Here is a 113,580-nt window from a genome sequence, read left to right as displayed (position 1 = left end):
GCCCGACATCCCGTTACCGCCTATCCCGGTGTCGGTTTGCGCCCAAGCCGGGCAAATTTGCAGTACCAATCCGGCCGCCAAAAATGCGGAGCAAAGTTGGTTCAGTTTCCAATGTTGTGGACCTTGTTTCATCGTTATGCCTTTTATTTTCTAATTGAACTGATGCCGAGTAAGGCGTGGGCAACCGCTTAATTTCGGGCGCGTGCCACGATCAACCCGTATGCCTAAGACCGCCCGGATCATTCGTCTGTGTTCCGTGCTCCGGTGCCGTTCACCTTAGGAATGCCCCGGTCGGCCCGCCACGCGGGTTCAGTATTACGCGGCCCCGAAACGTTAGGCTGGTTCTAGGATAACGACCGAGCCGGTGGGGAAACATCCTCCGCGCGGGGGATATTTCGAAGCGCAAGGGTTTGAAAATGCTCGCCGCGCGAGCAAGCGATTGTCCGCTTGCCAGGACAATCGCTCATTTCGGCTATCAAACTGCGCGCCGTCACGCCGACGCGTGCCTGCTCAGTCGTGAGTGGACGGTATCGTGATAAGGTCGGTCGTACAATTGATTCGCTCGACCGGACCGCTGAAATAGCCGTGCGAATACTGGCCGTAGGGGCAGTTTGTGGTGCCTTTCAGACACAGTTGAATATGATCGACCGCCGCCGTTTCCCCGTTGCCAAAATACGCGGGATCGGTCGAGTGCATCGTCAAGGTCAAAATCACGCCGTCGCTGGAGGTGCACGCACTACCGCTGGAAGTCAGTACCACCGATGAACCGGTTTTGACGACGCCGGACCAAGTTCCGCACGAACCGTTGCCCGGTAGCGAGAATCCCTTACCCACGAACGTGGTGCCGCCATTCCCGAATCCGCCGTTGACGGCGATGCAGGCATTGCTGGCCGCATGAGCTTGCGTCGCGGTAAAACTTAAGCCAACCATGACCAATCCAACGATTAGCGGATTTGTGTTATTTGCTTTCATAAAGTTTCTCCAGAAGTTAAGGTTATTTTGGATGTTGCCGGACTAGGATCTCGGGTATCGCGCTTGTATTCAGTCGCAGCGACCTGTTGGATTCGATCGAGCTTGTCGCCGGGTCAACCCGGAATTTCGCAACCGGGACAGAGTACCTAACTCGTTGCTGGAAAAATATCCTACCCGTGGAGGGCATTTCGGAGAGTACGCGCGGGTGCGCTAGCGGAAATTAGTGGTGATGGAAGCGTCTTTATCGATTGAGAAAGCACTATTTTTTCGCCAGGTTAAGGAGCGCCGGCAGTTATTCGCCGCGACGTCGCGCGCCTGGAGTCATGCAAGCAAGCATGACTCCAGGCACATGCGAATCCGCCGGCTTTGACTTAAACTCCACGGTCTGTTGGGTAAGCGATATGGCGTTTCGGGGCTGCCGGAACCTCGACTAACGTTACCGAACCCAAGATCCTGACGGCTTTGGCCGAGAAACACGACACGCCGCCGCCTTCTCGCGAATCGCGATTCGGCCTCGACAACTAAAATCAACCCTGAACCGTCACCGAGGAACCCGTATGCCGTATGTCTTGATCATTCACGAAGTCGAAGCCTATCCGGCCTGGAAAACGGTCTTCGACCAAGCAGCGGATATTCGCAAAAATGCCGGCGAACTCCGCTATCAATTGCTGCGTCAAGCCGACGACGCCAACCGCGTCGTGCATTTTTCCGAGTGGTCGTCGCTGGACAGCGCCCGGCGCTTTTTCGAATCGGCGGAACTGGTGGCCATTCGCCGGCAAGCCGGCGTCAAGGCCCCCGAATTCCTGTACCTGGAAAAAATTGAACGCGGCGAGCTGTAAACCGCCTAGTCTATCCTTGCCCAAGCCCGCGTCTCTCAGACCACTTTAATGGAGCAAACCTCAACCATGAAGTCCCGAATTCCCGTATTTCTCGGCTTGTTGATCGTGCTGTCCGCTTGCGCGGGCGGACCACCGCCCCGGCGGGAGACTTGGCAACCCGGCGATTACCGCTATCTGCAGACCTATTTGAGTTGGCTGATCGAAACCCAAATGGACAAACAAGCCATCGAAGGCTTGAGTATCGCCATTGTGGATGACCAGCAAGTGGTGTGGTCGCAAGGCTTTGGTTACGCCGATAAGCACCGCGACGTGCCGGCATCGGCCGAGACCGTTTATAGAGTCGGCTCGATTTCCAAGTTGTTTACCGATACCTTGGTGATGCAATTGGCCGAGCAAGGCAAACTGGATATCGACCGAGCTCTACAGCGTTATTTGCCGAACTTTTCGATCAAATCGCGGTTTGCCGATACCGCCGCGATCACGCCGCGCAACATCATGAGCCATCATTCCGGATTGCCCGGCGACCTCGTCAACGGCATGTGGACGCAACACCCTCGGCCGTTCGGACAATTGGTCGAGCAACTCAAATCCGAATACGTCAGCAATCCGGCCAACACGGTATTTTCGTATTCCAATCTCGGCGTGACCTTGCTGGGCACGATGCTGGAAACGGTCAGCGCCACGCCGTTCAGCGTCTATGCCGATCAGCAATTACTCAAACCGCTGGGCATGCGCACCGCTCGATTCGCGCCGGGACTTGAAGGCGAACTGGCGTCGAAATCCTACCGGTTCGGCGACGAAAAACCCGAAGCGCCGCTACGCGACATGCCGGCCGGCGGCTTGAATGCTAGTGTGTTGGACCTGAGCCGCTTCATGACGATGGTGTTTGCCGGCGGCGCGTCCGACGGCCGCCAGCTATTGAAACCGCAAACCGTCGCGGCCATGCTGAAACCGCAAAACGCCGATGTGCCGCTCGATGCCGGCCTAAAGGTCGGTCTGGGCTGGATGTTGCGGGACAACTTAAACATCGGGCCGATTGCCGAACACGGCGGCGCGACGCTGTATCAATTCAGCCTGTTGAGCTTGGCTACCGACCACAAAATCGGCGTCGTCGTGCTCAGCAACTCGCCCAACCAAGCCTTGCAGAAGATCAACAACACCGCGCTGAAACTGGCGGTCGCGATCAAAACCGGCCAAGCCTTCCGTGAAACCGAAACACCGGCTATCGAAACCCGCGCGCCGAACGCGGCGGAACAAAGCCAATTCGGCGGCCATTACGCGACGATGTTGGGCTACGTCGATGCTTCGAATACCGGTGACGGCATTTCCGCCGATTTGAACGGCAACCCGCTGGACATCGTGGTCCGCCCGGACGGCCGATTTGGTATTCGCTATTGGCTGCTGGGCTTTATTCCGATCCAACCGGAGGAACTGGCCGAGGTCGGTCTGTCGCTGAAGGAGATTGCCGGCCGCCGGGTATTGCTGGCTCATACCGAAGGCCAGACCGTTCCGATCGGCGAAAAAATCGTCCCGACCGCGATCCCGGCGGCTTGGCGGCAGCGCTTGGGCGATTACCGTATCGTCAATCTAGCCGACGGCGACGCGATCGTTCCGGAACACTGCGCCTTGCGGGAACGCAACGGTTTTCTGGTGTTGGAATACGCGCTACCCAGCTTCGACATTGAAAAACAGACTTGGGCGCTCAAACCCATCGACGACGAGCAGGCCATTACCCACGGTCTGGGCCGCGGCATGGGCGACACCCTGCGCGTCGTCAAAATGGATGGCCGGGAGCTGATCGCCTATTCCGGCTATTTGTTGCAAAAGCAATAATCAGGCGCCGGCGAGCGCTAGAAAAACCGGATTGCGGTATCGCTATACCGAGGGCTATAGTGTATCCGCGCGACTGAGTCGCGGATTCACTGATTGCTGGCGCATCCATTCCTGTTAAGCGCCAAAAGCCGATCGTTTTGGAGTGAACCCGGCCTAAGGCTAACCCAACGCGCCAAGCAACACCCAACATGCAGCGGAGATCGTCATGAAAATTCTAAAGCCAGCCAAGCGCATCGACTCACAACCGAGACTTACAAGCATTGACGGCACTTGGATTCCGGAAATCGTGTTCTTTAGCTTATTTCTGATCGATTGGTACTTGGGTTTTCCGATTTGAACGACGGAGGCGGCGGCGTATCCACCGCGCCCGCCAACTGGTCGATCATCTCGCCAAACCGACTTAAGGCATCGTTGCCGCCTTGAAGATCGTGTAACAGACACAGAGTCGCGCGCGCCTCCGGCCAACGCTGCCGGCCTAATTCTTCATAAAGCGCCCGGTACAGCTGCCGGATCAAAAAACCGTGCAACAGTTTGGCCGGCGGCGTTTGCTTAAAACTCAACGAACGTAACAGCGCCGGCACCGCGACGGCCGGCAGACCGGCCGCGAGACTTTGCATCGCGACGCTAAGCCATTGTTCGGCCAAGCTTTCGCAACCCAGGATTTGCCGTAATTCGACGCCGCAACGCGGGCACGCCGAGGCCGTTCCGAGCCGGGCATTGCAGGCCGGACAGCGCTGTATCACGATTCCAGGTAGTAGATGATGTCGTTCAAACGTTCGACCGGCTCGCGCAGCCCGGCCTCGTCGCCGTTTTCCAGACAAGTCGAGATGGCTTCGATCAGATCGACCATGTCTTCCTTGTCTTCGGCGGAGACGGTTTCGAACAAGGATTCGGCTTTCTTGATCGCTTGACGCGCGGCCGCCACGGCCGGGCTTTCCGACGCCCCCGCTTCGCCGGCGGTTTCGCCGAACAAACCGTCGATGCGCTGTTTGGCGCTGCCCAGTTCGCCGCTATCGAAGCGGGAAATCGCATTGTTGATCGTGATGGCTTTTTCCTTGCCGGAGGCTTTTTCCCGTGCCGAAACATGCAAGATGCCGTTCAAATCCAGGTCCAGCGTCAAGGTGATGACGTTGCCGGCCGGCACGTCCAACAAACCTTCGACCAAAAACTCGCCGATTTCGACGTTGTTCAGCGCATCCGGGTCCTCGCCTTGAAAAATCCGCACGTTCACTTCGCGCTGATTGTCGTGATAGGTCTCGAAAGCCTCGGACTTGCGCACCGGCAACACGCTATTTTTATGCACGATGGGTACGTACTGATACGGATAGGGCATGCCGTCCAGATAGCCGACCGCACAAGTGCCGAAGCTGTACGGCGTCACGTCGACCAAGACCGTACCGATGTCCTCGCCGTTAATCATCGCCGCCTGCATTGCCGCCCCCATCGCCACGCACAGGTCGGGATCGACTTCGCCGTGCGGCTCGAAACCGAATTCGTCGAACAGGCGCTCGCGTATGCACGGTGTGCGCGTCGAACCGCCGACCAGGATGATTTCGTCGATGTCGGAGGCGATCAATTTGGCGCCCTTCAGCGCGATATGGGTCGCGTCCAGCGTGGCGTTGATGTGGTCGGCGATCAGGTCTTCGTATTCCGCACGCGCCAATTCCATCGTCAAATGCAGCGGTGTGCCTTGGCGCTCCAGCAAATATTCTTCCTCTATCGTCGCAAACGGCTCGTCGGACAAGCGCAGTTTCGCCTGTTCCGCCGCCCGCACGATGCGCGCCATCGCCTTGCCGTGCGGCTCGACTTCGATGCCGTACTGCTCGCGGATATGCGCCAAAACGCGATCGACGATCAGTTGGTCGAAATCGTCGCCGCCCAGGTGATTGTCGCCATGGCTGGCCAGCACTTCGACCACGCCGCTCTGCACGTTGACCACCGACACGTCGAAGGTGCCGCCGCCCAAGTCGTACACCAGCATACGCTTGGCGTCGAGCTGGCCGGCACCGTAAACCAGCGCGGCGGCGGTCGGCTCGTTGATCATCCGCACCACCTCCAGCCCTGCGATTTCCCCGGCTTCGCGGGTGGCCTGGCGCTGGGCGTCGGAAAAATAGGCCGGTACGGTAATCACCGCCTTGACGATAGGCCGGCCGACATAGGCCTCGGCAATCGCCTTCAAACGCTTCAGGATGATCGCGGAGATTTCCTGCGGCGTGTAAGCCTGACCGGCCATCGTGACTCGCGCGTCCTGGCCCATCAAGCGTTTGATCGATTTAACGGTGCGCTCCGGGTAAATCAGGTATTGATTGCGGGCGCTGGCGCCGACCAGAATGTCGCCGTTATCGTCTAGCCCGACGAAAGACGGAAAAATCTTGCTGCCGTTGTCGGCGATCACCGTGACCTTGCCGTTTTCGACAATCGCCACTTCCGAGTTCGTGGTCCCTAGATCGATACCGATGATGATGTCGTTCATATGTGTTCCCTGAATGCTTAAAGTTTATTGACTTTGACTTCCGCCAAACGCAACACTTGATCTTCGAGTAAAAAGCCCTTGCGCAGTTCTTCCAGCACGACGGCGTTTGCCTGCGAGGGATCGTTGCCGATGGCGACCGTCGTCATGGTCCGCGCGTCGAAGGGCTGGCCGACGCAATCGATCGCAAACACCCGGCGGCGCTGCAGCATTTGTTCCAGACGCTTCAGCGTAATTTCCTGGCCTTCGCCAACGCTGGCGATGAAACCTACGTCCTGTTTTTTGGAATGCCGGAACAAGCCATCGACCGGCCGATAGTTTTGCAAAGCCCGATGGCCGGCATCGAGCCGGTCGTAAATATCCAGCCATTCCAGCAACATCGCTCGCTCAACCCCACGGCGTTGTTGTTCTAGGCGTTCGTTGGCTTTCGCCAGTTCGTCCGCCAGGGCTCGATTGTCGGCCTTCAGGGTTTCGACGGCATCGCTCAAGCTGTCCAGCGTGGCTTTGAATTGCCGCGACTCGGCCTTGACTTCGGTTTTCAGGCCGGCCAAATCGCTGAACAGCGCGGTCAAATCCGGTTGCTCGATTGCGGTCAGATGGGCGAAGTCGGTTTCCTGAAGATACTGATGCAAGGCTGCCAGCAATTCGTCTTGCGGGGTATCTGTGGTCATGATGGCGTTTTAGTCAATTCAGCGAGCGATTTTTCGATGGACAGCGTGCTCAATAGTTTTAAGAAATCGTCCGTAGCCATAGTCCCGCCAATGCGCGGTTGGCCGAAGGCTTGCATCAGTAACGCGTCGAAATCGACATGCGGCACATGAAACAAGGCGTGGCGCAAGCGGCAGTCTTGGTCCTTAATCGCTTCGAAAGCCTCCTGAATTTGCCGAAAGCGCGCGGCATCGCGGTCGGGCGGATTGTCCTTGACCCTTTGCAAATAGGCTTGTTTGATGTCGGCGTCGGCGGCCTGTTCGGACACGCCCAGCATTTGGTAGGGTGAAATCATAAGCTCTTAATTGAAAGGCAGCGAATACTGCGGAGAATCGTGAATGAAGCGAGCAACGATGTCGTCGAAACCGACGCCGATCTCGATTTTCAGTTCCTCGGCGGCGGCGAATATCGTCACACACCATAGGAAGTCTTGATTCATGAACAAGATCGCCAGGCTTTGCTCATCGCGGCCGTTACCGTATTGACGCATGATTTGGGCGACGAACTGCTCGGGACCGCGCTTGCGCACCAGCTCCTCGATTTTCTTTTCGATACGCTTGAACACGGCATCTGGAACGTGGCCGAACAAATCTTCTATCGGATCGTCGCTAAGCGGCGGCCGGTCGAAATCCTCGATGTTATCCGCCGACGGCAATAGCTCGACGCCCCCGCTGGCCCGTTCGAGCAGGCGCTCGATCAACCCGGCGGTCCTGTTGTCGTTATCCGCCCGCGCGTCTTCCAACGCGGTATTCAAACGATATAAACTCATGAAATCCAAGTGGCTGGCATCGCCTTGGCATTCGGCCAGCGTCCGGTAATATAGCCAGGCCGGCTTAGGCCAACGGGCATGGCCCGCCTTGGCAGCGTGCTTCAATAGTTCGTAATGGCCGATCGTCTCCAAAGACTGGCACCAAGCCAATAATTCCGCTTCATGTTCCAACAACCATTCCAGCGACTTTTTCAGCGGCGCCTTGATTTTATCCAGAACCTTGAACAACAAGGTGTTGTCGTCCAATTGCTCGTCGTAATAGCCTATCGACGCGATCAAGCGCTGCAATTGCGGGGCGGACAGCAGATAGTCCTTTAGAGGGGGCAGCGCGCGGCTAAGCGCCTGCGTCGGCAGTTCCAACAAACCGGCTTCGATTTGCGCTTGAAAATGCATGTTGATCGGATCGTCATGCAGACTTGCCAAGGTATCGACGATGCGTTGCAAGCCCTGGGTTTTGTCTTCGGCAACCCAGAAATAAAAACCGCGCAACAAATCGGCCTGGCGGCGCAGGCTTTTGTCGATGGTCAACTGTTCGGCCGCTTGAATTTCCTTCTCCACTAAATGAAATTTCTCGGTTTTGATCAAACGACGGGCGTGAGCCATGTGATTGGCGAACAACAAGTGTTTGGCCAAGGTATTGACCGGATCGATCTTCAACAAGGCCTTGGCGTAAGCCGCCGCCTTCTTGAAGGCTTTTCTGGCTGCGGCGGATTTGGCCGCCCGCACCAGTAAATCGGTATCGGCGGGAAAACGTTGCAGACCGCGTTCCAGCCAGTGCGCGTACTGAGCCGGGTCCGGCCGGTGTTCCTGATAAATCGTCAGAAGGTTCAGGTAGCTTTGTCGGTCGTCGGGATCGTATACCAAGCTGTCGGCCAACATGGCCGCCGCTTCGTCGGGATAGGCCTTGTCGGCCATGTGCCTAAGGATCAACGCGATTTTGCGGTCATTGGCCGGCCGGTCTTTTTTTAGAATATCGATGCAGCGGTCCCAGAAAAAGCCAGCGTCGTAGTCGTTTCCGGCTTGTTCGTGCAACAAGGCTTGCAAACGGTTTTCCTCGAACGAATCCTTGCCGGCAAAGTGTTTGAAGTAGTCCTTCTCGCCGCCCGGATACTCGGCCAGCGCTCCCAGGCAATAGGCTTGCGCGGCATCGTCGCCGAATACGTCGCGATATTGCAGGACCAGATTGAAGCGCGCCTTGGCGTCGGGCTGGCCGTTGAGTTTGACCAGCGCTTCCAATAATTGGCTCTGGCGGGCATTAAGACCTTTGGCCTGAGCAACGATGCGGCGTTGATTGTGCTCCAGCGCCGACACGCTGGCGACGAAATCCGCGCCAGATTGCCGATACGCCACACAAGCCTTAACCAGCGCTTGATAAGGCGATTCGTCGGGAATTTTGGCTAACAGGGCCGAAGCTGGTTCGAAATCCGCGCCCTCCAGCAGTTGCGCTTTCAGCAAGCTGCGCAAATCGCGAAACGCCGAACGAAACGGCAATGGTTTCAAGGCCTGCTCGCAGCCCTCTCGCTCGCCGTTGCGATACGCCGCCAGCGCTTCGCTGACCCATTGCCAATGCTTGAGCAATGCGCAATCGTGGGGCAAATGCGGCACCAACTCCGTATCCCCGGAGACCAGCAGCATCCCCAGATATGCCGAAAGCACCGGAAACTCTTCGTCCAACTGCCGAGCGTTCAACCCATCCAATAGGGCGTAGGCCTTGCGCTGGTTTTTGCCGGCCAACAGCCACAACACATAAACGTCTTGCGCTTGCGGCGGCGCGTCAGCATGGGCGGCATAATTTTCCCAAAGTACGCAAGCTTCCTTGAACATGGCCTTGGCCGCCATCCCCCAAGCCCGTTGCAAATAGCAATCGGCCAAATAGCGTTTGGTCTCGGCATCGCCCGACTGTTTTAACAACTCCTTGAACAGATCGCCGGCTTCCTTGTAGCGTCCCTCGGCATAGTGCGCCCTGGCTTTTTCCGACAGGGTCGACTCGGCAATCGCGGCGGAAATTTTCTGGATAATTTTTTTCATGGCGGCGCCGTCAATGGCCAGTGCGTGAAGAGCCGCATTATAAAGCAGTTCAAACCCGGTCGACCGTTCGCGCGTTTTGCCGCACCGAAGCCTCCAACCCGGCGCGGCAAGAATCGCTCAGTCCCGATCGCCAACCGCCGGCCGCGCGAGCGAACGCTTACTGCTCACGCGTGGCTGCCGCGGACCCGCGTCAGACATTGACATCGCGCAGATTCGCTTGATAGGTGCGTACCCGATTGCGGCCTTCGGCTTTGGCGTAATACATCGCCAAATCCGCGCAATCCACCAAGCGCTGCGCGTTGTCGGCATGGTCAGGGTAGATCGCCACGCCGATGCTGGCGGAAATTTCCAGCGTCAAACCGTCGATTTCGAACGGCACACTCATTTCATGGCGGATTTTTTCGGCGATCTCCAACGCGTTCCGCTCGGTCTTGATCGCCGGCAGCAGCACGACGAACTCGTCGCCGCCGAGCCGGGCCGGCGAGTCCGACTTGCGCAAACACCGGTAGAGCCGTTCGGCGACGAGTTTAAGCAACTGATCGCCAACGCCGTGGCCGTAGGTGTCGTTGACCGGTTTGAAGCGATCCAGATCGACAAACATCAGGGCCAGCCGGCTCCGCTCCCGTTCGGCGCTAGCGATGGCGTGTTGCACTCGATCGCGGAATAGCGAACGGTTGGGCAAGCCGGTCAGCGCATCGTGATAGGCCAAGTGCTGATTTCTGTCTTCGGCGATCTTACGGTCTGTAATATCGTAAAACCAGATCAATAACGCCGGCTTGCCCTGGTATTCCACCGGAAAATACGACGCCAGCGTCCATTTAACCCAAGCGCTGCCGCGCGGGGCATGCAACTCCACCAGTTGATTGGTGACCTGTTCGCCATTGCCCAGGCGCTCCAACACCGCCGCGTACGCATCTGGACTAGCGTAATAACTGGCGGTAAACGCGCCGATAGCCCGCTCCGGGGTGGTATCGATCAACAAGGCATAACTATTATTGGCAAACATCACCCGACCGTTGGCGGTGTCCTCGATGCAAGTCGCGACCGGACTGCTCTCCAGCATCTGCCGAAAGCGCTGCTCGTTGTCGGTCGCCTGCATCCGCAAGCGAAAGTTTTCCGCCAGCTGCCGACTCGATTGCCGGGAACTGGCTAACAGGAAAATCAGGAACAAGGTTTCCATCGCACTCATGCCCTGCGAAATGGCATCGCGCTGCATTGCCAGAAACACGATTTGCGGCACCAACACCGTCAATAAAAATCCGACCACCGAAAAGCTATCGACCGCCAACGTGGCGGCGGCACCGGCGCATAAGCCGCCCAACGCGAAGGACACGTAAATTTCATGGCTGATGTCGCCAACCGGCGCCAGCAGCAAACCGCCGACGCCCCAGACCATACCGGCGGCGATAGTGCCGAACCGAAACCAGAACAACCAAGCTTCGACGCCGGCCGGGTCGATACCGGCATCGGGCCGGCGCCGCCACACCAACAGCAGTAAGGTTCTGGCCAGCAACACGGCGGCCAACACCGCAAACCAGTCGAACAACCGGGCATTGCGGATTTCCGTCGCCAATACCGCCGCCAATATACAGGCCAGCAAACCGCTGATGGTCAGCGAGAACGGCAGATTCTCGAACAACAGTCTCACCCGTTCGCGTCGTTCGGCGGCAACGGCGGAACGCGATACACCGGTCGACGCCGACAGACTAGCCATTGGCAAGTCCGCGCCGTTCCCCCCCCATGGCTGACTGCGCTTATCCACGGTGACGCTCCCCTGAGTCTAATGCGGATACGAAGGTCTTGGTTCGAGCGCCGCCCCGCGACGCCGGGCCAATGGCCCGAAATCGACGATGGCGAGCCGCGGCGGTTAGTCTAGCTTGTTCACCCGGCGCGGACGCTCGGCATCCGCCCGGCTGATGACGTGGACCTACGGCGGAGCCGGCTCACGATCGGAACACGCTGGCTTAAGCCTCCAGCACGCTTTTTTCATGTCTGAGCGCTTTCGATCGCGGCTGAAGCCGTTCCTACGCCCAGCTATCCATTTTCCGCGACGAAGATCTTTTCATGACCGTTAGTTTGGTACAACTTGCGGGAATGTAAACGTCGCCGACCGGAAATGCGTCGGAGCGGCCTGAAACAACCGCCAATGCTGGGAAGGCCTCGCCGAGCCGCAAGGGCTCGAAGACCGAGGATCAACGCCGGCGAATCGTCAAATCGCCGATCGTAACACCGATGTCGAAGCCGCGCCCCTTGCCGATCAGTGCCAACGAAATTTCGCCGCGAGTCAGAATTTGCCGGTCTATCGAATTGATAAAACCGAAATGGTTGCCCAACGAAATGTAGTTACCGTAGATTTCACCGATGTCCTTGACGTCCGTGAAATGGCCTTCGCCTTCGATATCGGACTTACCAATCGTAAAGCCGATGCTTTTCGACGATAGCACCACTTGCGCCTTCTGGCCGTTGCGGCAGGTCACTTCGCCCAAGCCGTCGTATTGCTTGTAGCCCAGCGAGAAGCCGGATAAATGGTAGGTCATGCTGCAGGTGCTGTATTTCTGCTTGCCGAACTGATCGGTAAAGCTGAAGGCCGGCGGGTTTGGGCTCGGCGTCGGCTCGGTTGGCGCTACCGGTGCCGGTGCGGCATCGGTGGCGGGCGTCTCGGCCGGTTCGGCAGCATCGGCCGGCTGGACTTGAGTGATCGGCGCTTGATCGAACGGGTGAGTAGTCAATTCGGCTCGGGCCGGTCCCGCTAACGGAGCGACGGCCGAAGCGGCGATGGCGAAAAACGTTAATTTGGCTGGTTTCATGATTCCTGTCGTACTGTGCAAAAGCGGCGCGCGTCGGCACCGAACCCTATTTCAACCCGCCAGACCGGCGAAAGTTCATTGGGCAATCCCCAGTTTCTTCATCCGGTAGCGCAAAGTGCTGGGCTTCATGTCCAACTTGGCGGCGGCGCCGTTGGGGCCTTCGACAACCCAGCCGGTTTGCTCCAACGTGGCGACGATGTGTTCGCGGGTCACTTCGCTCAAGGTCGCCGGCGCGCCGAGCGGTTCGCTCGACACTTGCGGCAGCAACTCCGGCGCGATGTCCAACCAAGGCCCGTCGGCTAGAATGGTTGCCCGCTCGATGACGTTCTCCAACTCGCGGATATTGCCGGGCCACGGGTAGGCCAGCAAGCGCTGCAACGCGGGCGGTTGGATGCCGTCGATGCGCCTGCCCAACTTGGCGGCGAACTTGCCGGCCATGAAGGTCGCCAGAGCCGGAATGTCGCTAGCGCGCTCGCGCAACGGCGGGGTTTGCAGCGGAAACACGTTCAGCCGATAAAACAAATCTTCCCGAAACCGCTTTTCGGTAACTTCCCGGCGCAAATCGCGGTTGGTCGCCGCGATAATCCGCACGTCGACCTTGATCGGCTTCTGGCCGCCGACCCGCTCGAACTCGCGTTCCTGAAGTACCCGCAGCAGCTTGACCTGCGTTTCGGCCGAGATTTCGCCGATTTCGTCGAGAAACAAGCTGCCGCCGTCGGCCAACTCGAAGCGGCCGACCCGCTTGTGCAAGGCGCCGGTAAAGGCGCCCTTTTCGTGGCCGAACAATTCGCTTTCGATTAACCCGGCCGGCAAGGCCGCGCAATTGACCTTGATCAACGGCTGCTCCCGGCGCGGACTGGCCGAATGGATCGCGCGGGCGATCAATTCCTTGCCGGTGCCGGATTCGCCTTGAATCAGCACCGACGCGTCGGTCGCCGCCACCTTGCGTACTTGTTGCAGCAAGGCCCGCAACGGCGGGCTGTCGCCGACGATCAGATCGAAGTCGTGGTCGGCCTTGATCTCGTCCTGCAAATAGCGGTTTTGCGCTTGCAATTTGGCCTGGCGCCGCTCCATCAGCACTTGCTCGGTAATATCGACGAACATAGTTCGAGTAAACAAGCCGCCGGCGTCCGGCCGCGACCACCATTGAATCCAGATCGGCCGGCCGTCGTCGTAGCGGCGCAGTTCCAACACCACACCAGCGCTATCGCCGCCCCGACCTATCCCGGCGAATGCTGCTTCAACCCGGCGCTGAGCCTCGGGCAAGGCCGGTACCAGGGAACGGCCGACGAAACCCGGCACCAACGCCGCCGGCACGCCGAGTATCCGCAGCGCGGTGCGGTTGGCGCGCAAAAAACGCGATTGCAGGTCTTCGTGCACGTAGGCGATCGGTGCCTCGTCGAACAAATCGCGAAAGCGCTGTTCGCTTTGCATTAGCTGCTCGGCCGCGCGTAACCTACTCAATTCGGCGGCGGCACGGGCCGCGAAAATTTGAAAGGTGTACAGCAGCCTGGGTTGCTCGGGCATGGCCCGACCATCGAACACCGCCAGATGGCCGAGAATGTCGCCGGAGGTCTGGTCGCGCAAAGGCACGCCCAAATAACTTTCCACGTCCGGCTCGGCCGGAAAGCGCTGCGACACGCCGGACGGATAATGGCACAAGCGGCCGCTCAACACGTCCTCGCACGGCGTGCCGGGCAAGTCCCACTCGACGTCCTCCAACCAAGCGGCGTCTTGCCAGAACGCCAAAGCCCGCACCCGCCGCCGGTCCGGTAAAAATTCCGCGACAAACGCCCCAGCCACGCCGGTGGCCCGGCTCAAATTGCGCACCAAAGACCGGAAAAACTCGCCGCCGGCCTGATGGGCAGTCCCTTCGACGATGGCGCGCAGCACCTCCAGTTCTTCAAGGTCCGGCGTCGTAAGCGGTGGAATCTCGGTCATCGGCAATTTTGCAACGGAAACAACGCCCCATGTTACGCCGCCGCGACGGAATCCGCCAACCGACAACAGCGTTGACGTAGCGTTAACGGAATTGAGGGGTTGGAGACCTCGATTACGTTTAAACTTGCTATTTGCTATTTGCTATTTGCTATTCCCCTTGAAGATGCCAGCGATACCAGCACCGCCTGCAACAGCTAAGGTCGAGCCCAGAATGATTTTCACCAGCTCAAACTGCCCCATGATCATGGCAATAACTACAAGCGTGAATACAGCAAAAACAATGAGCGACAGCACAGCAACTGACCGCTTATGCAACTTGTCTTGAAACTCGATTTCTCTTTGGTGCTGCGCGTCTGCGGCTTCTGCTTCCTTGCGCTCTTTCTCAGCTTTGCTTTCAAGATACTTCGTGGCAGCTTCAAAGCCATTCTCTGCAATTGACTCAACTGTTTCGGCGATCTTCTCGATTTGCTTCAAGCGACTATCTAATCTCTCAATCTGCACAGGGAGAAGCTCAGCGGGTGGTGTAGTAACGGGTTCGTCGTTCATGACAACTCCTTGGACGGGACTTTAAGGCTTGGATTTTATGAACAGAATTTCGTCATGTAATCAGCTGGATTTATATCATTATCGCTAGTTATCAAATCATCTGATGTCAAGTGTTCCAAATCCTGCGGCGCAATAGCTCCAAATAGGAAGCGTTCAATTCCGGCATCTTTAAGTTTATCCGCAAATTGATCATTTGTATTACGAAAGAATGCCGAATAATAATATCGTGTTGCCCCTGCCATTAGGTCGGCAACTTGAAGAGCAGCATATTGTTTCGAATTTCCAGAATGCAATTCCTTAATATTTAAAGGGACCATAAATTTCCTCTGACCATACCCCACTTCCTTAGGTGGGATCGAACTATCCATCATTTTCATAAATATGGGTTGCGACGCTTTAATTGGTTTTGATTCATCATAGATAACGATTGGTGCTTCATCTAACTGTTTTCCCCATTCGGTTAGATGACAAAAGAATGAAAATATCGCGGGATCAATATGATATTTATTGTCAATGCCATTGAGAATATCATCTATAAAACGCTCCGCATAAATGTAAGGAGCAAGCATGGATTTATATTTTCCATCTGTGCAGTTATGGTATAGCACATTAGCAACATCGAAAAATTTCCTTTTGGATTCGCTGGATTTATTTCTGACCATTTCAACAAAATTGGTCAGAAAGTCATTGAATTTCTGTTCTCCGAAAAAATGCGGCGCTGAATACCAATGCAAATTCGCTAACACAATATTACCGCTATTTTTATAAATATCGATTCCATCCCAACGCATAAGCGTTGCTTCTATGATGTCAACAAGTTGAGTGACTACATTGAAATGCTTATGCACAATCATGGTTTTCACGCGTTTTTCAGAGTGTATTGGCGATCTAATGAAGTCTAATATTTTTCTACGGCCTGCTTCACTGCCCTGGAGACTGCTAAATTTACCTTCGGAAGCTTGATGCGATAAAACCAAGAGCAAAAGCTCTGAGCATTCATCTGAATTGTAATCTACAGAGGCAAGTGTAAAGATCGGTTGATTAGCATCTAATAAATGCGCTCCCGTATTATGCGATTCATCGAAGAAAATTATTGGTTTTGTCATAGATTATATCGTAGGTATAGCGCAGTCTAACTTGTAATTAAGTAGTTTCAGTATATCTACCAAAAATAATCTTCGACGCACCAACTCATTGATCCCCGAAAACGTTCTCTTCCGTATATCGCCTATAGGCGCTTGCTTGCCCGATTGCAATCAAAGCGCGGCCATTGAATCAGTTTAGCCGGCAGACCGCAATAAGCTGCAAGGCCGTAGGGCGCAATAACCAACGGGCATTGCGCCCTACGCGGGCTCAATTGCGCACGAATCCTTACGGTTACCCTACATAGGCTCTTTTAATGAATTCAGAATCATCGCTTCGATAGCTCCCGTTGATCGACAGTAATGATACGTCGCGTTAACATGCCCGCCGGAAGTAGCCGGACTAACGGTGTAGCCGCCATAGGCATTGGGCATTAGCGTTGCCGGGCTGGCATTAACATCATAGGCGGCCTGTTTTGTAATGCCAAAAGCAGTCTCCACGCTGACTTCCGAGCCGGAATTTAGCTTTTTCACCCTGACAACCACCTCGCCTAAATCCAGCGACCGATTTCTCAATGCGAAGCCGCAGTCCGCAACCTTAGAGTCATCGACATAGTTAGAAACAAAGATCGCGCCTTCCGTCTGATCTTTATCAACGCGTACTTTCACATCCTTGGAACTAGGAACAGGAAGTTGTTTGAGTTTTTCCCAGGTTTCATCGTAGCTCCGATGAAACTGTTGGGGTGATCGGAATGCGTATGTTTGCCTAGGGCCGGCACAGGCTGTTATTAGGCAATTCATCGCAACAAAGGCGTAAAGCCCCAACCTGCCCTGAATTTTGATGGGACAGACAGGCATATTTAATTTCATTTTAGGCATTTTCGTGTAGGGGCTGTTGCCGTTTTACATGAGTAACCAAATAAAAGCGCAGGCCCAAGCGACGAAGCTTTCAAAATTGCGTTTCAATTTGTCATATCGCGCGCGATGGATCTCAAATGTTTCAATCGCGCAAATACATTTTCAAGACCGTAAGGCGCAATAACCAACAGGCATTGCGCCTCATTACTTTATATTGTTCGAACTCATATAAATCGCCGTCGGTACCTGCCCAATTTAATGGATAAACGCCCCGTTTCACCCAGCGGTGAAAGGTTGAATAGGGCCAATCTTTAACTTGTTTTACCCAGCCATGTTTCACCGGATTGAAGTGAATATAATTTAGATGTGCCTGAAAATCGGCTTCATCCCGTATCAGGTGCTCCCAATAGCGCCGCTGCCATATCCCGCGTTCGCCTCTGTTTATTCTCGCCGCGATCTCCGCTCGATTTTCGGCAAGGCTTTTGAAAATCCAATTTTTATTAAACGTATCCGTGTAGCATAATCCGAATCGTTTGCCGGTAATTCTATAACGCAGTGCATATGTTCAGGTAAAACGACCCGACCGTGAATTTCAAACGGATGGTTTGCTTTCACCGTCTTGACCAATTCTCGTAGCGTTTGAACATGGCGAATCAACAAATCGTTGTCTTTCCTTTGTAATAAGTTGATAGTAAAGAAATAGGTTCCACCAGGATGCCAAATTCGACGGTAATCCATTTCTTTATTATCAATTCTGTGTATCAAATGCGGCGCAATGCCCGTTGGTTATTGCGCCCTACGCGGGCTAACCTTATTCGTTAGGCGTAGCAGTCATTGTGGCTAGCCGTTTACGTCCACGACCACACGTCCCCGAACCTCACCATTGAGAAGCTGCCCAGCGAGGGGCATCACTTCGCTCAGGCCGACTTCTTTGCTGATCGCGGTCAGCTTCGAGATATCGAGATCGCTCCCTAAGCGTCGCCACGCTTCCAGTCGCTCACGCCGGGGACACATCACGCTGTCTATGCCTGCCAGCGTCACGCCACGCAGGATGAATGGCGCGACGGTGGCAGGAAAATCCATGCCGCCCGCCAGCCCACAGGCCGTGACGACGCCTCGGTATTTGGTGGTCGCGCAGACGTTCGCGAGCGTGTGGCTGCCCACAACATCCACCGCACCGGCCCATCGCTCCTTGCCCAGGGGTTTGCCGGGTGCCGCGAACATCGCCCGGTCCAGCACCTCCACCGCGCCCAAGCTCTTGAGGTAATCCGCTTCCGATGGTCTGCCACTCACGGCGACGACATTGAAGCCAAGCCGACTCAGAATCGCCATGGCTATGCTCCCCACGCCGCCGGCCGCACCGGTCACGAGAATCTCTCCGTGCGCGGGGGTGACGCCGTGCCGCTCCAGCGTCAGCACGCAAAGCATCGCGGTGTAACCTGCGGTGCCGATGGCCATCGCCTGTTGCGGCGTGAACTGTTCCGGCAGCGGCACGAGCCAGTTGCCGTTCATGCGCGCCTTCTGCGCGAGGCCGCCCCAGTGCGTTTCGCCTACTCCCCAGCCATTCAGAATCACCGCCTCGCCGGTTTTGTAATCGGGATGAGTCGAGTGCTCCACCGTCCCGGCCAGATCAATGCCGGGCACCATCGGAAACTTGCGTACCACCGGCCCCCTGCCTGTGATGGCCAGCGCATCCTTGTAGTTGAGTGTCGAATGGCTCACCCGCACCGTCACATCGCCCTCGGGCAATCCTGCTTCGTCGAGGTCGGTCAGAGAGGCGCGGTAGCCTGCTTCGTCTTTTTCAATCAAGATGCCTTTGAACATGGGTTTTGTGTTTCTTTGTTAAATGCTGGATGAACCGCCAGCTAGCGACGCCTAACGCCCAGCTAAGGGGCGCGTAGCGAAGCGGAGCGTCACCTTGAGCGCCGGGTTAGCAATTTTTACAGTTCGCTGGTACATAAGAGTTGCTCGGTAATTTCACAGTGCAGAATCACATGATCAGGCGAATAGCCAATTCCGCCATCCGACCACTCCAGCTCCCTGCTGTCATACGAAACTTTAATTCCATAGGCATACAAGGGGTCTCCTATCAGCCACGCAAAAAACTCTAGCTCACTTTCCCCATTAAAGTGAAAGAAGCCCTGTTCGTCAGTGATTGTTTCCTTGAACTGCTCACAATTTTCAGGAACAAGCCCTTTGGCACAAAATTGAATGCGTGTACCACTCAATGGCGATCCACGGGAGTTTAATGTGCCATTTAGCTCTGGTTTAAGCTGACGTATGTGCGGTAATGGCATACAGCCCTCTAATAGAAATAGAGTAGTCAGGAATAAGAAAATTGAGCGCAACAACATGAGATTGCTAACTAGTAATTAGATGGTTCCGTATATCTACCGAAAATGATCTTCGACGGACCACCTCGTTGATTCGCTATGAATTTTCTCGTCCGTATATCACCTATAGCCGCTTGCTTGCCCGTTTACCATCAAAGCGCGGCCATTGAATCAGTTTAGCCGGCAGACCGCAATAAGCTGCAATCAGCCATCCCGCGATGCCTATTTATCGGCATCGATGGCCTTTCGCGCGCGGCCGGCTTAACTGGCGCAATCAGCGCCGGAAAGCCGGCGGCTAAAACCCCGCCAGCACCGAGTAAGCTCCCGACTAAGGTTTGGGTCAACCGAATTAATCGGGGCGATTTCAAACTCCCAGGCCAACGCCGACCGAAACGGTTGATCGTTATTCGACATGTCCTAATGCTAGCCAGGCTCTGAAAGCCGCAACGTCCAAAATCCGCGATGCGGCTACCGAAATCGCGCGGTAAAGTCCCCTAGCAATGGGGTAGCTCCCCCGAACCTTTCCGGCGCGCGTTTCCAACGCAGGGGGCAAAGCGCTGCAAGCCTCGGCCCGCGTGGCTTGCAGCAATTCGGGTTTCACGGAACGGCTGAAGCACGCGTTTCCAGAGCGGAAACACGTCACGGAACTCTGGAAGCACGACACGGAACCCTGGAAGCACATCACGGAACGCTGGAAACACGACACGGAAGCGTGGAAGCACGTCACGGAACGCTGGAAACACGCGATGCCAAGACCGATGCGCGTCCATCGGTTTTCGGATGATTCACCTGGCGCTTAAATACCGTTCGCCCTGCGCAAAGCAAGCCCCCTTCGGGCGCAGGGCGTTACCGTGAAACAGTCGCTGTTTGACGCGATTTTTAGTTTGTTTGCCCTGTTGTAAGCACTTGATTGTTGTAAGCAGAAAAAGCTGTTTCATGAGCGCTTGTCGAAGGGTGCATCAGTGAACTTCGGCGAGCTCGGCCCGAACTGAATACTGCCCGCACAGCGCCGATTTCAAGCCCTCGGGCGCTCCGACCGGCTGCGATACGAGTCGGCGCCGCGGTCAGACCCGCTCGGCCCGCGATGACCGGCTGGTATCAGCCGTCGATAGGGCTTTGGCGGGCAATGGTTAGTTGCTGCTCTCGGGCGTGTTCGATGGCGGTCAACAATGCTTCGCGCCGCGAGGTGAGTTGCCGCATTCGCTGGGACAACGAGGCGAATTCGGTTTGCAAGGCCTGTTCTTGACCAGCCATCGCCGCCAGCGCCTCGGCGGTGGATTCCAGCAACAACTCGCTTTGACTTTGGTAAGGCTTGTTGAAACGCACTTGAAACGCCGCGCGCATGCGTATCGCCAACGCCTCGAAGCGTTCCTCGGTGAAGTCGTCGCGGCCTATCGTGGCGGATAGTTCCTGTTCAAGATCGATTACGTCGCTTGCGTGCGCCTGTCGGTAAGCGTCGCGCAATTGGCGAATCAGGCCGCGCAATTGATCCTCGGCGCCGCCGGTTTGCGCAACCAGCCGGGCGGCGTTGCTTTCCAAGCCGAACATCGGCTCGCGGTAACGGGCGGTGTACAGCGCTTCCAGGGTCGTCACTAATTCGATCAGGCGGGGAGCGGCGTGGTTTTCAGTTTCCAGCCAGCGAAAAAACAGTTGCTTGAAGGCTTGCGGAAACTCGCCGTGGCGCTCGACGAATTCGGCGATGCCGCGCAATAAGGCCGCTTCGGCCTGTTCGCGATCGCCAAGCTTGGAGTTGGCGGGCTCGGCGGGCACAGCAAATCCGATCGCATCCGCCGGGACCTGGCTTTCCATCAAGGCCCCGCGCCAATAATCGCTTAATCCGGTTTGCGGCGACTCGCCGCCGATGCATTTGACGATGTTGTCGGCCAGCGCGGTCAGACAGCGGCTGGCCGGCGACTGGCTGATGAGTTCGACAATGGGCGATTGCAGCGTCACCGAACGCGGCAGGTTTTCGTCGCGCGCGACGTAGCCGCCATAGTCCGCGCGCAAGCTCAGGTATTTTTCGACCACGGCGGCGAAGCGCCGATAGGTTTCCATCGCGGCGGCGTAGTCGGCGGCTTGATTGACGATCACTTTCAACTGGCCGGGGTAATGCCTGGCGTTCAACAGTTTCAGCAGGGAAAAGGCATCGGTCAGCGAGGTCGGCTCGGCGGTGATCACCAAAAACGCCGTTGGGGCGGCCTCGACGAATTGCAAGACAGGTTCGGCGACGCCGGCGGCGGAATCGATCAGAATGTAGTCGTACCGGCTTTCCAGGGCCGTCAAGGCGTCCAACAGCCTGCGCGCTTCGCCGGCGCCGAGATTCGCGCAGGCGGCGATGCCGGACGCCCCCGGCACCACGGCGATGCCGCCGGCGGTCGTGACGACCACCTCGTTGATGGTTTTTTCGCCGCGCAGCACGTGTTCCAGCGTAAACTCGGGACGTAGACCCAACAGAATATTGATGTTGGCAAGTCCGGTATCGGCATCGAATATGCAGACCTTGGCGCCGCGCGACGCCATCGCCGCCGCGATGTTGGCGGTCAAACACGTCTTGCCCACGCCGCCCTTACCGCTGGTAAACGTCATGACATGCGCCTGCCGCGCCGGCTCCGCGCGCGAGTATTCCACCATGGCTCACCCTTCCTTTCGTTGATAGAGATTAAACCGTTAAGCCCGATGAACATTATGCCTAAATCGGTCGGGCGATGCCGTTAAGTTTGACGCTTGCTAACGTCCCCAAGCGGCACGAGTCGGCCACACACCGACTATCCGCCGGCTGAGCGGAGCCGAAGCCGAAGCCCCCTCTCAAACGGCAAAGCCGGCCGCTTCCAGTATAATAAGCGCCCCGCCACCGATACCTTAACCATGACTACGCCGCGTCTCGCCTGGGCCATTACCGGTTCCGGACATTACATAGAAGAATGCCTGGAGTTTATTTTGACGCTGGATCATGTCGATCTGTATCTGAGCCAGGCCGGCGAGGAAGTGCTGAAAATGTACGGCATCAAACTCGACGACATCCGCGCCCAAATGCCGGTGTACCGCGACAAGGCCGCCTCGGCGCCGCCGGTCGGTCTGTTTTACAAGGGCGATTACCATACCTTCGTGATGGCGCCGACCACGTCCAACACCGTCGCCAAATGCGTGCTGGGTATCGCCGATTCGCTGGCGACCAATTTGTACGCCCAGGCCGGCAAGTGCCGGATTCCGAGCATTATCTATCCCTGCGATACCGCACCGGAAATCGAAACCACCGCGCCCGGCCACAAGAAATTCATGGTCTATCCCAGGCCCATCGATTTGGAAGCCACCGACCGCTTGCGCCGCTTTCCCTACACCCAGGTCGTCGACGACGTGGAGCAATTGATCGTCGCGGTCAAGGCCAGACTGGCGGCGCTATGAGCGAAAAAATTCTGTTCATCACCGGCAAATTGGCGGAAAAGCAAGTCCGCCAAGTACTGGAAGCGATGCAGCCGGAATTTCAGTACAAGGTACACGTGATGGGCGTGACGGTGGCCGCGCTGATTACCGTGGACATGATTATCCGCCGCCTGCCGGATGCGCTGGGCGCCGACCGGGTGATACTGCCCGGCCGCTGCCGAGGCGACTTGGCGGTGCTGAGCCAACACTTCGGCGTGCCGGTCGAGCGCGGCCCTGAGGAAATCAAGGATTTGCCGCAACATTTCGGCATGGCCGCCCACCACTACGATTTGAGCAACTACCGCACCAAGATCTTCGCGGAGATCGTCGATGCGCCGAACATCGGTATCGAGGCGATCTTGCAACGCGCCGCCTACTACGTCGCCAACGGCGCCGACGTAATCGACATCGGCTGCCTGCCCGGCACGCCGTTCCCGCATTTGCGCAAGACCATCCAGGCCTTGAAGCAGGCCGGCTACACGGTCAGCATCGATTCGCTGGAAGACGCCGATTTGCTGGCCGGCGCCGGGGCCGGCGCCGATTACATGCTGAGTTTGACCGAGCGCAGTTTGTGGATCGCCGACGAGGTGGCGGCCACGCCGATTTTGATTCCGCAAACCCACGGCGACCTGAGCACGTTGGACAAGGCCATCGAAACGCTGCTAGCCAAGGGCCGCGCCTTCATCGTCGATCCTATTCTGGACCCGATCCATTTCGGCTTTACCGAATCCGTGGTTCGCAATCACGCCTTCCGCCAACGCTATCCCAAGGTGGAGATGATGATGGGCGTCGGCAATTTGACCGAACTGACTCACGCCGACACTTCCGGCATCAATGCGCTGTTGCTGGGCATTTGCTCGGAACTGGACATCGGCCACATCCTAGCCACAGAAGTCAGCAAGCACGCCTGCCGGGCGATCCGCGAGGCCGACCGGGCGCGGCGCATCATGTACGCCGCCAAGCAGCACAACACGCTGCCCAAGCACATTGCCCCCGACTTGCTGACCGTGCACGACACCGCGCCGTTTCTGAACAGCCGTGAGGAAATCGAGACGCTGGCCGGGCAAATCAAGGACCCGAGCTACCGGATTCAAGTCAGCGGCGAGGGTTTGCACGTGTTCAACCGCGACGGCCTGCACACCGCGCTGGACCCGTTCGAGCTGTATCCGAAGCTCGGCGTCGAAGCCGACGGCGGCCATGCGTTTTATCTGGGTGTGGAACTGGCTCGCGCCGAAATCGCCTGGCAACTGGGCAAACGCTTCACCCAAGACCAGCCGCTGAACTGGGGTTGCGCCAGCCAGGCGGCGGAAACCACGGTCGATTTGCACACCTTTAAGCCGGCGGGAACAACGATGAAGCGGCACGAGGACTAAGCCGCCAACGCCCCGGCCAATGCCCGCGACGGGCGGGATTAGAGTTTGAATTTGGCCGCTAATTTGTCCAGCGATTGCGCTTTCGACACCAATTCCCTGGCATTCATCTCGGTTCGCTCCACGGTAACCGGCAAGGCTTGCGCGCCATGCGATACCGATTCGACGCGACCGGCCGTTTCCCTGGTCGCGCTGGCTTGTTCCTTCAGCGCCATGTTGATGCTGTCGACGGACATCGCGACGTGGCTTTGAGATTCCACGATGTTCCGCACCGAATCGCCGGCGTTTTTCGACAGGCCACGTCGGAATCCACCCCCTTTCACGCCGTTTTCATCGCGGTGACGGCCGCTTGAGAGACTCGCCGAATTTTCTCGATCATCTGCCTAATCTCGGTACTGGATGAGCCGGTGCGCTCGGCCAATATGCTGACTTCGGCGGCCGTTGGCTACCCAAAATTGTTGACGTTCTTTTGCCGTCATGCTTTTTTTCCTGCGGTCTTGCATTCGGGCGAAATTTTCACTGATTTTGGCGGTTGCCGGTGAGGCCTGAATGGCTAACGATTGAATGCCGCCATATTAGTAAACCGCTTGAGCAGTTGCGGCAGCTGGGACATATCATCGAATACCGTATTGCCCGAGGTCCGATACGAATCGGCCACGCCGGTTCGTATAAAATGCAGCGGCGTCATGCCTGCGGCTACCGCAGCCGTTACCCCCACTTCGCTATCTTCAATCACCACGCACCGGCTCGGCTCAAAGCCCATTGCACTGGCGGCATATTGGAATAGCCCTGGATCGGGTTTCCACGAACCGATCTCATAGGAACTGAATAGATTGTCACCAAAATAGGCAGCAAGACCGCTGACTGCCAAGGCTTGACGGATTTTCGGAAGCGGCCCGCTGGAGGCAATGCATTTCGGCGAATTCAGGGTTGCGAGCATTTCCAAAACGCCCGGCATGGGCTTCAAATCACACGCGAAGAGTGCCGCAACCCGCTGGCGATAGCGCTGTTCAAACGAATCCGGCAGCTTTAGGCCAAGACAGTGTTCAAGGTCAATCAGAATCGAACTTAGTTTTTGGCCGCGATAGCGCTCGATCAAGGTCTCCAGCGGATCATCCAACTGCGGAAGCAGGTCGAGAAAGGCTCGATTGCACAGTCCTTCGCTGTCCACCAGTGTGCCGTCCAAATCGAAGATGACACAAATATTATTCATCTACCGCATTGCCTACGCTTCGATACGCCATAGCTGGCCGGCTCCGGTCATTTGGTCTGAATTCCGATCTAACCGGTCACGGTTATCAGGTCATGCATTGGCTAACAACTCGCGCGGAAATTGCTCAAAACTCTCGATCACGGTCGAGACCCCTTGGCAGGCGAGAAGCTTGTTGTGCGTTTCAAGCGGACCAAGACCGACGATATGGCCGATGTTGGCGGCATGGGCGGATTGGAAACCGGAAATAGCGTCCTCGACAACGATGCAATCGTACGGCGGCAAACCAATATTGGTTGCCGCCTTGGCGTACATATCCGGCGCGGGTTTACCGGGAAGAGCCCCGTCGTCGAAGACAATCCGTGGCAGATCGAACCACTTATCCAGACCGAGGTGTTGGATGAAAAAATCCAGATTGGTTTTTTCGGAGGCTGTCGCGATGGTACGGGGTATACCTTTGCTAGAAACCAAGTCAAGCAGCGCTTCGGCACCGGGAGACAAAACAAACGTCTCGGGATTTTTTAAACATAAATCCCGATACATAGACTCCTTGATTTGTATCGGCTCAAGCAGCTCCGCTTCTTGAAAGTTTCTGCCGCAGAGATAGCTCAAAATGTGACGATTGGTACGGCCATGCACATGGATTGAAAATTCGTCGTCGTTTAAATGTGAGCCTCTAAGGCGTAGCGCCGTCGCTTGCCAGGCCTGAACGTGCAGCGGTGCATCCCAAAGCAAAACGCCGTTGAAATCAAAAATTATACCTTTGTATTTCATCATGATTACGGGTAGCGATACAGATTGAGGCACCGTACGGTTGGGCAAAATGATGGCCTACGGCTTATCGCACCAACCCCATTTTTGGTAGGGGACATTGCCCTACTTGACGCCATTTTCAGAGCACCCCACCCAGCGATTCCTTGAGCGGTATGTCGGCATTGCGTTTGTACCAGTCATTGAAACGCTGACGATAGGACTCAAACGGCTGATGCAGTTCTATACGCGGATCGTTGCTCAGAGCATAGGCCATGCCTTCGATTAGCCACGGCTCGCCGGTTAGCAGTGCCAGGCTGCCGAAGTGGTCGGCCTGCCAATGATGGATGAGCTCATGCGCCACGTAGTGTTGTTGCCAACCGCGCGGCGCGATGGCGATGGCGAAACTGCCCAAGGTGAATCCGGCCTGGTTCGATAGACCGAATGCAGACCGGCATGGCTCGGTGCGACAAAAGATGATCTTCGGCTCGCCGATAGACAAGCCCCATTGCGCGGCAAGATAAGTTTTCGAGTTGGAAAGTAGCGACTCCGCGGCCGTAAGCTGAGAAACATCGTCTATGCACAGGTTTTGTTCGTTGCAACGGACGCCGAAAGCTTCCGGAATCAGCACCCGAACCGGTTTGAAAACAGCTAACGCCGAAATCGGCAACAGCAGCAGAATCGCCACAGCCCAACCAGTGAATTTCATCAACCTTCCTCCATGCCAGCTAACGCAAAGTACATGCGTGCCTCGTTATTGGTAACCGAATTTTGGCTCATTTTCCGACCGCCGACCGGAATAAGACCGTTATGCTGATAAAAACTGAAGTCCGCTCGAATTCCGGGAGCGGCGGCGTGCAAAGCTCGGAGCATGACCAACTCAACGGGCTGATTTAATCCAAGCATTCGAGCTGCCATTACGGATAATTTGTCAACGTCCAATGAAGCCGACGTTTGATCGATGCTCAGTTCTATTTCGGCGGCCATGGGTAAAAAACGGAGCGTCAAACAGACCGGTGAACCGTGCCACACGATGCCCTTACGTAATTGGTTAGCTTCGACGGTTTCGGCAACCGCCAAGGCATCACGGGCATGGAAAGACAAAATATCCTGTAATCGGTAATTCGTAGGTAGCGGCAATGTGCAAGACAATACGCCGGCATTCATGCTTCACTCTCCCGCCGCAACAACTCGGCTTTGCGCTCCACCCCCCAACGATAACCGGACAAACCGCCATCCGAGCGAACGACTCGGTGACACGGAATTGCGACGGCCAGATTATTGGCGGCACAGGCGCCGGCCACCGCGCGCACTGCCTTCGGCGCGCCTATGCGTTGAGCAATATCGGTGTAACTGACTTTCTCGCCGACTGGGATTTGCCGCAAAGCTTGCCAAACCCGCTGTTGAAATGCAGTACCTCGCATGTCCAGCGGTAAATCCAAGCCGATGGCCGGGGCTTCGACCAAACCGACCACTTTGGCAACCCATCGTTCGAATTCGTTGTCGCCGCCGATCAGTTCAGCCTGAGGGAAACGGTCTTGTAACTCTCGAGCCAGGCGGCCGGGATCATCGCCCAAGGCAATGGCACAAATTCCGATTTCGCTGGCCGCCACCAGAATAGAACCCAATGAGCATTCGCCCAATGCAAACCGAATCCGGCTATTGGCACCGCCGGCACGGTAGTCGGATGGCGTCATACCCAATAGTTGCGGCGATTGCTCGTAAAAATGGCTGCTGGAGTTGTAACCGGCATCATGGATGGCGGCGGTTACCGACTGACTTTTCGCCAGCTGATTCCGAACCCGGTTACCGCGCTGGGCTGCCGCATAGGCTTTAGGTGTCAAGCCAGTGATGGCCTTAAAAATTCGATGAAAATGAAAGGTACTTAGTCCGGCGATAGCCGCCAACTCGGTAAGGCTAGGCTCGGTTTCGGCTGTTTCCAGCAAACGGCAGATTTCGGTCACTTTATCGGCGTGCTGTTCGCGCAAGGCAGGCTGGTCCGGTTTACAACGCCGACAGGGGCGGAATCCGGCCGCTTCAGCTTCTTCTCGGCTGAGATAGAACTGCACATTTTCAGGTTTGGCGGTACGCGCCGGACAAGACGGTCGACAATAAATACCGGTAGTTTTGACCGAGTAGAAAAAGCGACCGTCGGCTGCCGGATCGCGGGCCAACACGGCTTGCCAACGAGGATCGTTTTCTGTTGGCAAAGCGTCGGTTTCAATCGGGTTCGGCATGTCGGCTCCGGATTTCGTTCATTCACGCCGTTAATTTACCCAAATCACCGTGCTTGAACACTCCGAATCTTGCTTTCAAATTCAAATTAGCTTGCTATCAAAACATCTGGAGCATTACTTAACCGTCTAAAGCGTTATGAGCTTTTGAAGATAGGTGCCGTACAGCAGGTTTTCGCCCAGACGAAACCCAATCAGACCTCGCCATTGCTGGTTGCGACGAAATCCGGCCAAATGATAGCCGGCTTGAGTTTGCCGCTGCACTTGGGCTACAAATGCCACCGCATCCGGCAAATGGGGACGAAGTATGCTCATCAGTGGGTAAACCGCCTCAATGTCATCGTTTTCAATAATCTCGTCTATAGATTGCATCATCGAGCTCCGCTTACTCGATTTCCGGCGGCGTTCTCGATGCAATCATCAACCGGTTCCAGGCGTTCATTTCGGCTACCGCAAGCGTCAGGTCGGATAATTCCTGTTCACTGAATTGCGCTTTAGCCAGCTGATAGACGGATTCCGGTACCTCAGCGTCCCTTAACGCCGTGACGGCTTCCGCCCAAGCCAAAGCCGCCAATTCTCGTTCGGTAAACACATTGGCTTCCTTCCAGGCCGCCACCAGATGGATCTTTACGATGGATATGCCGTTCTGTTGCGCCAATGGCGCATGCATATTGATGCAATACGCGCAGCCGTTGATTTGCGAGATGCGCAGCCGTATCAGTTCGAGCAAGCCGTGATCGAGCCCGCAGCCCTGTACGTATTGATGCAAACCGTACATGGCCTGATAGCCGCTGGTTTGATAGCTGAAGCGTTGGGTCATGAGCTACTCCTAATACTGTCGGTCACGTGAAATTGGTGCTATTCTCGCCAATCGAATGGTTTAATAGAAATACCAATAAGTGAAAAAATAACCAGACCAATTTATCGAAATAGAATCGTGAGATTAGCGGAACAGATTGAACTTTCCATTGCAGCGAAACCGGCGCAATGCTCGATCAAAGACTGGATTTACAGCGAGATTCGCTTGGCTATTTTGAGTGGCCGTTTGAAACCTAACGTCAGACTGCCCACTACCCGCGATTTTGCCAAACACTACGGAGTTTCCCGCAGCATGGTGGTTTTGGGCTATGAACAATTATTGGCGGAAGGCTATATTGCATCCCGTACCGGCAAAGGTACGTTTGTCTCAGCCAAACTGCCGGATAGTTTGGATAATGCACCCGCCCCACAAGACCGCGCCGCGGTTTCGGCAAAAGGCAGGCTATCGCAACTGGGTCAAGTACTGGCGGACAGCCCTTTTTTTACGGCGCCGCCGAATCCGCTCCCGTTCCTTTCAAACCCAATCAACCGGATTTCGAGCACTTTCCGCTGAACATCTGGAACCGTATTGCCTCCAAACGTGCGAATGCCTTGCGTCCGCGCAGAATGGGTTACGCCGATCCGACCGGCTATCATCCGTTACGCGCTTCGATTGCAGAACATTTACGGTATACGCAGCGCATTAGCTGCACACCGGAGCAAGTGATCATCACCCACAGCGCCCAGCAAACCCTGGATTTGTGCGCACGCTTGCTGCTCGATCCCGGCGATACGGTGTGGATGGAGGACCCCGGCTATCCCGGCGCGAAAACCTTGTTTGCCGCCGTCGGCGCACGGGTTCATGCCGTACCGATTGATTCGAACGGAATGGATATCGAAGCGGCAATTCAAAACGCCGCACACGCCAAACTGGCCTACGTGACTTCCGCCCACCAATCTCCAATTGGCCCAGCACTAAGCCTCGAACGGCGAATCGCGTTGCTAAAGTGGGCGGAACGCCATCAAACGACGATACTCGAAGACGATTACGACGGCGAATTCCGCTTCCACGGTACTCCGATGGCACCCATCAAAAGTCTTGATGCCAGCGATCGGGTAATTTATATGGGCACGTTCAGCAAACTGTTGTTTCCGAGTATCCGTTTAGCTTATGCAGTGGTACCGGAGTGGCTGCAAACACCGTTTGCGTCGGCGATGAGCCTGACCTGCCGCCACGTCGGGCTGGAAGCCCAAGCGGTGCTGAGCGAATTTATTGCCGAAGGCCACTACGCCAGACATTTGCGACGGATGAAGATGGTCTACCAGGAACGCGCCGAAACGTTTATTACCGCCTGCGATAACCAGTTGAAAGGCCTGCTCGATGTTTGCCCGATTTCCACCGGACTCGATGCCTGCGCATACCTACCGGAAGGATTCGACGACGTCGAGGTAACCCAGCGCTTAAAACAAGGTGGCATTGAAGCACGGCCGCTATCGTTTTACGGCATCGAACGTAAGCCGCCCAGCGGTTTGGTTTTGGGTTTCTCGGCGTTCAGGCCGGAGCAAATTGTCAGTGGAGTCAGCCGGATAAGCGAAATTCTATGACATGCTTTGAAATTGACTGAATACTGAACTATTCGCCGAAGCAAAATTGGCTAAACCAATGCTTGCTTAAAATCACTAACAGCAGTGCCAACTACAAACTTGCCAAGGCCTATCGCGCAAGCTATCGCCGGTTAATTGCCGCGTCATGGCGACGAACGTCGTTGAACGCTACCCAGCACCAGGATGTTTCCGAACGTCCTTAAGCCCACCACCTCCTGCAGCACCAATCCGCTCTGATCCAACAGGCGCCGCCATTCCGCCAGCATCCGCTCCCGGCCGCGCGTGTTGACGAACATCTGCACGTCGAACGCGGCCGTGGCGATGTCGGCGTGGCTGTCCGGCATCAGCATTTCCATCACGGCGATCGTCGCGTCACAGTCTGCGGCGGCGCTCGCCACGTTGGATAAAGCGGCGATGCAAGTGGCATCGTCGAAGCCGTGCAGTACCGCGCTCAGCAGATAGACGTCCTTGCTGCTTTGCGCCTTGGGCACGGATTGCAGCAGGTCGCAGGCTTCAAAGCTCATGCGCTGCAGTGCGGCGCCCTCTCCCCTGTCCTTCCAGAACTGCGCCGCGCCTTGGATGACCTGTTCGCGGTCGGCCACCAGCGCCTTGAGATGCGGATGGCGCTTGAGAATGGCGAGCGATTTTGCGCCCTTGGAGCCGCCGACATCGATGATGCGTTCGAAGTGCGACCAGTCGAAATCGGTGACGAAGCTGTCGCCGGCCAACGCGTCCACGCTATCCATCGCCTGCGAGAACAGCTTATCGAATTCGGAGTTGCCGTCCATATACGAGTAAAACGCCTGCCCGTGCGCCGATTCGAACGGCACGCCGCCGCTACCTACGCCCTGCTCCAATGGCTCGAACCACGGGCGGCTCATTTCCGGCGAGTTGTGCATCAGCACCATGGCGCGAACGCTGTGGGGATGATCCGGGCACAGGCAGGACGAAAGCTGGTTGTTGCGGAAACGACGCGGCGAGACTTCCTCGAACACGCCCACCGCCGCCAACATGCGCAGCAAGCGGTAAAGTGCATCGGCGTCGGCGGCAACGCGTTCGGCGAGGGTTTCGGCAGTAGCTTCTCCGTCGGCCAATACGCCGGCGACGTCCAGCCGCGCGGCGACATACAGTGCCCGAGATTGCCAAAAGGCCGAGCCGATCTGGATCAGGCGGAACGGCGGCGGCACGAGTTTGTTGGGCAGGTTTTGTAGCCAGGCGCCGAATCGGGCGAGTTTGGCGAAGCGGCGCACCGCGCCGGCATTCTTTTGCAATGTCATGTCACGCTCCTGCTTGTGCGGCGACCATGCCCGCCGCCAGCAGTTTGCCGTTGAAAGCGGCGAGTTCGTTGAGGAAGGCTTCGTCCATCTGCCCGCCCATCTGTTCCTCGAAGATGTCTTTCAGCAACATCGGCATCATCGCAAGGCTGACGAAAGCCATCCGCGCCACGTCGGGATTGATTGCCTGATCGACTTGACCGCTGGCCTTCAATTGTCCCAGCCGCCGCGCGCCACCGCTGCGGCCACGTTCCAACAATTGCAGGATAAAACGCCGGCCCGGCCCGTGGTTGAGGGCCAGCACCTTGAGGATGAGCTTGGGAAACTCGGGATGCTTGCGCATGGTGTCGTAATACAGACGCAGATAGTCGGCGAAACCGCCGGCCTCGGACAGCATATCGCTGTCGAGCATGTCCAAGAGAGGCTTGAGCGTCTCGCGGATCATTTCTTCGTAGAGGCCTTCCTTGTTGCCGAAGTAATAGCGGATCATCGAGACGTTCACGCCCGCCTGGTCGGCAATCGCACGAGTGGTAACCTTGTGGTATTCGTCGGCAAGAAAACAGTCCAGCGCCGCCTTGAGCAGCCGCGCATAAACCGGGTCGCGAATATCGTTCATCGTAAAAACTCCTGCAAACCATGATGGCGGCAGGTTAGCACCGGCGGCACAACCGCCCTAGCAGTTTTGCCAATCAAGATGCGGGGTTTGATTGAAGCGCGGAACTATGTGACGCTGGTTTCCAAGCTCCGGTTTGGGAGCCCCGACCTTGGAAGCTCCAGTTTCCAGTCTGGATATGGATAGGAAACCAGAGCTTCCGAGATAGCATTCCCAAGCTGGAGCTTGGGAACGAGAAAATGATAGACAGGATTGTTTAGCATCGGCTCCATTTGTTTATCAATGTAACTTATAAGTTTGTCAAAGCAACATTTTCGTTAGAATAAATAGTTCTTTCAGACTTATTTTTTGCACTGAATTTTATGAAGAACAAACTGACTTGGCTTCATCTCTCAGACATTCATTTTCATCCAAAGACCAAATGGCGCGATAGTGTCGCCCAGGACGGCTTGATCGAATACCTTGGGAGAATGTTTGCGGACGAACAAATACCGCGTCCGGATCTGATTTTCTGTACCGGCGACATTGCTTTCGGCGAAACCGGCTGCTCGCCGTTGGCCGAGCAATATGAAGATGCCCAGACGTTTTTCGACGAACTGCTCAAGGTATGCGGTCAAGATGGCAAGCCATTCCCGAAAGAACGTTTGTTTGTCGTACCGGGCAATCATGACGTCAATCGAGACAGCGTCAACTCGGATGCCCAAGCAATGTTGACACTTCGAGCTCAAGGAGAAGAAGCAAAAAAACATATCGAAGCTATTAATCAACGTTTTGAAGATTGTTCAACCGAGTTTAAAGACGCCATCAAACGGCTAGATGAATACGCCCAATTCATCAACAATTACCTGCCCCACCAAGCCGATACCGACGGGCGGCATTGTTACGCCCAAACCGTTGACATCGATGATTTAAACGTCGGCATAGCCGGGTTCAATTCGGCTTGGACTTGCGCCGGGCCAGAGGATGACCGCACCGTGTGGCTGGCCGCCCAATGGCAATTCAATGCCGCGCAAACGGCAATAAAAAACGCCGATATACGCATCGGCTTAATCCATCATCCTGTCGATTGGCTGAATCAGGCCGACCGCGACATTGCCACATCACGTATTTCCAAGGGCTTTCATTTCTGGTTGCATGGCCATAGCCATAACCAATGGCTTGAACCCGGCCAAAACCACGTCACTATCGCCGCCGGTGCGGTAGGCGCGGAGCATAGCGAAGAGTTCGGCATTAACTTGGTTAGCATCGATTTAGCTACACGCAAAGGCGTGGCGGATTTACACGAACACAAACAAGGCGATAGCGACTGGAAAGTCGCTACGATTGGAAAACATGCGCCACGCGGCCAATGGCTTTTCGATATCCCCGACGGCATCAAAGCCATGCAAGCGTCAGCGCCCATGGCTGACGATTTAACCATTGCGGCGCCTCCATTAACGGAACAGGAAACGCAAACCCCACCACCGGTACCACTACCCGTTAAACGGGAGTTCAAGCTTTATGGCCGAGACCAGCTAATCAAGAACTCGCTAACCAAGCTTAATCAACTGCCGTTCCTGTTGGTATACGGCTTGCGCGGCAACGGCAAATCGAAATTCATCGAAACTTTGGGGCAGGAGCCTTTGTTGAAATCGAAAGAGCCGCACCGTTTTTCGGTTTCACCTTATACAACCGCAGACGAGCTATTTCGCCAGATTGCCACATTACTAGGCGAAACCGCCGAATTTCCCACAGCGCCGCAAGGCGACAGCATCGCCGCCATTGCCGCCGCAATTAAGCAGCGTTACCCCAATCCCCGTCCCGCTTGGATATGGATAGAAAACGCCCATCATTTGTTGGATACGCAAGGATTCCGCGATTCGAAATTACGTTTATTGTTAATGGGGCTGAGCAAGGCCTTGGGCGACCAATGGCATTGGTTGTTCGAATTGCGCGAACGACCGCCGCAAGGTGTGCTGGGCGGTATCGCCAATGAATGTGAAGTGCCGGGCTTGGATAAAAACAGCCTTAAGGAATGGCTAAGCGCGGCCGCTCCGGAGCAGGACGCAAGCGCATGGGCATACAGCGGCGATGAACTTAAGAAGATTTATCAATGGTTAGGCGGCGGCCATGGTGACCAGGCGCATCCGTTGGCGACGCAACTGCTGATCGAGGTGGCTGTAGGACAAAACGAAACGCCGTTGCAAGTGTTAGAGCGTCACCGCGAATATTTCGATGAAGGTATCGAGAACCGATTGCTAGGCGACCTTTACCGCAATGTATTAAATGAGGCGGAACGCCAATTGTTACAAGCTTTTGCCTTGTACCGGAGCGCGATTCCCCATGACCATGTGGATATTTTGGAACACCGGCTAAATGCAACGAATGCATGGGAAGGCCTGGATCGCCGTTGCCTGTTGTCAAGCAACGCCGCACATACCGAATATTATTTGCACAGTTTTATTGCCGGTTGGTTACGCTCGCGCCAGTTGGGCTACACGGTGCAAAGTGAAGAAGACGGCGGCGATTTCGCGGCAACCACCGGGCAAGCTCAAATAGAGCAGACGCGTTCCTTGCATTCGGCAATTGCCCAGTGCTGGTTAAAGCAATTGGGCAGCAGCAAGCGCATGACTCAGCTTAATATCTCCCGCGCGTTGGAAGCCTTCCATCACCTGATCGCGGCAGGCGATAACGAGCGCATCCAACACATCTCAGTGGAATTGCTAACCGGTAATAAAGCGTGGGCGCAGCAGCGCATAGAGCAGTTATACAACCATCTTCATAAAACACATGCGCCGATTGCGCAGTTGCGAGCTGCCTTGGAATATGCGGCCCACTTGAATCCGGACGACCATAAAGTCCAGCGCTTTTTGGGCGAATGCTGGGCTAAGGAAGAAGGCTGGAGCAGCGATAAAGCATTGGTGTGCTTCGAAAATGCCTGCCGCCTGGATTCTAGCTTTCCGCCCTATTGGGCGAATCTGGGGAGAGCTTTATCGACGCGCGGCCGCGACGGCGCGGAAGCTTTTCTAAACCGTTTGGACAGTTTAGAGCAAGAACATCCTAAAGTTTTTGATGACCATGTGCGTTCCATACAAGCTGACTGCCTCAAGCTGGTAGGCGATATGCAAAAAGCCGCCGCGTTGCGTATGCAATACATCAATGCCGGCAGCAAACACGCCGCGTTCTACGCCGATGAAGCCAAGGCGCGGTTGGCAGCGGGGGATGCCGCAGGGGCGTTGGAAATACTCGACCTGGCGCAGAAAAACGGTTGCGCCAACGATTACACGCAATCGATCCGCGCCAATGCGCTGCAACAAACCGACCCCGAGCAAGCCGCCGCGTTGCGGATGGCGAAAATTAACGCCGGCAGCAAAGACGCCGCGTTCTACGCCGATGAAGCCAAGGCGCGGTTGGATGCCGGCAATGCCCCAGGGGCATTGGTTATACTCGATAAGGCGCAGAAAAACGGTTGCGCCGACGACTACACGCAAGCTGTCCGCGCCAATGCGCTGCAACAAACCGACCCCGAGCAAGCCGCCGCGTTGCGGATGCAATACATCGATGCCGGCAGCAAAAACGCCGTGTTCTACGTTGATGAAGCCAAGGCGCGGTTCGAAGCGGGGGATGCCGCCGGGGCGTTGGAAATACTCGACAAGGCGCAGAAAAACGGCTGCGCCGACGACTACACGCAATCGATCCGCGCCAGTATCTTAAGACGCTGAGGATATGTTGGGTTCGGCAAACAAGCTTGAAGGTTTGTTTGGCCTACACCTTTTCTGAGGAATAGAGAACACAAGGGCCGTAGGCTTTTGGCTGGACATTTGCCATAGGCACTTTGTTTCGGCTTTCAAAATAAGATAGTGGGGCGATTAATGCTTGTCTCGATAAATCTCTTTTCGATGGCCCAATTCGACGAGCAAAACGATTAATTCGTCGTCTTGAATCTGGCAAATCAAACGGTAGTCGCCAACCCGATAGCGCCAGTATGCGGACGATTTGCCTTGTAAGGCTTTGCCGTTAATGCGCGGATTATCTTGTTCGGCTAACTGATCGAGAAAGGCTTTGATTCTGTCGCGGACCGGTTTGTCCAGCTTGTTGATGGCTTTGGCGGCGCCCGTCTTAAGCCTAATGCTCCATGGCATTGAGTTGCTGCTCCCATTCCGCCAAGCTAATCGTATCGTCCTTGCCGCTCGTCAATTCCGCTAACGCCGCATCGGCGGCAGCCACATCGGCCAAGTCTTCGAGATAATCGCTGAGGAGATTTTTGATCAGTTGCGCGGGGCTGACGTGTTCCTGCTCGGACAACTGGCGGAGCAGGTTTGCCGTGTCGTCGTCGATATTGAGTGTCATCATGCTGCTGCCTCTATTGTGATTTAGGGACGTAGGATGTGCTGAACAGCGTGAAGCGCATCGTTCGCGATTTGTGCGGTTCGTAAACTCACCACACCGCCTGCTTTTGGCAGGACATTTGGCATAGGCATTGTTGTTCCGTCTGACGAATTCTGGCCGGTTTTGAGCCTACCGCTACGGCCCAATTCACCCAAGTTCACACAGATTCTAACTCTATTTTTACCTTTTTACCGAGAGCGGCGGCGACGCCAAGGTGGTCAAGGTTAAACTGGTATCTTCTTCGTCCAGTAAGCGATTAAGCGAAGCCCTGCTGGTACGCACTTTTTGGCCATGGCCGTTTTACTCTGTTTGAGCACCGGCATGCCTTATAGCCAAGCATCGACCGCCGCACTAATTCACGACACTCGGCCAAAGCGGATATAGCGCCGTAGCGGCGAGCCGGCCGACCAGATGAAGGCTTCGGTGTAGTAATGCATCAAGGCCAGATAGCCGACGATGCCCAGCGTGGCGGCTTTATAGACCTGAGTCGAAAACAGCGTTTGCAAGATCAGGTTGACGGCGGCGTCGCCGTGGACCTGTAGCCAGTATGTCAATGCGAACGACAACAGCGGCAGCACCGCGACGGCCGGCAGCCGGCAAGCTTCGGTCAGGCGAAACAGCGCATTCTGCGGATGGCCGACGTGGCGGTTGACGTCATGGGTCGCGTAAAAACTGTAGGCGGTGATGTCATGCACCAAGCGCGGCATCAGAATCGCCAAAAAGTAATACTGTTGGCTGTACACAAACCAACTGGCAACGACCAACAAGGTGTTGGCCCACAGAAAATACCAGCCCAAGCGGCTGGCGACATAACGCTGGCAGATCCAAGTCGCCGCCAGCAACGCGGCCGTCAACGCCGTGGCGATTTGCAGAATCAACGCGGCCTGCTCCGGCGCCAGGCTGTTCTTCATGAAAATACCGATGTAGGTGAAGATGCCAGCCGTCACGCTGAGCCACAGTTGCAGATAAAACGCCCAAGCCGGCAGGCGGCACACGGCCTTGGCGATGCCGTGCTGTTGTTTCAACACGTGATAGACGGTCCAGCAGGCGCTGATCAGATACAGCACCCGGTAGGGTATGAACAAACTGCCGACGCCGAAGAACAGCACGATGAAGGCGCTCATCCCCAACAATTTGCGTTGGAAGGTTTTCAGATACTCGGCATGGCTGACTAACAGCAGATTGCTGGCGACGATGTGCGGGGTGCCGAACAAGACTTGAAACAGCAAAAAGTGGCTAGGGCTGCTGGGCAGCGCATCGCGCAAGGCGTGGTCGAACAGCCAGCTATCCAGGCCGAGCGCGATCAGGCAGATCGGCACGATGCCGTACAGGCTCAATAAAAAACGGAAAGACACCGCCATGCCGGCGGCTTGCCCGGAAACCGGAAGAATCTGCGCTACCATGTTGCCACCTGTCGTTATTGTTATCGGCGGCGGTATTATCGCTATTTTGCGGACAGACTCCAATCCGGGTTTAGCGTGTCCCGCGCTTGCCCTGCAAGCCGCCGCTATGCCAGACCACGACGTGTTGGCCGGCCTGAAAATCGCCCGCTCGCAATCTGTCGTAAACTGCGTACAGCAATTTTCCGGTATAGACCGGCTCCAGCTCGACGCCATGCCGGGCTTCGAACGCCGCGATAAACGCCAGCAGTTCCGGCGTGGTTCGAGCGAAGCCGCCGAAATGGTAATCTAGCCACAAGCGCCAACCACCACTATCGGGCCGGCCTTGAACGGAGAACCGTTCGCGGATGTCGCGGTACAAAAACTCGCCGCCTTTTAAGGCCGGTACGCCGACGATCTCCACGCCGGGCACCACCGCGCCGACCGCGCCGGCCAGCGTGGTGCCGGTGCCGCAAGCCAGTGCCAGTATGTCGTAAGGCACATCGATTTCCGCGACCGCTTCGGCCACGCCTTGCCAAGCCAACTCGCCGGCACCGCCTTCGGGGAGCCAATATTGCCCCGACTGCCTATCCGGCGGGTCGTGCCATTCCCGATACGCGCGCAAGCCCCGGTATTCTTCGCGCGACACAAAGCGCAGTTCCATGCCCCATTCCAGCAAGTCAAGCAAGGTCGGATTCAGCCGCGCCGGCCGCTCCCCGCGCACGAAGGCGGCGGTCTTCAGTCCCAACTCGCGGCCGGCATAGGCCAAGGCGTGCAAGTGGTTGGAATAGGCGCCGCCCATGCTGACGACGGTATCGGCGCCGTGCCGCAATGCATCGTTGAGAAGGTATTTGAGCTTGCGCCATTTGTTGCCGGAAATCACCGGATGCAGCAAATCGTCGCGCTTGATCGACAACGTCACGCCGCGCGCGCTCCAGGCCGGATCGTCGATCCGCTGTAACGGCGTCGGCGCGAATTGGTCGGCTAAGGCCCGCAAACGCGGGTGCAGTTCGTTCAACGCGCTTGCTTGATCGCCCAAGCCACGTCCAATGCCTGCCGGTTGGCCTTGACGTCGTGGACTCTGAACAGTTGCACGCCGGCCATCACGCCCAGCGCGGTCGTCACTGCGGTCGCCGTGACCAGTTCGGCGGGCTGTTCGACATTGCAAATGCTGCCCATGAAGCGCTTGCGGCTGGTACCGAGCAGCAACGGCCAGCCGAGCGCGACGAAACGGTCGAGGTGGGCCAGCAGCTCCAGATTGTCCTGTTTGCGCTTGCCAAAACCGATGCCGGGGTCGATGGCGATGTTCTCGCGCGGAACGCCGGCCACCAGCGCCGCGTCGACGCGCTGCTTCAGGAAGGTCTCGACTTCGCCAACCACGTCCTGATAATGCGGCGCGTCCTGCATCGTCTTGGGCGTGCCTTGCATGTGCATCAAGATGATCGACGCGCCGCGCTCTGCGGCCAGATCAAGCATACGCGGGTCGCCGAGTCCGCCGGATACGTCGTTGATCCACTCGGCGCCGGCATCCAGCGCGGCGGCAGCGACCGGCGCGAGCATCGTATCGATGCTGATGGTTACCGGCCGACCCAACTTCGCGATCGCGCTAATCGCCGGCACGACCCGGCGGATTTGTTCGTCGGCACTGACCGGTTCGGAACCGGGACGGGTGGATTCGCCGCCGATGTCGATGATGTCGGCGCCCTCTTCCAACATGGTTTCCGCTTGGCGGATCGCCGCCGCCAAGCCGGTAAATCGGCCGCCGTCGGAAAAACTATCGGGCGTGACATTGAGTATCCCCATCAAGCGGGGTTTAGCGTTAGCGTGAAACATTGCGGCAGGCACTCCAGTCGGGCAAACGCATAGTTTAGCGCCGGGGAGCGGATTTTCGAAAAACGGGCGGGAAGTAGCTGGGAAAATACGACGGGGGGTCGAGCTAGGAAGGCGGACCGCTCCACCGACGGTGGAGCGGTCCGCCGCACGGATTAAGCCCGCAACAAGGCTTTTACCAAACGCTCGGACAACTGATCTTCGGTAAATTGCGGTTCGTTGGGCGGGTACAACAAGACTTCGTCGATTTCAAAGCCGTATTCCTTACCCAATGCGATCAATTCCTTAATCTTTAACGCGGCTTTTAATTTCTCGCCCAGTTCCGAATCGGCGCGGGCTTTTTCGGAAAACTCTTTTATCACTTTAATGGTCGTCATGAATAACTCCGTAATGAATCTGACTTTGGATACTAATCCAAGCACCTATAAGCAAAAAAAAAGCCAACTTAATAGACTTGAATTGCTTAAGGTTTTTGTCCGTTCATCTCGGGGGCTTATCCGACAAAGTGAAATTTAACGACAATCTACAAAAGGTTTTGTCGTAAACACGACAATTGCAACGTCATTTGTCCAAACCGCGATAACCGCCGCTGTAATACAACAGCGGATCGCCCTGCCGACAAATCGCGCGCTCGACCTCGCCGACCACGATCCAGTGGCTGCCGGCTTGTATTTGTTGAACGACTCGACATTCCAGCGACGCCAGAGACTCGCTGAGCAACGGTACCCCGGTTTGTCCGGCGACCCAAGACACCGCCGCGAAGCGTTCGGCTTGGGTGGTATTGCCGGCAAACTGGTTTGAGACCGCTTCCTGCTCGCGGGTCAGGATATTCACGCCGAAAAACCGACTTTCCAGCAAACCGTTGCCGGTATCGGTGCGTTGATTCAAACACACCAGGATTTGCGGCGGTTCCATCGAAACGCTGCTGAACGCGGTCGCGGTCATACCTTTAAGTTGGCCGCCGCGGTCGGCGGTGGTCACCACCGTGACGCCGCTGGCCCACAATTTCAGCGCGTCTTTAAACTGGCTGGCATCTACAGTCATAAATCTCTCTAAGTCAATTGGCGCGGGGATAGTCCCGCATCAGTGTTTCGGACGCATGTGCGGGAATAACAGCACGTCGCGGATGCTCGGTGAGTTCGTGAACAGCATCACCAGCCGATCGATGCCGATGCCCTCGCCGGCGGTCGGCGGCATGCCGTGTTCCAATGCGGTGATGTAATCGGCGTCGAAATGCATGGCTTCGTTGTCGCCGGCTTCTTTTTCCTCGACCTGCTTCTGAAAGCGTTCGGCTTGGTCTTCGGCGTCGTTCAACTCGGTGAAGCCGTTGGCGATTTCGCGGCCGCCGACGAAAAACTCGAAACGGTCGGTAACGTGCGGATCGCTGTCGTTACGGCGCGCCAGCGGCGACACTTCGACCGGATAGGCGGTAATGAAGGTCGGATTCATCAAACGATGCTCGACGGTTTTTTCGAAAATCTCGATTTGCACCTTGCCCAGGCCGTAACTGTCCTTGACCGGAATCTTCAGATTTTCCGCGACTTTCACGGCCGCTTCGCGGGTGCTCAGGTCAGCCAAGGTCAATTCGGGGTTGAAATGAAGGATAGATTCCAGCACCGTCATCCGCGCGAACGGCTGGCCGAAATCGTATCGATCGCCCTGGTATTCGATGATGCTGTTGCCGACCACGTCTTCGGCGATGCCTTTCAGCAAGGCTTCGGTCAAATCCATCAGGTCGCCGTATTCGGCGTAGGCTTGGTAGAACTCCATCATCGTGAATTCCGGATTGTGCCGGGTCGAAAGGCCTTCGTTGCGGAAGTTGCGGTTGATCTCGAACACCCGCTCGAAACCGCCGACCACCAGCCGTTTCAGATACAGCTCCGGCGCGATGCGCAAATACAACTCCATGTCCAGCGCATTGTGGAAGGTGGTGAACGGCCGCGCCGTCGCACCGCCGGGAATCACTTGCATCATCGGCGTTTCCACTTCCAGGAAGTCGCGGGCGATCAAAAATTCGCGGATGTAATTGACGATCTTCGAACGCATCAGGAAGGTCTTGCGGGTCTCGTCGCTCATGATCAAATCCAGATATCGCTGGCGGTATTTGATCTCCTGATCGGCGATGCCGTGAAATTTTTCCGGCAACGGCCGCAACGCCTTGGTCAGCAAGCGAATGTCATCGACCTTGACGCTGAGTTCGCCGGTCTTGGTTTTGAACAAGACCCCTTCGGCACCCAGGATGTCGCCAATGTCCCACTTCTTGAACTGATCGTTGTAAACGCCTTCCGGCAAATTATCGCGCGCGACGTAGGCCTGGATTTGCCCGGACATGTCCTGCAAATGGCAGAAACTGGCCTTGCCCATGATGCGGCGGGTCATCATCCGTCCGGCGATCTTGACCCGAATCGGCTCGGCCAGCAGCTCTTCCTCGGATTTATCGCCGTATTCGGCGAGCAATTCGCCGGCCACCACATTGCGGCGAAAATCGGTCGGAAAAGCAATACCTTCTTCTCGTAGCGCCGATAATTTCTCGCGGCGTTGTCTAATCTGTTCCTGTTCGTCGTGTTCGAGTTCTGACATTTTCAAAAATACTAATTAAAAATAAATACGGTCGAATTTAGCGACTTAAAGGCAACAATCTGACTCTTTCGCGTAATTCGTCCGCAACGATCAAAGCACCGTTATCAAGCTCGGCGTTGAATCGGTTCAACAATTCCACAGCTCTCGGTCCGAGTACTTTGGGTGAAATATCTTGGGTGCGAATTTGAAATACGCTTGGCGCGACCGCACCGGTCAACGCCAACAACGCGCCAAAATCCAAATCGTGGGTAAATACCACGGCTTCGTTTTCCCTGGCCCAGTTAAATAGTTCGGCATCCGGAGCATCCGCGGGACCAACCGTGGACCAGTGAAAGGCTTCGAATCCAGCCTCGTTTAGCACGCTTGTCCACGCCGGCGACAAATTCATGTCCAATAATATTTTCACGCGGCGTTCAAGGGTAACTCGAGTTCCTCCGCTCGCCAGGCAGCAAAACGTAAGGCTTCAGTAATATCCTCTGCTTCCAGATACGGGTACAACTCCAATATCTGTTCGGTCGAATAGCCGCAGGCGACCAAACCCACCAGCATTCCGGCTGTCACTCTTAGACCGCGTAAACAGGGCTTGCCGCCCATCACCGCAGGATCGAACGTTATCCGTTGCAAACCTTTCATGTGACCTCCAACCGTTACAATCGAATTTACAAGCCGCTTTTCAAGCTGGCTTCGATAAACTGATCCAGCGCGCCGTCCAGAACCGCCTGGGTATTGCCGGTTTCGACATTGGTGCGCAGGTCCTTGATGCGGGATTGGTCCAGTACGTAAGACCGAATCTGGCTGCCCCAGCCGATGTCGGATTTGGAGTCTTCGATCGCCTGTAAACCTTCGTTGCGTTTCAGCATTTCCATCTCGTACAGCTTGGCTTTCAGCTGCTTCATCGCGGTGTCTTTGTTCTTGTGCTGCGAACGATCGCTTTGGCATTGGGTGACGATGCCGCTGGGGTTATGCGTAATCCTAACCGCCGATTCGGTCCGGTTGACGTGCTGACCACCGGCGCCGCTAGCGCGGTACACGTCGATGCGCAAATCGGCCGGGTTGATGTCGATTTCGATGTCGTCGTCGATTTCCGGCGATACGAACACCGACGCAAACGAGGTGTGGCGGCGGTTGCCGGAGTCGAACGGCGATTTGCGCACCAATCGATGCACGCCGGTTTCGGTGCGCAACCAGCCGAAGGCGTAAGGACCTTCGAATTTGATCGTCGCGCTCTTGATGCCGGCCACGTCACCCGGCGATTCTTCGATCAGTTCGGTCTTGAAGCCCTTGGCCTCGCCCCAGCGCAAATACATGCGTTCTATCATCGAGGCCCAATCCTGCGCCTCGGTGCCGCCGGAACCGGCCTGAATGTCCAAAAACGCGTTGTTCGGGTCCATTTCCCCGGCGAACATACGCTGGAATTCCAGACCGGCGACTTGTTTCTCGTAAGTTTCCAGATCGGTAGCGACGGTTTTGACGGTGTCTTCGTCGTTTTCCTCGACCGCCATCGCCAATAATTCCTCGGCGTCGTTCAGCCCTTGCTCCAGGTCCTTGATGGTATTGACGATGCCTTCCAGCATAGCCCGTTCCTTGCCCATCGCCTGCGCTTGCTCGGGCTTGTTCCAAATGGCCGGGTCTTCCAGTTCCCGCAATACTTCGACCAGCCGCTCGCTTTTGGTATCGAAATCCAGATAGGTTTTCAGCCCGGCGGTGCGTTCGCGCAAATCGGCAATCTTGTATTTGATAGGATTAATTTCTAGCATCAACTATTAAAACCCTGACCGAAGCCTGGGGTCTCCGCGTTAAAAAACCGGTTATTGTAAACGATTACGCCGCCGCGATGGCTTTGCGGTTTTTCAGACTCCAGACGATACACGCCACCCCGGCCAGCACAAACGGAATGCTCAACAGTTGACCGGTGGTGATAGCCCACGCAGTCTCGTACATCGCCTGCTCGGTTTTGAAATATTCCAATCCAAAGCGCACGCTGAACAACAGCGTCAAAAAGCAACCGAACGAGAAGCCTGGCTTGTCGGCATGCTTGCGATAAATCGTCAAACAGATCGCGTAAATCGCCAAATAGCAGGCCGCTTCGTAGAGTTGCACCGGATGCCTCGGCAGCGGATCGATCCGGCTGAACACCACTGCCCACGGCTGTTCGCTGGGCGTGCCGAGAATTTCCGAGTTAAAAAAATTGCCGATGCGGATTAGCGCGCCGGCCAATGCGGTCGGAATACTGACCCGATCCAGCAACCAAAAGAATCCGTCGCCGTAACGGCGCCGGTACAAGTACAAGGCCAATATGATGCCCAGCGTCGCGCCGTGGCTAGCCAAACCGCCTTCCCAGATCGCCAGAATTTTCAATGGGTGCGACAAATAGTAGGCCGGGTCGTACAGCAACGTGTGGCCCAACCTGGCCCCGAGTATCGTCGCGATCACCATATACCACAGCAGCGTGTCCAGTTCTTCGACATTCTTACCCTCGCGTTGGTACATCCACTGCATCGTCAAGAAGCTGCCGACGAAGCCCATCGCAAACATCAGGCCGTACCAGCGAATTTTCACAAAGCCGATATCGAACAGAATCGGGTCGATATTCCAAATCAAGTGGTGCATGGCAAATCTAAAGGGAGTTTGAAACGGGCGAACAGGTTACAAGGTTAACCGCGGACGGGCAAACCGGTTTTGAAATTCAGACCGACAACGCCAAGACGAAAAGGGCAAAATCACTCGAATATGCCACAATCAGCCACGATACCTTAACGGAGCCCACCATGCCGAAGCCCACCCTGTCCTGCCTTTTGCTGATGTTGCTGCTGGCCGGCTGCGCGTCGGAAAACTGCGACAACCAGGAATTAATCGGCATTCTGTCGCCGAATCAGAGCAGTGCCGGGCTGCTAATGAACTACGCCAAAATTTCCGCCTGCCGGGCCGATGCAGTGCAACTGAAAGCCGGCGGCGACGAAGAGAAAAAATTAATCCTGATCTACGACTTGTATATCAAGGCCAGAAGCTACAAGGCTTGGAATTCGCTATTTTTCGGCTTATCCGTGACCGCTGCAATCGCGGTTTTTCTGTGGCCGGCGCTGGGCGTGATTTTCAAGAGCCGGGAACAACACTGGCCCTGGCTGCAATCGCCGATCATGCAAACCACCGTGACCGGTATCGCCGCGCTGATGTTTGCGTTTTACAGCCAATATAAAACCAAGCAAACCCAGACCGAGAATCTAATGCGGACGGCCACCTACTCCAGCATGGCCCTGGAACCGTTAAGCCGGAAAATCATCGCCGACATGAGCTCGATCGATGAAGGCTTTAACTTCAACAACGTGTTCGACCATCCGGATTCGAAGAGCAACACCGCTGAAAAAACCGAGCCGGCCCCGCCGCCGGTCAGTCCCGGCGGCTGACTTGCACCACGCCGCCGACAATCCTGACCGGGAAGGTCTCGACATCTTCGTAAGCCGGCGCGCATTTGACTTGGCCGGTCTTGACACAAAACCGGGCGCCATGGCGAGGACAAACGATCTCATCGCCGTCCAGCTCGCCGCTGGCGATTTCGGCGCCGTCGTGGGTACACACATCGGCAATCGCATAAAACCGACCGTCGATTTTAAAGACCGCCACGTCGTCGCCGTCGATATCGACCACCAGATGCTCGCGGTCGGCCATCGCCGATTCCGCCACCACGTCTATCCATTCCGTCATCTCGAATCTCGCTGTTGGTGAAGATTGGTTACGCAAAACCGCATCATTTCAAATAGACGTCGTAACGCAACAACTTACCCTGAAAACTCTGGCTCGGTTTGCCGCCCAACGGCTCGGCATGGTCCGGACTCTTGACGACGACCCGCTTGCCGGTTGCCGCCCATGCCGCATCGAACAAGGCTTGTCTATCCAGGTCGTCGCCCAAGATATCGCGCAGGATCGCCATGGATTTACGCGTGGCCGCGCTCTGCTTTTTCTTGGCGGGGAACATCGGATCGAGATAGATACAGTCCGGCGCTTCCGGAAGATCGGCCAGCAATGCGATCGCGTTGCCGATCAATAACGTCGGGGGCGAGAGTTCGCGCCGTCGCACCCAATCTTTTTGCGCCAGCCGTTCGAAGCCGTCCTGAATCAAGACCGCCATTACCGGCGAACGCTCGATGCAGGTCACCTGGTAACCCATCCGAAACAACGCCAAGCTATCTTGCGCCCAGCCGCAGGTGGCATCAACCACGGTATGGGTTTTCTTGCCCACGGCCTGGGCCAGCAAATCTTTTTTCGGTGCCGGATAGGAATGCTGCTCACCGGGGCGCGGATCGATCTCGACGGTCAGCCCGCCTTTTTTCAGGGTTTGTTTGTCCAGCAATTTCAAGCAGCCGTCGCGGATGGTTAAGAAATAATGGCAATTGTCGATTTGCGCTCTGTCGGCGTCCAGGGTGATCCCATTCAATACTGCGTTCAATTGGCATAATTTAAAATCAGCGATCTTTTCCCCGGTAAGTATCAAACCGAGCTTTTCCGATCCGATCATAAACTAAGGTGCAATATTCATTTCAATGACTATTGGCAAACTGGCACAATCGCAAGTAGGAGGCGCATGAATCGTCAGATCGCGTATAGCGTGCGAAAAGCATGCCGCAGTGACAGTTTTTGGCTGGTAATCAACGTTTATGAATTTCCCAGCTAGATCAATATCCGCCACCAATGAAAAGCGTTCGGTACTAGCATTGGGTTGTTTTAAACATTCTTGCACGACTGGCCCCAGTGTTCCGATAGCTGGATAGAACGTTTCGTTGAAATAATGTCTTGCTGAAGGCCTAGCCTCCACCTCTTTCGCCAATACAACTCGTTCATCAAAAGACAGCACTTTGCCTTCTGCGAAAACTTTTGTCGTTATCAGCAAAGCAATAGAGCAGCGCAAAATTGACATCTAAAACTATTCCGTCGAAACCGACTGGGCTTCGTTTTTCAGAGCGGCATCCAAGGTATGCCAGGCCAGCGTCGCGCATTTGACCCGCGCCGGATATTCCCGGACGCCGGCCAATACCGCCAGCTTGCCGATCGCTTCCAGATTGATGTCTTCGGTCTTGCCGGTGGTCATTTCGTGGAATTGCTTGAACAAAGCTTCGGCCTCGTCTTCGGTCAAACCCTTGATGATTTCGGTCATCAAAGACACCGACGCGGTGGAAATCGCGCAACCGGAGCCTTGAAAGCTGGCGTCCTGAATCACACGATCGTCACCGATTTTCAAAAACAGCGTCAACTTGTCGCCGCACAAAGGGTTAAAACCATCCACCCGCCGATTGGCCTCTTCCATGATGCGGAAGTTGCGCGGATTACGGTTGTGGTCGAATATGACCTCTTGGTATAGGTCGCGTAAGTCTTCAAACATTAGCCAAACACCTCTATTAAGGATTTGATGCCTTGCATCAATACGTCGATTTCTTGGCGGGTATTGTACATGGCGAACGAGGCGCGCGCCGTGGCCGGCACGCCGTAAAAGTCCATCACCGGCATCGCGCAATGATGACCCGCGCGTATCGCAATGCCCAAACTGTCCAGCATGGTGCCGATGTCGTGAGGATGAATCCGATCCAGCGTAAACGATAAGATGCCGCCCTTGTGGGCCGCCTGACCGATGATGTTTAGACCCTTGATTTGTTGCGCCTGTTCGGTGGCATAAGCCAGCAGCTCGGCTTCGTAAGCCGCGATATTGGCAACGCCGACCGCCGCGACGTAATCAATGGCCGCCCCCAAACCAATGATTTCGGCGATGGCCGGCGTGCCGGCCTCGAACTTATGCGGCAGGCCGGCATAGGTGGTTTTTTCGAAGGTGACGGTGCGTATCATGTCGCCGCCGCCTTGATACGGCGGCATCGCTTCCAGCAAGGCTTGCTTGCCGTACAGCACGCCGACGCCGGACGGCCCGTATAGCTTATGGCCGGAGAATACGTAAAAATCGCAGTCCAACGCTTGCACATCGACCGCCATGTGCGGAATCGCCTGGGCGCCGTCGAGCAATACCGGAATGTTTCTGGCGTGGGCGGCGGCGATGATGTTTTCGACCGGATTGATCGTACCCAGCGCATTGGACATTTGAGTAATCGCCACCAGCTTGGTCTTGGCGTTTAGCAACTTTTCGAATTCGTCGAACAGCAATTCGCCGGCTTGGTCCATCGGCGCGACTTTCAACAGCGCGCCGATCTGCTCGCACAGCATCTGCCAAGGCACGATATTGGCGTGATGCTCCATCGCGCTGATGACGATCTCGTCGCCGGCGTTCAATTGCGACTTGCCGTAACTTTGCGCGACCAAATTGATCGCTTCTGTCGCGCCGCGCACGAAGATAATCTCCTTATCGCTGTTGGCGTTGATGAAGGCCCTGACTTTCTCCCGAGCACCTTCAAACTTATCCGTGGCTTTGACACTTAAGGTGTGCACGCCGCGATGGATGTTGGCGTATTCGCGACTATAGGTATGAACGATGGCATCGATCACCGCTTGCGGTTTTTGGCAACTGGCGGCGTTGTCCAGATAAACCAAGGGCTTGTTGCGAATTTTCTCGCCGAGGATAGGAAAATCGGCGCGGACTTGTTCTACTGGAAATATGCTCATCGCTAACTGTTTGGTTTAATTGATTTCGTTATTACTACACACTAGAATCGAGCCGATCGATTCGCTAAATGGGATAAAACTATGGTCGCCGTTTTTCCGCAAAAACACCTCACCGACATCGCCGAATGGCATCGCATGGGCGAAGCCGGCATTTTTCCGCCCGAAAGCCGACTGGAACTGATTGAAGGAGAAATTCTCACCATGTCACCGATAGGATTTAACCATGCAGGACATGTTGATCGTTTAAATCGCATTTTTGCCCACTTATGGAACCAGGGTGTTACAGTTCGCGTACAAGGCCCAGTCCAACTCGGAGACTTGTCCGAACCGGAACCCGATCTGGTTCTGGTTAAACCCGATACCGACGACTACACCACCCGCCATCCCAACGCCGCCGACGTGCTCTTGCTGATCGAAGTCTCCGACAGCACTTTGCGCTTCGACCGCACCCAAAAACTGCGCCTGTATGCCACCCACGGTATTAGCGAATACTGGATCGTCAACCTGATCGACCAGTGCCTGGAAGTGTATCGGCAACCGCAAGACGGCGACTATCTGAATCAATCCGTGCTGACAACCGCCGATAGCATCGACTTGGTGGCGTTACCGGCGCTTCGGGTATCGGTCGCGGCTATTTTATAAACTGATCGCCGGAAACCGCTGTAACAATTCTTTCAGCAACAAACCTTTCAACTCGGCATTTTCGACCTTATCGACCATCTCGTTGGCAAACGCAAAGGTCAAAATATTCCGCGCGGTCGCTTCATCGACACCGCGCGATTGCAAATAGAACACCGACTTTTCTTCCAACTGGCCGACCGTCACGCCGTGCGAACACTTGACGTCGTCGTTGTAAATCTCCAATTGCGGTTTGGTATCCACCTCTGCATCCGCAGATAACAGCAGATTGCGATTATTCATCTCCGAATCGGTGTGTTGCGCGCCTTCGGCGACAATCACCCGGCCCTGAAACACGCCGCGCGCCCGGTTATCCAGCACGCCTTTGTAATATTCGCGGCTGATGCCGTGCGGCTGCAAGTGGTTGATGCGGGTATGGTTGTCCAGATGCTGGCGGCCGCTGGCGACGAACAAGCCGTTCAAAGTGCAGTCCGAGGCTTTGTCCAAATCGCTGTGAATGTCGCTCCGCGCCAACAGGCTACCGAGCGCAAAGTTGTGGTGAACAAAGCGGCTGTCCGGCGCTTGTTTGACGTAGGTGCCGCCAAAATGCCGGGCTTTTTCGGCTTCCAGTTGCACCTTGTACAGCGTCAAACCGGCGTTGCGCCCCAGCAGACACTCGTTGACCGAGGCACTGAAATAACTGTCTACGCTGCCGACATAGGTTTCGATAAAAACGGCGTCCGCCCGGTCGTTAACGATGAACAGGTTGCGAGTTGCAGCCAACGCATTGGCTTCGGTCACGACATGCAGAATCTGCACCGGTTTGTCGAGCGTCTGCTTCGCCGCGACTTCAATCACGACACCATCGCCGAACCAGGCGTTATTGAACGCCACCAAGCTGTGCTCGGCCGTCGTCACCGCCTGACCCAATCTCCCTTCCAACACCGCTGGGGTTTCGGTCAACAAATCCTTGAGACTGGACACGGTCACCGCGCCGGCATCGGCGTCGATGCGCGACAGGTCCGCCGCGAAGCGGCCGTTAACCAAGACCACGCTGATAGCGTCATCCAGCCTATATTGATTCAACCATGCGACATCAATCGCTTGGCCGGTCGCCGGCGCGAACACGGTTTTGCTCAACGCCGACAGGTCGGTATAGCGCCATTCTTCCTCGCGGTGACCGGGAAAACCGCGTTCGCCGAACGCTTGCAAAGCCTCGCCGCGAAGCGTTTGCAACCACGGCAGATCCCGACCGGGCAAACTATCGGCCAAGGCCGGATAGGCCGTCAAATACGGATCGTGGCTTGTTTTGCTCATCATGCCGCCTGCCCTTCCAGCCAACTGTAGCCTTTTTCTTCCAATTCCAGCGCCAGCTCCGGCCCGCCGGATTTAACGATCTTGCCGTCCGCCAGCACATGCACCACATCGGGTTTAACGTAATCGAGCAAGCGTTGGTAGTGAGTAATCATCAGGAAGGAGCGTTCGGCGTTACGCAAGGAATTGACGCCTTCGGAGACGATGCGCAATGCGTCGATGTCCAAACCGGAATCGGTTTCATCGAGGATGCACAAATTCGGCTCCAGGATCGCCGCCTGCAGGATTTCGTTACGTTTCTTCTCGCCGCCTGAAAAGCCTTCGTTGACCGCGCGATACAAGAACTTCTCGTCCATCTGCAGCAATTTGACCTTACCTTTCACCAAAGTCAGAAAGTCCATCGCATCCACCTCCGGCAAGCCGCGATGCCTGCGCATCGCGTTCAGCGCCGCTTTGAGCAGATAAATATTGCTGACGCCGGGAATCTCGACCGGATATTGGAAGGCCAGAAACACCCCTTCGCGGGCACGAATTTCCGGGGCCATGTCCAGTAAATCCTTGCCGTTATAGGTCACGCTGCCGGCAGTCACTTCATAACCCGGCTTGCCCGACAGCACGTGCGACAAGGTACTCTTGCCGGCGCCGTTGGGGCCCATGACGGCATGGACTTCACCTGGGTTTATATCCAGGGTCAAGCCTTTTAAAATAGGTTTGTCGTTGATGGTTACGTGGAGATTTTTGATGCTGAGCATACGTTTAGTCACCTAAGTTTTTAAAGTGTAGGCTGGGTAGAACGGAGTGAAACCCAGCATTAAATCTTTGTTTTTGTGTCGCTATCACAACGGTGTTTTAACGTCGGGTCTCGGCCCGACAGCCGAGACACTTTTCTTTGCTTGTCCAAAGAAAAGTATCCAAAAGAAACGACACCCGGACGCCGCTTGTTTCCTGCGCTCCTCGCTTTTGAACGGGGTTCCCGAAAGTGGCTCCCTACCCCTTCGACAACGCGCCGCATCCATGCATCGCCCCTGCGGGCTGTTCCGCTCAAAAGCTCCGGTGTTCTGCGCGGCATACGGAACCAAAGCCATCAGCCTCCAAAGCTCGTATCACGTAGGATGTGCTGAACGCAGTGAAGCGCATCGATCGCGAACGATGCGCCTCCTAACGTCGGCAGCATCCTACAAATTCATCCACATCCAACATCAAAAGCTATCTAACCACTTTTTTACCTCGTTCCCACGCGCTGCGTGGGAACGCCGGGCTTGACCGAGCTGCGGCACAGCCACACCGTAACACGGTGCATCTGGATTCCCTCGCAACGCGTGGGAAACAGTCCCAAATAATCTAACCACTTTCAATCAGCGACGGGTTTACTCCCGTTATTCCGCCCCGAGCATCGCAGCTTTTGGCGAGATTGGCCCTTCCGAAAACCCTCGCCAAAAGCGAGAAGCGCAGGATTAAGGCGGAATTCCGGGTGGCCTTTTCTTTGGATACTTACTTTTGGCCAAACAAAAGAAAGTATCTCGGCTGTCGGGCCGAGACCCGACTTCAAAACACCCCGTCGCGATAGCGACACCTTAGAATCAAAAGCCCTTCACCCTAGCCCTCTCCCTGAGGGAGAGGGAACGAAAAACCTTTTTAACCAACCGCCCCTTCCAAACTAATCCCTAACAAAGCCTGTGCCTCCACCGCAAACTCCATCGGTAATTCCTTAAACACTTCCTTACAAAACCCATTCACAATCATCGATACCGCATCTTCGGCGGACAAACCGCGCTGCTCACAGAAGAACAATTGATCTTCGCTGATTTTGGATGTCGTGGCTTCATGCTCGACCTGCGCGGTCGGCTGCTTTACCTCCACGTAAGGAAAGGTATGGGCGCCGCAGCGGTCGCCGACCAGCAACGAGTCGCACTGAGTATGATTGCGGGCGTTTTCGGCGGATTTGGCGACTTTCACCAAGCCGCGATAGGTGTTCTGCGCCCGACCGGCGGAAATCCCTTTCGACACAATGGTGCTTCTAGTGTTTTTGCCGATGTGGATCATCTTGGTGCCGGTATCGGCCTGTTGTAGGTTGTTGGTCAAGGCCACCGAATAAAACTCGCCGACCGAATCGTCGCCCAACAACACGCAGCTCGGGTATTTCCAGGTGATCGCCGAGCCGGTTTCGACTTGGGTCCACGATACTTTGGCATTGCGGCCACGGCATTCGGCGCGCTTGGTGACGAAGTTGTAGATGCCTCCTTTGCCGTCTTTATCGCCCGGATACCAGTTTTGCACGGTGGAATATTTGATTTGTGCATTGTCCAGCGCGACCAATTCGACAACCGCCGCGTGCAGCTGATTTTCGTCGCGCATCGGTGCGGTGCAGCCTTCCAAATACGACACATGCGAGCCTTCGTCCGCGATAATCAAGGTGCGCTCAAACTGGCCGGTGTTAGCGGCATTGATGCGAAAATAGGTCGATAACTCCATCGGACAACGCACGCCTTTGGGAATGTAAACGAAAGACCCGTCGGTGAATACCGCTGAATTCAACGCGGCGAAAAAGTTGTCGCCAACCGGCACCACGGTACCGAGGTATTGCTTAACCAAGTCCGGATGTTCTTGCAACGCTTCGGAAATCGGGCAGAAAATCACGCCTGCGTCTTTCAACTTGCCTTTAAACGTGGTGGCGACCGATACGCTGTCAAACACGGCATCGACTGCGATGCCGGCCAGACGTTCTTGTTCGTCGAGCGGTATGCCGAGCTTTTTATAGGTATCCAACAATTCCGGGTCAACTTCGTCCAGAGACTTCGGTCCGGCCTTTTTGGACTTCGGCGCCGAGTAATAGCTGATGGCTTGATAATCGATAGGATCGATTTTAAGCTGAGCCCAATCCGGCGCCGGCATGGTTTGCCAGTGACGAAAGGCTTTCAAACGGTATTCCAGCATGAATTCCGGTTCGTTCTTCACCTTGGACAGCCTGCGGATTACGTCTTCGTCGAGACCGGGCGGAAAGGTGTCGACCTCCAACTCGGTGACGAAGCCTTGTTTGTACTCCTGGCTGATCAGTTGTTCGATTTCTTGGGCGGTTGCGGACATAGGCACTCTCGCTGAATTAACGGAATAAACGACTCACGGGTATCGTGACTTCTTCGGGCGGCTTGAACGGAACGATCATGTCGGCTAACGAAACCGACTCCAACGCTTGAGCGATCCGGTCGTTCAGCAGGTGCCACCTGCCTTGAATCCGACAACCGCTGGCTTGATCGCAACCTTTGTGAGAAACGGTACATTCGGTCAAAGCGATCGGACCCTCCAAGGCACTGATGACGGTCGCGACCGAAATCCGTTCCGGTTCCCTGGCCAACGAATAGCCGCCTTTCGCACCTCGAACGGAAGCAAGTACGCCGGCCTTGGTTAATATCTTCAAGATTTTACTGACCGTGGGCAGCGCAATCCCCGTGGTCCTAGACAGCTCTAAGGCCACATGTACGCGGGATTGGTCCCGCGCGATCACGCTAAGTATCACGGTTGCGTAGTCGGTCAACTTACTAAGCTTCAACATTCAAACCTCACAATTGAGACCATTCTAGTCCAATTTATTTACCTAGTAAAGTACTTGGTTATTCACTTACCCCTGCTCCCCTCAACTTCGGCTAAAATGTGGCAGCGATCCGCGATCCAAGGAGAACCTGTTGGACTAGATAAGGGGAAAGCCAGGTCTCATGCACTTGACTGGCTCATCAAGCCGATAACCAAACAATGTGAGCGACCTCTCCACCCACCAGCGCGCGACCAAGCAGAATGATTCGGGAAAAGCCGAGAAATGATTTTATAGACCGACTTAAAGACGTTAGGCTTATATCGCAAGCCACTAGAATGAAAAATCAAAAAAGACCCGACGATTTTTTTCTCCAACATATAAGTTTAATTTAAACCTCGGGAATACCCACCAAACTGTTACTACGATCTATCGAATAGATTCGATAGTATACGAACCGTTAGTTGATTATCAGCAACTTCCACACCTGCAATCAATAAAAAGCACACCCCAAAATGACTCAACCAAAAGATCAAATCCGAAAAAACAGCATTTGGGTGGTAATTGGGAAATTTGCCGAACAAACCAGTCAGTTCTTATTCGGTGTAATACTCGCTAGATTATTAACCCCGGAAGATTTTGGCCTGGTAGTTGCCATCCAAATCTTCACGGGACTGGCGGGATTCATATCAGGCGCAGGCATGGGCGGCGCCCTAATCCAAGCAAAGCAAGTGCATGCCGCCCATTTTCAAGTTGTATTTACAGTCCAATTGTTGATCTGCTGCGTCATCTATGCGTTATTCTACTATTCTGCTCCGTACTTGGCCGATTACATGCGCAATCCTATCTATACGGATCTAATTCGCGTATCCGCCTTGAGCTTCCTAACCAGACCATTCCTTAATGTACCTAGATCGAAATTAATTAGGGACATGAAGTTTAATATAATAACCACAAATGCAATAATAAGCGGACTAGCAACCGGTATTGCCAGCATAACTTTTGCTCATTACAATCACGGCGTATGGAGCCTAATATGGGGCGGGCTGGTCGGCGCTATAACCATAATTCCACTTACAATTTATTTTGCAAGACTCCCGTTGCGCATTAAATACGATTACCAAATAGCCAAAAATCTCGGCATAATGGGGGCGAAGTTTACCGCAAACGATATTTTAGTTTATCTACGCAATCAAGCTCCAAATTTTATAATTGGAAAAACATTGGGCCCATATAGCGTAGGACTTTTTAACAAAGGCGAAAGCCTAAGCGCCTACCCATTTTCATTTATTGCCGCATCAGCATACGATACAGTTTTCAGAGCATTATCCTCCTATCAAGACAACCTGGATAAAAGTAAATATATCTTCCTAAGGACCATAACTTTAGTCACAACTTACACCTTCCCATTTTATGTAGGCCTACTCTGGACATCGGAAGAATTTATAATAACCATTTTCGGCGAAAAATGGTTGCCGGCCGCCGCTCCACTCCAAATAATTTCAATATCCAGAATGTTCGCATGCATAGGAAACCCATCTGGAGCCGTTCTTGCAGCCCAAAATACACTCGGCGCTGAAATAATACTTCAATTTGTCAGTCTGCTTACAATCAGCGCAGGCTGTTGGTACGGAACAAAACAAGGCGATTTAACCATAATATCTTTAGCATTGTTACCTGGCATTGTTTTTATACACCTTACCGCTACATTAGTAGCTATGAATAAAATTCGAGTTTCATTACACAACCTACTGACAGCATTGAAACCCGCAATAATTTTAAATAGCCTATTATTTATCGAACTAGCCGTAACTGCATGGGCCCTGGATCGATACCAACCCAATTTGGAGATAAAATTACGGCTATTTTGTTTAGTAACATCCGGTAGCGCCTTTTACACTTTTTTGTTCCTAGCGCTACCTATCCAGTCGCTAAAATCGGAAGCGGAGAAATGGAAAGGGCTTTTGCGAATTAAAAAATATAAAACAGCATAAGAACTAAAATTTAATATCCACCATTATGATAAAAAACCATAAAATCAACTCAGCAGAAGTACCAGTCGATTATTTTTGATCACCTCGATCAAAAAAAACAATTAAATTGCGATACAAACCATACGGCAGTAAAGCGGGCAACATGTACTTTAAATCGGCAATACAAAAATAACCGGAAAATAACAACTTCCTAAACAAAGTTTGCGCGGTTATCAAATCTCGATCCCAAAAATTTTTATATGCTTGCCGCAACAATCTCCCCTTAGTAACATCAGCCACTCGTTCTTTCCCAATCTTATTAACAACATCCGGATGAGCACGCAAAAACTTCTGCTGAACATGCCAGTGATTTAGTGCGATTTTTAACCGATTCTTAGTAATCTGATCACCGTCATGGTGAAAATAATAGGCCAATACTTTCTCAACCCGATGAATAAGCCCCGGTATTGCTATGCGCAGCCACAAATCATAATCCATACACGACGTCAAGGATTCATCAAACCCCCCAACTTGGTCAATAACAGCCTTACGAATCAAAGCAGCGTGAATTGGCCAGGGACAAGCAGCCAAAATCTCAAGAATTTTTTCCTTGCGTTCAAAATCATCCGGAATATACGGTCGACAAAACTTGTCCTGCAACCCTAGATTTTGCCAACCACAGTAAACCAGCACGACATCGGGATTCGACACTAACTCCGCTACCATCACACTTAAGAACTCCGCATCCCAACCATCATCAGCATCCAAAAAAGCCACAAATTCACCGCGCGCCAACTTTAATCCCACATTCCTCGCGGCACCAGCCCCTTGGTTAGCTTGCGTCACAACCGATATCGCTGGATAGTAGCCGGATAAACGGTTTAAAATTGCCAAACTTTCGTCGCGAGAACCATCGTCAACCACAATAAGCTCAAAACAAGAATAGGTTTGCTCGAATAAACGTGTAATTGTATTTTCAATATACTTTGCCGCATTGAAGCACGGCATAATTATTGATACAAGTGGATTATCAGACATAACACCTCAAAATCATTAAAATCCTATACATCCAAAAATAAAATTTCATAAGAACCAATATAAAAACATGAAGCATTCAATTAATTTTAGCAGACTTTTTAGAAGCATCGGCGCACGATAACTCAGCAGAATTTCGGAATATTTCACAAGCATTCACATATTAATCACTAAAAATATGTTAAATATCGAAAACCAATAAAAATATTAATCAATATGAGCCGATATCCTAGCCCCATCGTATTAATGTATCACGGAACACCGAAAGAGACACCTATCTCCCGGTATTCCTTACAGGCTCGCCTGTTTAAAAAGCACATACAATACTTTAAAAAAAATGGCTGGCATACCGCGTTATTTAGAGATTTACTCGATATAAAATCGCTTCCAGAAAAGACAGTCATCCTAACATTTGACGACGGCTATCTCGATAATTACTTAGGAGCATATTTACCTTTGTTAGAAAACCAAATGAAGGCGACTTGGTTTATAGCGACAAAACACATCTCCAACAGCGCAAACTGGCTACCTTTCCGATCGCCTCAAAACGACTTGCTGTCGCACGAACAAATTCTGGATATGCATCGCAACCACATGGAAATCGGCTCTCACACCTGCAGCCATAGAGAACTACCAAGCCTCCACCTAAACGCGCAAATCGACGAACTTATTCACTCGAAGAAACTGTTAGAAACTTTGACAAATAGCTCGGTCACCAGCCTAGCCTACCCTTTCGGCCGTTATAACACTGATTCGCTGATCGCCGCGAGGGAGGCGGGATACAACTTGGCGTGTACTACTCAGCCAGGATGGCTACATTTAGAGCCAAATCCGCTGTTAATTCGGAGAATTACCATTTTTTCCGGCGACGATGACAAGATTTTAGCGCGAAAACTGTCTTTTGCCGATAATGATGTCTCTTGGCCGAAAATGATGCGTTATTATTCCGACAGAGTCCTAGATCGACTCGGATTAGTAAAGTCCGAGTGATTTTCCTTCTGTATTTCTGCAAACGAACCAGCGTCAGCTGGCATCGGCAACCAATTAACAACCCATTGATTTTAAAGCCCATCGCGTCCAGATAGGCGGTCAACTACCAGATCATCTTTTAGTTTCATGGCGATAAAAATATTTTTTGTCTACACTCTCTACCGGAGTTGCTAAAGACCCTAAAGATATCCGTTACGAGCTTCCTTAAATCATTTTCGCTATGTCGAACAAATGGATCCAAAACTAAAACTAACTTATGCCATGTGCAGCTACAATCGGGCCGATCGGCTTCGAAAATTAGTGGATGCTATTCGGGAGCAAGAATGCCCTATCCCTTACGAAATTTTAGTCGTTAACAACAACAGTACCGACCACACCGAACTTGAACTAGCCGAATTGTCGACAAACCCAGGAGCTACGCTTCGATGGGTTACCGAAACCGAACAAGGCATCGTCGCGGCCCGCAACCGCTGTTTAATTGAAGCGATGACTTCTGACATAATGGTATTTATCGACGATGATGAAATTCCATTACCCGGACTGCTATACGCTGCTACCGACGCCATCTGCAACGAAGGTGCTCAAGTTGCCGGAGGGAAAGTGGTGGTCGACTTCACTGGTCAACGACGGCCAAAATGGCTCGGAGACGAATTACTTGGCTTTCTCGCCGCCACTGATTACGGTGAAGCGCCGTTTTGGGTGACAAGTAAGGACACACCGTTATGGACTGCGAATATCGCATACGACATGAAAATATTCCGCGAAAATCCAGATCTACGGTTCGACAAGCGTTACGACAGGCAGGGAAAAGCAATCGGTGGCGGTGAAGATGTTATGATGTTCGGCCTCCTTCTGAATTCCGCTATGAAAATCCGCTACCGCCCAGATATGACGGTTCTACATTCCGTCGAACCTTGGCGGTTGAAGCCTAGCTACTTCCTAAAATTACATTTTAGCTCCGGCTTTAGAAGCGCCTATAATTGCGGAATTAAATATAAACGCAATTTTTTTGGAGTTCCTCTATTTCTATTTAGTCAGGCATTAAAATTATTTTTTTTGTGGCTAACTTTGGCATTAAAGAACCAAAAACTTGAATTAAGGAAATGCATGAATTTCACACATGCACTTGGGCAAATATGCGGTTACTTTAGTCGATGGAAAGAAAACCCAGACTATAGGATCTAATTAACACACAGGCCTCACGTGCGCGACATCGTTGTACTTATCTTTCTTTCAGGCTGCATTGTAGCCGCTATCAAACGGCCTTGGTGGGGCGTTTTGTCACTGGCGATTTTCAGTTACATGAATCCTCATGCCTATGCTTGGGGCTTCGTGCGCACCTTACCGGTTTACATGATTTTATTTTTGGTTGTCGTAATCAGTACATTTACCACCAAAGATAAGCAACCGATACCCAAAGACTGGAGAGTCACCGTCTTCTTCTTATTATGGGTGTATTTCATGTTTACGACGACTCAGTCGCCGCTTCAAGATATTGCTTGGTCCCGCTTCTGGTTTGTCACCAAAATATATATACCGTTTTACTTTACACTGACTCTAATCAACACAAGAACTAAACTGTACTACCTGATATCGACTATAGGTATTTCTATTGGCATTGTAGCCGTCAAAGGAGGGATATTCGCTATAGCCAAAGGGTTTTCTCATCGAGTTTACGGTCCACCAGGTACTCAGTTCGAAGACAACAATCAATTCGCGATAGCAATGCTAATGGTTATTCCATTATTATTAATCTTTCGACGCGAACTCAAAAATGAATTATTGAAGAGAGTTACTTTATTTTCGGTACCGGTTATTTACGCGGCCGCTTTATCCTCTTGGTCTCGCGGCGCGTTATTGACAATGATTGCATTGACGTTCATCTTGATTTCAAACTCAGGACGGAAATATTTAACGATTCCACTGGTTTTCGTCGGGGTATTTTTCGTTAAGGATTATTTACCGGATGAATGGTTCGGACGTATGCATACCATGGAAAGCTATGAAGAAGATCAATCGGCCATGGGCCGCATCGTTGCCTGGACCGACGGCTGGAATTATGCGGTAAGTCATCCGTTTACCGGTTGCGGTTTTGAAGGGTGGAAGTTCGTGACCTTACGCGATTGGCACAGTTCTTACGTGGAAATCCTAGCCGAGCACGGTTTTGTGGCGTTTGGCTTGTGGTTCTCGCTGTTGGCTGGCTCGTTAGTCAACCTAACGCTGCTCATGCGAAAAACCAAAGGCATCCCGGAACTGGAATGGGTCGGATATTACTGTCTGATGCTTAGGGCATCTCTGATCTGCTATATGATCGGAACTTTATTTTTAGGCTTGTCGTATTGGGATTTACTTTATCATTTAGTTTTCATTGCCGTGCTAATCAAAAAATTCGCTCTGGAGGAGCTGGCGCAAATATCCGCGACCAATTCGGGGCTTAAGAAACATAAACGAATCCCCGCTTACTAAATTTAACTCGGCCGTAGCGCATTTTAATGGAAACTGTCGCCCAGCTCCTCTACTCCGCTTGCCTTTCCTCGTTATTTGGCATGGTCGCTTTAATCAGCCAAACCTGGCACAACTATTCGCGAACCGGCCCTGGAATTCCGGAGGAAGTTGAACGGAAATTTCGCTGGCACATGGTTTATGCCGGTCTTCGCTTAGCCCTTTGGTGTTACGTGATATTTCTATTGACGGCGTTGCCGGGTCCTATATTCTGGCAAAGTTGCGCTCTACTATTGAATATCGAATTCAAAACCTCGACAGCATTTTTTTTCGGCTTATGCTCGAGTGCTCTTGTGATTGGATATTTCTTTTGTTACCAATTATTATTTTCTCCAGGCGCGATTCAATTATCGTTTCAGTATCGTTTTTCCAGGCTATATGGACTGCACGACGCATTGACGCCTGCAATATTGAAATCAATCAAATTCGCTGGCATCTTCGTTTGGGTGACAATATCAGGCTTGAGCTTGTTTTCAGCGGCTCTTCCGGAAACCGTTTATATTTTCGCGATCAACCTTATATACGGTTGGTTAGCGATCAGTATTAGGGTCAAGGAACCCGCGCCGCTCGAATCCAAACCAAAATCACCGTCCTTCCCGAACATTGTCATGATCGGTGCCGACACCTTGCGTTGCGACCGCCTTGGCGCTTATCGCTATCGCAGAAATCTGACACCGAATATCGACAAGTTGTGCGCCGACGGCGTGTTACTTGGAAACTGTATAACCCCGGTGGCTAGAACGGCGCCCAGTGTCGCGTCGTTGTTTTCGGGTTTATGGCCCTACCAACATGGCATTCGCGACAACTACCCGTCCGCGGCGGAATGCCGGCTACCTCATCCAAGTTTAGTGCAGTGCTTAAAAGCCCAAGGCTATTCGACCCTAGCGGTTTCCGACTGGGCCGGCGCGGACTTCGGGAAAATAGACTTCGGATTCGAAACCGTATCGTTGCCCGAAGATCAGTGGAATCTCAAGTTGTTGTTCAGACAAGGACCGTCCGTCATTCGCGGTTTTTTATCGTTGTTTACCAACAATTCACTGGGAAAAAAGTACCTGCCAGAGTTGTATTATCTGGCTGGTATGCCGCTGACCGGTAAGCTAGGCCGGGAATGCCGCCAATTTATTGCGTCGGCGGCGCGAGAGGAGCGCCCGTTTTTTCTGAATCTGTTTACCTCGACCACGCACGTTCCGTTTACCTGCGATTACCCCTATTACAAGTTATTCACACCTGAGAATTACCGAGGCGAGTCGAAATTCATCATGACCAAACTCGCCACGCCTTGCGAAATCGTCGATAAACAGCAGAGAGGTTCGGATTATTTCGACGTACCGCAGATCATCAATCTCTACGACAGCTGCGTCAGACAATTCGACGACGAGGTCGGCAAAATCGTTGATTTTATCGAACAATCGGGTTTGTCCGAAAACACGCTGATTGTGATTTACAGCGACCACGGCGCCGATTTTTTCGAGACCGGCTGTTGGGGGCAAGGCAACACGCTGTTAGGCAAGGATCCAAGCGGCCGCATCCCGCTGGTCATGAAAGGCCCCGGCATGCCGAAAGGCGTCAAATTCGAGCCGGTTTGCCGCGCCGTGGATGTGATGCCGACATTGCTTGGCTGGTTAAAGCTGGACGTTCCGGAACATTTACCGGGCACCAACCTGATGCCCTACATTCTTGAAAACCGATCGCCCAATCTATACGCCTATCAGGAAACCGGAATTTGGCTCGGCAAGGTGCCGGGCCTGCATCCCGAGCAAATCCTTTACCCCAACATCGTCGAATTGTTGGATATCCCCGACCAGCAAGCCGGCACATTGGTCATCAACGCCAAGTATTATCCAACCGTGATCCAAGCGAAGAGCCGTTCGATACAAGACGAGCGCTGGAAATTGATTTGCATCGCGACCCACCGCGGCCCGGTGTACCAACTCTACGATTTGGAAACCGATGCCTATCGGGATGTAGCGTCGGAATTTCCCGAGAGTTATGCCCGCCTGCAAGCACAGCTGGCGATTCATTTGAAAGCGGATCCATACTGGAATCCCGCTCCGACCACACCGTCGGCCGCTTAAGACAACAAATTCGCCAACAATTCGGCGACCGCTAACCAATCGCGTGAGTCGCCGTCATGCGCCGCTTTCATGGTAGAAAGTGTTGCCGATTTAGCATTGGCGGCGGATTGCCGCTTGGCCACCGGACGCTTGTTCGCCAACATTCGACCTCCCGCCCGCTGCCACTCCAGCAAATGACTGATTTGACCGCCGTCCAGCCATACGCCGTGACTCGCGCAACGATCCACTACCACGCCGCTACGGTAACCGTACAGTACCCGGTTCATCAACACTCGGCATACCGGACACTTTAAGTAACGGACGCGCGCGTCCGCCGAATAGCGCTCGCGGTTAATGCCGTCCAACCAAGCCCGATCGACAGCCAATGTCGATCCGGCCGTCCGCGCCAACAAAGTTTCGATTTCCCCAGGATCGAAAAACAAGCCATAACAAGTCTCGCAACGTTCGATATGCAAAACCTGTTCGCCTTTCAGTGCCACGGTTTGCAACGGGGTGTCGCACACCGGACAAATTCTCGAGGTCTGAGTCCCAATCGGGCTGAAATCATACTTGCCCGATAGATCGATATCATTGCGCACACCGCAATACCGGCAAATCTGACTATTCGCCGCCAACGGCGCGGAACACGCGCTACATTTCGCCATTTTCGGTTCCCTATAAAGTCCGCTCCGACGTCATCGACCATGCCGCCACTTTTGAAAATAAAGTTCCACGCCCACCAAGCTTCTTTTCAGTACTGGCGCGGCATCGTGCAATTGCGTAACATTTTGGCAATTATGGCAAAGAACAGGAGTTCACGTGGCAATCAGAACCTATCAATCCAGCAAACCCAAGCTCGGCGAGCGTGTCCTGATCGACGAAACCGCCGTCGTCATCGGTAGCGTAGAATTGGGCGACGACGTTTCGGTCTGGCCAACCGCAGTCTTGCGCGGCGACGTGGAGAAAATTTGCATCGGTAATGCCAGCAATGTTCAAGACGGCTCCATCTTGCACGTGTCGCACGCTGGCGACTATTCGCCGAGCGGCTATCCCCTAAGGATAGGCGAGTCCGTCACGATCGGTCATCGCGCCGTTATTCACGGGTGCACGATAGGCAATTATTGCCTGATCGGCATTGGCGCCATCATCATGGACGGGGCGGTGCTCGGCGACTACAGCATGCTGGGTGCCGGCGCGCTAGTGCCGCCGGGTAAAAAATTGGAAGGCGGATATCTGTACATCGGCGTACCCGCCAAGGCCGCTCGCGCGCTAACCGACGACGAGAAGATCTTTTTGGCCTACTCCGCGTCGCACTACGTCAAACTCAAGGACAGTTATCTGGACCGCAAAGCCACCCCGGAGTGATCGCGGTTTACACTCACGGCCCAAAACATGATTCGGCTAACCACCAGCCGTTGACCGGCCGGTCGCAGGCCCTCTGGTCGTCCTGAATCAGCGGCCTATTCTTCGTCCTTGGATCGCACGCCCCGAAGCGACGACGCCCATTATTAATATTGAAACGATATTTGTTTGACAAGCCCGGCCGCTTGTTATATTGTTTCGATTCGCTACCAATAACGGACGCCGATCACGCGGTTTTTGAATTGTTGGTTGCGCGCGGCTCTTGCCCTCGGCCGCGCCCGACCTTCCGGCACTGATCCACCAACCCTCCGGTCTATTCCTCTTGTCCGGCGTCCGCCGGTAGCGAAACCGGAAATCGAGTTCCCGGCCGAAGTTGGCCGACAACACCGGCTTCCATTCTTACTAGACCCGACTTCGGCCATCGCCGAAAATAAGAGGTAAACCATGAGTGAAGTACACCAAGAGAAAGATCATTTCGTACTGTATGTTGTCGTGACGGTCGTCGTGGTCGTCGGCGCGATATTGGCGGTCAAGCTGAACGAAAACGAAAAATTCGCCCCCATCAAGGACCAAATCAACGAGGAACACCGTTTAATGAATATCCGCGTCATCGCCAACCGGGAGGACTGAATATGCGCAAATTTCCGTTTATGTTGAGTTTGCTGCTGACCATGTTGATCAACACACCGCTGCAAGCCACCGAATATATTTATCGCGACCTGATGGCCAATAGTCTGGCACCGGCGCATTGCGACGCCGAACCCAAGGCGCGCGACGCCGCGGCCAAACCCTATAACATCGAACGCTTCAGCAAGAAGTTCTGCCAAACCCAAGGTTACGGTTGGCACGTCGAAGAAATCAAAACCGCGGGTAACACCGTTTGCGACAGTTGCGGAAACCAAGCCGATTTAAAACGCTGTCACCAGGAAGACATTGTCGTCAGTTGTAAACGTATCAAACCCGGCACGGTCGGTATGTTACCCGGCAAAGGCTAATATTGATCGACCTTGATGTGGCAGTTTGGCGCCCGGCGCCGCTGCCACCCCTTGGTCGGGTCACGCCGACGACACCTCATGTGTCGGGCATAAAATCTGCTTGAAAGTCTCGATAAGAAATCCGTTGCGTAAACATCAACTATCGTTTGGGTGGACGACATGACCTTACTTTCGGCGGCCGAAACGGCCCCGGTCGGATACGACGCGATCGATCACGACCATCAATCCTTCATCGCGTTGGTAAATCAGTTGGATAGCGCGGACAATAACGAATTTCCCGCCCTGTTCCGCGAACTCTATCACCATACCGAACAGCACTTCGAGCTGGAAAACCAATTGATGCAAACCTTCGCCTTCCCGGCGGAAACCGAACACAAAGGCGAACACCAGCGCGTTTTGGCCGAATTCAAACAATTTCAGTCGCGCATCGACAAAGGCCTGATTCCGTTCGGGCGCGCCTTCGTCAAAGACAGGCTGCCGCAATGGTTCAAATTACATGTCGCGACGATGGATAGCGCGTTGGCCGCCCATATCCATCAAGCGAACTCGCGCGCCGGAGACACCAACGCCGCATGAGCGCCGTTCCCGAACTTGAGTTAATCGAGGGATTTTACAACCAAGCCGACTGTCGGCAACTCCTCGAACGCTTGCTCGACGAACAGGATTGGCCAAACAACCGTTACCAAGTCGGTGAACGCTGGTTCGAACTGCCGAGACAGCAAACTTGGCATGCCGACCCCGGCATTCGTTACAGTTACAGCAACAATCTGCTGGTCGCCCGGCCCTGGACCCCGTTGTTGTCCGAACTAAGAGCCGCTATCGAGCGCCGTTTGAACGCGAAATTCAACGCGGTACTGGTGAATCTCTACCGCGACGGTAACGACTACGTCGGCTGGCATTCGGACAACGAACGCGAAATGGGAGACGAACCATTGATCGCTTCGCTGAGTTTGGGCGCCACCCGTACCTTCGCCTACCGCCACAAGCGAAGCGGGGAACAAGGCAGCACCCGACTAAACGCAGGCACGCTACTGACCATGCGACCATCCTTTCAACACGATTGGCGGCACAGCGTCCCGCCGGCACCGGAAGTCGCCGATCCCAGGATTAATCTAACATTTCGCTACGTCCTGCCGCCGCCTAACTAAGTCGCTGGTACGACGGGTGCGCCGTGTCCGGCGCATAAAAGGCAAAGGCGGTCTTACCGGATTTCTTGACGGTATACCTTACCCCGTCAGCCGGCGAACTCAACTCTTCGGCGTCCTCGCCGTGATCGGGAAACGATACAATCCCAATTCTGCACAATTCGACGACAAGGCAGTTTTTGCTTGGGTCACCGATATTTACCCGGCCTATTTTACGAAAACACCCACCAGCGCCAACAGCGCCAGACCGGCGTATTGCCACGCAACATCTTCGGAAACGACGCCGGGTTTGGCGAATGCCGCTTGCTGCAAGGCCGGCCGCAAACTGCCGGGATCGGTCAGACGTTGATAGCTCAATCCAGCTTCCGCGGCCAAGCGTCTCAGATAATCTTCGTGGAGGCGACTCATATGTTCGTCGCCGATCACCGCTTGGCTGCCGAACGGCGCATTGCGAGCGTCATAGCCTTGAATTTTTTCCGGGTTAAGATCGGATTCGCCGAAGGTCGAGCGATGCGGGACGTCTTCGGGTTTGTAAAAACCCAGGCGCTGGCCGTTGGCATCGAATTTGGGGATCGGTGCGGGGTTATCGCCGCCGACGCCGATAATCACGCCTTGCACTTGACCGCGAAACCCGCCGAGATCGGGCTGGTAGCGCGCGTTGGGCGGAGGAGCCTCCTGGCCGTCGGTCAAGAACACCAAGGTTTCCTCGCGTGTTTTGAAATCTTCCAAAGTCCTGGCCAGGCCGGCGGCGATCCGACTATCGGCGGCCCACGCCATCCGCCAATCCAAAGCCGCCAACGCCGCGTCGATTTCGTTGAAGCCGGAGCAGACTTCGATGGGCTCGAACAACAGCGCCGATCGGCGTTCGGTGAATATCCCCAAACCGACGCGCGATTGGCACGGCAACGCCAGCAGTTGCTCGCGCAGACTGTGTTTGACAAAGTCCAGCCGGCTGACGGCTCGCCCTTCCCACACATAATCTTCGGCATTCATGCTGCGGGTAATATCCACGACGAAGATCAACTGGTATAGCGGGCGCTGCCGTTGTCGAGTCGGGCCCGTCGCGGCCAGCACGATCATCAATAGCGCCAGCACTAACAGCCACCAGCGGTAGTCTCTAAAATTCGGTCCGGGCATGGCGATTCAACGATGCATAATGAGACGGCCGGCGCCGAGACCCCGGCGTGCGCGTTGGGCACTGCTCATGGCAAACCGCGTGGAAATCCGGGCAGCGTGGTCCACAGCTGGGTCTTTTCCCGACCGTCGTCCGGTTCGTGACCGCTATTGACCCTATCCATTTCCGGCAACAGCCGCATCGCCACTTCCAGATTGTACTTGGCATCCCAGTAGCCCGGCTCGGCGATCAGCGCGTCGCGATAGGCTTGCTTAGCCAAGCCGACCAACGGCGTCGCATCGTTGATATTGCCGGCGTGTAGCTTTTCTTGCGCCTGCGCCATATACAAATTCCCCAGATTGTAACGCGCCTGTGCCTGCAAGGCCGGCGGGGCCTGCCGCAGCAAGACGTTCAAGGTTGCCAACGCATCGTCGTAGCGGCCGGCCTTGCGCAAATACACCGCTCTCGCCATCCGTAGAGACGGCGGCGCGTCCGCCAGATCTTCGACCTCTACGTCGCGACCGGCCAGCAATTGCTCGATCAATTGGTTTTGGCCGGCCAGCCGATAGAGACGGGCTCCTTGTACCAAACCGACCAACAGTGCGGTCAGCAAGCCCGCCCAGAGCAAACCGTGTGTGAGACCGCGCATCAGTATTTGACCTCGCAAAGTTTGGCGCCTATCAGCAAAGCCGCTAGCCCGGCGGCGACTCGGTAGCACAGCGGGGTTAAATCCTGCTTGGGAATCCGTTCGAAATAGTGCAAGGGGCGATGCTCCAAACGATTGATATCGTCTATCGCCTGACGCATCGCACCGGGATTTTCGGCTTCGTAAGCTTGATAGGGAATATTCAGGCTGGAAAAAAATAAATGTAAATAGCGTTCGGGCATGGCTTGAGCGTTATCGTCGCGCGGATCGGTCGGCATCTCGAACAAACCCGGACTGTTCGCGGTGCGCAAAAACACCCAGTACAAGCGCACTTGACGCTGCTTGAACAACTGGCGCAATTTGGCCTCGCTGTCCGGGTCTATCACCGCCGCTCCGTCGGAGACCAACAAAACGATACGCGAACCCGATACCGGTCGGTCGTCGAAATACGATAACGCCAAGGCCAAGCCCTTGCTAACGTTGGTATAGGCCAGCGCCGGCTGGGCCGTCGCGGCGATCGCCGCTCGAACCGCCGGTTTGTTTTCGGTCAACGGCATCACGAACAACGGCGAAGTACTGTAGGCCGCGACACCGATCAAATCGTGATCGCGATGATCGACAAACTGGGTCAGCAATCGGCGGGCCGCCGCGGCCTTCGATTCTTCGCCGCTTCCCCCGTTGAGATGCCCGACGTCGGGCGCCTTGCCGGCGAACGTGTTGTCCATGCTATTGCTGCGATCCAGCAACAACACGATGTGGGCGCCGTGACCGATGCGCTCCACCTGCTGCTCCTTGCGATACGGCCCAGCCAAACCCAACACCAGCGCCGCGATCGTCAACGCGCCGAGCAGACGGAGCAGCGCGTCTACCACATTCGAGAACGGATCGGCCGGCAGCAAGTCCAGCGCCGGATGTTCGCTGGCGCGCATGCCCAAACGCCACAGCGGCAACGCGCATAGTACTAAACCGGCCAGCGGCCAGACCTGTTCGACAGCCAAATTCATCGGGCGCCCCGTTCGACATCTCGACACTGGCCGCAGAGTCGGCGTAAGCGCTCGATCGCGTCGTCGGTCGCGGCCGTCTGGTCGGCAAAGAAAAATCGGTTGGAATAGTCGAAGAACCAGCTCAACTCGCCTTGCAACGGCCGGTAATGCGGGTGGGCTCCGAAAAAATCCTCCAGTCGGTGCCCGAATAGCGGTCCGCCGTGCAAGCGATTCAACGCGCCGTGCATGACCGTCAGCGCTTCGGCCATCTGCACGGCCCGCAGGCCGCGCAATTGCCGACTGGCGCGCTTGAATAGGCTACGCCGGGGCAGTCCCGGCAAATAGCCGTATTGCCAAGCCAGCCGCAAGCCAAGCGCCAGCGCCGCCAGACCCGCGACTAGCATATTACGCAGAACATCGGCGCCCGAGATTGGCGCCGGCGGCTGATCGGGCCGCAGATACTCGCCGGCTTCATCCTGTCGAGCAATCAACTCGCGTAGCGGCGCCACGGTAAATTGCCAGTCCGGGACTCGCTGTTCGAGGCTTTGCCCGTGCTGACTGAAACGCAACGGGAAACCCGGAATCGTCAGCGCCTTGACCTCCAGCGGCGCGTAGAACACCTGATATTCCAAATTCACCCGATATTCGTCGTCGCCCAACGGTTCGACTTCCGCTTGGCGCAGATGCAACCATCGGTTCATCGGTCCGAGCTTGGGCAGGCTATCCGCGTGCAATACCACGCCGGACCGGGTCTGGACGGTGATCCGCATCGGTATCGTATCGCCGATTTGGTAGCCGAAAGGCCGCGGCGTCTCCACCCGCCATGCGCTGACCGGCCGGATTGGCGCGGCGGAGCATGCCGCCAATAATCCGGCGGTCAAGCTCAATACCCCGGCACGAATCCAGTAAACGACGGCTCCCCGACGTTCGGTAAGCGCCGACACCGGCGAACAAGGCCGGCCTTCTTGGCGGCATAGGTTACTCGGCGCGCGCATCATGCCGCCCGTGCTAGAAAGTACTGGTTGAATTGCTCGGCCCGGTACCCTTGCTCAATAAACATCGGCTCGTGACCGAAGGCCCGGAACGCGTGCTGCAGTTGCCGACGGCGTTGCTGATAGGCGGTTTCGATACGACGTTTCAATGCCGGCCGCATCCATACGCGGCGGCGACGCCCGGTTTCCAGATCTTGCCAGACCAACAAGCCCCAGTCCGGCATGGTCAGATATTCCTGTTCGTCCCAGAGGAGCAAGGGCACCAATTCGTGACGGCCCAGACTCGCCAGCAACGCGGGCAAGCGAACCAGCGGCCAATGGCCGTCGCCGATCAAAAACACCAGGGAACGTCGAGCCGGCAGATAGGCTTGGGCCCGCCACAAGCCATCGCATCCGGGCTTTAACTTAAGTCGAGACAAGGCCTCAAACCAACGTTCCACGCCGCCGAGGTCTATCGATCCGGGCGGTTGAAATACCAAGGGCCTATCGGTTGCGCCGAACCCGGCGAAGCCCACCCGATCTCCCGCGACATGGGCGGATTCGACGATCGCCCGTAAGATTTCGACGATCGTTCGGCGTTTATCGCGCCGGCCGACGAAAGCCATCGAGGCCGACAAGTCGGCCAGCACCATGACTTCGACCCGGCTATGCTCCTGATGCGCCTTAACCCGGTACTGGCCAAACGGGTCTAGCAGACTGGCGCGCAGGTCTATCCGTCGGGGGTCCGGCCTCGCGATCAGGGGTTCGTGCCGCTTGAACAATTGTCCGTTGCCGACCATCTGCCCAGGGTGCGCTCCTGGATAGACTTGAACAGCCGGACCCGACAAGCGGTATTGGAAAGGTTCGATATTGATCGCCATGAAACTCGATGCAGCTAGCGGTGGACTTGGATCGGCATGAAGGAAGGAACGGCTCCGCCGGCAGCTATTGCGATACGATGACCTGAACCACCAAACCGGTGACCAGGCAGTAACCGGGCAGCGAATATTTCAGCGGCGCATTGACCAGCAGTTCGACGACGCCGGAGTAACCGCGCTCATTACGGCTATAAATAGCCTCGCCGACCAGCCACAATAGGGAATCCAGAATTAACAGCGCCACAATCGTAAAAAATCCGACATCGCTGAATAAGAACGACTTGCTGGCGAGCAGGGAAATTCGCTCGTTAGTATCGACAAAATTCGCGGTCAATATGCCGATCATCAACGCCCCTTCGTCGAAGGCCACCAAAAAAAAGGTATAGGTAAAGCGGCGCATCCGCGCCGAAAACCCGGCCAATCCGGGAAAACGTAGCGCCAGATACAGCACCGGCACACTGAGGCAGAACAGCAGAACGCCAATCACCGACAACAAAATCCAGAATTTGAAACCGACCGCGTCATTCAACGCGCTGGTGTAGTAGGCCGCGTAGGGAATGTCGGAATAAGCATCCAGGGCGCTGGCGATAAACGAGCTGATGATGCCGACGCCCGACCAAGTCAAATAGGTTTCCAATAAATGGCCGAGTCCGGCGTGCGGAATCATGGCGCGTAACAAAGTTTTCCAGTTCATGGGACTCAAGGTGCTGCGATGTGATTGAGGATTTCGCCGACCAAGGCCGGCAACAGCTCGTCGTGACGGTAGGCGTAGATCGGATTCAAGAACAAGCGGTGACTCATCGTCGGCGCGAACACCGCCTGGATATCCTCGGGCCACAAGCTGTCGCGCTGTTCCAGCCAAGCCCGAACCTTGGCGGCGCGGATCAGATAACTCATGCCGCGCGGACTGACGCCGGCGTGCAGCAAGCGCTCCATCTCGACATCGCTCAAACTAATCCCGTACGCCTTGGGATCGCCGCTGGCCTTGGCCAGATCCAGCGCGTATTTGCGTAGCGCCGGACTGGTTTGAACGCGTTGTTGAATCGCCTCGCCCAGCGCGTTCAGGTTTTGATAGCCGATACCGGACTCCGCCATGCCGGCGATTAAGGCGTCGACATCGTGAAAGCGCGGATCGAACATCAATTCGTCCAATACCGCATCGTCGCCGGGCGCGGCGATGTTGATTTCCATCAAGAACCGGTCGCGCGCCGCCGCCGGCAATTCGAAAGTTTCTTCGCGTTCCACCCGGTTGCGATCGGCGAATACCAACATGTGCGGCATCCGGTATTCGCGGTTGAACGCGCCAACCGCGCGCTCGGCCATGACCCGCAACAGCAGCGAATGCACTTGCGGCCGAGCCCGATTGATTTCGTTGAAGAAAAACACCGATAACTGCTCGCCTTGCTTGAGCAGCGGACCGGGATCGACGCAAGGCCGGCCGTCCTGGTTCAGGTAGGTGTAGTAAATCAAATCGGCGGGCATCAAATCGATGGTACCTTCGATGCGCTGATAGCGACCGCCCAATCCCTGCGCGACGGTACGCAGTAGCGTGGTCTTGCCGACGCCGACTTGACCTTCCAGCAGCACGTGACCGCGAGCGAATACCGCGATCAGGAGATTGCGCACCGCCGTCCGCTGGCCGACGACAATCCGGTTTATCTGGTTTTCCAGCGCCAGCGCATCGTCGCGCCGGCTAGCTAGCGTATGTTCGGTGATCATGTTTAGCTTGGCCCGTTACGGGCATATAGGCAAAAAAACTCCGGGCGGTGCCCGGAGCCGTGAGCTTCAGTCTTATCTTGGGCCAAACGCACGGCCTACCCTTGCCGCAAGTCCAGCGGTCCAAGCCTATTCCGTTAGACTGGTCTCTAGGGTTGCCGCCTTCCCTGGCGGCGTCCTAAGGGCCTGGTGACGACGCCCGCGCGAACACCTCGGTGTTCGCCGCCTGCCTTGGTCGAAAAACCACTGGCGATCCGTTCGCGGTCGCCAAGCGGCTTTTAATCGTCTCGCTCGGGCTTATTGACCTTCGACGTCGTAGACGAACTTGCCGGTTTTGGCCAGAATTTCGCTGCGTTTGGCGTTGCGGGCCTCCATTTCCTTGATCGATTGACTTTGCTTGTTCAGTTCGTTGACATCGTGTTTCGGGTCGTATTTGCTACCGGCCACTTGCGCGGGATAACCCGGTTTCGGTTCCCAGCAGTTACCGGCTTCCTTACATTTGGTACCGTCGTAGGCCTGGGCGGACGCCGCCAAAGTCAAAGCCAATGTTGCGCTGCTTAAGGTCAAAAAGTGTTTCATGTTGATCTCCTGATAAGTATTTGGAATTCCGGGCGCGCCAACGTCGCGACGTAGTCAATCCGGAGTGAAGCGACCTTATTTCAACCAGTCCGCCTTTTTCGGGTCGCCTTTGTAGATGTGGCGTATGAAAGCCATGATGTGCAACATTTCGTCCGTGCTGAACGTAACGTACTGAGGCCCCATCATGCCGTTGGCGCCGCCGAACAGCACCTCGAACAAACCCACGTCGGTGGCGTTGCGCGGATAGGTCCAATAGTCGTCGGCCAGTCCCGGCCCCAGCTTACCTTCCGCCTCGTGCCCGTGGCAGCCGGAACAACCGGTCATGTATAGGCTTTCGCCCTTCTTGATAGCCTCCGCGTCGCCGTTGTACGGGTTCTTACCGGTTTGCATGAATTGCTTGAACTTGTCGGTATTGCCGCCCTTCTTGGCAAAACTCAGATCCAGAGTTTCGCCGGTCAAGGCATGGCGCAGAGTGATGTCGGCCCGTGCCGTCGAGACGGCGGCAATCGCCAACATCGCGGCCACGCCGCTCAAAAAGGTTTTGTATTTCATTTGTCGATGATTCCTGTTAGTTCATGGACAAGGCGGTCTCGGGTTCGTCCAGTAGCGGAATACCTTCCGCTTCCAGCAGTTCGCCGATCTCGTCTTGCTTGTCTCTTACAATTTTGTTCAATTGCTCCAACAACGCGACTTCGCCCTTACGCACGCCGATCGAGGTGCTGTAATGGAAACCGACTTTTTCACCGTCGGCTCGCTTGTTGTCGTCCGGTATCACCGTCATCGTCAACGGGGTATTGGACGCTTTAACGTAACGCGCCGCGGCGGGCCCCCATAACACGGCGATTTCCGCTTTGCCGGTAGCCACTTCATTCACCAGCTTGTCGTTGTCGTACTTGACGTACTGATTGCGCTTGGATTTGAACCCGACCAGCTCTTGCTGATAGCTGAACATGTCGTTGTAACGGCCTATCGCCCTGAGCATGGTTTCCGCCGGCGTACCGGGCGCGAATGCGATGCGCTTGGCGGTTTTCAACGCCGGGCTGTCCCAGTTCCGCAGGTCCAAATGATCTTGCTCGCGGGTAATGAAGACATAGCCGGACCGGTAATACGGCAGCGTGGTCAGCAAACGCGGATCGCCGTGATCGACACCCATCACCACGTCGCACAAGCCTTTGTCGACGAAGTCGCGGATGAAGTAACGCGGATCGGTCCAAGTCACCGCTTCCAGCTTGCGACCCAGTTGCTCCGCAACGTATTGCGCCAGTTTGTTTTCGAAGCCTTCGCCGGCTTTGTTGGCGTAAGGCATTTCGTTTTCCGCCGTGCAGACTTTCAAGGCCGGTGGTTCGGCTTGGGCGCAGGCAGACCCGATACCCAGCGCCAACGCGGTAAAAATATGTATCGCTTTTTTCATGGTTTGGATTTCAGCGTAGGGTGGGCATGCAATACCCACCGATTCGGTCGACCAAAGGTGGGCACGATGTGCCCACCCTACGATTTACAGCGAGAACACCATCACGCCGCCGCCCATTTGGGTGTAATGCGCCAACTCCTTGAACGCACCCACCGCACCGAGACCGGCGGTTGGGTCGGCTAGGTCGAATACCAAGCCGACGCCTGGCCAGCCGCCGACACCGTAATAAATCGCAACATATTGTTTGTTGTTGTGTTTATAGGTAATCGGGTGACCGATGACGCCGGAAGGCAGTTTGAACTTCCACAGTTCCTCGCCGGTTTTGGAATGGCGCGCCTTGATGTAGCCGTCCAAGGTGCCGTAGAACACCAAGTCGCCGGCCGTCGCGGTGGTGCCGCCCCAAACCGCGAATTTCTCCTGAACTTCCCACTCCATTTTACCGGTGACCGAGTTCATCGCCTTAACTTGTCCCAAAGTGCCTTTCGGACCCGGGTACATGTTCAAAGTCGCACCGACGAAGAACTGACCCGCGCGGTAAGGCAGCATGAACGGTTCCCAGTCCATGCAGATGTGGTTGGTACCCATGAAGAACAATTGCTTGTTCGGATCGTAGGATTCGATGCCCTGGTTGTGGTAACCCATCGCCGACGGACAGATGCCGGTGGCTTGGTGGTCCATGTGTGTCGAATATTCCGGGTCGCGGATCGGCAAGCCGGTTTGCAAATCGACTTTTTTCACCCAGTTGACGGTGTCGTCGATTTTGAAGGCATTGATCAAATCGCCATTTTCACGATCCAGGGTGTAAACCAGACCGTTCCGGTCGGGGTGAGTCAGCAATTTCCGTTTTTTGCCGTTGACCACTTGCTCGGACAAGCCCATGTAGTTGACGCCGGCATAGTCCCACTCGTCGTGCGGCGTTTTTTGGTAGCCGAACTTGGCTTCGCCGGTGTTAACGTCGCGCCCCCAGATGGTCATCGTCCATTTGTTATCGCCGGGCCGCATGGTTTCGTTCCACGGCGCGGGGTTACCGGAACCGTAGTACAGCATCTCCAGGTCGCTATCGTAAGCGTACCAACCCCAGTTGGTGCCGCCGCCGATTTTCCAGGCGTCGCCTTCCCAGGTTTTTTGTCCCAAGCCAAACTGACCGTAATGCGGATTGGCGTTATTAAAGTCTCTCGCGAGTTTCAAGTCTTCGTCGGGACCGGTCGCGTACACCCGCCACGCCTGCTTGCCATCCTTGATGTTGTAGGCCGTGGCATAACCGCGCACGCCCAACTCGGCTCCGGCGGAACCGACGATGACTTTGTCCTTAACGACGAACGGCGCCATGGTCAGAGTCGAACCCATCGCGATGTCGGAATTTTCCATTTTCCACAAAACTTCGCCGGTCTTGGCGTTCAGCGCGACGATGTGACCGTCCAACTGATTCAGAAAGATCGTGGCGGGGTAATCCTTGCCCGCCGGTGCATATGCCAGCCCGCGATTGACGACGTCGCAGCAAGCCACGGCGCGAGCGGCGGGATTTTGCTTAGGCTTGAATTGCCAAAAAATCTTGTCGGGATTGTTCAAATCCAGCGCAAACACGTTATTCGGATACGGCGTATGCACGTACATGATGCCGTCGACGACCAAGGGGCCACCTTCATGACCGTTCAGTACGCCGGTCGAAAACGACCACGCAACTTTCAAATTCTTGACGTTATTGGCATTGATGTCGATCAACTCGCTGAAATGCGTGGAACTGTAGTCCTTGGTCTGCATCACCCAGTTGGTGTTTTGCTTGGACAATTGTTCAAGTTCCTTATTCGCCTGTGCCGATTGCGACACGGCCAGCGCGGCGCTCGTCAATAGAGCCGATGTCGTGACCTGCTTGGCAAATCGTGAAATTTGCATGAATCCTCCTGTGTTGTTTATGTGGGGTGCATGGCCCGACAGATCAGGTTTAAGGGAGCCTTAGATTAAAAAGCCGATGCGCCAACGACAGTCCCCACCGAAACCGAACGGGGGTGCGCTCGACTTAGGCTTGATCCGGGAACCCGCGGCGAAACCATCGCCTTTTCACATCAGCCGTCTCGATCAAGTCGCACACGAAGACTTAAGACCGGCCGTGCCATGCTGCCGCAAATGGTAAAGAAAGCCCCCCTTGCGGCGTTACGGAAGAATCCATGAAGAAACGGGGAAAATGACAAGAAAATTGTCGAGAAATATTCCCGTACAGCCACGCGACACCGCGATCAGAACAGGAAAAGCTCCCATAGTCCGAATCGACGAAAACGGGCATCATGACCACGTGCGGCATCGAAGCCGCTATGCAAACCCGGATCCGACGCACCAACGCCGCCGGCAATCCAACCCACTTTTTTCCGGCTGAACTCAGTGAATCGTAAAATCAATGTCTTGCTGGTAGACGACCACGCGGTCGTCAGAACCGGTTATAAAACCTACCTAGGTCTATCTGAACGCATCGGCGAAATTTACGAGGCGGACCGTGGCGAAACCGCCTGCCAACTCTATTCCAAGCAGACGCCGGACGTGGTGGTCATGGATTTGTCGATGCCCGGATTGGGCGGCTTCGAGTCGATACGCCGCCTGTTGAGCCGACACCCGCAGTGCCGCATCCTGGTGTTCAGCATCCACAACGAACTGGTTTACGTGACCAGGGCGATCAAAGCCGGCGCGAAAGGTTACATCACTAAAAACAACGAGCCCGACACCTTGGTGACGGCGGTGTGCACGATCGCCGAGGGCGGTACCTATGTCGATCCGGATATCGCCCAGCAGCTGGCGATCAATATGGCCGTGGACCAGGATGAAGAGACCAAGATCAAGGCCTTGTCGCCGCGCGAATTCGACATTTTCTGCCTGTTGGCGAACGGCTTGACGTCGCGGGAGGCCGCCGAAAAACTCTGCCTGAGTTACAAAACCGTTTGCAACCACGCGACCGCGATCAAGGACAAACTGGGCGTAAAAAATATGGCGGAACTGACCTTGCTGGCCAGCCGGCAAGGCATCGTCAAACCGGCGTCGGACATCAATACGGCTGTCGTCTGAGGGCGGGTATCGTTAACGCCCCCCTCTCCGCGCGGAAGAGGTTTCTGTTTTGATTTTTACGACAGCCTCCAGAGGCGAAGTGACCTCGCACTCGCCCCATCCTCGAATCCCAGCTAAAAACCGTCCCGACACGGACTCGGCGAACCTAGCTAGCGCCCGGCTGACTACGGCCAAAAAAACCGAAATTCACCGCGAATACTTAATATAATGTCGGGTCTTCACCTCACCAACAGGATAAAAAAATGGCTGATAATCTGATTGCACCCTCCATACTTTCCGCCGACTTCGCGCGTTTGGGCGAGGAAGTCGTCAACGTGTTGAATGCCGGCGCGGATATTGTGCATTTCGATGTGATGGACAACCATTTTGTACCGAATCTGACGATAGGCCCCTTGGTTTGCGACGCGTTGCGCAAGCACGGCGTGACCGCGCCGATCGACGTGCATTTGATGATTGAACCGGTCGATCGCATCATTCCCGACTTCGCCAAGGCCGGCGCCAGTTACATCACCTTCCACCCGGAAGCCTCGCGCCACATCGACCGCAGCCTGCAAATGATCCGCGACCACGGCTGCAAATCCGGCCTGGTCTTCAACCCGGCCACGCCGCTGTCCTTCCTCGACCACGTCCTGGACAAATGCGACATGATTTTGCTGATGTCGGTCAACCCCGGCTTCGGCGGCCAGTCCTTCCTGCCTTCCGCGCTGCCTAAATTGCGCCAGGTCAGAAAAATCATCGACGACAGCGGTTTGGACATCCGCCTGGAAATCGACGGCGGCGTCAACACCGCCAATATCCGCGAGATTAAGGAAGCGGGCGCCGACACCTTCGTCGCCGGTTCGGCGATCTTCGGCAAGCCCGATTACAAAGCCGTCATCGCCGAAATGCGCGCCGAATTGGCGAAAGCCCAGTAAACCGTCTCTCCGGCGAAAGGACCGAGCCCGCAACGCTTACCCAGTCCGATTCGCTTCAGTCTGTCGCCGGCTTATGGCCGGCGACAACGTCTTCGCTTGGCCGGCTCCTCTGCCCGGCTCAATGCGTGCCTGGCTCTAAGTTCACACCGCGTAATTCGTGACTTTCCCAACACCACGCGAGATCGCAGTGCTATTGAAAATCCGCCAGCCATCCCCAGACTCTTGGAAACTTTATGCCGATCCGGCAGTCAGTTGCGACACCGGCCGCGGGGCCGGCTTATTTTAACGTCAGTGAGCCATTCCTATGAATCCACAAGAACGCGATCAACTTACCCAGTTTTTGAAACCCTTGAGCGAATTCAAATTGACCGCCAAGGACGCCGAAGCCGAAGCGCTGATCGCCCAGGCAGTCGCGCGACAGCCGGATGCCGCCTACCTGTTGGTCCAACGCGCGATGTTGCAAGACCAAGCCCTAAACGCCGCGAAAGCACAAATCGCCGAGCTTCAAAACCAATTGCAGAACACGCCGCAACGCGGCGGATTTTTGCAAAACGACCCGTGGGCGCAACCGTCGGGCGCGGGCATTCCGGGTGCCGGCAGCTACCAGCCCCCTAGAACGGCGGCAATGCCGTCGCAAGCGAGCAGTTTCGGCGGCGGTTCCAGTTTTCTCGGCAACATCGCCACCACGGCGGCTGGGGTCGTGGCGGGATCGTTTTTGTTTCAAGGTATCGAAAGCCTGTTGGGGCAACACGGTAGCGGCTTCGGCGGATCTGCCTGGGGAAATCACAACGGCGCCAACGAATTGATGCCGGAACAAACCGTCATCAACAACTATTACGGCGACGACGCAATCCAGACCGCCCAAGCGGACGATAATCGCAACGACTATTTGGTCGGCGACGATAGCGGCTATGACGCCGATGCCGTCGATGACAGCGATTCCGACTGGATTTAACCAGCACAGAGACCTTTCTTCGAGCGCCCGCCGATTCGTCGGGCGCGCCTCACCGCCCCATCACCAACAATCCGTTACCGATCGCGTCAGCAAACCGGCGCAGTCAGGTCCATTGCTGCCCCCTCCGTCACCGAAATACCCGCAACTCCGGCCATTTCCAAACTCACCGGGTACTAACTTACGGCGACATTCGCACACCAATGTAAACGCGTCGCTCTAAACCCTCGAATCCTGCAAACGCAAAGTCTTTTAAGCCCCTTTTTACGATATCACCCAAAAATTCCGCTTGACTCGAATTTGAGAATCATTATCATTTGTAACCGACAGTGTTCTCTCGTCCTGTCACGCCGCACCTGCACAACTTGAACACGTTAAACAGCGTGCGGCGTTTTTGATCATTTCCAAAGTTTGCGGAGGCATCATGTTCGACGATCAACTATCCAGCCCGGCCCACGGCCGTGAATTGACGCAGCTACACACGATGACCTGCTTGCTAATGACCCAATTCATCAACGGCCGGCATTGTCCGAAACTAGCGCACCGCATCGTCAGCCAGCTGGCGCTGCTGTTAAGCCATCCGCAATTGGACCATACCGCCGCCAGTCGCGATATGTATTTACAGCTGCACGACCACTGGCAGCGAGTGACGGGCTTATTGCTTGATCGGCGGGACGGCGGCCTGCCGCGATACCAGTAAATTCGTCGCGACCCATTCCGGAAGAAACCTATGAATGAAACCAACACCAACCCAACGGCAAAAACCGCCGGCGCCAATGCCGAGGCCTTGCGCAACCGACCGCGACTGAACAGTCGCGCGCTGTTCGGCGCCCAAACCGAGATCGTCATTGAGCACCAAGGCGAAGAATACCGACTGCGCATTACCAGCAACGGCAAACTGATTTTGACCAAATAGCGCGTTCCATCCACCTCAGCCAGCCACCCTCCGGTAGCCAGCCGATCTTTTCCACCCTTGACGGAGAGGCTGTCATGTTACCGACCCACCGCTTACGTTCGCTATCCTGCCTGGCGCCGATGCGCTTTTTGCCGGCCGAGCGTCCGTATCAATCCGCGGCCATCACCGCACGCACCGCTGAAATCAACGAAAGCGGCTTAGGTTTGGTTTTGGCAATCGGACTGCATCTGACCTGGTTCGGCTTGATGCCGAACAGTGATACCCAACCATCGCCGACGCCGCCGCGCCCCATCATGGTGGAATGGATCAATAGCGCCCAACCGGCATCGAAGCCGCCGCAAGTCCAGCCAAAACCGCCGGTCCCGACACCGGCCAAGGCGGTCAACAAAACCAAGGCCGCCGCCAAACCGCTCAAGCAACCGCGTCTAATCGCGGCGGCCAACCATGAATCCGCCGCAAGCGTCGCGCCGGAACCCATACCGGAATTGCCGCCCGCCGAATCCGCGCCAAACCCCGCAATCACCCCTTCGGCGCCCGCGCCGACGTCCGCGCCAGCGGAAACCGCCACCGCCTCCGCGCCGTTGAGCCTACCGAACCTGAACGCCGATTATCTAAACAATCCGGCGCCTACCTACCCCCCCGCTTCTCGCCAACTGGGCGAACAGGGCAAGGTTCTGCTCCGGGTCCTGGTCAACGGCGGCGGCGGCGTCGACCAAGTCACGTTGCGAAAAACCAGCGGCTACGACCGCCTCGACCAAGCCGCGCTGGAAACCGTCAAACAATGGCGTTTCGTACCGGCTCGACGCGGCGAACAAGCCGTCTCCGCCTGGGTCGTGATACCCGTTTCATTCTCTCTGGAAGGATAAACCATGGAACTCAACCAAAGCCTCAATCACTTTCTGAGCCAAACCGACAGCGTCGGAGCCGGCCTGTTCGGCCTGCTGCTGACGATGTCGGTGGCCAGTTGGTATTTCATCGTCGTGAAAGCGTGGCGCGCGGTGCGCGTGCGGCGCCAGGCCGACGACTTTCTTCGCCGCTTCTGGAACGCTGACACCTTATCCGAGGTCGCGAGCCAGGTGCGAGGCCGCGATCCATTCAGCAACCTAACCCGGCATGCGCTGGCGGCCAGTCAGCACCACGCCCGCCACGGCCACGGTTTGCAGCAAGCCGGCTCGGCGAGCGACTTCCTGACCCGAGCGATGCGCCGCGCCATCGACGAAGAAACCGCCCAACTGGAGTGGGGCCTGACCGCGCTTGCCTCGATCGCCAGCACCGCGCCTTTCGTCGGCCTGTTCGGCACGGTGTGGGGGGTTTATCACGCGCTGGTCGGTATCGGTCAAGGCGGGCTGGCAACCTTGGACCAGATCGCCGGACCGGTCGGCGAGGCGCTGATCATGACCGGCCTGGGTTTGGCGGTCGCGATTCCGGCGGTACTGGCCTATAACGACTGCGTGCGCGGCAATCGCCTGTTGCTGTCGCGCCTGGACGGCTTCGCCCATGATCTGTTTGCCTTCCTGACCACCGGCAGCGCGCTGAATCCGGGCCAGATCCCCACTCAGCCCATCGGCGCGGAACTGGCTTACGTTGGCGGAGAACACTAATGGCTTTCGGCGGCTTCGACAAACAGGGCGCCGGCGGCCACACCGTGTCGGAAATCAACATGATCCCCTTGATCGACGTAATGCTGGTGCTGCTGGTGATTTTCATGATCACCGCGCCGATGATGACCCACGCGGTGAAAATCGACCTGCCCAAGGCCAGCAGCATTCCGCAACGGCCCGAGCAACCGCCGATCGCGCTGTCCATCGACGCGGACGGAGGGATATTCTGGAATCGAGACGCGATCGACCGCGACGAATCTCGGCGGCGCCTGACGGAAATCGCCCAGTCGCCCGAACAGCCGGAACTGCATGTGCGCGCCGACCAAAACGTGCCGTACCGTTTCGTCGCCGAGACCTTGGCCGATGCCGCCAAGGCCGGCGTCACCCGAATCGGTTTCGTCTCCGAGCCGGAAAAACCTTAACCCGCGCGGCCGGACCGCGATCCGGCCAACCCGCCACCCAGCCTTCGCCCGCCAGGTAGCCGAATACTCGAGGACAACGCTAGTCTCACGGAGCACGCATGCGAATTCCGATGTTATCCGTACCGCTCCCGGCGCGGAACCCGAGCACTGATGGCAAGGCTGCCGCGAACCGCCGTTTGAACAGCGCGGCGGTCGTGACTGCGACGGATGCCGACCAGGATAGGTCGGCCGACAAGGATGTCACCCTTCCGTTTGCCGCCAAGCCATCGAACGGCCCGACGACGCCATGGCGTCTCCGGCTGATAGAGAAAGTACCGATTTATTAATGCTACTTTGTCAGATTCTCGGTAGTGCCCGTCATTTCGGCAGGGATTGCCGAAATCCAGACCTCACGGACGGATCGAAGCTTGCCATCCATGGCACTGGATGCCCGCGTCCCGGCGGGCATGACGGCATTGCTTAAATCTGACAAAGTAGAATTAACCCGGCCCTTATAAACACCGTTCGCCCCGAGCCTGTCGAAGGGCACGCCAGCCTGGGCTTAGCCGAACCCAGCCCGAACGGAAATACCCGTGATAGATGGGGCCACTTTATAAATCGGATTGGCCGACCGGCCAACTTGACGACGACACGGCCCAAACGGCCTGTCGACATTATTTGACCTTAAACCCCGTCAGCCCCCTAGCCAGCGTGCCAGGCAGCCAGCGATTCCGACTGCTTGCGACAACACATGGTTGACATACACGAATTTTCGACGATACCCGGCGTCCGACGCCGCTATCCGAAGCCTCTGCCCAAGCGAGATGCGCGGCATTGCCGGCTGTGCCTGATGCTGTGGCTGTTGGCCGGTCCGACACACGCCGAAGAGCCTTCCACGGACGCGGCGGAAGACCTCGAGCTACCGACCGTCACGGTCAAATCCGCCGCAGAAGTCAAAAAGACCGCCTCAGCCGGTACCCAATCGACGATAGACGCGGCGACGATAGAGCAACGCATGGTCCGCGACATCAAGGATCTGATTCGCTACGAACCCGGCGTCAATGTCGGCAGCGATCCGCAGCGTTTCGGCTCGACCGGCTTCACGATACGCGGACTAGGCGGCAACCGGGTATTGATGCAGATCGACGGCGTGCGCCTGCCGGACAGCTTCAGCATCGGCTCGTTCGCCAATTCAACCCGCAACGCGGTGGACATGGACGCGCTGAAAGCGGTCGAGATCGTACGCGGCAGCGGCCCGGCGGCCTATGGCGGCGACGCGCTGGGCGGCACCGTCAATTTCGTCACCAAGGACCCGCGAGACTATTTGAAGGTATTCGGCAAAACCAGCTATACCGGCCTGAAATTGCATTACAACACCACCGATAACCAATTCAGCCAAACCGGCACCGCCGCCGGCGCGCTGGGCGGCTGGGAGGGATTGGCGGTGTTCACCCACAGCCACGGCAACGAAACCGACAACCAAGGCGGCATCGACAGCCGCGATGCGCGGCGAACCCTGCCCAGCCCGCAAGACAATCAGGGTTACAACCTGCTGGCTAAATTGCTGTACCGCTTCAACGACGACAACGTGCTGCGGATCAGCGGCGAATGGCTGAACAAAGTCTCGGAGTTCGACGCGTTGTACGGCCAGAATCTGGACATCAGCAACCGCTTCGTCAACCGGATGTTGACCGACGACGACCAATCGCGTTGGCGACTGGCACTGGACCACACGCTGAAAGCCGTGCAAACGCCGCTGTTCGACCAAGTCTTCTGGCAGTTTTACACGCAACGCTCGGCCACCCGCCAGGTCACTTTTCAGGACCGGACCTCCAATGCCAACGGCCACGTATTGGTCGAGCGCATCTTCGATTTCGATAACCAGGACTTCGGCGGCCAACTGCGACTTGACAAGCATTTCCAGTTCGCCGTCGGCGAGCACGACCTGCAATACGGCGGCCAGATCAGCAAAAACAGCGTGGCCCAGCAGCGCGACGGCACCCTAACCTGCCTGACCGGCAAACCGCGTCCGCCGCGCCAGGGCGGCGTCACGCCGGAGTGCGGCAACGGCAAGGGTACCGTCACCCATACGATACTGCCCGACGAATTTCCGGTGCGCGACTTTCCGCTCAGCACCGTTACCAAGGCCGGCGCTTACCTGCAGGACACGATAGGCCTATTCGACCGGCGCGTCGAACTGATCCCCGGCGGCCGTTGGGAATACTACCGGCTATTGCCGCAAAGCGACTACCTGTTCGAAAAGGCTTCGGCCCAAGCCGTCGCGGAAGGCGCGGCCCCCATCGTACCGACCATTAAGGACGCCGAAGCCTTTCTACCCAAATTCGGCGCGCTACTGCATTTGAACGCCACCTTCACGCTGCACGGCCAATATAGCCACGGCTTCCGGGGTCCCAACTTCAGCGACAGCAATCTGGGCTTTACCAATGCCACTTTCGGCTACACCACGATACCCAACAGCGCCTTAACCCCGGAAACCAGCGTCGGCGCCGAAGTCGGCTTGCGCGGCCAGGGCGGCGCCGGCCAATTCGACGCGACCTTGTTCCGCAACGACTACGAGGACTTCATGTACGACGCGACCATCTGCGATCAAGGCAGCGGCTGCCAATACCTGACCTTTCAAACCGTCAACAGCCCCGATCCGATCCGCATGCAAGGCGTCGAATTCAAGAGCCAAGTATTTCTGGATTGGTTTTGGCCCGAACTGTCCGGCGCTAGCCTGCTGCTGAGCGGCTCCTACACCGAAGGTACCAATCTGCGTAGCGGCCGGAGCGACGATGTCGCGTTGCGTAAGATCAGTCCTATCAAGGGCGTGGTCGGCCTGCGTTACGATCGAGCCGCCGGCGATTGGGGCGGCGAACTGATCCTGACCCTGGTCGGCCCCAAACAGGCGGCCACGGCGCCGGCCGACGCCAGCTATTTGACCAGCGGCTACGGCGTCGTCGATTTCAACGCCTATTACCGGATCAATCCGCACGTCAGCCTAAACCTGGGCGTGTTCAACGTCTTCGACAGCCGTTACATCGATTGGGAAGACGTGGACACCCAGGAAAGCAATCCGCACCGGAATTTGGGTCCGTTCGCCAATGCCGACATCCGCGACCGCTATTCCCGGCCCGGCCGCAACCTCGGCATCACGCTGAAAATCGCTTACTGAAGAGAACCACGATGAATCATAGCCACCGGGCCAACGGCCCGAAAAAACAACTGGAAGCCTTGTTCGACGAACTGTTGCACCACGACGGCTTCGGCGAACTGCGCGTGGAAATGCGCCTGCTCAAGCGCGGCCAGAAGGAAGTCATCATTCATTGCGGCAAGCAATACCGCTATGTCGTGGATTTCCAGTCCCGCTACCGGCCGCCGACGGAACTCGCCGCGCCGCCGCGCGAGCGGGCTGGCCTGGACGAAACCTCATGAGTTTTTCCCATCCGCCACCGCCGATGGCGTCAGCCATCGTGGATCGCCGGCTCGGGGCCGAAGCGGCGGATCGTATATTCGGCAATACCCGCGCACCGTCTTCCTGGCGAAGAGCTGCGTTCACATTCATTCAAAGGACATTACCCATGAAACACTTGCATCAATCGACCCTGATCGCCAGCCTGCTGGCCGTTGCCGGCATCGCCAACGCCGATTACACCAACAATCCCGATCCCTACGCGGCCGGCTACGGCTTCGACACCCCCAGCGAAGCCGCTTGGGGCGGTTGGGATCGCGGCGACACCGGCACGCTCTACGCGGAATGGGACACCTTCGTCGACAGTTCCTACCCCGGCACTCGCACCGCCGCGCCGGACGTCGGCAGCGCCGGCACCAGCAATGCCAATCTGGCCTGGAACAGCGGCACCTTCGTGGCCGGCTCGGGCAATCTGTACAGCTTCAGCGTCGTCGAAAACTTCGTCGCCTCGCTGAGCGGCAGTACTTCCGGCGCCACCCGCGCGGTGCTGCAATTCGAAACCTGGGGCGTCGAAGCCAATTACTCCAGCATTCTGCTCAACGGCGAGGCGCCGACCTATACCGCGCAGACCTACTACGATCCGGCCTACGACAGCTCGTTCGGCGCGGTCGCGCTGGTGCAGTATCTGGCCTTTTGGGATCTGCCGACCGCGGCGGCCAGCTATCAATTCACGTTCGGCAGCGCCGAACCCAGCCTGAGCCTGGGCCAAGTGGCAATCGACATCGGTCCGCTGACTACCTCGGGCGGACCGATTTCCAACGTGCCGTTGCCGGCGGCGGTTTGGATGTTCGGTACCGGTCTGATGTCGCTGCTCTACGCGAACCGCCGTAACTCCCTGGCCGCTTGATGCGACCGCCGCCTTGCGCGAGCCCCCCGCCGCGCAAGGCGGCCCCTTCCTCGACCTGTAGGAGAATCGCTATGCTAAACACTCAATTGACCCAAGACGCCACCGCGCCGGACACCTTAAAAGCCGCATGGCGCGAATTGCTGAGTTGCCGGCCGCACCTGCGGATACGCGACGCGGCCGCCACGCTGGGCGTCAGCGAAGCGGAACTGTTGGCCACGGGCTGCGGCGACAACGTCATCCGGCTGCAAGCCGGCGACTGGCCGGCGCTGCTGAGCGGCGTCGCCGCACTGGGACCGGTGATGGCGCTGACCCGCAACGCCGCCGCCGTCCACGAAAAAACCGGCGAATACGCTCGGCCGCAAGCCCACGGCCGGCTGGCGATCGTCGCCGGCCGCCGCATCGACCTGTGTCTGGCGCTAAGCGACTGGTATTGCGCTTACGCGGTCAGCGAAGCGTCGGCCGACGGCCCGCGCCGCAGTCTGCAATTCTTCGGTGCCGACGGCGAAGCCATCCACAAGATATATCTATTATCCCAACCCTTAAAGACCGTTCGCCCCGAGCCTGTCGAAGGACGAACGACCTCGGGCTTAGACGAACCGAGCCCGAACGGAATGCCCTCGAGCAATCGGGCCGGGGTCATAAACCAAGGCGCGAATATCCAAGCCTATCGGGATTTAGTCGAGCGCTTTCGCGCCGCCGATCAATCGGCACGGCTGGAACTGCCCGCCACCGCGCCCGGCGCGCCGTGGCTAAACCCGCAGCCGGAGTTGCCGGCCCAATGGCAGCGCTGGACCGCATTGTGGCGCCACGCCGAAACCCGGCAAGCGGCCGCGTGCCTGCCGGCCGGGCTGTTTCGGGATTTCGTCGGTCAACTGGCGCAAGCCTTGCTGCCTATCCACATCCTGACCGCCAGCCGCGCCGCGTTGCAAGTCCATGCCGGCCCGGTGCAAAACCTGCGGATTACCGGTCCCTGGTTCAACATCCTCGATCCCCAGTTCAATCTGCATTTAAACGAGACCGCCATCGATCACTTGGCGATCGCCGAACTAGCCTTCCGCCACCAACGCTTTAGCGGCCTGCTGCTGCGCGACGGCGCCGGCCGAACCGTCGCGGCGCTATGCGGCGAATTCGACGAAGACGCCGGCGAGAGTCCGCCGTGGCGCGACTTCCTGGCGGCACTACAGCGCTCGGCATCCCCAAGACCAACCCAGGTCTAGCCCGACCACTTTGTCATTTTTTCCCGGAGAACTTTTATCATGAACCACCCAAACATCGATCTCGACCAAGTCCGCGCCGCCTGTCAAGCCCTGCCGCAAAGCTTCGACTCGGTGCTGATGGCGACCGTCGGCGCCGCCGGCGAACCGGAAGCCAGTTACGCCGCCTACGTGCGCCACGACGGCGACTACTACATCTACGTCAGTGAACTATCCGCCCATACCCGTAACCTGCTCGACAACGGCAAGGTCTGTCTGCTGTTCGTCGAGGACGAAACCAAGGCCGCGCACTTGTTCGCCCGCCAGCGCGTGACCTACCACTGCGCCGCCGCCGAAATCGACCGCGATACCGCATCCTTCGAATACCTGATGAGTCTGTTCGAGGAAAAATTCGGCGCCTTCATCCGCCAATTGCGAAAAATGCAGGACTTTCATTTGTTCCGGATACGGCCGCAACGCGGCAGTTTCGTGCAAGGTTTCGCCAAGGCGTTCGCGATCGAAGGCGACGACTTGGCGCAAATCCGCCACGTCAACGACGTCGGCCACCAGACCCGCAAACCGGCCGAAGCGCCGGCATAGGCGGAGCGACTTTAGCCGCGAGCGAGGCAGCCTATCGATCCTGCCATTAAATACCGTTCGTCCTGAGCCTGTCGAAGGGCGAACTACCTCGGGCTTCGACGAGCCCAGCCCGAACGGAACACCAGGGATAAATAGGGCCTAATGAATGAATCAAACGAAAAACCGAACATGAAACAGACTACATCCCTATTGATCCGGCCTAGTGAAGTTTTAATATCCGTTCGCCTTGAGCCTGTCGAAAGGCGGCTTGTACTTCTACCAAATCAGCACGAACGGTTCACACAGTTAAGGGCCGGATCAATAAGCCATAAACTTGCGCGAACCGCCTGCGCGGCCCTCTTTTGGCTAACCGCCGCCGCGCCGGCCGACGCCGCCGGGCCGGGCCGCATCGTCTCGGTCGGCGGCGCGCTGACCGAAATCGTCTACGCCCTAGACGGCGCCGAGCGTCTGGTCGGCGTCGACAGCACCAGCCTGATCCCGGCCGCCGCCCAGGCGCTGCCGCAAGTCGGCTACATGCGCACGCTGTCGGCCGAAGGCGTGTTGTCGCTAAAACCGGATCTGGTGCTGGCCAGCGCCCACGCCGGCCCGCCGGCGGTGCTGGAGCAATTGCGCGCGGCCGGCGTGCAAATTCAAACGCTAGCCGAAGACTATTCCGCCGCCGGCATCGCCGCCAAAATCGGCGCGATCGCCGCGTTGCTGGAACAGCCCGAACGCGGCCGGGAACTGGCCGATCAAGTGCAAGCCGACTTCGATCGACTGGCGCAATGGCGCTCGCAAAGCCGTGAATACCCCAAAGTGCTGTTTTTGATGGCGGTGGCTCACGGCGCGCCGCTGGCTTCGGGACGCGGCACCGCCGCCGACGCGGTATTAACGCTGGCCGGCGCCGCCAACGCCGCCGGCGAACTGCAAGGCAACAAACCCATCGGTACCGAAGCGATGGTCGCCGCCGCGCCGGACGCGATTTTGTTGACCGACGTCGCCGCCAACGCCATCGGCGGCCTGGAAGCGTTCTACCGGCAACCCGGCATCGCCCACACCCCAGCCGGCCGGCAACGTAAAGTCTTTATCGTCGATACCCTGGCCTTGCTCGGCTTTGGCTTGCACAGCGGCCAGACCGTGCTGGAACTGGCCAAACGGCTGCACGGCGAACCGGCAGTTGCCGCCGACGCGGGGGCAGGCCGATGACCGTCCATGCCGCGATGGCGACGGCGGGACCGCGTCTTCGGCTGAAACCGGCCATGAGCCGCGCCGGCCTGTGCTGGCTGCTGGCATTGCTGCTGGCCGTCGTCGCCTTGGCCTCGCTGGGCAGCGGCGCGGTCGCCATCTCGGCCGGCCAGGCCGCCGCCATCGTCGCCGACCGCTTCGGTATCGCCCTACCCTGGCCCTTCGGCACCGACCAGCAAGCGGTGCTGCTGGCGATCCGCGCGCCGCGCCTGGTGTTGGCTTTGCTGGTCGGCGGCGCCTTGGCCGCATCCGGCGCGGCGATGCAGGGCTTGTTCCGCAATCCGCTGGCCGATCCGGCCTTGATCGGCGTTTCCAGCGGCGCGGCGCTGGCCGCGGTGGCGGTCATCGTGTTGCGCGACAGTCTGTTCGGCGCCGTGGCCGGCGCATTCGGCGCCTATTTATTGCCGGTCGCGGCCATCGCCGGCGGTTTTGGGGTCAGTTGGCTGGTGTACCGGCTGGCCGACAGCGGCGACCGGCTGGACGTAGCCTCGCTGTTGTTGTCCGGCATCGCCATCAACGCGCTGGCCGGCTCGGCCACCGGCTTACTGGTCTATCTGGCCGACGACGACCAGTTGCGCAGCTTGACCTTCTGGAGTTTGGGCAGCCTGAACGGCGCCGGTTGGGACGGCGTTGCCATCGGCGCGCCGTTTTTACTGGCCAATCTGCTGCTGTTGCCGTGGCTGGCCGATGCCTTGAACGCCTTGCTGCTCGGCGAGGCCGAAGCCGGCCATTTGGGATTTCCGGTCGAACCCATCAAAACCGGCGTGGTGGCCTTGGTCGCGCTCGGCGTCGGCGCGGCGGTGGCCTTGTCCGGCGTGATCGGCTTCGTCGGTCTGGTGGTGCCGCATCTATTGCGGCTGGCACTGGGCCCGGATCACCGCTGGCTGTTGCCGGCGTCGGCGCTGCTCGGTGCCTTATTGTTGATCTGCGCCGATGATCTGGCCCGCAGTTTGGCGGCACCGGCCGAAATCCCGATCGGCATCGTCACCGGCCTGCTCGGCAGTCCGTTTTTTCTGTGGCTGCTGTTCCGGCAAAAACTGATGGGTCATTAAAATGCTGCAAACCATAGACCTGAGCCTGCGCGTCGGCGCGAAAACCTTGCTGGACGGCGTGACGCTGGCACTGCGCCCCGGCGAAGTGCTGGCCGTGGTCGGCCCAAACGGCGCCGGCAAATCCAGCCTGTTGCGGGCCATCAGCGGCGAACTGGCGCCGTTCGCCGGCCAAGTGACGATGAACGGCCGGCCGCTGGCGGAATGGCCGCCGCAACAGGCGGCCTTGCTGCGCGGCGTGTTGCCGCAAAGCGCCGGACTGGCATTCCGCTTCACAGCGCGCGACGTGGCCTTGATGGGCCGCAGCCCGCAACGCAAAACCCACAGCGCCGCGCAAAACCGGGCCATTGCCGAACAGGCGCTGGCGATGACCGATACCGGCCATCTGGCCGAGCGCATCTACACCACGCTGTCCGGCGGCGAACGCCAACGAGTGCAACTGGCGCGGGTGCTGGCGCAAATCTGGGAACCGCAAGACCCGCTGCATCGCTATTTGTTGCTGGACGAACCCACCTCGGCGCTGGACCTGGCCCATCAGCACGCGGTGCTGGCCATCGCCCGCCGCTTCGCCGACGAACAACAGGCCGGGGTGTTGGCGGTCTTACACGACCTGAATCTGGCCGCGCTGTACGCCGACCGTATCGCCCTGCTGCATCAAGGCCGGCTGGCCGCCATCGGCACGCCGGCGCAAACCCTGAACAGCGAGCTGATCCGGCAAGTATTCGCCTACCCGGTCAGCATCAGCCGTCATCCGCAAAACCCGGACGCGCCGTTGGTGATTCCGCGGCGGCAAGTGGTACCAGGCGTTCAGGAGCAATGAGTGATTAACCGAGCCTTCAAATACCGTTCGCCCTGAGCCTGTCGAAGGGCACACCGCCAGGGGCTTAGCCGAGCTCAGCTTAAACGGAATACCCTTGATCAATAGGGCCGGAGCCACGTGACAGGCACTCGATTACCCGGAATACCCGGTTTAGCGTGTTCGGAGGAATACGTTAACAACGCCGCCAGGGAAGGCGGCACCTTACAATTCGATGCCACGGATTTATCCGGCATGACAATGGTGTTATTGGGAGTAAAATCTAATAAACCGGCAGCGGACTCTAGCCCGGCTGGAAGCGGTCGATCCAGTGATTCAATGACACCGATTGCTCCGTTACCGGTCATCAGTTTTGAACTCTGAATGGTATACAGAAAGGAAAATTTCATGTTGACCCATCAGTTATTGCAAAAATGCGTGTTTTTTTGGTGATATACGGAAATTGTTTAGTTACTAGTTAGGGTTACATGCAAACATTGATCCCATACTTTCCGATCATCGGGCCTGCCTTAGCTGCTTTTGTGGCAATTCTTGGTTGGGGCGTGTCGCATTATTTGAGCGTCAGCAAAGACCAAAAAGCAAAACAGCGTGATATGAGAATCCAGTTTTTGCTTGAGGCATACCGGAGGCTTGAAGCTGCTGCAAATCGCCCAGAATCTGGAAAGGAAGAACAAGATAAGTTTGAATCGGCGCTTGCCGACATTCAATTGCTCGGAACAAAAACACAAATCGAAGAATTGATGCGCTTCCTTGAGCAGTGGAACTCATCAGAAGGCAATGCTTCAATCAATCCTTTACTTGAGCTTCTGAGAACACACCTTCGGGAAGAACTTGGCCTCGAAAAGGAAATTCCTGGCATCAAGATATTTCGCTTTAAGAATCGCCACCCTAACACGGCGCTCAAGCGGGACGCGCCGAAAAGCCGCCGCGCCCCTTAGCTTGGCGTTAGGTAGGTAGAAGGAATATGAACGACTCTACATGGGAAAGGCAGCGTGCATTCCTGAATGCGGTTCCAGAAAGCGAACGTATTAGGATTCAGAAAGAGAACCACGAAGAAGCCGAAAAGCTCTATAAAGAATTTACAGAAGCCTTTAGCAAAGATATGTGCGATTCCTGTGGAAAGCCGATCAGCACTTTTTCTAACGAAAGCCCATGCTTCCATTGGCTGTTGAGACCAGGGAAGGTAAAAAAAGATCATATTGAAAATATTCTTAAAATAAAGGGTTATTTCAGGTGTGCAGCGTATATAAGATGGGTAACTAACTTCGACAGCCACTTCAAAAATATCAATAACTTATCTCTGGAAGGAAACGCAGATGCGCTATTCCATTGGTCGGCTAAATACAAACATCTAAAATGGACATTCTGGTGTACTAGAAATGACTACGCCGGGCATAGTAATCAGCCTCCTCACTTCCATTTTGAAATGCGCCTAGATAAAAATTCATTTATAAAATTCAACGATTTTCACATCCCTTTTACAGACGAAGACCTGTTCACCATTCGTTCCCACGAAGATCCGGAATCTCCAGTCAAACAAACATTTGGATTCCATGGGGCAGGACTAGAAGAAGCTTTTTCTGTCGATCCAGAAAAGCTTATGGAGGGGCTAACTATAACAGACAACCAAGAGGAAGCGGTTTACCACCTACATACTGTCATTCATTCGGAAGATGGCTTACCTTCTGAAGTGATCAACCAAGCCTTGGCTATAGCGAAGGAGAAAAAAGTTCCAGTAGCCACTATTATTCGTGAACTTGGATATGAGGCTAGCGTTACTATCGAACCGGCAGAGTCGTTAATCACAAAAGAATGCAGAAGTAATCCAAGGCAAAAAAAAGATGCCTAACAATCGCATAAACTCGAACCACAAAAAGCCACATTGCGCTCCGCTTTTTGCGACCGGTTGTGAGAGGCGCTAGAACAAAAAAGAGCGAAGGCAGATGATGAATAAAGACACTATTTATGGAATAAGCATTCTTTTGACGTTTGTAATTGGAGTTTGGAATTTTATCCATAACTGGCGCGCAGCCAAAAAGACAAGCTTTATCAATACTGTTACAGCCCAGCGCATAAAATGGCTCGAACAGATGCGCCAAGATGTAGCGAGCTTTGTCGGGCTCACTCATAATTGGGCGATGTCTACCGAAAATGAGCAGGAAGGTAAAGCAGATTGTCTGAAAGAATTGGATCGCCTCAGATATGTCATTCGGCTGAGGTTGAATCCAGACGATACTCCAGACAGAAAAATCGCAGCACTCATTAAAGAAATTCCTGATTTAACTCACGAATCGCGTAGAGATAAGCTCAAAGACAAATTGGAGGAGCTCACTATAGCCACACAGGAAATGCTTAAAAATGAGTGGGAAAACGTGAAACGGGAATCCCTTGAAGGCGCAGTAAAGGATATTAGAGGCAAGTCAAGATAAATATTCTAACGAGGCAAACTAAACGGGTGTGAACCCGTAAAGCAGAATGCTCCAGCTATTCCGCCGAACGATGGAAACACGAGTTACCGAATATGCATTTTGAATGGGATCCCAAAAAAGCCGTAATAAACCAGCGTAAGCATGGCGTCACCTTTGAAGAGGCGAGCAGCGCGTTACGTGATGTATTTTCGGCAACTACTCACGACCCCGATCATTCGAACGACGAGGAGCGTTTTATTACATTCGGCATTTCTTCCCAAGGACGTTTGCTCACGGTATCGCATACCGAAAGAGGTGTTGCAATTCGCATAATATCGGCACGACTAGCCACAAACATTGAGAGGCAAATTTATGAAGAAGGTTAAATCAGAAACGGCAGATGAGCTTCGACCGGAATATCAACGTTCGGATTTCGGTGAGATCGTGCGCGGCAAGTATGCGAACCGAATTAAGGAGGAAACCAATGTGGTACTCCTTGATCCGGATATTGCAGAGGCTTTTCCGAATGATGAGGCGGTGAATAAAGCACTTCGGTATTTGCTGGAAGTGGCGAAAACATCAAGCAGCTTAACCCAGCGCTCCAACGATCTTGGTTAGCGCCGTTAGCTAGGATGGACAAGGTTTTCTGCCCGCGCGGATTTGAATGGTGGGCAATTTTGTCGCCCCACCTTCTGCTCGCGACATCCGCCGGCTCAGATACCGGGGAGCTCGCGAACCGCACGGAATCGCTCCGGTTTTTTCGACGGCCGCATCCTTAGAGCCAACCGGCTCGGCCGCTGTCCAGCAATACTAGGTCGGGCAAAGCCACCTTGCCCATGCGCCCCCGTCGATAGCCGGCTAGCTTGCCGCCGTTGTCGAATACCGCCCCAGACGCCCGGAGTGCGGCGCCACGGGCTACCCGGTACGCGCTGACCGCTGAATTTTCCGCGCGGTAGCGCGGGTAAACCGTACGGTGGAACGCTTTAACCGTACGGTGGAAGCCGGCGATGGCGCGGTCGGGCGACTCGACCGTGCGTTCTGACGCCTGGAATGCGCGGTGGAACCGACCGAGCGTACGGTGGACTCGATTTACCGTGCGGTGGGCTGATTTTCCGGCGCGGTGGAACCGAAATACCGCGCGACTTTCCGGACCGGCGAAAGCGTGCGGCGAAATCCACGCGCCGCGATTGCCAACGATGGCCGCGAACGCGGCTTGGCCGGCAGCGCCGATACCGGAATCGGTCCGGACCTTGTAGCCTCTAGGTATATCCGCTGGCCGGTCGGCGCGGAGCTGCGACAATTGGTCTCACCCCAGTGATGCGCAAGCTGATCTACAATCCACTAAGACTTAGCTTATTCGCTAGTCTAAATCCTCTCTTCTTATCATCACTTCTCCGCTATTGACCAGCCTCCGCGCTAACGGTCAATCCCGGCGCTGTCCTTTTTTAAGGAGTCTTACCATGGCTAAATCCGATTATTTACCCCGCTCCGATGGCGAGCTGCTGCTTTGGCATGATCGTTTTAAAGACAATCTGATCGCATTAAAGGAAAAATTGGGCTTGTCCGATGACGATATTGCGGTGATCGTCAACGATAACGAGGCTTTGCACAGCAAAATTGCCGCTTCCAACATCAGCGCGGCGGCGGCTCAGCATGCCAATGCGGAGAAAACCGCGGCCTGTATTCAGTCGGGCGGTCATACCCGGATTTTGGCTAGGCGCATTAAAACGCTGAGCAACTATACCCAAGCCATCGGCAATCTGCTGGGCATCATCGGCAGCGAGTCCTCTCAGGATTTATCCGAGGCCAAACCGGTATTGAAAGCGATCGATCAAACCGGCGGGGTTGTGGAATTTAGTTTTTTGAAGGGCGGCAGCGACGGCATCAATTTGTACTGCCAGCGCGATAACGACGCGGAGTTCATGTTTCTGGCGCGGGAAACCCAGACTCACTTTATCGATAACCGCGCTCTGTTGGTACCGGGCAAGCCGGAATTGCGTCGCTATACGGCGGTGTATGTGCAAAAAGACCATGAAGTCGGCCAGTTCAGCGACGAATTGGTGGTCAATTGCGCGCCGTGACCGAAGGGATCGCGTTTGTGTTGCGCTACCCTGGCGCGGGTGAGCCGTGCATGCCGCGTCGGGGCCGGTTGGCTTAACGGGTTTGGCGGACTAATCGCCGCGCCTAAATTAAGTTTATCGGGGCTGACGACAATGACTCGTTTCGCCCCGCCGCCAATCCTAGCGAATCAACATGGAGTAAGGCCTTCACGCTCGCCGATAAGCGGATATCCGCCGCCAGGGACGGCAAACTCCCTCTCTGCGGCTCCTGGATGTCGGCTTTCGCAGCCATACCCATAACAAAAAAACCAGCGAAAAATTTTTGAAAGCCGCCGCCTCGGGTTTGGCGGCGGCGTTGGCTAAGCGGCTGCTTTAGTTCAACGGCGGTATGGTCGCCGCGAAATCCCTAATCCAGCCAGTGCCGAAGCAAACAACCAGAAGGCCGCGGGTATCGGTACGGTATTGACGGTGATCGAAGCGTTTGCCGTTAACACATTGCCGTTGGACAGCGTGTCGGTGTCGGGATCGAATGCGGGATTGAACGGGCTGCGGGCGAATAAGTCGTAGGTCAGTACGATCTGGCCGTAGCTAGTCCCTTGAGCGGCATCGTCGGCAATTTTAAAGCGGCCTAATCCGGTTTGGTTGCTGTCATCGAACGATTGTCCCCAGGCCGTACTGGCGCCAAAGCCCGGCCCTACGACGAAGAAATTATCGGGTGCGCTGATAAAGTCGGTAAAGGTACCCGGCGAGCTTGAGGATTGAAATTCCGCGCCGGTCACGACCAGAAAGTTTTGGGTATTGGTCAGTAGGAAACCCCAGCCCACGGTATCGCCTCGGTAACCTACGATTGCGCCATTGGCGGGCTCCAATTGGAATGCGGTCGAGGCCTGGGTGCTTGGCAGTATGAATAACAAGCCGGCTAACAAGAATATGCGTTTCATCATCAGAATATCTCCGAATTAACAATTAGCGGAATTGATTGGTCAAGGTTTTAGATCCGGATACTTCGCCGTCGTTACTGCTAAACGGAATGCTGACTTTAAATCTGGCGACGTTAGGGCAACCGTTGAAGTTGATGCTGGCCGTACCGCTCACCTGCGCGCCGGCCGGGATATTGCCAACGCCCAATGGGAAACTGGCTGGCGTGGTCACGGTTGGAGTACAAGCCGCGCCGGCGACTTGAGTGAGATTCAATGCGTCGATTTGGGCGTTTTCCGCCGGACAACGGCTATCGTTGCCGAGCGAAATCGTCCAGATACGGGCGCTTTGCGTGCCGGATTTTTTGCTGATGTTGGCCGATAGCTCGGGCAGCTCGCCTACTTGGCAATCCACCGGATTTTCGATGAAGCGGTCGGAAAAATCGGTTTTGGCGTAATCGTAGGCAACCACATTGTCGACGATGTACTTGTCATAAGAGTTGCCGTCCGATTCCGCACTACTACCCACAATAAAACCCGCGGCGGGAATGGCCGCCGGGTTCCATGATGCGGAACTGGAACTGATCAGTTGTCCGTCGCGGTAAACTCTCAATCTATCGCTACTACCGTCTATGCCATTGACATTCCAGGCAATCGCGGCGTGGAACGGCGTGCCGATTTGCGCGACAAACTGTTTGGGTTCGTTTGGGGTCAATATTCCAGCCGAGCCTATGCCGCCGAAAATACCCTGGCCGGTAACGCCGTCGCCCCAGTAGAGAAAAAAAGTATCCGTTTGTCCTGAATAGGGGTGACCAAGCAATCCGAAAACGCCGTAGTTGTAGGGTTGCGGCTGGGTGACCTTGGGGATGATCCACATCGAGATCGCGCCGCGTTGCGCGAGATTTCGCATAATTTGGCCTGGGAACTCAACCCAGTTCCAAAGGCCTTTACGAACGTAGCCGTTGCCGAATTTGCCCGGCTCGTAAGCGTAATTGCCGCCCATTAGGGTGCCATCCGGTCCTACTTCGCTATGGGTCACCTCGGCGTTACTCCCCAGTTTGTTCCATAACACCACATTACCGGTTTCGGCTATGCCGATGGTTGGGGTCGATAAACCCGGCACGATCAGCAGGCAAGCGACCGCAAGACTTGGTTTGTGTTTGATCTTATTCATAAGAGCCTCCTTGATGGAGTAATGAAATGCGATTTGCCCAAATCCGTTGATACTGTCGGCCAGTCCGGGTGGGCAGGAGAAATTTAGACTTGTTGTAAAAAACCAGGATGAAGCCAGACGCCTTTGCCGGCAACCCGCCGAAAAAAGCCAAAATGAGCGTCAAAAATTACGGTATTAAATATAGGGTAATTTAACCCCATTGACCAGCGTTTTCATTCAGTGGCTGGAAAACCGGCTACGTGTGCTGGTTAATTGTGTTTTGCCGGGTTGAAATTACGTCCTTACAGTGGCCGGGCGATAGCAAAATCAGCCGGCAACTTGATATTGCCGATCGGCTTTCAGCCGACTCCGGGCGGTCATTGAATTTCGAAACGGCGGGCTTTGTGATGTTGCGGACAGCGCAAGCGGTGGGGAAGAAGGTTTCGCGGGCATTGTCGCTGTAAAAGCGCCTGCATTTGCTTGAAGTATTCTGGACAATAAAAAACCCGCTAAGCCAGACAGCTTAGCGGGTTTTTGGACTTCGTTGCACTTGCGTGCATTAATCTGTGGTACGAGGGTCGGAACCTTAATATTCTTAAATAATTGATTTATATGTAATGATTTTTCAACACTTCAAATAAGGACACACTCAAGGACACAGCTCAATCTCCTGTCGGTTGCTTTTCGACAGAAAACAATCAAATCTCGATCGCGAAATTTGCCCTGATTTATCGCCTTCCCGATCCAGAAACCTTGATCTCTCGAATTCCTGAAATCTGCCAATTTACGCCATTGAAATGCTTGCCATTTCCAGACGCCACGCGGCTTACAGCCTTTCGGTGGCGGATCGAGGAAAATCCACGGAAAAAACATTTAGGCACTTAAAGCCATAAATATCAATTATTTAAGAAAAATTGCCGGATTTTTCGGTGTGCCGTTTGGCCTGTTGAAATGGCGCAAACCGTCAATGATCGGCACTTTGTGAATTTTGCAAACCGGTAAAGTTGGTCCGCTTTGTTATCTGAATACCGCGACTTTCCTGGCTTTCCGGCAATTTATCCCGGTTTAATCCCTTCAAAACGAAATTCGCGTGCAATTTTTTGTGCAAAAACCGCGCAGGTGAGGAGGAGTGAATTTTGGGTAGTGCGGCGGCTTTGCGAAGACTATACCGGTACCGAGCAAGCCGCCATCAGATCCAGGTCGCGAACTCAAGACGTCGAGACGTTACGCCACTTGGGAAAGCCCTCGAGCTGGGTGGTTGGTGGATGAACTGGACATAGGGTTGAGCAACACCGCATCCTTCAGATGATCCGGCGCCAAGTGGGCGTAGCGCATCGTCATGCTGATGTCGGCATGGCCCAGGATTTTTTGCAGGCTCAAGACGTTGCCGCCGTTCATCACGAAATGGCTGGCAAATGAATGCCGCAATATATGGGTGGCCTGTCCGCGCGGGAATGCCAGCTCGCTACGCTTGGCCGCGCGTCGGAACCGGCCCTTCAATTCAAGGGCGTAGGCCGCATACAGTGCATCGACGCGGGACGGGCAACGTGAGGCTGAAAGAAAAAAAATCGGTATTTAGCCATTAGTAGACTATCAAAATACCTTGATAAATATACAAACACCTTGATAATCTAACCCGCATGAAAAAACTGAGCTTTATCGGTTCCAGCCTGGACGACCTTAAAAACTTTCCCGCCGAAGCTCGCCGCGATGCGGGTTTTGAGCTGGATGCCGTGCAGCGTGGCGTCATGCCATCCGACTTTAAGCCGTTGCTGTCCGTCGGCCCCGGCGCGTACGAGATTCGCATTCATGTGCTGGGCGAGTGGCGGGTAGTCTAATGTCGCCAAGTTCGATAACGCGGTGTACGTACTGCATGCTTTTCATAAGAAAACACAAAAAACGCGGCGCGAAGATATTGAGCTGGCCGCTCGTCGTTATAAACAACTGGGGAATATCGATGGATAAAGAACCTGTAATTGAATCATGCGGCAATGTGTTTGCCGACTTGGGCTTTTCGCCGGAAGAGGCCACCTTGCTGGCAATGCGCGCCGAGTTGATGGCACGGTTGCGCGAAACCATCACTGAACGCGGCTGGACGCAAATTCAGGCCGCCGAGCATTTAGGTATTGGGCAATCGCGCGTGTCCGATCTGGTACGCGGCAAGCGCGATAAATTCAGTCTGGACATGCTGGTAACGCTGGCTACCCGAGCCGGCAGACGGGTTGAATTGACGGCGGCATAACATGCCGCATCGAGTAGCGAGAGCGGCTTGAGTTTAACCCGCTTGCTGTATGGCGCGTTCGGCGTTGGCTGTATTCAGTGATTTTTTGCTTGCGCGGCGTATAGTTTTAAACCTCGCCCATTCATCCGGAACGCTCATATGACTGTCTATTGCTCCAACTGCCAACAAAAAGCCCGCATCACGTCCCGCAACAATCTGAACGACGAAAAAACCGTCGCCGATTTGCACTGCCAGTACCTCAATGTCAAGGAATGCGGGGCGACGTTCGTCACCATGCTAGGCTTTAAGCACTACCTCAACCCGCCGGCTCAGTCCACGCTGCAATTGGCGGCCAACTTGTTGAATACTCTCACCAAGGCCGAACGCGCTGCGCTGTTGCAAGGCATGCCACCCGGCTGATCGCCAAACTGGCTTCCACTTCATTGCATTGATTTTCCGCGCGCGTTGTCTTATCGATCGCTTCGGCTGTTGATGATGGCTTTGACAATGCCCAGGATCGGAACGCCGACCAAGGCTATGGATACCGAAGGATGCGCGCCAAAATAGGCGGTGATGGATGCCGCCACAACGGCTGACAAGGCAATGACAAATCCCAGCCATTGGCCGCGTCGGTTGTCCTGGCGTATGGCCTCGAATTTAGCGAGTTCGTACTTGATGGTTTCGGCTTCTCTGGCCAGGCGAGCAGCTTGCTCGGTTTCGGCCATTTTAAGGATGCGTTCGGCGCCGTTTTCTATGGTTGCATCGAATCGTTGAAGCGCGGCGGGTGGCGGTAATGGGCCGCTTCAGCCGACCGATACTTGGGTGTCTGTGTGGAGGTTATGTGCGACGGGCTTTTTCTTGCGCGGATTTTTCACGTTGGATTGCCTTTTTGAAGTCGCCGCCGATTCTCAACCAGTCCCCACGCATATTGTCGAGATCATGTTTTTTTTTCGGATATGGACAGGGGAAGATCCGGATAACGAGCATCTGAGTAAAGCATACCGGCAGCGCTCAATCCGCTAAGCAATCCCTTAAAGGTGGATTTATTCATAATTTGCCGTTTGTCCGATAACATTCAATAGGGTTCAACGCAATTCATTCTATAACAGAACGACCGACATTCCCAATCTGGCTTTAAGCCTGGCGCGGGAACTGAATCACCTGCGCGCCGTTTTTGAGGGCGTCCAGGTAATCGGCCCAGGCCTGCATCATCCGTCGACGTTCGTCGAGATATTGCGCGCGGTTGTAGGCGGCGCGGACTTGGTCCTTGGGCATGTGGCACAGTTGCCGCTCGATCGCGTCCGGCGACCAGCCTTGTTCGTTGAGCAAGGTGGACGCGGTGGTTCTGAAACCGTGGGCGCTCATTTCGTCGCGTTCGTAGCCCAGGGTCTTTAACGCGGTACGAATGGTGCCGTCGGACATTGGCCGACCGTCGCCCCTACTGGACGGGAAGACATAGCGGCCGACACCGGTTAACGGCTTGATGGCCTCCAATATCTCAATCACTTGCGCCGATAACGGGACGATGTGCTGGGTTTCAGTTTTGGTGACGAAGTAGCGCCATTCTTTGGCGGCCATGTCGATGTCTTTCCATTCCATTTGCCGGATTTCGCCGGGGCGCTGAAATAGGTAGGGCGAAAGCCTTAAGGCGCATTGCACGATAAAGGTGCCTTGGTATTGGCCAATGTCGCGCAGCAGCTGTCCGACTTGCTTTGGCTCGGTGACGGCCGCGTTGTGTTTGACCTTTTGCGCCGGAATTTGGGCGCCGACGGCTTGGGCGGGATCGTAGCCGGTAAAGCCGTGAGCAATGGCGTAGGCAAAGGCAGCGCTGATGTCGGCGCTGACCCGATGGGCGGTTTCCAGTTGTTTTTTGATAATCAGCGGCCGGATCACCGCAAAGATGTCTGGCGACTTCACGTCGCCAATCGGTATTTGGCCGATTTCCGGAAACACGTAGAGTTCGAAGCGGCGGTTTTTCTTGTGGTGCGTGAGGTCGCGCACGGTATGGGCCGTGGATTCCAACCACTGCCTGGTAATGTCTTCGAAGCTGTTGGCGATGGGCAAGCCGGCGGTCACGCGGCTTTTATTTTCTGCGGCTTGGGTTACTTCCGCCCGCGCTTGTTTTCTGGTCTCGCTTGGATCGGTGCCATTGGCAAGGCTATTGCGTGCGTCTTCGGCTTTGCGCCTGGCGTTTTCTAAGGTGGTACCCGGATACACGCCAAATGAAAGTTTCTTCCGCTTGCCCTCGAAGGAATAGATGAACTTCCAGATCTTGGTGCCGTTTTTGCCGACGACAAGATAAAGCCCTCCCCCATCGTTGATGAAGTATTCCTTATCGCGAGGCTTTGCCGCTCTGTAAACCGTGTCTTTATTGAGATGAAGAGCCATGGTGTGTCCTCAATTGTGTCCTCGCCGAGCGCCATTATAGGTAAGGACACACTTTTGCTCGCATGCCCCTGCATTTCGTTGCACTTCTTTGCACAATAAAAAACCCGCTAAGCCAGACAGCTTGCGGGTTTTTGGACTTCGTTGCACTTGCGTGCATAAATCTGTGGTACCGAGGGTCGGAATCGAACCGACACTCCCGAAGGAACCGGATTTTGAATCCGGCGCGTCTACCAGTTTCACCACCCCGGCACAGAAGCAACCATTATACTGCAATTTTATTACCGCGCAACCTCTTTTTAATTGCGAGGTTTAGAGTTTTCATTTTCGCCTCGCCCTACTTAGAGCGCGGCGCGTCCTTGTCGCATTGAAAACCCTAGCGTGTCCTTAAGCTTCCAACATCACCGCCGCTTTAAGTTTTTTCATCGCGTTTTGTTCGAGCTGACGTATCCGCTCGGCGGAGACCTGATAGCGCTCGGCCAGCTCATGCAAGGTGGCTTTTTGTTCCACCAGCCAGCGGCTGGCGAGAATATCGCGGCTGCGCTCGTCCAGTCCCGCCATTGCGTCCAGCAATAGCTCTTCCTTACGGTGTTCCCAATCGCTAGTCTCCAACAGTAAGGCCGGATCGGCGCCCTGCTGCTCCAGATAGGCAATCGGCGCCGGCGAGTTGTCGCTATCGTCGTCGCTGGGCTCCAATCCCACGTCTCTCCCGTCCAGACGGCGTTCCATCTCGTAAACGGTTTTGACGTCGACATCCAGATTTTCGGCAATCGCCTCGGCATCGTCGCGGCTCAGGTAGCTCAGGTCTTTCTTCAGCTTCCGCAAATTGAAGAACAATTTACGTTGCGCCTTGGTGGTAGCCACCTTAACGATACGCCAGTTTTTGATCACGTATTCGTGGATTTCCGCTTTGATCCAATGCACCGCGAACGACACCAGCCGCACGCCCAAATCCGGATCGAAACGTTTGACCGCTTTCATCAAACCGATATTGCCTTCCTGAACGATGTCCGCCATCGGCAAGCCGTAACCGGCATAACCGCGCGCAACGTGGGCGACAAAACGTAAATTGGACATAACCAGTTCCTTGGCGGCTTCCAGATCGCCGAGGTCGCGATAACGGACCGCCAACGCATATTCGTGCTCGGCGCTCAATTTGGGCATCCGGGCAATCACGCTTAAATAATTATCGAATGTCCCGACCGACAAGTTGATCGGCAAAGCCAAAGAGTTATTCATAACAGCCTAGACTCCGTTGATGGTTTATGTGTTGACAGAATTCTAGCACTCGAATACAGAGAGTGCTAATAATTTGATAAAAATCTTCTCAGTCAAAAAGTTAGCGGCATTTTCGGCGAATATTCGCCGCGTCCGGACCGGTTCGGCCACTTTGCGAGTACCGTTTAAACTCGTTAAAATGGCCGACAGTGTTCAACCCCGCGAAATTTGCGGCTTTATCCAATTTCCCGTTTCCTACTCCATGTCAGCGACCGATAGCCCCGTTTCTTCGAATTTCATCCGCCACATCATCGCCGAGGATTTGGCCGCCGCTAAAAACAACGGCAGGGTCGCCACCCGCTTCCCGCCCGAGCCCAATGGCTATCTGCATATCGGCCACGCCAAATCGATCTGCTTGAACTTTACGCTAGCCGCCGAAAACAACGGCACCTGCAATCTGCGTTTCGACGATACCAATCCGGAAAAGGAAAGCGTCGAATATATGGAATCGATCGAGCGCGACGTGGCTTGGCTGGGCTTCCAATGGGCCGGCAAATACCACGCTTCCGATTATTTCGAGACCTTGTACGACTATGCGGTGCAATTGATTATGCAAGGTCAGGCTTACGTGGACAGTTCCACGCCGGAACAAATGCGTTTGGATCGCGGCACGCTGACCGAACCCGGTAAGCCTAGCCCGGACCGCGACCGCCCTATCGAAGAAAACCTGGACCTGTTCCAACGCATGCGCGCCGGCGAGTTCGCCGACGGCCAATACGTGCTGCGTGCCAAAATCGACATGGCTTCGCCCAACATTAATATGCGCGACCCGGCGATTTACCGCATCCGCCGTGCTCATCACCACCGCACCGGCGACGCCTGGTGCATCTATCCGATGTACGACTACACCCACTGTTTGTCGGATATGCTGGAGGGCATCACCCACTCGATCTGCACGCTGGAGTTCGAAGACCACCGCCCGCTCTACGACTGGGTCTTGGACGAACTAAAAACGCCGTGCCACCCGCAGCAAATCGAGTTCGCCCGCCTGCAACTGGAATACACCATCGTCAGCAAGCGCAAACTACTGCAACTGGTCACCGAAAAACACGTCACCGGCTGGGACGACCCGCGCATGCCGACCATCTCCGGCCTGCGCCGCGCCGGCGTACCGCCGGAAGCGATCCGCGATTTCTGCGAGCGCATCGGCGTGACCAAGAAAAACTCCTGGATAGAAATGAGCTTTCTGGAGACCTGCATCCGCGACAACCTCAACGACAACGCGTTACGGGCGATGGCGGTCTTGCGGCCGTTGCCCGTCGTCATCACTAACTGGGAAGACGGCAAGAGCGAGACTTACCAAATCGCCAACCACCCGCAAAAACCGGAAATGGGCAGCCGCGAAGTGGCGTTCGGCAAAGTGATATTGATCGAACAAGACGACTTCATGGAAAACCCGCCGAAAGACTTCAAACGTCTGGTGCCCGGCGGCGAAGTGCGCTTGCGCGGTTCTTACGTGATCAAATGCGAGGAAGTCATTAAAGACGCCGCCGGCAATGTCGTCGAACTGCGTTGCAGCTACGACCCGGCCACGCTGGGCAAGAACCCGGAAGGCCGCAAGGTCAAGGGCGTGATTCACTGGGTCTCCGAGCAACACGCACTGTCGGCGGAAATCCGCCTCTACGACCGCCTGTTCAGCCACCCTAACCCGGACACCCTGGACAACTTCCTGGACGGCATCAACCCCGACTCGCTGGAAGTCTTGACAGACGCCTGCGTCGAAGCCAGCCTAGCCAACGCCACGCCCGATACCCGTTACCAATTCGAACGCACCGGCTATTTCTGCGCCGACAGCGTCGATAGTAAGCCGGGGAAATTGGTTTTTAACCGGACGGTAACGTTGAGGGATAGTTGGGGGAAGTGATTTGAATTTGGCCTATGAGTAGGTAGGGTGGAAAAGCGCAACGCCTTCCGCCATTTGACTTTTCGATCTGTGGTGCATGACGCTATCGCTTATGCACCCTACGGTCCTAGCCGAAGTGGTGCGTAATGCCACCCTAACATAACGGTCAACATGACGCTCCGCGATAAAGCCGCGCAGCGTCGGTTTCCACTACGTTGCGCTCCGGTACCAATAACTTTCAGCGTCTGGCCGCCACATGACTCCTCGAATTCATCCTACCCACGCTAAAACCTCACTGAAGGTTATGCTGTCGATTCTTGCGGTTTCGGTAGTGCCCTTTGCATACTCATTTTATGCCGCATATCAGCCGAACGACGAATCGCTGGAGACAATAAGCATTGCCGTGCTAATGATGATGTGGATTTTTGTGATGCTGATCGGAGCGCTACGTATGTACGTCGCCAAGTGCCCGACTTGCAACCGATGGATGCACCGGCGTACTAAACGGCTTAGCGCGCCTGAGACCATTCACTTCACCTGCGAAAAATGCCGCATCGACTGGGATTCGACAATCGCGAAGAGCGATTAGCCCGCCACTGGCGTCCGGCACATCCGCGTATAAACCGCAATGCCGATTCGCCGATTGCAAAACCCGGCAATCCCATCAACAATAAGAAATATTTCTAGCCTAAGGATCAGGAGCGTCCCATGTCCGTACCGATGCCCAAATCGAACCACTTGACGCCGGAAGATTATCTGCAAATGGAATTGTCCAGCCCTGTCAAACACGAATATCTAGCCGGCGAGGTGTTCGCGATAACCGGCACCAGCGACAGCCATAACCTCATCGCCGGCAACCTCTACATGCTGTTTCGGGAGCACTTGCGCGGCACGCCGTGCCGAGTGTTCATGTCCGACGTCAAATTGAAGGTCGCCGCGGCGGACGCGTATTTTTACCCCGATCTGATGGTCACTTGCGAGACCGCGCCGGATAGCCATTTCCGCGAACAGCCGAAACTGGTCGTCGAAGTCCTATCGGATTCCACCGCCAAATTCGACCGCGAGGACAAGCGCCAGCTATACCAGTCACTGGACAGCCTGCAAGAATATGTACTGGTCGCGCAAAGCTGCATGGACGTGCGCGTTTACCGGCGTACCGACGACGGTTGGGACATGAATATATACACCGACGGCGCCACGATCCCGCTAGCATCGGTTGAACTGAATATCCCCATCGAAAGCATTTACGAAGCGGCTTGGGATTGATCCGCCGCACTGGAAACGAAATGACCTTGAACGCTGAACTATTACAACATTTGCAACAAACCACCGGCCGCACGCTGCAAAATCCGCGCATCGCCAGCGTCGGCGGCGGCGACATCAATGCCGCTTACCGCTTGCGAGCCGACGGGGTGGATTGGTTCGTCAAGCTGAACCGGGCGTCGCTGGCGGACATGTTCGCCGCCGAGGCCGCCGGATTGCGCGAACTGCGCGAATCCGGCACGGTCGAGGTACCGGAGCCGATTTGCCACGGCCGTTTCGCCGACCAATCCTATCTGGTGTTGCACTTTGTCGAGCTTGGCCCGCTGCATTCGACCGCCGCCGGCCGCTTCGGCGAAGCGCTGGCCGCTTTGCACCGGATACGCCAGCCCTGGTTCGGCTGGCATCGCGACAATACGATAGGTTCGACGCCGCAATTCAACCGGCGCGCCGACGACTGGGTCGAATTTTGGCGCGACCGCCGCTTGGGCGAACAATTGCGCATCGCCGCCGAAAACGGCCATGGCGGCCCGTTGCAAAGCCTGGGCGAACGCTTGCGGGAACGCGTCGGCGAATTTTTCAGCGATTACCGCCCCCACCCTTCGCTGTTGCACGGCGATTTATGGGGCGGCAACGCCGGCTGCGACGCGCAAGGCCAACCGCTGATGTACGATCCGGCGTGTTATTACGGCGACCGCGAAGCGGACATCGCGATGACCGAATTGTTCGGCGGTTTCAGCCGCGATTTCTACGCGGCCTACCAACGAGAATATCCGCTGGACAGCGGCTACAAAACCCGCGTCACCCTCTACAACCTGTACCACATCCTCAACCATCTGAATTTATTCGGCGGCGGCTATCAGAGCCAGGCCAAGCGCATGATGGAACAGCTCCTGGCGGAATTGGGTTAAAACGCCGTCGATGTCCCGCTCCGGCGCGAATGCCGGCGCGTCGATTGCGGCTGAAGCCGCTCCAGTTCCCCCTCGATCCAGTACTAGCTGAATTCGCCAGCCTCCGCCGCGACTTGCAATAGCTTGGCGAAGGCCGCGCTATCCAAACAGTTGCCGAAAAAGTAGCCCTGCACTTCGTCGCACTCCAGTTCGCGCAAAAACGCCGCCTGTTCGGCGGTTTCGACGCCTTCGGCCAATACCGTCATCTTCAGACTTTGACCCAGAGCGAGAATGGCGCGGGTAATGGCGACGTCGTTGCTGTCTTGCGGAATGTCCATCACAAACGAGCGATCGATTTTCAGTTTGGCGACCGGCAGTCGCTTCAAGTATCCCAACGACGAATGCCCGGTACCGAAGTCGTCGATCGCCAAGGTCACGCCCAACGCGCGCAATTCTTCCAGCACGCCGACATTGGATTCCGCTTGACGCATGATGTAGGTCTCGGTGATTTCCAGTTCCAGACAGCTCGCGGGCAAGCCGGTCGAGGCCAGGGTCCGGCTGACCATCGCCAGTATATTGCCGCGCTCGATTTGCACGCCGGACAAATTCACCGCGACGCGAGGCAGATTCAAGCCGGAATCCAACCAACTCTTCATTTGCCGGCAAGCCATCAGCAGCACCCATTCGCCGATCGGTACGATCAAACCGCAATCCTCGGCGATCGGAATGAATTTGTCGGGCGGGATCATGCCCAATTCGCGATGAAACCAACGCAGCAACACTTCCGCGCCGGCCAGACGGCCGTCGCCGACCCGGTATTGCGGCTGGTAATACAATGTCAGCTCGCCGCGCGCCACGGCTTCGCGCAACTCGCCTTCGAGATGCAGCCGTTCGTTGGCGCGGGCAGTCAAATGAGCTTCGTAAAACTGGAAATTGCCCCTGCCCTGTTCCTTGGCCCGGTACATCGCCAAATCGGCATGTTTGATCAGCGTGGTCGCATCGTTGCCGTCGCCGGGAAAGCGACTGATGCCTATCGAGGTGCCGATGTCCAGGCGATGGCCGGCAACGTTAAACGGCAGGGTCAGCGCGCCGAGAATTTTGGCGGCGATCCGTTCGATGTCCGGTTGGTGGCGAGTGTCTTCAAGCAGAACGATAAATTCGTCGCCGCCCAGGCGAGCCACGGTATCGATTTCCCGCAAACTGTCCCTGAGACGCTGCGCCACCGCGCGCAACAGCTCGTCGCCGACCGGATGACCCAAGGTATCGTTGACGTGCTTGAAACGATCCAAATCCAGGAACAAGACCGCCAAGCCCTGGCCGTCGCGCTGCGCGCGCCGCAACGCGTGTTCGCAGCGCTCGTTCAGCAATTGCCGATTAGGCAGACCGGTCAACACGTCGTAATAGGCCAAGCGGTGAATGTGCTCGGCGTTGCGCTTTTGTTCGCTAAGATCGTAAAACACGCCGATGTAATGCAGCAAGCGGCCGTCCATCGCTCGCACCACCGAGATGCTCTGCCACAGAGGAACCACGCCGCCGTCGCGGCGGCGATCCCAAATCTCGCCTTGCCATTTGCCGTCGCGTTCCAGAGTGCGCCACAAATTCCGGTAAAAATGCGCGTCCTGATTACCGGATTTCAACAGTCTGGCTTTGTGGCCCAGCACCTCGGGCGGCGCGTAACCCAGGATTTCCGAAAACGCCCGATTCACCTTGATGATGCGGGTCTTCGCATCGGTAATCATGATGCCGTTCAAGCTGTTGTCGAACACGCTGGCCGCCAGTTCCTGCTCCGACTCGGCATCGCGCTGGGCCGTAATGTCCTGCACCGTGCCGAACGAGCGTAGCGGCCGGCCGTCGCTGTCGTAATGCGTGACGCAACGCTCGTGTACCCATTTGATTCGATCGCCGGCCAACAACAAACGGTGATCGATCGCGAACGCGCACGGCGAGTTCAGCGACTCGGCGTAGGCCTGATCGACGGCGGCCCTGTCGTCCGGATGCACCAAGGCCAGAAACGCTTGATAGTTGGCCGGCGCCCGCGCCGCGTCCAACTCGAATATCCGGCAAACTTCCTCGGACCAAATCAAGCGGTCCGCCGCCAAATCCAGCTCCCAATGGCCCAACTGCGCGATATGTTGGGCTTCCTTCAACAGGCTTTCGCTACGCCGCAAACGGTTTTGCTGATTCTTCAACGCACTGATGTCGGTGGCGCAAATCACCGCGCCTTCTTCCTTACCCTGCGGGCTGTGCAGTAGGCTTGCTTCCATCCAATAATCGCGGAACGCGCCGCTCGAATCGGCCAGACGGTGCTCGGCCGCGTAACCGTCGGCCCGACGCAGGGTTTCGAACAACGGCGAATACACCGGCCACGGCAATTCCGGCAATTGGTCCATCAAGGTTTGCAATTCGTCGGGAAACAGCCATTCGTCCAAAACGCGACCCTCGATCGCCGCCGCTTGCTCGCCCATCGCTTCGGCACAACGCCGATTGATCTGGCTTATTCTGCCGTCCGGACCCAGCACGATCACAAGCGCGCCGGTGGTGTCCATCACCCGCTGCGTAAAATTGGTTTGGTTGAGTTGCCGTAGATTCGCCGCCCTTAGCGCGCTGCTTTGCGTCTCCAACGCCCGAATCATCGCGTCGGTTTGCTCGGCGCCCTTCACCATTTGCTGTTCCAACGCGGAATTCGCCAGCCGCAACGCGGCCAGCTCCAACCTTAGCCACTCCAATTCGGCTTGCAGGGCCTGGTCAGTCATCGCCGGCTCCGATGTAACTACGGATCAGCGCCACGGCCGGCGCCACGGCGGCCGCGACCGGCGCGGATAAACCCGGCCGAAAGGCCGACACGTCCGCGGATTCGACCGCGACGATACGGACGCGCGGCGGCGGTTCCGGCATCGCTTGCAAGGCTTGCAACAAATAGCCAACCCCGCCGCCGTGCCCGACCGGCGCGGCTTCGGTCAGCACATCGCCGGCCGTCAATTCCCGCAAGCGGCCCGGCTCGGCACCCGGCGCCAGGCTATCGACGATGATGGCTTCGCCGCAGTCCCGAAACAACCACAGCGCGTTCAAGCCCGAGGTGCCGGCGTCGAACGCCCGCCAGCCGTCCGGCAGCGGAGTTTCGTTTAGCCGCGTATACACCGCCGCGCCGAAGCCGTCGTCGCCGTGCAGCGGATTGCCGAAACAAACGATATGCGGCATCGACGTCACCGTCACGGCAGGAAACGCCAGCGTTTGCCGGTTTCCAGCATATGCACGGTACAGACCAGGCAAGGGTCGTGAGAACGGATCACGTGGCCGATTTCAACCGGATCGTCGGGGTCGGCCACGCTCAGCCCCACCAGACTTTGCTCCCAGTGGCCGGGAAGCCCGGCGCTGTCGCGGGGCGAGGCGTTCCAGGCGGTCGGCGTGACGATCTGGTATTTTTCGATCACGCCGCCGCGTATCCGCAGCCAATGTCCCAGCGCCCCCCGCGCCGCCATGATCAGGCCGTAGCCTTCGCCGTCGATTTCGGCATGCTTGGCCGGATTGGCGATATGCGGCTCGCCGAGATGTTCGGCCAATTCGTGCAAATGCCGTTCGGCCTGCGCCAATTCGTAAGCGATGCGGCGAACCCTGGCAAATTGCCGCAACCAGGCGTTGCCGCCTTCGGTCGCGTAAAGATCGGCAATTAAGGCGTCGCCGCCGATCAGCAATTCGGCCAGCGGGCCGGTTTGCACGACCTTGTCGGCGTAGCGCGGCGCTTTCGCCCAAGTGTAGCGATCGCTGCCCGGCTGATAATCCGGAATCGTCTCGCCCTGCCAAGGATGACGACCGCCCGAATACGGCCGGAACCAGGAATGGCGGACGTGCTCGTTAATCAGCGCTTGGTCGAGTTCGGCAATACGCCCGGTATCGCCGTCGTAGAATCCGCCCGGCATCAATCGGGCGCTGTGCGGCGCGTTCCAGTGCGCCGGATCGCACCAAGCGCCGAAACTAATCATGTGCGGCGTACCGGCCGCCATCCTATGCAAACCCAGGTCGCGCGCGCAACGGCTCAACAAACCCAATGCACTGGCGGCATGCGCCGGCCGCTCCAGCCACTCGAAATAGCCGGCGGCGTTATCCAGCGCCAACCATTCGTCCAGCGGCGCGCCGATCACGATGCGCTCGTACCATTCGCGTACTTCGGCGAAGATCGTCCGGCAGGCAAGCAATCGGCGGGCATCGGCCGGCGAAGTGACGCCGCCCGGCACCATGTACGACGAATGCGGCCATTGCCCGCCGAAATGGGCGACGACTTCGACGACCCTTCGGGTAATCGCCAAGGTTTCCCGGTGCACGCGCCCGGCGAACGGCGCGAACTCGGCCTCCGCCGCCGCGAACCACGGCCGGTCGCGGTAACGGGCGTTGCGGAAATCCGGCGCGAAGAACAAGAAAGTTTGCCGCAAATCGTTTTGGATGCCTTCCGAGATTAGGCAAACGTTCCGAATCCGGGTGGCATTGGCCGGTACCGGCACGCGCCAGGCGTGCTCCAAGGCCAGCACCGCCGTGTACAAATGCGCGGTGCCGCAAATCCCGCATACCCTGGGTGTGAGAACCAAGGCGTCGCGCGGACTACGTCCGACCAGAATTTGCTCGAAACCGCGATACAGAGTGCCGACCGTACGCGCTTCCACGACAACGCCGTCTTCCAGACTCAGCGCCAGTTCCAGGTCGCCCTCGACCCGGTTTAAATTGACATTTAGCTCGACCCGCGCCATCAGACGTCCATATCCTTGCCCTCGACCCGCGCCGGCGCGGCCGCCCTAGCCAGATTCTTGTAAGCCATGTAACGCGCCCGTTCCACGCCCATCGGCAGCCGCACCGGAATGTCGCCGATTTTTTCCGTGCTGAACAAATCGACTTCACGCGGAAAATCCGGCGAAGTACAGCCGAAACACGGCACGCCGGCGCGGGTCTTGCTGTTTACGCCGTTCCATAAGTCGCTGTTGCACACCGCTTGCGTCATCGGTCCCTGGCAACCCAGATTAAAAAACAGACACGCCTTGCCGCCGAATTCGGTATCTTCGATGTCGTATTCGTGGTACTCGTTGCGGGTGCAACCTTGGTGCACGACAGTATTG

At 55.9% G+C, this 113,580-nt stretch carries 119 protein-coding genes, 1 tRNA gene and 2 pseudogenes (2 of these 122 cut by a window edge); 49 read left to right on the top strand and 73 right to left on the bottom strand.

The window, feature by feature from the left end; all coding sequences use genetic code 11:
- On the bottom strand, positions 1–132 hold the start of the coding sequence (locus BJL95_RS12295) for a hypothetical protein (RefSeq protein WP_071158313.1). Its footprint begins 3,741 nt before the window's first position; only the first 132 of its 3,873 coding nucleotides appear in the window; its start codon is at positions 130–132; its stop codon lies off the left edge, out of view.
- Positions 133–510: 378 nt separating this feature from the next.
- Complete coding sequence (locus BJL95_RS12290; RefSeq protein ID WP_139306240.1) at positions 511–972, bottom strand: hypothetical protein; 462 nt, start codon at positions 970–972, stop codon at positions 511–513.
- A gap of 557 nt (positions 973–1,529) precedes the next feature.
- Between BJL95_RS12290 and BJL95_RS12285 the strand changes: the two genes are divergently transcribed.
- Positions 1,530–1,811 carry an antibiotic biosynthesis monooxygenase gene (locus BJL95_RS12285; RefSeq protein ID WP_071158308.1) on the top strand — a complete coding sequence of 94 codons (282 nt, stop codon included), beginning with the start codon at positions 1,530–1,532 and terminating at the stop codon, positions 1,809–1,811.
- A gap of 66 nt (positions 1,812–1,877) precedes the next feature.
- Positions 1,878–3,644 (top strand): serine hydrolase, encoded by a 1,767-nt coding sequence (locus BJL95_RS12280; RefSeq protein ID WP_071158306.1) that lies wholly within the window; start codon positions 1,878–1,880, stop codon positions 3,642–3,644.
- A 293-nt stretch (positions 3,645–3,937) separates the two neighbouring features.
- On the opposite strand, the gene BJL95_RS12275 is transcribed toward BJL95_RS12280, so the two are convergent.
- The 15 genes and pseudogenes from BJL95_RS12275 to BJL95_RS12205 form a co-directional block, all read right to left on the bottom strand.
- Positions 3,938–4,387 (bottom strand): hypothetical protein, encoded by a 450-nt coding sequence (locus tag BJL95_RS12275; protein WP_083385964.1) that lies wholly within the window; start codon positions 4,385–4,387, stop codon positions 3,938–3,940.
- The gene (locus tag BJL95_RS12270; RefSeq protein ID WP_071158304.1) at positions 4,384–6,117 is read right to left on the bottom strand and encodes an Hsp70 family protein; all 1,734 of its coding nucleotides are present in this window, start codon (positions 6,115–6,117) and stop codon (positions 4,384–4,386) included. Before BJL95_RS12270 ends, BJL95_RS12275 begins: the two co-directional genes overlap by 4 nt.
- 17 nt (positions 6,118–6,134) lie before the next feature.
- On the bottom strand, positions 6,135–6,785 hold the full coding sequence (locus BJL95_RS12265; protein WP_071158302.1) for a nucleotide exchange factor GrpE: 651 nt from the start codon (positions 6,783–6,785) through the stop codon (positions 6,135–6,137).
- The gene (locus BJL95_RS12260; RefSeq protein WP_071158300.1) at positions 6,782–7,117 is read right to left on the bottom strand and encodes a J domain-containing protein; all 336 of its coding nucleotides are present in this window, start codon (positions 7,115–7,117) and stop codon (positions 6,782–6,784) included. Before BJL95_RS12260 ends, BJL95_RS12265 begins: the two co-directional genes overlap by 4 nt.
- A 6-nt stretch (positions 7,118–7,123) precedes the next feature.
- A complete protein-coding gene (locus tag BJL95_RS12255) occupies positions 7,124–9,619 on the bottom strand; it encodes a hypothetical protein (protein ID WP_071158294.1) in 2,496 nt (831 codons plus the stop codon).
- A 190-nt stretch (positions 9,620–9,809) separates the two neighbouring features.
- Entirely contained in the window at positions 9,810–11,333 is a 1,524-nt protein-coding gene (locus BJL95_RS12250; protein WP_254786786.1) for a sensor domain-containing diguanylate cyclase, read from the bottom strand.
- A 478-nt stretch (positions 11,334–11,811) separates the two neighbouring features.
- A complete protein-coding gene (locus BJL95_RS12245; protein ID WP_071158290.1) occupies positions 11,812–12,426 on the bottom strand; it encodes a hypothetical protein in 615 nt (204 codons plus the stop codon).
- Between the two features lie 75 nt (positions 12,427–12,501).
- On the bottom strand, positions 12,502–14,367 hold the full coding sequence (locus BJL95_RS12240; protein ID WP_071158288.1) for a sigma 54-interacting transcriptional regulator: 1,866 nt from the start codon (positions 14,365–14,367) through the stop codon (positions 12,502–12,504).
- A 141-nt stretch (positions 14,368–14,508) separates the two neighbouring features.
- Positions 14,509–14,913 carry a hypothetical protein gene (locus BJL95_RS12235; protein WP_071158286.1) on the bottom strand — a complete coding sequence of 135 codons (405 nt, stop codon included), beginning with the start codon at positions 14,911–14,913 and terminating at the stop codon, positions 14,509–14,511.
- Positions 14,914–14,948: 35 nt separating this feature from the next.
- On the bottom strand, positions 14,949–16,019 hold the full coding sequence (locus BJL95_RS12230; protein WP_071158284.1) for a DUF3800 domain-containing protein: 1,071 nt from the start codon (positions 16,017–16,019) through the stop codon (positions 14,949–14,951).
- Between the two features lie 276 nt (positions 16,020–16,295).
- Positions 16,296–16,865, bottom strand: coding sequence for a hypothetical protein (locus tag BJL95_RS12225; RefSeq protein ID WP_139306239.1), 570 nt, complete (start codon positions 16,863–16,865; stop codon positions 16,296–16,298).
- Positions 16,866–16,898: 33 nt separating this feature from the next.
- Positions 16,899–17,020: pseudogene (locus tag BJL95_RS23935) on the bottom strand (IS5/IS1182 family transposase); the annotation flags it as partial.
- Positions 17,021–17,693: 673 nt separating this feature from the next.
- Entirely contained in the window at positions 17,694–18,677 is a 984-nt protein-coding gene (locus tag BJL95_RS12215; protein ID WP_071158278.1) for an MDR family oxidoreductase, read from the bottom strand.
- Positions 18,678–18,793: 116 nt separating this feature from the next.
- A complete protein-coding gene (locus BJL95_RS12210) occupies positions 18,794–19,150 on the bottom strand; it encodes a hypothetical protein (RefSeq protein WP_139306238.1) in 357 nt (118 codons plus the stop codon).
- A 1,134-nt stretch (positions 19,151–20,284) separates the two neighbouring features.
- On the bottom strand, positions 20,285–21,772 hold the full coding sequence (locus BJL95_RS12205; protein ID WP_175463707.1) for a MinD/ParA family protein: 1,488 nt from the start codon (positions 21,770–21,772) through the stop codon (positions 20,285–20,287).
- 279 nt (positions 21,773–22,051) lie between these two features.
- Here BJL95_RS12205 and BJL95_RS12200 point away from each other — a divergent pair, with 279 nt between their 5' ends.
- Together BJL95_RS12200 and BJL95_RS12195 are read left to right on the top strand one after the other, a co-directional pair.
- On the top strand, positions 22,052–22,588 hold the full coding sequence (locus BJL95_RS12200) for a flavoprotein (protein ID WP_064030220.1): 537 nt from the start codon (positions 22,052–22,054) through the stop codon (positions 22,586–22,588).
- Positions 22,585–23,979, top strand: a complete 1,395-nt coding sequence (locus BJL95_RS12195; RefSeq protein WP_071158267.1) for a DUF6513 domain-containing protein — start codon at positions 22,585–22,587, stop codon at positions 23,977–23,979. Before BJL95_RS12200 ends, BJL95_RS12195 begins: the two co-directional genes overlap by 4 nt.
- A gap of 38 nt (positions 23,980–24,017) precedes the next feature.
- Here the strand turns inward: BJL95_RS12195 and BJL95_RS12190 are convergent, their stop codons facing one another.
- From BJL95_RS12190 to BJL95_RS12155, 8 genes are all read right to left on the bottom strand, one after another.
- Positions 24,018–24,248, bottom strand: coding sequence for a hypothetical protein (locus BJL95_RS12190; RefSeq protein ID WP_071158266.1), 231 nt, complete (start codon positions 24,246–24,248; stop codon positions 24,018–24,020).
- Between the two features lie 281 nt (positions 24,249–24,529).
- Positions 24,530–25,189 carry an HAD-IA family hydrolase gene (locus BJL95_RS12185; protein ID WP_071158265.1) on the bottom strand — a complete coding sequence of 220 codons (660 nt, stop codon included), beginning with the start codon at positions 25,187–25,189 and terminating at the stop codon, positions 24,530–24,532.
- 90 nt (positions 25,190–25,279) lie between these two features.
- Positions 25,280–25,963 (bottom strand): HAD family phosphatase, encoded by a 684-nt coding sequence (locus BJL95_RS12180; RefSeq protein ID WP_083385963.1) that lies wholly within the window; start codon positions 25,961–25,963, stop codon positions 25,280–25,282.
- Between the two features lie 115 nt (positions 25,964–26,078).
- Entirely contained in the window at positions 26,079–26,645 is a 567-nt protein-coding gene (locus tag BJL95_RS12175; RefSeq protein ID WP_071158262.1) for a hypothetical protein, read from the bottom strand.
- Entirely contained in the window at positions 26,645–27,103 is a 459-nt protein-coding gene (locus tag BJL95_RS25165; RefSeq protein WP_071158261.1) for a hypothetical protein, read from the bottom strand. The genes BJL95_RS12175 and BJL95_RS25165 overlap by 1 nt, the downstream gene beginning before the upstream one ends.
- The gene (gene ada, locus BJL95_RS12165; RefSeq protein WP_071158258.1) at positions 27,100–28,173 is read right to left on the bottom strand and encodes a bifunctional DNA-binding transcriptional regulator/O6-methylguanine-DNA methyltransferase Ada; all 1,074 of its coding nucleotides are present in this window, start codon (positions 28,171–28,173) and stop codon (positions 27,100–27,102) included. Before ada ends, BJL95_RS25165 begins: the two co-directional genes overlap by 4 nt.
- A 126-nt stretch (positions 28,174–28,299) precedes the next feature.
- On the bottom strand, positions 28,300–28,542 hold the full coding sequence (locus tag BJL95_RS12160; protein WP_175463706.1) for a hypothetical protein: 243 nt from the start codon (positions 28,540–28,542) through the stop codon (positions 28,300–28,302).
- Positions 28,543–28,555: 13 nt separating this feature from the next.
- The gene (locus BJL95_RS12155) at positions 28,556–28,990 is read right to left on the bottom strand and encodes a carboxymuconolactone decarboxylase family protein (protein ID WP_071158256.1); all 435 of its coding nucleotides are present in this window, start codon (positions 28,988–28,990) and stop codon (positions 28,556–28,558) included.
- Between the two features lie 117 nt (positions 28,991–29,107).
- Here BJL95_RS12155 and BJL95_RS23920 point away from each other — a divergent pair, with 117 nt between their 5' ends.
- Both BJL95_RS23920 and BJL95_RS12150 read left to right on the top strand, forming a co-directional pair.
- Positions 29,108–29,542, top strand: a complete 435-nt coding sequence (locus BJL95_RS23920; protein WP_175463705.1) for a GntR family transcriptional regulator — start codon at positions 29,108–29,110, stop codon at positions 29,540–29,542.
- Positions 29,434–30,573 (top strand): PLP-dependent aminotransferase family protein, encoded by a 1,140-nt coding sequence (locus BJL95_RS12150; RefSeq protein ID WP_368086603.1) that lies wholly within the window; start codon positions 29,434–29,436, stop codon positions 30,571–30,573. The genes BJL95_RS23920 and BJL95_RS12150 overlap by 109 nt, the downstream gene beginning before the upstream one ends.
- Before the next feature lie 143 nt (positions 30,574–30,716).
- Here BJL95_RS12150 and BJL95_RS12145 read toward each other — a convergent pair whose 3' ends face one another.
- On the bottom strand, positions 30,717–31,850 hold the full coding sequence (locus tag BJL95_RS12145; protein WP_071158254.1) for a methyltransferase: 1,134 nt from the start codon (positions 31,848–31,850) through the stop codon (positions 30,717–30,719).
- A 1-nt stretch (position 31,851) separates the two neighbouring features.
- Positions 31,852–32,463 carry a TetR/AcrR family transcriptional regulator gene (locus BJL95_RS12140; RefSeq protein WP_071158252.1) on the bottom strand — a complete coding sequence of 204 codons (612 nt, stop codon included), beginning with the start codon at positions 32,461–32,463 and terminating at the stop codon, positions 31,852–31,854.
- 359 nt (positions 32,464–32,822) lie between these two features.
- Between BJL95_RS12140 and BJL95_RS12135 the strand changes: the two genes are divergently transcribed.
- Positions 32,823–36,161: a metallophosphoesterase gene (locus BJL95_RS12135; protein ID WP_071158250.1), complete on the top strand. Its 3,339-nt coding sequence runs from the start codon at positions 32,823–32,825 to the stop codon at positions 36,159–36,161.
- A gap of 147 nt (positions 36,162–36,308) precedes the next feature.
- On the opposite strand, the gene BJL95_RS12130 is transcribed toward BJL95_RS12135, so the two are convergent.
- The 12 genes from BJL95_RS12130 to lgt form a co-directional block, all read right to left on the bottom strand.
- Entirely contained in the window at positions 36,309–36,581 is a 273-nt protein-coding gene (locus BJL95_RS12130) for a type II toxin-antitoxin system RelE/ParE family toxin (RefSeq protein WP_071158248.1), read from the bottom strand.
- Positions 36,565–36,792 carry a DUF6290 family protein gene (locus BJL95_RS12125; protein ID WP_071158246.1) on the bottom strand — a complete coding sequence of 76 codons (228 nt, stop codon included), beginning with the start codon at positions 36,790–36,792 and terminating at the stop codon, positions 36,565–36,567. The genes BJL95_RS12130 and BJL95_RS12125 overlap by 17 nt, the downstream gene beginning before the upstream one ends.
- Positions 36,793–37,184: 392 nt before the next feature.
- Positions 37,185–38,231 (bottom strand): hypothetical protein, encoded by a 1,047-nt coding sequence (locus tag BJL95_RS12120; RefSeq protein ID WP_071158244.1) that lies wholly within the window; start codon positions 38,229–38,231, stop codon positions 37,185–37,187.
- Positions 38,232–38,301: 70 nt separating this feature from the next.
- Positions 38,302–39,246, bottom strand: coding sequence for a 1-aminocyclopropane-1-carboxylate deaminase/D-cysteine desulfhydrase (locus tag BJL95_RS12115; RefSeq protein ID WP_139306236.1), 945 nt, complete (start codon positions 39,244–39,246; stop codon positions 38,302–38,304).
- Complete coding sequence (gene folP / locus BJL95_RS12110; protein ID WP_071158242.1) at positions 39,222–40,040, bottom strand: dihydropteroate synthase; 819 nt, start codon at positions 40,038–40,040, stop codon at positions 39,222–39,224. Before folP ends, BJL95_RS12115 begins: the two co-directional genes overlap by 25 nt.
- A gap of 152 nt (positions 40,041–40,192) precedes the next feature.
- The gene (locus tag BJL95_RS12105; RefSeq protein ID WP_064030184.1) at positions 40,193–40,414 is read right to left on the bottom strand and encodes a Nif11-like leader peptide family natural product precursor; all 222 of its coding nucleotides are present in this window, start codon (positions 40,412–40,414) and stop codon (positions 40,193–40,195) included.
- Between the two features lie 184 nt (positions 40,415–40,598).
- Entirely contained in the window at positions 40,599–41,081 is a 483-nt protein-coding gene (locus BJL95_RS12100) for a flavin reductase family protein (RefSeq protein WP_071158240.1), read from the bottom strand.
- Positions 41,082–41,120: 39 nt separating this feature from the next.
- A complete protein-coding gene (gene lysS / locus BJL95_RS12095; RefSeq protein WP_071158238.1) occupies positions 41,121–42,617 on the bottom strand; it encodes a lysine--tRNA ligase in 1,497 nt (498 codons plus the stop codon).
- Between the two features lie 37 nt (positions 42,618–42,654).
- Positions 42,655–43,023, bottom strand: a complete 369-nt coding sequence (locus BJL95_RS12090) for a DUF5615 family PIN-like protein (RefSeq protein WP_071158236.1) — start codon at positions 43,021–43,023, stop codon at positions 42,655–42,657.
- Complete coding sequence (locus tag BJL95_RS12085; protein ID WP_064030174.1) at positions 43,020–43,250, bottom strand: DUF433 domain-containing protein; 231 nt, start codon at positions 43,248–43,250, stop codon at positions 43,020–43,022. Before BJL95_RS12085 ends, BJL95_RS12090 begins: the two co-directional genes overlap by 4 nt.
- Before the next feature lie 26 nt (positions 43,251–43,276).
- Positions 43,277–44,374: a peptide chain release factor 2 gene (gene prfB, locus BJL95_RS12080; protein ID WP_071158234.1), complete on the bottom strand. Its 1,098-nt coding sequence runs from the start codon at positions 44,372–44,374 to the stop codon at positions 43,277–43,279.
- Positions 44,375–44,438: 64 nt separating this feature from the next.
- Complete coding sequence (gene lgt, locus BJL95_RS12075; RefSeq protein ID WP_064030170.1) at positions 44,439–45,227, bottom strand: prolipoprotein diacylglyceryl transferase; 789 nt, start codon at positions 45,225–45,227, stop codon at positions 44,439–44,441.
- 158 nt (positions 45,228–45,385) lie between these two features.
- On the opposite strand from lgt, the gene BJL95_RS12070 reads away from it, so the two are divergent.
- Complete coding sequence (locus tag BJL95_RS12070; RefSeq protein WP_139306235.1) at positions 45,386–46,021, top strand: hypothetical protein; 636 nt, start codon at positions 45,386–45,388, stop codon at positions 46,019–46,021.
- Here BJL95_RS12070 and BJL95_RS12065 read toward each other — a convergent pair.
- The 5 genes from BJL95_RS12065 to BJL95_RS12050 all read right to left on the bottom strand — a co-directional run bounded on the left by BJL95_RS12065 (position 46,005) and on the right by BJL95_RS12050 (position 49,214).
- A complete protein-coding gene (locus BJL95_RS12065; protein ID WP_071158224.1) occupies positions 46,005–46,319 on the bottom strand; it encodes a non-heme iron oxygenase ferredoxin subunit in 315 nt (104 codons plus the stop codon). The genes BJL95_RS12070 and BJL95_RS12065 overlap by 17 nt on opposite strands.
- Positions 46,320–46,362: 43 nt before the next feature.
- Positions 46,363–47,049 (bottom strand): class I SAM-dependent methyltransferase, encoded by a 687-nt coding sequence (locus tag BJL95_RS12060; RefSeq protein WP_254786785.1) that lies wholly within the window; start codon positions 47,047–47,049, stop codon positions 46,363–46,365.
- Between the two features lie 84 nt (positions 47,050–47,133).
- A complete protein-coding gene (locus tag BJL95_RS24640) occupies positions 47,134–47,529 on the bottom strand; it encodes a hypothetical protein (RefSeq protein WP_139306234.1) in 396 nt (131 codons plus the stop codon).
- Positions 47,530–47,535: 6 nt separating this feature from the next.
- The gene (gene sufU, locus BJL95_RS12055; RefSeq protein ID WP_071158222.1) at positions 47,536–47,991 is read right to left on the bottom strand and encodes a Fe-S cluster assembly sulfur transfer protein SufU; all 456 of its coding nucleotides are present in this window, start codon (positions 47,989–47,991) and stop codon (positions 47,536–47,538) included.
- Positions 47,991–49,214, bottom strand: coding sequence for a cysteine desulfurase (locus BJL95_RS12050; RefSeq protein ID WP_071158221.1), 1,224 nt, complete (start codon positions 49,212–49,214; stop codon positions 47,991–47,993). Before BJL95_RS12050 ends, sufU begins: the two co-directional genes overlap by 1 nt.
- Positions 49,215–49,295: 81 nt before the next feature.
- Here BJL95_RS12050 and BJL95_RS12045 point away from each other — a divergent pair, with 81 nt between their 5' ends.
- Positions 49,296–49,856, top strand: a complete 561-nt coding sequence (locus tag BJL95_RS12045) for a Uma2 family endonuclease (protein WP_071158220.1) — start codon at positions 49,296–49,298, stop codon at positions 49,854–49,856.
- Here BJL95_RS12045 and sufD read toward each other — a convergent pair.
- The 4 genes from sufD to BJL95_RS12025 form a co-directional block, all read right to left on the bottom strand.
- Entirely contained in the window at positions 49,851–51,152 is a 1,302-nt protein-coding gene (gene sufD, locus BJL95_RS12040; protein WP_139306233.1) for a Fe-S cluster assembly protein SufD, read from the bottom strand. The two genes, BJL95_RS12045 and sufD, sit on opposite strands and share 6 nt — an antisense overlap.
- Entirely contained in the window at positions 51,149–51,898 is a 750-nt protein-coding gene (gene sufC, locus BJL95_RS12035; protein WP_071158218.1) for a Fe-S cluster assembly ATPase SufC, read from the bottom strand. Before sufC ends, sufD begins: the two co-directional genes overlap by 4 nt.
- Positions 51,899–52,781: 883 nt before the next feature.
- The gene (gene sufB, locus BJL95_RS12030) at positions 52,782–54,230 is read right to left on the bottom strand and encodes a Fe-S cluster assembly protein SufB (RefSeq protein ID WP_071158216.1); all 1,449 of its coding nucleotides are present in this window, start codon (positions 54,228–54,230) and stop codon (positions 52,782–52,784) included.
- A 16-nt stretch (positions 54,231–54,246) separates the two neighbouring features.
- Positions 54,247–54,696 carry an SUF system Fe-S cluster assembly regulator gene (locus BJL95_RS12025; protein WP_071158215.1) on the bottom strand — a complete coding sequence of 150 codons (450 nt, stop codon included), beginning with the start codon at positions 54,694–54,696 and terminating at the stop codon, positions 54,247–54,249.
- Between the two features lie 491 nt (positions 54,697–55,187).
- On the opposite strand from BJL95_RS12025, the gene BJL95_RS12020 reads away from it, so the two are divergent.
- Positions 55,188–56,666: a lipopolysaccharide biosynthesis protein gene (locus BJL95_RS12020; RefSeq protein WP_064030148.1), complete on the top strand. Its 1,479-nt coding sequence runs from the start codon at positions 55,188–55,190 to the stop codon at positions 56,664–56,666.
- Between the two features lie 69 nt (positions 56,667–56,735).
- On the opposite strand, the gene BJL95_RS12015 is transcribed toward BJL95_RS12020, so the two are convergent.
- Positions 56,736–57,683, bottom strand: coding sequence for a glycosyltransferase (locus BJL95_RS12015; protein ID WP_071158213.1), 948 nt, complete (start codon positions 57,681–57,683; stop codon positions 56,736–56,738).
- Between the two features lie 243 nt (positions 57,684–57,926).
- Here BJL95_RS12015 and BJL95_RS12010 point away from each other — a divergent pair, with 243 nt between their 5' ends.
- The 4 genes from BJL95_RS12010 (at position 57,927) to BJL95_RS11995 (ending at position 63,247) form a co-directional block, all read left to right on the top strand.
- On the top strand, positions 57,927–58,670 hold the full coding sequence (locus tag BJL95_RS12010) for a polysaccharide deacetylase family protein (protein WP_254786784.1): 744 nt from the start codon (positions 57,927–57,929) through the stop codon (positions 58,668–58,670).
- 231 nt (positions 58,671–58,901) lie between these two features.
- Positions 58,902–59,855, top strand: coding sequence for a glycosyltransferase (locus tag BJL95_RS12005; protein ID WP_064030138.1), 954 nt, complete (start codon positions 58,902–58,904; stop codon positions 59,853–59,855).
- 18 nt (positions 59,856–59,873) lie between these two features.
- Entirely contained in the window at positions 59,874–61,136 is a 1,263-nt protein-coding gene (locus BJL95_RS12000; protein ID WP_064030136.1) for a putative O-glycosylation ligase, exosortase A system-associated, read from the top strand.
- 644 nt (positions 61,137–61,780) lie between these two features.
- Entirely contained in the window at positions 61,781–63,247 is a 1,467-nt protein-coding gene (locus tag BJL95_RS11995; protein ID WP_175463704.1) for a sulfatase, read from the top strand.
- On the opposite strand, the gene BJL95_RS11990 is transcribed toward BJL95_RS11995, so the two are convergent.
- Complete coding sequence (locus BJL95_RS11990) at positions 63,244–63,891, bottom strand: zf-TFIIB domain-containing protein (protein WP_071158207.1); 648 nt, start codon at positions 63,889–63,891, stop codon at positions 63,244–63,246. The two genes, BJL95_RS11995 and BJL95_RS11990, sit on opposite strands and share 4 nt — an antisense overlap.
- A 154-nt stretch (positions 63,892–64,045) precedes the next feature.
- Between BJL95_RS11990 and BJL95_RS11985 the strand changes: the two genes are divergently transcribed.
- From BJL95_RS11985 to BJL95_RS11965, 5 genes are all read left to right on the top strand, one after another.
- Positions 64,046–64,591: a gamma carbonic anhydrase family protein gene (locus BJL95_RS11985; RefSeq protein ID WP_064030130.1), complete on the top strand. Its 546-nt coding sequence runs from the start codon at positions 64,046–64,048 to the stop codon at positions 64,589–64,591.
- 441 nt (positions 64,592–65,032) lie between these two features.
- Positions 65,033–65,218 carry a hypothetical protein gene (locus tag BJL95_RS11980; protein WP_064030128.1) on the top strand — a complete coding sequence of 62 codons (186 nt, stop codon included), beginning with the start codon at positions 65,033–65,035 and terminating at the stop codon, positions 65,216–65,218.
- Positions 65,219–65,220: 2 nt separating this feature from the next.
- Positions 65,221–65,583 carry a hypothetical protein gene (locus tag BJL95_RS11975; RefSeq protein WP_231883700.1) on the top strand — a complete coding sequence of 121 codons (363 nt, stop codon included), beginning with the start codon at positions 65,221–65,223 and terminating at the stop codon, positions 65,581–65,583.
- Between the two features lie 159 nt (positions 65,584–65,742).
- A complete protein-coding gene (locus BJL95_RS11970) occupies positions 65,743–66,159 on the top strand; it encodes a bacteriohemerythrin (protein ID WP_071158205.1) in 417 nt (138 codons plus the stop codon).
- Complete coding sequence (locus BJL95_RS11965; RefSeq protein WP_071158203.1) at positions 66,156–66,731, top strand: alpha-ketoglutarate-dependent dioxygenase AlkB; 576 nt, start codon at positions 66,156–66,158, stop codon at positions 66,729–66,731. Before BJL95_RS11970 ends, BJL95_RS11965 begins: the two co-directional genes overlap by 4 nt.
- Before the next feature lie 204 nt (positions 66,732–66,935).
- Here the strand turns inward: BJL95_RS11965 and BJL95_RS11960 are convergent, their stop codons facing one another.
- The 11 genes from BJL95_RS11960 to BJL95_RS11910 all read right to left on the bottom strand — a co-directional run bounded on the left by BJL95_RS11960 (position 66,936) and on the right by BJL95_RS11910 (position 76,919).
- Positions 66,936–67,865 (bottom strand): vWA domain-containing protein, encoded by a 930-nt coding sequence (locus tag BJL95_RS11960; RefSeq protein WP_071158201.1) that lies wholly within the window; start codon positions 67,863–67,865, stop codon positions 66,936–66,938.
- 65 nt (positions 67,866–67,930) lie between these two features.
- The gene (locus BJL95_RS11955) at positions 67,931–68,491 is read right to left on the bottom strand and encodes a hypothetical protein (RefSeq protein ID WP_064030119.1); all 561 of its coding nucleotides are present in this window, start codon (positions 68,489–68,491) and stop codon (positions 67,931–67,933) included.
- The gene (locus tag BJL95_RS11950) at positions 68,491–69,492 is read right to left on the bottom strand and encodes a vWA domain-containing protein (protein WP_071158199.1); all 1,002 of its coding nucleotides are present in this window, start codon (positions 69,490–69,492) and stop codon (positions 68,491–68,493) included. The genes BJL95_RS11955 and BJL95_RS11950 overlap by 1 nt, the downstream gene beginning before the upstream one ends.
- Positions 69,489–70,469: a nonribosomal peptide synthetase MxaA gene (locus tag BJL95_RS11945; RefSeq protein WP_254786783.1), complete on the bottom strand. Its 981-nt coding sequence runs from the start codon at positions 70,467–70,469 to the stop codon at positions 69,489–69,491. The genes BJL95_RS11950 and BJL95_RS11945 overlap by 4 nt, the downstream gene beginning before the upstream one ends.
- Entirely contained in the window at positions 70,466–71,323 is an 858-nt protein-coding gene (locus BJL95_RS11940) for a DUF58 domain-containing protein (RefSeq protein ID WP_071158197.1), read from the bottom strand. The genes BJL95_RS11945 and BJL95_RS11940 overlap by 4 nt, the downstream gene beginning before the upstream one ends.
- Before the next feature lie 64 nt (positions 71,324–71,387).
- Complete coding sequence (locus BJL95_RS11935) at positions 71,388–72,014, bottom strand: hypothetical protein (RefSeq protein ID WP_064030113.1); 627 nt, start codon at positions 72,012–72,014, stop codon at positions 71,388–71,390.
- Between the two features lie 5 nt (positions 72,015–72,019).
- Positions 72,020–73,039: a MoxR family ATPase gene (locus tag BJL95_RS11930; protein WP_064030111.1), complete on the bottom strand. Its 1,020-nt coding sequence runs from the start codon at positions 73,037–73,039 to the stop codon at positions 72,020–72,022.
- Positions 73,040–73,333: 294 nt separating this feature from the next.
- Positions 73,334–73,615 carry a methanol dehydrogenase [cytochrome c] subunit gene (locus BJL95_RS11925; protein ID WP_064030109.1) on the bottom strand — a complete coding sequence of 94 codons (282 nt, stop codon included), beginning with the start codon at positions 73,613–73,615 and terminating at the stop codon, positions 73,334–73,336.
- A gap of 75 nt (positions 73,616–73,690) precedes the next feature.
- Positions 73,691–74,167: a cytochrome c(L), periplasmic gene (moxG, locus tag BJL95_RS11920; protein WP_071158195.1), complete on the bottom strand. Its 477-nt coding sequence runs from the start codon at positions 74,165–74,167 to the stop codon at positions 73,691–73,693.
- Between the two features lie 16 nt (positions 74,168–74,183).
- Positions 74,184–75,026, bottom strand: coding sequence for a methanol oxidation system protein MoxJ (gene moxJ / locus BJL95_RS11915; protein ID WP_064030104.1), 843 nt, complete (start codon positions 75,024–75,026; stop codon positions 74,184–74,186).
- A gap of 84 nt (positions 75,027–75,110) precedes the next feature.
- Positions 75,111–76,919, bottom strand: coding sequence for a methanol/ethanol family PQQ-dependent dehydrogenase (locus BJL95_RS11910; RefSeq protein ID WP_064030101.1), 1,809 nt, complete (start codon positions 76,917–76,919; stop codon positions 75,111–75,113).
- A gap of 483 nt (positions 76,920–77,402) precedes the next feature.
- On the opposite strand from BJL95_RS11910, the gene BJL95_RS11905 reads away from it, so the two are divergent.
- The 22 genes from BJL95_RS11905 (at position 77,403) to BJL95_RS11805 (ending at position 95,089) form a co-directional block, all read left to right on the top strand.
- Positions 77,403–78,077, top strand: coding sequence for a response regulator transcription factor (locus BJL95_RS11905; protein ID WP_064030099.1), 675 nt, complete (start codon positions 77,403–77,405; stop codon positions 78,075–78,077).
- A 242-nt stretch (positions 78,078–78,319) separates the two neighbouring features.
- Positions 78,320–78,991, top strand: coding sequence for a ribulose-phosphate 3-epimerase (gene rpe / locus BJL95_RS11900; protein ID WP_071158193.1), 672 nt, complete (start codon positions 78,320–78,322; stop codon positions 78,989–78,991).
- Positions 78,992–79,295: 304 nt separating this feature from the next.
- A complete protein-coding gene (locus BJL95_RS11895) occupies positions 79,296–79,946 on the top strand; it encodes a DUF2076 family protein (RefSeq protein ID WP_071158191.1) in 651 nt (216 codons plus the stop codon).
- A 421-nt stretch (positions 79,947–80,367) separates the two neighbouring features.
- Entirely contained in the window at positions 80,368–80,643 is a 276-nt protein-coding gene (locus tag BJL95_RS11890) for a hypothetical protein (protein ID WP_064030092.1), read from the top strand.
- A gap of 30 nt (positions 80,644–80,673) precedes the next feature.
- Complete coding sequence (gene hemP, locus BJL95_RS11885; protein ID WP_071158189.1) at positions 80,674–80,859, top strand: hemin uptake protein HemP; 186 nt, start codon at positions 80,674–80,676, stop codon at positions 80,857–80,859.
- A gap of 74 nt (positions 80,860–80,933) precedes the next feature.
- Complete coding sequence (locus BJL95_RS11880) at positions 80,934–81,725, top strand: energy transducer TonB (protein WP_071158187.1); 792 nt, start codon at positions 80,934–80,936, stop codon at positions 81,723–81,725.
- 3 nt (positions 81,726–81,728) lie between these two features.
- Complete coding sequence (locus tag BJL95_RS11875) at positions 81,729–82,460, top strand: MotA/TolQ/ExbB proton channel family protein (RefSeq protein ID WP_064030086.1); 732 nt, start codon at positions 81,729–81,731, stop codon at positions 82,458–82,460.
- Positions 82,460–82,882, top strand: a complete 423-nt coding sequence (locus BJL95_RS11870; protein WP_071158185.1) for a biopolymer transporter ExbD — start codon at positions 82,460–82,462, stop codon at positions 82,880–82,882. The genes BJL95_RS11875 and BJL95_RS11870 overlap by 1 nt, the downstream gene beginning before the upstream one ends.
- Positions 82,883–82,980: 98 nt before the next feature.
- Positions 82,981–83,208 carry a hypothetical protein gene (locus tag BJL95_RS11865; RefSeq protein WP_139306232.1) on the top strand — a complete coding sequence of 76 codons (228 nt, stop codon included), beginning with the start codon at positions 82,981–82,983 and terminating at the stop codon, positions 83,206–83,208.
- 404 nt (positions 83,209–83,612) lie between these two features.
- Positions 83,613–86,036 carry a TonB-dependent hemoglobin/transferrin/lactoferrin family receptor gene (locus BJL95_RS11860; RefSeq protein ID WP_254786782.1) on the top strand — a complete coding sequence of 808 codons (2,424 nt, stop codon included), beginning with the start codon at positions 83,613–83,615 and terminating at the stop codon, positions 86,034–86,036.
- A gap of 11 nt (positions 86,037–86,047) precedes the next feature.
- Positions 86,048–86,296, top strand: a complete 249-nt coding sequence (locus BJL95_RS11855; RefSeq protein ID WP_064030080.1) for a hypothetical protein — start codon at positions 86,048–86,050, stop codon at positions 86,294–86,296.
- 146 nt (positions 86,297–86,442) lie between these two features.
- A complete protein-coding gene (locus BJL95_RS11850) occupies positions 86,443–87,180 on the top strand; it encodes a hypothetical protein (protein ID WP_071158181.1) in 738 nt (245 codons plus the stop codon).
- A gap of 71 nt (positions 87,181–87,251) precedes the next feature.
- Positions 87,252–88,397 (top strand): ChuX/HutX family heme-like substrate-binding protein, encoded by a 1,146-nt coding sequence (locus BJL95_RS11845; protein ID WP_071158179.1) that lies wholly within the window; start codon positions 87,252–87,254, stop codon positions 88,395–88,397.
- A gap of 39 nt (positions 88,398–88,436) precedes the next feature.
- Positions 88,437–88,973, top strand: coding sequence for a HugZ family protein (locus tag BJL95_RS11840; RefSeq protein ID WP_083385951.1), 537 nt, complete (start codon positions 88,437–88,439; stop codon positions 88,971–88,973).
- 168 nt (positions 88,974–89,141) lie between these two features.
- A complete protein-coding gene (locus BJL95_RS11835) occupies positions 89,142–90,158 on the top strand; it encodes a hemin ABC transporter substrate-binding protein (protein WP_083385949.1) in 1,017 nt (338 codons plus the stop codon).
- Entirely contained in the window at positions 90,155–91,249 is a 1,095-nt protein-coding gene (locus BJL95_RS11830) for an iron ABC transporter permease (RefSeq protein ID WP_071158177.1), read from the top strand. Before BJL95_RS11835 ends, BJL95_RS11830 begins: the two co-directional genes overlap by 4 nt.
- A gap of 1 nt (position 91,250) precedes the next feature.
- Positions 91,251–92,066, top strand: a complete 816-nt coding sequence (locus tag BJL95_RS11825) for a heme ABC transporter ATP-binding protein (protein WP_071158176.1) — start codon at positions 91,251–91,253, stop codon at positions 92,064–92,066.
- A gap of 464 nt (positions 92,067–92,530) precedes the next feature.
- On the top strand, positions 92,531–93,001 hold the full coding sequence (locus BJL95_RS11820; protein ID WP_071158174.1) for a hypothetical protein: 471 nt from the start codon (positions 92,531–92,533) through the stop codon (positions 92,999–93,001).
- A 26-nt stretch (positions 93,002–93,027) separates the two neighbouring features.
- Entirely contained in the window at positions 93,028–93,912 is an 885-nt protein-coding gene (locus BJL95_RS11815; RefSeq protein WP_071158172.1) for a hypothetical protein, read from the top strand.
- 94 nt (positions 93,913–94,006) lie between these two features.
- Positions 94,007–94,492 (top strand): hypothetical protein, encoded by a 486-nt coding sequence (locus BJL95_RS11810; protein ID WP_071158170.1) that lies wholly within the window; start codon positions 94,007–94,009, stop codon positions 94,490–94,492.
- Between the two features lie 92 nt (positions 94,493–94,584).
- Positions 94,585–94,857 (top strand): BrnT family toxin, encoded by a 273-nt coding sequence (locus BJL95_RS23905; protein ID WP_083385947.1) that lies wholly within the window; start codon positions 94,585–94,587, stop codon positions 94,855–94,857.
- Complete coding sequence (locus tag BJL95_RS11805; protein ID WP_071158168.1) at positions 94,844–95,089, top strand: hypothetical protein; 246 nt, start codon at positions 94,844–94,846, stop codon at positions 95,087–95,089. The genes BJL95_RS23905 and BJL95_RS11805 overlap by 14 nt, the downstream gene beginning before the upstream one ends.
- Before the next feature lie 157 nt (positions 95,090–95,246).
- Here the strand turns inward: BJL95_RS11805 and BJL95_RS11800 are convergent, their stop codons facing one another.
- A complete protein-coding gene (locus BJL95_RS11800; protein WP_071158166.1) occupies positions 95,247–95,771 on the bottom strand; it encodes a hypothetical protein in 525 nt (174 codons plus the stop codon).
- 160 nt (positions 95,772–95,931) lie between these two features.
- Between BJL95_RS11800 and BJL95_RS11795 the strand changes: the two genes are divergently transcribed.
- Complete coding sequence (locus BJL95_RS11795) at positions 95,932–96,552, top strand: hypothetical protein (protein WP_064030057.1); 621 nt, start codon at positions 95,932–95,934, stop codon at positions 96,550–96,552.
- Between the two features lie 356 nt (positions 96,553–96,908).
- On the opposite strand, the gene BJL95_RS11790 is transcribed toward BJL95_RS11795, so the two are convergent.
- The 3 genes from BJL95_RS11790 to BJL95_RS25730 form a co-directional block, all read right to left on the bottom strand.
- Entirely contained in the window at positions 96,909–97,475 is a 567-nt protein-coding gene (locus tag BJL95_RS11790) for a VPLPA-CTERM sorting domain-containing protein (protein WP_071158164.1), read from the bottom strand.
- 22 nt (positions 97,476–97,497) lie between these two features.
- The gene (locus BJL95_RS11785) at positions 97,498–98,622 is read right to left on the bottom strand and encodes a hypothetical protein (protein ID WP_071158162.1); all 1,125 of its coding nucleotides are present in this window, start codon (positions 98,620–98,622) and stop codon (positions 97,498–97,500) included.
- A gap of 1,203 nt (positions 98,623–99,825) precedes the next feature.
- Positions 99,826–100,101 (bottom strand): tyrosine-type recombinase/integrase, encoded by a 276-nt coding sequence (locus BJL95_RS25730; RefSeq protein WP_071158160.1) that lies wholly within the window; start codon positions 100,099–100,101, stop codon positions 99,826–99,828.
- Between the two features lie 140 nt (positions 100,102–100,241).
- Between BJL95_RS25730 and BJL95_RS25465 the strand changes: the two genes are divergently transcribed.
- The 4 genes from BJL95_RS25465 (at position 100,242) to BJL95_RS11760 (ending at position 101,242) form a co-directional block, all read left to right on the top strand.
- Positions 100,242–100,439, top strand: coding sequence for a type II toxin-antitoxin system RelE/ParE family toxin (locus tag BJL95_RS25465; RefSeq protein WP_217631685.1), 198 nt, complete (start codon positions 100,242–100,244; stop codon positions 100,437–100,439).
- A gap of 22 nt (positions 100,440–100,461) precedes the next feature.
- Positions 100,462–100,566: a type II toxin-antitoxin system RelE/ParE family toxin gene (locus tag BJL95_RS26045; protein WP_217631684.1), complete on the top strand. Its 105-nt coding sequence runs from the start codon at positions 100,462–100,464 to the stop codon at positions 100,564–100,566.
- Positions 100,559–100,843, top strand: coding sequence for a helix-turn-helix domain-containing protein (locus BJL95_RS11765; protein ID WP_071158158.1), 285 nt, complete (start codon positions 100,559–100,561; stop codon positions 100,841–100,843). Before BJL95_RS26045 ends, BJL95_RS11765 begins: the two co-directional genes overlap by 8 nt.
- Before the next feature lie 138 nt (positions 100,844–100,981).
- A complete protein-coding gene (locus BJL95_RS11760; protein WP_071158156.1) occupies positions 100,982–101,242 on the top strand; it encodes an ogr/Delta-like zinc finger family protein in 261 nt (86 codons plus the stop codon).
- A gap of 50 nt (positions 101,243–101,292) precedes the next feature.
- Here BJL95_RS11760 and BJL95_RS11755 read toward each other — a convergent pair.
- From BJL95_RS11755 to rpoH, 4 genes and pseudogenes are all read right to left on the bottom strand, one after another.
- Positions 101,293–101,601: pseudogene (locus BJL95_RS11755) on the bottom strand (DUF2335 domain-containing protein); the annotation flags it as partial.
- Positions 101,602–101,956: 355 nt separating this feature from the next.
- Positions 101,957–103,210: an integrase arm-type DNA-binding domain-containing protein gene (locus tag BJL95_RS11750; protein ID WP_071158152.1), complete on the bottom strand. Its 1,254-nt coding sequence runs from the start codon at positions 103,208–103,210 to the stop codon at positions 101,957–101,959.
- A 164-nt stretch (positions 103,211–103,374) separates the two neighbouring features.
- A tRNA-Leu gene (locus BJL95_RS11745) sits at positions 103,375–103,459 on the bottom strand.
- 135 nt (positions 103,460–103,594) lie between these two features.
- Positions 103,595–104,446, bottom strand: coding sequence for an RNA polymerase sigma factor RpoH (rpoH, locus tag BJL95_RS11740; RefSeq protein WP_064030049.1), 852 nt, complete (start codon positions 104,444–104,446; stop codon positions 103,595–103,597).
- 241 nt (positions 104,447–104,687) lie between these two features.
- Between rpoH and BJL95_RS11735 the strand changes: the two genes are divergently transcribed.
- The 3 genes from BJL95_RS11735 to BJL95_RS11720 all read left to right on the top strand — a co-directional run bounded on the left by BJL95_RS11735 (position 104,688) and on the right by BJL95_RS11720 (position 108,499).
- Positions 104,688–106,349, top strand: a complete 1,662-nt coding sequence (locus tag BJL95_RS11735; RefSeq protein WP_071158437.1) for a glutamine--tRNA ligase/YqeY domain fusion protein — start codon at positions 104,688–104,690, stop codon at positions 106,347–106,349.
- Between the two features lie 687 nt (positions 106,350–107,036).
- Positions 107,037–107,594, top strand: a complete 558-nt coding sequence (locus BJL95_RS11725; RefSeq protein WP_071158150.1) for a Uma2 family endonuclease — start codon at positions 107,037–107,039, stop codon at positions 107,592–107,594.
- Positions 107,595–107,614: 20 nt separating this feature from the next.
- Entirely contained in the window at positions 107,615–108,499 is an 885-nt protein-coding gene (locus tag BJL95_RS11720) for a fructosamine kinase family protein (protein ID WP_071158148.1), read from the top strand.
- 83 nt (positions 108,500–108,582) lie between these two features.
- Here BJL95_RS11720 and BJL95_RS25930 read toward each other — a convergent pair whose 3' ends face one another.
- The 4 genes in view from BJL95_RS25930 to BJL95_RS11700 are tightly spaced (at most 11 nt apart) and all read right to left on the bottom strand, a layout consistent with a single transcriptional unit that may run on beyond the window.
- Positions 108,583–111,231 (bottom strand): EAL domain-containing protein, encoded by a 2,649-nt coding sequence (locus tag BJL95_RS25930; protein WP_071158146.1) that lies wholly within the window; start codon positions 111,229–111,231, stop codon positions 108,583–108,585.
- On the bottom strand, positions 111,224–111,676 hold the full coding sequence (locus tag BJL95_RS11710) for a hydrogenase maturation protease (protein WP_071158144.1): 453 nt from the start codon (positions 111,674–111,676) through the stop codon (positions 111,224–111,226). Before BJL95_RS11710 ends, BJL95_RS25930 begins: the two co-directional genes overlap by 8 nt.
- An 11-nt stretch (positions 111,677–111,687) precedes the next feature.
- Positions 111,688–113,217, bottom strand: coding sequence for a nickel-dependent hydrogenase large subunit (locus tag BJL95_RS11705; protein ID WP_071158142.1), 1,530 nt, complete (start codon positions 113,215–113,217; stop codon positions 111,688–111,690).
- Positions 113,217–113,580, bottom strand: partial view of an NADH:ubiquinone oxidoreductase gene (locus tag BJL95_RS11700; RefSeq protein ID WP_071158435.1) — the end only. It continues 578 nt past the right edge of the window; the window shows 364 of its 942 coding nt (coding positions 579–942); the start codon falls outside the window, past its right edge — the gene reads right to left on this strand; the stop codon is at positions 113,217–113,219. Before BJL95_RS11700 ends, BJL95_RS11705 begins: the two co-directional genes overlap by 1 nt.

Source organism: Methylomonas sp. LWB, assembly GCF_001856095.1.
Taxonomy (GTDB): domain Bacteria; phylum Pseudomonadota; class Gammaproteobacteria; order Methylococcales; family Methylomonadaceae; genus Methylomonas; species Methylomonas koyamae_A.
This window is presented reverse-complemented; position numbering and strand designations above follow the sequence as displayed.

Coding starts and splice junctions, on each gene's coding strand:
- BJL95_RS12100 (WP_071158240.1), bottom strand. CDS start 41,081: ATGACTGTAGATGCCAGCCAGTTTAAAGACGCGCTGAAATTGTGGGCC.
- BJL95_RS11840 (WP_083385951.1), top strand. CDS start 88,437: ATGAACCACCCAAACATCGATCTCGACCAAGTCCGCGCCGCCTGTCAA.
- BJL95_RS11760 (WP_071158156.1), top strand. CDS start 100,982: ATGACTGTCTATTGCTCCAACTGCCAACAAAAAGCCCGCATCACGTCC.
- sufB (WP_071158216.1), bottom strand. CDS start 54,230: ATGTCCGCAACCGCCCAAGAAATCGAACAACTGATCAGCCAGGAGTAC.
- BJL95_RS12235 (WP_071158286.1), bottom strand. CDS start 14,913: ATGAACGACGAACCCGTTACTACACCACCCGCTGAGCTTCTCCCTGTG.
- BJL95_RS12195 (WP_071158267.1), top strand. CDS start 22,585: ATGAGCGAAAAAATTCTGTTCATCACCGGCAAATTGGCGGAAAAGCAA.
- BJL95_RS11795 (WP_064030057.1), top strand. CDS start 95,932: ATGGCTAAATCCGATTATTTACCCCGCTCCGATGGCGAGCTGCTGCTT.
- BJL95_RS12070 (WP_139306235.1), top strand. CDS start 45,386: ATGCCGAAGCCCACCCTGTCCTGCCTTTTGCTGATGTTGCTGCTGGCC.
- BJL95_RS12255 (WP_071158294.1), bottom strand. CDS start 9,619: ATGAAAAAAATTATCCAGAAAATTTCCGCCGCGATTGCCGAGTCGACC.
- moxJ (WP_064030104.1), bottom strand. CDS start 75,026: ATGAAAAAAGCGATACATATTTTTACCGCGTTGGCGCTGGGTATCGGG.
- ada (WP_071158258.1), bottom strand. CDS start 28,173: ATGCCGAACCCGATTGAAACCGACGCTTTGCCAACAGAAAACGATCCT.
- BJL95_RS12270 (WP_071158304.1), bottom strand. CDS start 6,117: ATGAACGACATCATCATCGGTATCGATCTAGGGACCACGAACTCGGAA.
- BJL95_RS11910 (WP_064030101.1), bottom strand. CDS start 76,919: ATGCAAATTTCACGATTTGCCAAGCAGGTCACGACATCGGCTCTATTG.
- BJL95_RS12285 (WP_071158308.1), top strand. CDS start 1,530: ATGCCGTATGTCTTGATCATTCACGAAGTCGAAGCCTATCCGGCCTGG.
- BJL95_RS11820 (WP_071158174.1), top strand. CDS start 92,531: ATGCAAACATTGATCCCATACTTTCCGATCATCGGGCCTGCCTTAGCT.
- BJL95_RS12065 (WP_071158224.1), bottom strand. CDS start 46,319: ATGACGGAATGGATAGACGTGGTGGCGGAATCGGCGATGGCCGACCGC.
- BJL95_RS11720 (WP_071158148.1), top strand. CDS start 107,615: ATGACCTTGAACGCTGAACTATTACAACATTTGCAACAAACCACCGGC.
- BJL95_RS11725 (WP_071158150.1), top strand. CDS start 107,037: ATGTCCGTACCGATGCCCAAATCGAACCACTTGACGCCGGAAGATTAT.
- BJL95_RS11875 (WP_064030086.1), top strand. CDS start 81,729: ATGGAACTCAACCAAAGCCTCAATCACTTTCTGAGCCAAACCGACAGC.
- BJL95_RS12145 (WP_071158254.1), bottom strand. CDS start 31,850: ATGACATTGCAAAAGAATGCCGGCGCGGTGCGCCGCTTCGCCAAACTC.
- BJL95_RS12230 (WP_071158284.1), bottom strand. CDS start 16,019: ATGACAAAACCAATAATTTTCTTCGATGAATCGCATAATACGGGAGCG.
- BJL95_RS11925 (WP_064030109.1), bottom strand. CDS start 73,615: ATGAAACACTTTTTGACCTTAAGCAGCGCAACATTGGCTTTGACTTTG.
- BJL95_RS11945 (WP_254786783.1), bottom strand. CDS start 70,469: ATGATGCGCGCGCCGAGTAACCTATGCCGCCAAGAAGGCCGGCCTTGT.
- BJL95_RS11865 (WP_139306232.1), top strand. CDS start 82,981: ATGCGAATTCCGATGTTATCCGTACCGCTCCCGGCGCGGAACCCGAGC.
- BJL95_RS12175 (WP_071158262.1), bottom strand. CDS start 26,645: ATGAAATTCACTGGTTGGGCTGTGGCGATTCTGCTGCTGTTGCCGATT.
- BJL95_RS11790 (WP_071158164.1), bottom strand. CDS start 97,475: ATGATGAAACGCATATTCTTGTTAGCCGGCTTGTTATTCATACTGCCA.
- BJL95_RS12210 (WP_139306238.1), bottom strand. CDS start 19,150: ATGCCATTACCGCACATACGTCAGCTTAAACCAGAGCTAAATGGCACA.
- BJL95_RS11785 (WP_071158162.1), bottom strand. CDS start 98,622: ATGAATAAGATCAAACACAAACCAAGTCTTGCGGTCGCTTGCCTGCTG.
- BJL95_RS11705 (WP_071158142.1), bottom strand. CDS start 113,217: ATGGCGCGGGTCGAGCTAAATGTCAATTTAAACCGGGTCGAGGGCGAC.
- BJL95_RS12120 (WP_071158244.1), bottom strand. CDS start 38,231: ATGGTAGCGCAGATTCTTCCGGTTTCCGGGCAAGCCGCCGGCATGGCG.
- BJL95_RS12025 (WP_071158215.1), bottom strand. CDS start 54,696: ATGTTGAAGCTTAGTAAGTTGACCGACTACGCAACCGTGATACTTAGC.
- BJL95_RS11805 (WP_071158168.1), top strand. CDS start 94,844: ATGAAGAAGGTTAAATCAGAAACGGCAGATGAGCTTCGACCGGAATAT.
- BJL95_RS25165 (WP_071158261.1), bottom strand. CDS start 27,103: ATGAATGCCGGCGTATTGTCTTGCACATTGCCGCTACCTACGAATTAC.
- BJL95_RS11880 (WP_071158187.1), top strand. CDS start 80,934: ATGTTACCGACCCACCGCTTACGTTCGCTATCCTGCCTGGCGCCGATG.
- BJL95_RS11975 (WP_231883700.1), top strand. CDS start 65,221: ATGCGCAAATTTCCGTTTATGTTGAGTTTGCTGCTGACCATGTTGATC.
- BJL95_RS25465 (WP_217631685.1), top strand. CDS start 100,242: ATGAAAAAACTGAGCTTTATCGGTTCCAGCCTGGACGACCTTAAAAAC.
- rpoH (WP_064030049.1), bottom strand. CDS start 104,446: ATGAATAACTCTTTGGCTTTGCCGATCAACTTGTCGGTCGGGACATTC.
- rpe (WP_071158193.1), top strand. CDS start 78,320: ATGGCTGATAATCTGATTGCACCCTCCATACTTTCCGCCGACTTCGCG.
- BJL95_RS11970 (WP_071158205.1), top strand. CDS start 65,743: ATGACCTTACTTTCGGCGGCCGAAACGGCCCCGGTCGGATACGACGCG.
- BJL95_RS12015 (WP_071158213.1), bottom strand. CDS start 57,683: ATGTCTGATAATCCACTTGTATCAATAATTATGCCGTGCTTCAATGCG.
- BJL95_RS12020 (WP_064030148.1), top strand. CDS start 55,188: ATGACTCAACCAAAAGATCAAATCCGAAAAAACAGCATTTGGGTGGTA.
- BJL95_RS11815 (WP_071158172.1), top strand. CDS start 93,028: ATGAACGACTCTACATGGGAAAGGCAGCGTGCATTCCTGAATGCGGTT.
- BJL95_RS11830 (WP_071158177.1), top strand. CDS start 90,155: ATGACCGTCCATGCCGCGATGGCGACGGCGGGACCGCGTCTTCGGCTG.
- BJL95_RS12225 (WP_139306239.1), bottom strand. CDS start 16,865: ATGAAATTAAATATGCCTGTCTGTCCCATCAAAATTCAGGGCAGGTTG.
- BJL95_RS11965 (WP_071158203.1), top strand. CDS start 66,156: ATGAGCGCCGTTCCCGAACTTGAGTTAATCGAGGGATTTTACAACCAA.
- BJL95_RS12260 (WP_071158300.1), bottom strand. CDS start 7,117: ATGATTTCACCCTACCAAATGCTGGGCGTGTCCGAACAGGCCGCCGAC.
- BJL95_RS11845 (WP_071158179.1), top strand. CDS start 87,252: ATGCTAAACACTCAATTGACCCAAGACGCCACCGCGCCGGACACCTTA.
- BJL95_RS24640 (WP_139306234.1), bottom strand. CDS start 47,529: ATGTCAATTTTGCGCTGCTCTATTGCTTTGCTGATAACGACAAAAGTT.
- BJL95_RS11860 (WP_254786782.1), top strand. CDS start 83,613: ATGGTTGACATACACGAATTTTCGACGATACCCGGCGTCCGACGCCGC.
- BJL95_RS12200 (WP_064030220.1), top strand. CDS start 22,052: ATGACTACGCCGCGTCTCGCCTGGGCCATTACCGGTTCCGGACATTAC.
- sufC (WP_071158218.1), bottom strand. CDS start 51,898: ATGCTCAGCATCAAAAATCTCCACGTAACCATCAACGACAAACCTATT.
- BJL95_RS12265 (WP_071158302.1), bottom strand. CDS start 6,785: ATGACCACAGATACCCCGCAAGACGAATTGCTGGCAGCCTTGCATCAG.
- BJL95_RS11995 (WP_175463704.1), top strand. CDS start 61,781: ATGATCGGTGCCGACACCTTGCGTTGCGACCGCCTTGGCGCTTATCGC.
- BJL95_RS11940 (WP_071158197.1), bottom strand. CDS start 71,323: ATGGCGATCAATATCGAACCTTTCCAATACCGCTTGTCGGGTCCGGCT.
- BJL95_RS11960 (WP_071158201.1), bottom strand. CDS start 67,865: ATGCCCGGACCGAATTTTAGAGACTACCGCTGGTGGCTGTTAGTGCTG.
- hemP (WP_071158189.1), top strand. CDS start 80,674: ATGAATGAAACCAACACCAACCCAACGGCAAAAACCGCCGGCGCCAAT.
- folP (WP_071158242.1), bottom strand. CDS start 40,040: ATGTTTCACGCTAACGCTAAACCCCGCTTGATGGGGATACTCAATGTC.
- BJL95_RS11890 (WP_064030092.1), top strand. CDS start 80,368: ATGTTCGACGATCAACTATCCAGCCCGGCCCACGGCCGTGAATTGACG.
- BJL95_RS11810 (WP_071158170.1), top strand. CDS start 94,007: ATGATGAATAAAGACACTATTTATGGAATAAGCATTCTTTTGACGTTT.
- prfB (WP_071158234.1), bottom strand. CDS start 44,374: ATGCTAGAAATTAATCCTATCAAATACAAGATTGCCGATTTGCGCGAA.
- BJL95_RS11835 (WP_083385949.1), top strand. CDS start 89,142: ATGAAACAGACTACATCCCTATTGATCCGGCCTAGTGAAGTTTTAATA.
- BJL95_RS11950 (WP_071158199.1), bottom strand. CDS start 69,492: ATGAATTTGGCTGTCGAACAGGTCTGGCCGCTGGCCGGTTTAGTACTA.
- lgt (WP_064030170.1), bottom strand. CDS start 45,227: ATGCACCACTTGATTTGGAATATCGACCCGATTCTGTTCGATATCGGC.
- BJL95_RS11750 (WP_071158152.1), bottom strand. CDS start 103,210: ATGGCTCTTCATCTCAATAAAGACACGGTTTACAGAGCGGCAAAGCCT.
- BJL95_RS12005 (WP_064030138.1), top strand. CDS start 58,902: ATGGATCCAAAACTAAAACTAACTTATGCCATGTGCAGCTACAATCGG.
- BJL95_RS12140 (WP_071158252.1), bottom strand. CDS start 32,463: ATGAACGATATTCGCGACCCGGTTTATGCGCGGCTGCTCAAGGCGGCG.
- BJL95_RS12135 (WP_071158250.1), top strand. CDS start 32,823: ATGAAGAACAAACTGACTTGGCTTCATCTCTCAGACATTCATTTTCAT.
- BJL95_RS11990 (WP_071158207.1), bottom strand. CDS start 63,891: ATGGCGAAATGTAGCGCGTGTTCCGCGCCGTTGGCGGCGAATAGTCAG.
- sufD (WP_139306233.1), bottom strand. CDS start 51,152: ATGATGAGCAAAACAAGCCACGATCCGTATTTGACGGCCTATCCGGCC.
- BJL95_RS12240 (WP_071158288.1), bottom strand. CDS start 14,367: ATGACCGAGATTCCACCGCTTACGACGCCGGACCTTGAAGAACTGGAG.
- BJL95_RS25930 (WP_071158146.1), bottom strand. CDS start 111,231: ATGACTGACCAGGCCCTGCAAGCCGAATTGGAGTGGCTAAGGTTGGAG.
- BJL95_RS11825 (WP_071158176.1), top strand. CDS start 91,251: ATGCTGCAAACCATAGACCTGAGCCTGCGCGTCGGCGCGAAAACCTTG.
- BJL95_RS11895 (WP_071158191.1), top strand. CDS start 79,296: ATGAATCCACAAGAACGCGATCAACTTACCCAGTTTTTGAAACCCTTG.
- BJL95_RS12160 (WP_175463706.1), bottom strand. CDS start 28,542: ATGCAATCTATAGACGAGATTATTGAAAACGATGACATTGAGGCGGTT.
- BJL95_RS12105 (WP_064030184.1), bottom strand. CDS start 40,414: ATGACGACCATTAAAGTGATAAAAGAGTTTTCCGAAAAAGCCCGCGCC.
- BJL95_RS11850 (WP_071158181.1), top strand. CDS start 86,443: ATGAAACACTTGCATCAATCGACCCTGATCGCCAGCCTGCTGGCCGTT.
- BJL95_RS11735 (WP_071158437.1), top strand. CDS start 104,688: ATGTCAGCGACCGATAGCCCCGTTTCTTCGAATTTCATCCGCCACATC.
- BJL95_RS11980 (WP_064030128.1), top strand. CDS start 65,033: ATGAGTGAAGTACACCAAGAGAAAGATCATTTCGTACTGTATGTTGTC.
- BJL95_RS11765 (WP_071158158.1), top strand. CDS start 100,559: ATGGATAAAGAACCTGTAATTGAATCATGCGGCAATGTGTTTGCCGAC.
- BJL95_RS12205 (WP_175463707.1), bottom strand. CDS start 21,772: ATGACGTTTACCAGCGGTAAGGGCGGCGTGGGCAAGACGTGTTTGACC.
- lysS (WP_071158238.1), bottom strand. CDS start 42,617: ATGTCAGAACTCGAACACGACGAACAGGAACAGATTAGACAACGCCGC.
- BJL95_RS11855 (WP_064030080.1), top strand. CDS start 86,048: ATGAATCATAGCCACCGGGCCAACGGCCCGAAAAAACAACTGGAAGCC.
- BJL95_RS11935 (WP_064030113.1), bottom strand. CDS start 72,014: ATGAACTGGAAAACTTTGTTACGCGCCATGATTCCGCACGCCGGACTC.
- BJL95_RS12185 (WP_071158265.1), bottom strand. CDS start 25,189: ATGAATAATATTTGTGTCATCTTCGATTTGGACGGCACACTGGTGGAC.
- BJL95_RS12245 (WP_071158290.1), bottom strand. CDS start 12,426: ATGAAACCAGCCAAATTAACGTTTTTCGCCATCGCCGCTTCGGCCGTC.
- BJL95_RS12290 (WP_139306240.1), bottom strand. CDS start 972: ATGAAAGCAAATAACACAAATCCGCTAATCGTTGGATTGGTCATGGTT.
- BJL95_RS11870 (WP_071158185.1), top strand. CDS start 82,460: ATGGCTTTCGGCGGCTTCGACAAACAGGGCGCCGGCGGCCACACCGTG.
- BJL95_RS12085 (WP_064030174.1), bottom strand. CDS start 43,250: ATGAAAGGTTTGCAACGGATAACGTTCGATCCTGCGGTGATGGGCGGC.
- BJL95_RS12215 (WP_071158278.1), bottom strand. CDS start 18,677: ATGTTCAAAGGCATCTTGATTGAAAAAGACGAAGCAGGCTACCGCGCC.
- BJL95_RS12050 (WP_071158221.1), bottom strand. CDS start 49,214: ATGAGCATATTTCCAGTAGAACAAGTCCGCGCCGATTTTCCTATCCTC.
- BJL95_RS12010 (WP_254786784.1), top strand. CDS start 57,927: ATGTATCACGGAACACCGAAAGAGACACCTATCTCCCGGTATTCCTTA.
- BJL95_RS11710 (WP_071158144.1), bottom strand. CDS start 111,676: ATGCCGCATATCGTTTGTTTCGGCAATCCGCTGCACGGCGACGACGGC.
- BJL95_RS23905 (WP_083385947.1), top strand. CDS start 94,585: ATGCATTTTGAATGGGATCCCAAAAAAGCCGTAATAAACCAGCGTAAG.
- BJL95_RS12125 (WP_071158246.1), bottom strand. CDS start 36,792: ATGATGACACTCAATATCGACGACGACACGGCAAACCTGCTCCGCCAG.
- BJL95_RS12045 (WP_071158220.1), top strand. CDS start 49,296: ATGGTCGCCGTTTTTCCGCAAAAACACCTCACCGACATCGCCGAATGG.
- BJL95_RS12250 (WP_254786786.1), bottom strand. CDS start 11,333: ATGGCTAGTCTGTCGGCGTCGACCGGTGTATCGCGTTCCGCCGTTGCC.
- moxG (WP_071158195.1), bottom strand. CDS start 74,167: ATGAAATACAAAACCTTTTTGAGCGGCGTGGCCGCGATGTTGGCGATT.
- BJL95_RS12130 (WP_071158248.1), bottom strand. CDS start 36,581: ATGCCATGGAGCATTAGGCTTAAGACGGGCGCCGCCAAAGCCATCAAC.
- BJL95_RS12180 (WP_083385963.1), bottom strand. CDS start 25,963: ATGATGAAATACAAAGGTATAATTTTTGATTTCAACGGCGTTTTGCTT.
- BJL95_RS12155 (WP_071158256.1), bottom strand. CDS start 28,990: ATGACCCAACGCTTCAGCTATCAAACCAGCGGCTATCAGGCCATGTAC.
- BJL95_RS11955 (WP_064030119.1), bottom strand. CDS start 68,491: ATGCGCGGTCTCACACACGGTTTGCTCTGGGCGGGCTTGCTGACCGCA.
- BJL95_RS12280 (WP_071158306.1), top strand. CDS start 1,878: ATGAAGTCCCGAATTCCCGTATTTCTCGGCTTGTTGATCGTGCTGTCC.
- sufU (WP_071158222.1), bottom strand. CDS start 47,991: ATGTTTGAAGACTTACGCGACCTATACCAAGAGGTCATATTCGACCAC.
- BJL95_RS11930 (WP_064030111.1), bottom strand. CDS start 73,039: ATGATCACCGAACATACGCTAGCTAGCCGGCGCGACGATGCGCTGGCG.